Here is a 112590-nt window from a genome sequence, read left to right as displayed (position 1 = left end):
CTGCGCGGACAGCGCGCGCGCCGCCAAGCTGTGGCAGCCTTGCGGCAAGCTGGTCCGCGTCACCGGCATGGTGATGGAGGCGGTGGGTCTGAAATTGCCGGTGGGCAGCGCCTGCCAGGTGGCCTTGGCGGATAAGCGCCTGGTGGAGGCCGAAGTGGTGGGCTTTTCCGGCGACAAAGTGTTTCTGATGCCCTTGAGCAATGTCCACGGCCTGCTGCCCGGCACGCCGGTGATGCCGCTGACGCCGCGGCACCCGCCGCAGTTCGGCAAGACTCAAGCCCAGGCCGCCGCCGACGGCGCGTCCGGCCGCATGGTGCCGGTGGGGCTCAGCTTGCTGGGCCGAGTGCTGGACTCCTTGGGCCGGCCGCTGGACGGCAAGGGCCCGATTCATCCCGACGCCTGGTTTCCGCTGCACAGCCAGCCGATGAACCCGCTGGACCGCTCGCCGGTGCGAGATGTGCTGGATGTCGGCGTGCGCGCTATCAACGGCTTATTGACGGTGGGGCGCGGCCAGCGCCTGGGTCTGTTCGCCGGTTCCGGCGTCGGCAAATCGGTGTTGCTGGGCATGATGGCGCGCTTCACCAAGGCGGACGTAGTGGTGGTGGGCCTGATCGGCGAACGCGGCCGCGAGGTCAAGGACTTCATCGAGAACATTCTCGGCGACGAGGGCATCGCCCGTTCGGTGGTGGTGGCCGCGCCGGCGGACATGCCGCCGCTGATGCGGCTGCACGGGGCCGCCTACGCCACCGCGCTGGCCGAGTATTTCCGCGCCCAGGGCCTGGACGTGCTGTTGCTGATGGACTCGGTGACCCGTTACGCGATGGCGCAGCGCGAGATCGCGCTGGCCATCGGCGAGCCGCCGGTCACCAAGGGCTATCCGCCGTCGGTGTTCGCGCGGCTGCCGCAATTGATCGAGCGCGCCGGCAACGCCGCCGAGGGCGGCGGCTCCATCACCGGCTTCTACACCGTATTGTCGGAGGGCGACGATCAGCAGGATCCGATCGCCGACTCCGCGCGCGCCATTCTGGACGGCCACTTCGTGCTGTCGCGCGAATTGGCCGAATCCGGCCACTATCCGGCCATCGACATCGAGCAATCCATCAGCCGGGTAATGGTGGACGTGGTGCCGCAGTCGCAGATGGCGCTGGCCCGGCAATTCAAGCAGCTGTATTCGCGCTATCAACGCAACCGCGATCTGATCAGCGTCGGCGCCTACGTGCCGGGTTCGGACCCGGTGCTGGACGAGGCGATGCGGCGCCAGCTGCCCATGGTCGGTTTCCTGACCCAGCCTATGCATGAGTCGCAGGATTTTCCTTCCAGCTGCGAGCAATTGCAGGGCGTGCTGTCCTGAGGCTGAGCCGTGGCGGAGAGCAAATACCTGTTGTTGATTCGTTTGGCCGAAGACAAGCAGAAGGCGGCCGCCGAACGCATGCGGCTGGCGCAAGGCCGGCTGGCGGACGCCCGTTCGCGCCAGGAACAGCTGGACGCGTTTCGCGGCGAATACCGGCAACGGCTGACCAGTCGCGGCGCGCAGGGCATCACTGCCTTGCAATACCAGGACTTCCAGCGCTTTCTCGCGCGCTTGGACGAGGCCATGGTGCAGCAGCAGGGCGAGGTGGAGCGCTGCACTCAGCGCTTCTTGCTGGAGCGCCAGGCCTGGCAGCATGAGTACAAGAAGCTCAAGGCCTATGAAAAGCTGCTGCAGCGCGAGCAGGAGCGCGCCGCGGTGCGCGAGGCGCGGCTGCAGCAGAAGGCCAGCGACGAATTCGCCACCCGGCGTTTTTGGGACAGCACCCACGGCGAGGACTGAGGGCCGGCCCACGGGGCGGCGCTTGGCACGCTAGTTGCTTTATCGTCTGCGTCTTACTTGTAGAGAGTCGGCCATGACGACACCTGTGAACGCAGCCGCGGCCAATTCGGTCAGCGGCAAAGCCAATATGCCGGGCGGCAATCTGGCCACTGCCGGCGACACCGGCGCCGGCGATCTGTTCGCCAGCCTGCTGGGTCTGCAGATGAGCGCCCTGGGCAGCTCCTTCTTGCCGGGCGCCAACGCCGATCCGCTGGCGGACGCCGGCCTGGACAAGGACAAGCCGGCCAAGGGCGACGACGGCCAGACGCCGACGGCGCCCTTGCCGGGAATGCCGCTGATGGCCGCCGCGCAGCAGCCTCTCCAGCAGCAGGCGGTGACCGCGCCGCGGGTCAACAACGATTTGCCGGCAGGCGCCAAGCCGGTCGAGCTCAAGCCGGACATCGCCTCGGCGCTGCCCGCCGCGATCAGCAAAGCCCGCAATCCGTCGCTGCCGGCGCAGCAAAATTTGCCGGAAGACGGCAAGGTCTTGCCGCAGTTTTTGCCGCTTCAGGGCCATGAGCAGCTGGCGGCCAAGCCGACGACGCCCACGCCGGTGTTCACCGTGCAGCAGCCGGTGACCGATCCCAACTGGGCCAAGGCCATGAGCGAGCAGGTGATGGGCATGGTCAGCCTCAAGGCCGACAAGGCGCAGATTCAGCTGAACCCGCCGCAACTGGGGCCGATCGAGGTGACGCTGAAGATGAACGGCAACGATCAGGCTCAGGTCTTGTTCGCCGCGGCGGTGCCGGCCACGCGCGAGGCGCTGGAAAACAATATGCACCGTCTGTCTTCGATGCTGGCCGCAGGCGGCATCCAGCTGACCGACGCGCAGGTGTCCAGCGGGCAATCCGGACAGCAACAGCAGGCGTTTCAGCGCGGGCAATCGCAGCGCCAGAACGAGAGCGCCGAACCCGAGCCGATGGATGCATTGAGCAGCATCAAGGCCGCTCGCGGCATTCTCAGCATTTTCGCCTGATCATTTGTGATAATCTCCCCTGTTCAATTTGCATCTAAAATTAGAAAATATAGTGAAGAAATCGTTTAAGATTTCACTATGAACACCCAGTGAACAGGGCAGGTATATGGCAGAAGACAAAAAAGCGGAAAAAGCAGAGAAAAAAGCAGGGGGCGGCGGCGGCAAATTGATGCTGATCGTCATTATTTTGCTGGTGCTGGTGCTGGCCGCGGTGGGGGGCTTGGCCGCCTATATGTTCACCAATATGAATAAACCGGCGGCGGCCGGCGAGCATGCCGAGCAGACCAAGGAAAAACCCAAGAAGAAAAAAGAAGGTCCGCCGATCTTCGAGAAGTTGGACACTTTCGTGGTGAATCTGGCCGGCAACGACGGCTCCTTGCTGCAGGTGGACATGCAGGCGGAACTGGCCGACGAGGAGGCCAAGAAGAAATTCACCGATTACGCGCCCAAGATCCGCAGCGCGCTGATCCTGCTGCTGTCGTCCAAGTCCGCGACGGAGCTGGCCACGCCGGACGGCAAGGTGCGGCTGAAGGCCCAGGTCAAGCAGATCATCAATGAGTCGATGGACGCCGGCGAGGAACAGCCGGTGGAAAGCGTGCTCTTCACTTCCTTCATCATCCAGAAGCAGTAAGCGTCATGGGCGACGATATTCTTTCCCAGGAAGAGGTAGATGCCCTACTCAGGGGCGTCTCCGGGGAGGATGAGGATGACAGCGGCGGCGGGGACGCGCAGGGCGTCCGCGGCTACGATATCGGCCGGCAAGAGCGCATTGTGCGCGGCCGGATGCCGACGCTGGAAATCATCAACGAGCGTTTCGCGCGCAATCTGCGCATCGGCCTGTTCAACTTCATCCGCCGCAACGCGGAAATCTCGGTTGGGCCGGTGCGGGTGCAGAAGTACAGCGAGTTCATCCGCAACCTGGTGGTGCCCACCAACCTGAACCTGGTGCACGTCAAGCCTTTGCGCGGCACCGGCCTGCTGATTTTCGACCCGGATCTGGTGTTCCTGATCGTCGACAATCTGTTCGGCAGCGACGGGCGCTACCATGTGCGGGTGGAAGGCCGCGACTTCACCCCCACCGAGCAGCGCATCATCCGCCGCTTGCTGGACGTGGTGTTCGTCGAATGCCAGAAGGCCTGGGAGCCGGTGCACCCGATCGAGTTCGTCTACCTGCGCTCCGAAATGAACACCCAGTTCGCCAACATCGCCACGCCCACCGAGGTGGTGGTGGCGATGACCTTCCATATCGAACTGGGCGCCGGAGGCGGCGATTTCCATATCTGTCTGCCGTATTCGATGGTGGAGCCCATTCGCGACATGCTGTCCAGCACCATGCAGGCGGACCGCACCGAGGTGGACAATCGCTGGGTCAACCTGATGACGCATCAGGTGCAGGCGGCGGAAGTGGAGTTGGTGGCGACCTTGGGCCAGACCAAGGTGACCTTGGGTCAGATTCTGAATTTGAAGAACGGCGACGTGGTGATGTTGGAGATTCCGGAACGGGTGGAGGCCGATGTGTCGGGCATTCCGGTGTTCGAAGCCAGCTACGGCACCGTGCAGGGGCGCTATGCGCTGAAGGTGGAGCAAGTGTTGGCCGGCGCGAATGATTTTCACGAGCCTCTGGGGGATAAAGAGTAATGAGCGAAGAAGAATTGCAAGCCGCGCAGATGGAGGCCGAAGCGGCCGCCGCCGAGGCAGCCGCTGCCGGCGGGGCCGGCGGCGAGGAAGAGATATCGATGGACGACTGGGCGGCCGCGATGGCCGAGCAGGAAGTGGTGGACGCGGCTCCCGAGGCGGTGCCGGCGCAGAACCTGTTCCAGGAGCTGGGCGCGAGCACGTCCGGCGCCGGCGTGCCGCAGAATCTGGACATGATTCTGGATATCCCGGTGCAATTGACCGTGGAACTGGGCCGCACCAAGATCGCCATCCGCAACCTGCTGCAATTGGCGCAGGGCTCGGTGGTGGAACTGGACGGCATGGCGGGCGAGCCGATGGACGTGCTGGTCAACGGCTGCCTGATCGCCCAGGGCGAGGTGGTGGTGGTCAACGACAAGTTCGGCATTCGGCTGACCGATATCATCACGCCCGCGGAACGTATTCGCCGCCTGCAAAAATGACGAGGTCAGCCATGTTTGCGATGACGCGCCGTGCAGTGCAGGGCGCTTTTTATTTGGCGGCGTCCGGTCTGGCCGCCGCGGCCACCGTCGCGCCGCCGGCGGCCGCGCCGTCGCCGTTCATGAGTTTGCTGCAGGTCTTGTTTGGCCTGGCGGTGGTGCTGGGCGCCATCGTCGGCATGGCCTGGCTGTTCAAACGGCTTTCCGGCGGCATGCTGGGCGCGTCCAACCGCCTGAAGGTGGTGAGCGGCACCATGGTGGGGCCCAAGGAGCGCGTGGTGATCGTGGAGCTGGAGGGCGAGTGGCTGGTGCTGGGCGTGACGCCGCAGCAAGTCAATTTGCTGAGCAAGCTGCCGCGGCCGGAGGGCGCGGAAACCGAGGCCGCGCCGCCGACGGAACCGTTCGCGCGCTGGCTTAAGGCGGCGATGGACAAGAGCCGCAACGGCAAGGCGGGGCCGCGATGAGGGCTTGTTTCCGCTACGGCGCGCTGGTTCTGCTGGCGACGCCCTTGATCGCGGACGCGGCCGGCGGCCTGCCTCTGATGAGCAGCACGCCGGCGGCCGGCGGCGGGCAGAATTACTCGCTCAGCCTGCAGATGTTGCTGTTCATGACCGGGCTGACCTTCATCCCGGCGATGATGCTGATGATGACGGCCTTCACCCGCATCATCATCGTGATGTCGCTGCTGCGACAGGCGATGGGCACCATGCAGTCGCCGCCCAACCAGGTGATCGTCGGCTTGTCGCTGTTCCTGACCCTATTCGTGATGGGCCCGACCTTCGACCAGGTCTACGCCAAGGCCTGGGTGCCGTTCTCCGACGACAAGATCACGCTGCAGCAGGCGGTGGACGAGGCCAGCAAGCCGATGAAGGCTTTCATGCTGCGCCAGACCCGGGAGAAGGACCTGGCCTTCTTCATCGAGATTTCCCAATCGGAAAAGCCGCAGACCAAGGCCGACGTGTCGATGAAGACCCTGGTGCCGGCCTATGTGATCAGCGAGCTGAAAACCGCGTTCCAGATCGGCTTCATGGTGTTCATTCCCTTCCTGATCATCGATCTGGTGGTGGCCAGCATTCTGATGGCGATGGGGATGATGATGGTGTCGCCGGTGACGATATCGTTGCCGTTCAAGCTGATGCTGTTCGTGCTGGTGGACGGCTGGACCTTGCTGATGGGCTCGCTGGTGCAGAGTTTCTATACTGGCTGAGGGCGAGTTTATGTTATTGCAGCCATTATGCGCCGCCGATTTGCCGGCCTGCCACGCGGTGTTTCTCGACAGCGTCTGGGCATTGGCTGGCGCCTTATATAGCGAGCGGCAATGCGAGGCCTGGGCGCCGCGAGGGCCGTGGACTGCAGAGCTGGCGCAAGGCTGGGGGGCGCGTCTGGCGAGATCTTGGGGTTGCGGTTGGCAGGCGGACGACGGTCGATTGGCGGGCTTCGCCTGGTTATGCCATGACGGCGAATTCGACATGCTGTCTGTCGCGCCCTGGGCGCAACGCCGCGGCGGAGGCGGCCGGATGCTGGCGGAGCTGGAGGCTCAGGCGAGCGCCGCCGGAGTGGTTGCGCTGCATGCGTGGGCCAGCGCTGCGTCCCGTCCGGTATTCGAGCGGGCCGGCTATCGGGTGTTGCGGCCCAATCGCGTGTTCCGCCAGGGGGTGGTGCTGGATAATTATTTGTTGAGCAAAGGCGGTTGGCAAGAGCCGGCGCCGGTGGGCGATCGGGAGGGGAAATGAGTCCGGAGCTGATCATCAATATCGTGCAGAACGCGCTGTACATCCTGATCATCGTCGCGGCGCCGGTGTTGCTGGTGTCGCTGCTGGTGGGTCTGCTGGTCAGCGTGCTGCAGGCGGCGACCCAGATCAACGAAATGACGCTGACCTTCATTCCCAAGCTGCTGGCGATGTTCCTGGTGCTGGTGCTGGCCGGGCCGTGGATGCTGAACACGCTGATCGAGTACACCACGCGGTTGTTCCAGAGCATTCCGCACGTGATCGGCTGATGCTGAGCATTTCCGACGCGCAGATCAACGCGCTGGTGGCCATGTTCGTCTGGCCGTTCGCGCGCATCGTCGGCCTGCTGCTGGTGGAGCCGGTGTTCGCCTACCGCGGCGTGCCGCGCCGCTTCAAGGCCGGCTTCGCGCTGATCCTCACCGTGATGCTGGCGCCCTTGCTGCCGCCGCTGCCGGCGGTGCCGCTGGTGTCGGCGGAGGGCATCGCCATCCTGCTGCAACAGTTGCTGATCGGCCTGGCGATGGGCTTTGTCATGCGCATCGTGATTTCCGCGGTGGAAGTGGCGGGCTTCATCATGGGCTCGCAAACCGGCCTGGGTTTCGCCATGTTCTTCGACCCGATGCACTCGGCCCAGGTGCCGGTGGTGTCGCAGCTGCTGACCTTGTTCACCTTCCTGCTGTTCTTGGCCTTCGACGGCCACCAAGTGGTGTTGTCCACCCTGGTGGAAAGCTATCGGGTGCTGCCGATAGGCATGAGCATGCCGGACCAGGGCATCAAGGCGCTGGCCTTGTGGGGCGGCCATCTGATCGAGTGGGGCGTCTGGCTGGCGATGCCGGTGATCGCGGCCCTGCTGATCACCAACCTGGCGATCGGGGTGATGACCCGCGCCGCGCCGCAGTTCAACATCTTCACCTTCGGTTTTCCGCTGACCCTGATGATAGGTTTCATCAGCATCTACCTGACCTTGCCGATGATGGTGCCGGTGCTGGAGCAGATGTACCAGGCCGGTTTCGAGATGATGCTGACCATGCTCAAGGCCAAGTAGGCGGCCGCCATTCCTGTCCAGATTCAAGTTCTGCTAAAATAAGCGCCAATTTTGACTGAAAGGTCCGCCGTGGACCGGACAACAGACAGAGGCAACTATGGCAGGTCACAGTAAATGGGCTAACATCCAGCACCGCAAGGGTCGTCAGGATGCCAAACGTGGCAAGATCTTTACTCGCTTGATCAAGGAAATCACCGTTGCGGCCAAGATGGGCGGCGGGGACACCAATATGAACCCGCGCCTGCGGCTGGCGGTGGACAAGGCCAAGGCCGAGTCCATGCCCAAGGACAATATCGAGAACGCGATCAAGCGCGGCACCGGCCAGCTGGACGGCGTCGATTACGTCGAATGCCGCTACGAGGGCTACGGCATCGGCGGCGCGGCGGTGATGGTGGACTGTCTGACCGACAACAAGACCCGCACCGTGGCCGATGTGCGCCACGCCTTCTCCAAATACGGCGGCAATATGGGCACCGACGGCTGCGTGGCCTTCCAGTTCAGCCATTGCGGCTATCTGGTGTTCGCGCCGGGCGTGGACGAGGACGCCTTGATGGAGGCCGCGCTGGAAAGCGGCGCCGAGGACGTGGTCGCCAACGACGACGGCTCCATCGAAGTGATCACCGGGCCGTATGAATTCTCCGACGTCAAGGACGCGCTGGAAGCCAAGGGCTTCAAGGCGGAGATGGGCGAAGTGACGATGAAGCCGCAGAACGAGACCGAACTATCCGGCGACGACGCCGCGCGCATGCAAAAGCTGCTGGACGCGCTGGAAGACCTGGACGACGTGCAGGACGTCTACACCTCCGCGGTGCTGGACGAGTGAGATCGTAAACGACTTCCATGCGCCGCCGCGGTGGCTGGAAAGCAAAAGCTCCCCCTAGGGGAGCTTTTTTTGCGTTTGGGCGACGCGGCGGGTCGTGTAGTTGCTTCGCTACATCGAAGCGCGTCCGGCGTCAAGCGCCGCCGGCGGGCCGGGCGCGGATTGTTGCATTTGCCGACAGATTGAGTTTATCGCTTCCGGCGCGGGGGCGGCTCTGCTATAAAGCGTCAGCTGATTACGTTTTAGCAATTGACGCCGCCGCGCGGGCCGCGGCGTCGCGTGATAACGATGAGGAAATTATGACCCGGGTCCTGGTAGTGGGCAGTGTCAATATGGATCTGGTGGTGGAGGCGGAACGCTATCCACGGCTGGGTGAAACCTTGTTTGGCAAGCGCTTTGCGTCCTATCCGGGCGGCAAGGGCGCCAACCAGGCGGTGGCCGCCGCGCGGCTGGGCGCGCAAGTGAGCTTGCTGGGCTGCGTGGGCCGCGACATGTTCGGCTCCCAACTCAAGGACACGCTGCGGGCCGAGGGCGTGGACATCGGCCGCCTGCGCGAGGCGGACGTGGCCACCGGCCTGGCGACGATCACCCTGGCCGAGGGCGACAACGCCATCGTGGTGGTGCCAGGCGCCAATGAGGAGCTGTTGCCGCAGCATCTGGACGAGGACGAGCAGGCCTTCCGCGACGCCGACGTGGTGCTGGCGCAGATGGAGGTGCCGCTGGCCACGGTGGAGCGCGCGGCCGAGCTGGCGCAGCGCCACGGCAAGCCTTTCCTGCTGAATCCGGCGCCGGCCCGCCCCTTGCCGTCCAGCCTGCTGCAACGGACCGCCTTGCTGACGCCGAACGAACATGAGCTGGCGCAGGCGCTGGACGAGGGCGGCGGCGACTGGCAGGCGCTGATGCGCAAACTGCCGGGACGAGTGGCGATGACGCGCGGCAAGGACGGCGCTTATTTCTGCCGGCCCGACGGCAGCCTGCATCACCAGGCCGGCTTCGCCGTGTCCGCGGTGGACACCACCGGCGCCGGCGACACCTTCAACGGCGCGCTGGCCGCGTTCTGGCCGCAGGGCGTCGAGGCGGCGATGGCATTGGCCTGCGCCGCGGCCGCGCTGTCGGTGACCCGAGCGGGCGCGCAAAGCGGCATGCCGACGCTGGCGGCCTTGCAAACCATGTTGAAGGAGCGGGCATGAAGCGGCTGGGGCATCTGAACCGCGACATCGCGCGGGTGTTGGCCGGCATGGGCCACACCGACAGCCTGGTGATTGCCGATTGCGGCTTGCCGATCCCGCCCGGGGTCGAGTGCATAGACCTGAGCCTGCGCCTGGGCGTGCCGGAGTTTCCCAGCGTGCTGGATTCCATCCTGGCGGACTTCAAGGCGGAGCGGGCCTTGTTCGCCGCCGAATGCCTGCAGCACAGTCCGGCGGTGGAAGTGCTGGCCAAGGATATGGCCGCGCACGGCGTGGCGGTGGACTATGTGCCGCACGAGGAGTTCAAGCGCCGCTGCCGCGAGGCCAAGGCGGTGATCCGCACCGGCGAATGCACGCCCTACGCCAATGTGATCCTGTATTCCGGCGTGATCTTTTGAAGGAGCGGGCGATGAAGGTAAGCATGCGCGGCATCAGCAAGGCCTTTGGCCCGGTCAAGGTGCTGGAGACGGTGGATTTCACCGCGACGGGCGGCGAAGTGCATGCCTTGATGGGCGAGAACGGCGCCGGCAAATCAACCTTGATGAAGATTCTGTCCGGCGTCCACCAGGCAGACGCCGGGGAAATCCTGCTCGACGACCAGCCGGCGACGATACGCTCCACCCGCGACGCCGAGGCGCACGGCATCGCCATCATTCACCAGGAACTGAACCTGATTCCGCAGCTGTCGGTGATGGAGAACCTGTTTCTGGGGCGCGAGCGCGAGCACAGCCGCTTCGGCGTGATCAAGCGCGCCGGCATGCGGCGCGAAGCGAGCCAGATCTTGCAGCAGCTGGGCGCCGGCCAGATCGACCCCGAGCAGGAGGCAGGCCAGCTGTCCATCGGCCAGCAGCAGATGGTGGAAATCGCCAAGGCGATGTCCTTGAACGCCAAGGTGCTGATCATGGACGAGCCGACCGCGGCCCTGACCGAGCGCGAGATCGAGGCGCTGTTCGTCTTCATGGAGCGGCTCAAGCAGCGCGGCGTGGCGATTGTCTACGTGTCGCACCGGATGGAGGAGATTTTCCGCGTCTGCGACAAGATCAGCGTGCTGCGCGACGGCCGTTTCGTCGGCGAGCGCCAGATCGCCGCCACCGATTTCGACGAGGTGGTGAGGCTGATGGTGGGCCGCGAGATCGGCGACCGTTTTCCCAAGCGCGCGTCCGCGCCCGGCGCGGTGAGATTGGAAGTGGAGCGCTTGGCCGACGACGGCCGCATCCGGGACATCGGCTTCGACGTCCGCGCCGGCGAGGTGCTGGGCGTGGCCGGCTTGATGGGCGCCGGCCGCAGCGAGATTCTCAATGTCTTGTTCGGCGTCCGGCCTCGTCGGCAGGGGCGGGTGCGGCTGGACGGGGCGGAGCTGGACGTCCGCCGGCCCGGCGACGCCATCGCCGCCGGCATCGCCTACGTCACCGAAGACCGCAAGAGCCAGGGCCTGGTGCTGGGCATGTCGGTGCGCGAGAACGCCACCCTGGTGCATCTGCGCCGCCACGCGCGGCTGGGCGTGGTGAACCATCGCTCCGAGAACGAAGAGGCGCTGCGGCTGATCGAGCAATTGCGCATCCGCACCCGCGACGCCGAGCTGGACGTCAAATCCTTGTCCGGCGGCAACCAACAGAAGGTGGTGTTCGCCAAGTGGCTGGCGGAGCCGCCCAAGCTGCTGCTGCTGGACGAGCCGACGCGCGGCGTCGACGTGGGCGGCAAGGCGGAGATTTACCACATCATCAATCAACTGGCCGCCGCCGGCGCGGCCATCGTCATGGTGTCGTCCGAATTGCCGGAAGTGATGGCGATGAGCGACCGCATCCTGGTGATACACGAGGGGCGCCGGGCCGGGCTGTTCGAGGCCGGCGCGGCGACGCAGGAAGACATCATGGCCGCGGCGGCCGGCGCGACGGCGGACTGAGCGTCGCCGCGCATTGAATATTCAGGTCGCGCCCATTGGGCGCAAGCAAGGGAAACGGTAAGCAAGATGACCCCGCAACAAAAAGCAACGCTGCAAAAACTCGGGCCTTTCATCGCCCTGCTGGCGATCTGCGCCGGCTTGTCGGTGATGAGCGCCGACTTCCTGACCATGGGCAATCTGCTCAATGTGATGCGCCAGGTCTCCATCAACGCCTTGATCGCCTTCGGCATGACCCTGGTCATCCTGCTGGGCGGCATCGATCTGTCCGTGGGTTCCATCCTGGCCTTGTCGTCGGTGCTGACCGCGATGCTGCTGCAAGCCGGCGTCGATCCGCTGCTGGCCACGCTGTTGGGCATTCTGTCCGGCGCGCTGATGGGCTGCTGCAACGGTCTGGTGATCAGCAAGGGCAAGGTGGCGCCCTTCATCGCCACGCTGGCGTCGATGACCATTCTGCGCGGCCTGTCGCTGGTGGCGTCCAACGGCAGCCCGATCACCGGCTTCGGCAGCGATATGTTCTCCATGCTGGGCGGCGGCTATGTGGCCGGCGTGGTGCCGGTGCCGGTGGTGTGGATGTTGCTGATGTTCGCCGGCTTCTGGTTCATGCTGAAGAAAACCGTTTTCGGCCGCCATGTCTACGCCACCGGCGGCAACGAGGAATCCGCGCGCCTGTCCGGCGTCCGGGTGGATCAGGTCAAGATCTGGGTCTACACCCTGTCCGGCGCGCTGTCGGCGATGGCCGGCGTGGTGCTGACCTCGCGGCTGAATTCGGCGCAGCCCACCGCCGGCGCCGGCTACGAGCTGGACGCCATTGCCGCGGTGGTGCTGGGCGGCACCAGTTTGACCGGCGGCCGCGGCTGGATCGTCGGCACGCTGATCGGCGCCTTGTTGATCGGGGTGTTGAACAACGGCCTTAATCTGCTGGGCGTATCTTCGTTCTATCAGCAGGTGATCAAGGGCGTGGTGATTCTGCTGGCGGTGCTGTTGGACCGCAGCGGCAAGAAGTAAGCAGGTTTTCACGATCTCGCGAAGCAGATCGTGAGCAGGTTCAGAGCGCGGCCCGCCGACGGCGGGACAACAGCGCGAGCGACCACAACACTAGGGGAGTTTCAATATGCAGCGCTTTCATCACACTAGGGGGAGTTCCGGTATGCAACGCTTAATCAAGCCTTTGGTTTTCAGTGTCATCGCGGCCAGTCTGATCGCCTGCACCAAACAGGGTCCGGCCGACGGCGCGTCGGCCGGCGCCAGCGCGCCGGCAGCGGCAGGCCAGCAGCCGGTGGTGGGCCTGGCGGTGTCCACGCTGAACAATCCGTTCTTCGTGTCGCTGCGCAAGGGCGCCGAGGACGAAGCCGCCAAGGCGGGCGTCCGTCTGATTACCGTGGACGCCCAGGACGATTCCGCCAAGCAGCAGGCCAGCGTGGAGGATCTGATCCAGAAAAAGGTGAACGTGATCCTGATCAACCCCACCGATTCCTCGGCCGTGGCCAATGTGGTGAAAGAGGCGGTGGGCAAGGGCATCAAGGTGGTGTCGCTGGACCGCAGCGTCAACGGCGCCGAGGTCAGCGCCCACATCGCCTCCGACAATGTGGCCGGCGGCAAGATGGCGGCCGAGTTCCTGTTGGCCAAGTTGGGCGGCAAGGGCCGACTGGTGGAGCTGGAGGGCATTCCCGGCTCTTCCGCCGCCCGCGAACGCGGCCAGGGTTTCCACGCGGTGACGGACGGCAAGGCCGAGGTCAAGGTGGTGGCCAAGCAGCCGGCCGATTTCGACCGCGCAAAGGGCCTGTCGGTGATGGAGAACATCCTGCAGGGCAATAAGGATGTGCAGGGCGTGTTCGCCCACAACGACGAGATGGCGCTGGGCGCGCTGAAGGCGATACAGGCCGCCGGCCTGAAGAACGTCGCGGTGGTGGGCTTCGACGCCACCGCCGACGCGGTGGCCTCGGTCAAGGCCGGCGGCCTGGCCGCCACCGTGCAGCAGCAGCCGGAGCTGATCGGCCAGTACGGCGTGCAGACCGCCAAGAAGCTGATCGACGGCCAGCAGGTGGAGAAATTCATCCCGGTGCCCTTGAATCTGGTCAAGCAGTAAGAGTTCTAAGCCTGGGAGGCCGCCGTCGCTCTGGCGACGCCGGCCCGCTTGAGGTAAGGTGGCCAGCAATCGGCGGCCCCGTCCCGCGCTTGCGCAGGCCGGGGCTGTTTTGCAATCGAGTTTCGAGCGGCCGACACGGCGCCGCCGCATGAGGAATAGGCTGTCGATGAGCGGCTACAAGCGTTTGACCATAGACGACATCGCCGAACTGGCCGGCGTGTCGCGCACCACCGCCAGCATGGTGCTCAACGGCCATGCCGAGCGTTACCGCATTTCCCGGGCCACGGTGGAACGCGTGGAGCAGGTGGCGCGAGAACAGCATTTCAACCCGTCGCAGTCGGCGCGCTCCTTGCGCTCGCGGCGCAGCAATTCGGTGGGGCTGGTGATTCCGGACCTGACCAACTCCGCGCACGCGGCGCTGGCCCAGGCGATGGAAGAGCTGTGCCGGCAGCGCGATTACCAGATGCTGCTGGTGACCAGCGACGAGGATCCGCGGCGCGAGGCCGAGGTGATGGCCCATCTGGCGGCGCGGCAGGTGGACGCGATGATCGTGGTGCCGTGCACGCACGAGGCCAAGCCCTATCAGAAATGGGTGCGCAGGCTGCCGCTGGTCTTCGTCGACCGCCGGGTGGACGGCAGCGGCATTCCGTCGGTGGTGACCGACGGCTGCGCCAGCGTGGAGCGCTTGGTGGGCGACGCGCTGGAGCAGGGCGTGTCCGAAGTGGTGTTCTTCGGCGGCCAGGCCGAGCTGTCGCCCAGCCGCGATCGCCTGCAAGGCTATCGCCAGGCGCTGGCGCGTCACGGGGTGGAGGAAAAGCCGGGCTGGGTCTGCCATCGCGATTACCTGCGCCGCTCCGGCTTCGAGCTGATGCAGCAATGGCGGCAACAGCATCAACGCCTGCCGCAGGCGTTGTTCACCGCCTCGGTGTCGCTGCTGGAGGGCGCGCTGGCCTTTCTCAATCAGCACTGCGGCCTGGCCAACGCGCCGTTGCGCCTGCTGACCTTCGACGATCACTCCTTGCTGGACTGTCTGCCGCTGCGCGTCGACGCCATCGTGCAGGACAGCCGCGAAATGGCGGCGCGCAGCCTGGATCTGGCGCTGGCCTTGCTGGAAGGGCAGACCCTGGCCGAGCCGGAGTCGCTGGTGCCGGCCAGCCTGCACCGGCGCTGGCCGGATTAGGGCCTGTCGGCCCAGGCTTCCTCCCGGCTGAAAAACAAAGGCCAACAGACCCTGGGGTTTGCTGCTGCTTCGCCAGCCGGCGTACAATAGCCGTTTTACGTTTTCGAGCCTGAGTCACCATGATCCGTACCCGTTTCGCTCCCAGCCCCACCGGTTATCTGCATATCGGCGGCGTGCGCACCGCGCTGTTTTCCTGGGCTTACGCCCGCAAGAACAAGGGCGTGTTCGTGCTTCGCATCGAAGACACCGATCTGGAGCGTTCGACGCCGGAATCGGTGAAGGCGATTCTGGACGGCATGCACTGGGTGGGCCTGGACTACGACGAAGGTCCGTTCTATCAGACTCATCGCTTCGACCGCTACAAGGACGTGATCCAGCAACTGCTGGCCTCCGGCCACGCCTATCTGTGCTATTGCAGCAAGGACGAGCTGGAAACCATGCGCGCCGAGCAGGAAGCGCGCGGCGAGAAGCCGCGCTACGACCGCCGCTGGCGCCCGGAAGCCGGCAAGACCCTGCCGGCGATCCCGGCGGACGTGACCCCGGTGGTGCGTTTCAAGACGCCGCTGGACGGCGTGGTGGCCTGGGACGACGCGGTCAAGGGCCGCATCGAGATCGCCAACCAGGAGCTGGACGATCTGATCATCGCCCGTCCGGACGGCAGCCCGACCTATAACTTCTGCGTGGTGGTGGACGATTGGGACATGCAGATCACCCACGTGATTCGCGGCGACGACCACGTCAACAACACGCCGCGCCAGATCAATATCCTGAAGGCGCTGAACGCGCCGCTGCCGGTGTACGGCCATCTGCCGATGATCCTCAACGAGGACGGCCAGAAGATGTCCAAGCGCCGCGACGCGGTCAGCGTGGTGGACTACGCCGACAAGGGCATCCTGCCGGAAGCGCTGCTCAACTACCTGGCGCGCCTGGGCTGGGGACACGGCGACGACGAGTTCTTCAGCATGGAGCAGTTCGTCGAGTGGTTCAGCCTGGAGGCGGTGAGCGCGTCCGCCAGCCGCTTCAACCATGAAAAATTCATGTGGCTGAACGCCCAGCACATCAAGACCGCCGACAACGGCCGTCTGGCCGAGCTGATCGCGCCGCGTTTGGCCGCCGCCGGCGTCGAGCTGGCCGGCGGGCCGGCCATCGAAGAGGTGATCGCCCTGGTCAAGGAGCGGGTGCAGGACTTGAACGCGCTGGCGCTGGAAGTGGATTATTTCTACCGCAAGCGCGAAGCCGCCGCGGCCGACGTGGACAAGCATCTGTCCGACGACAGCGTGGCGCGAATGGGCCGTTTCGCCGACAAGCTGGCGGCGCTGGACGTCTGGTCCGCGGAAGCCATCCACGAACTGTTCAAGCCTTTCTGCGCGGAAGAGGGCATCAAGATGGGCCAACTGGGCATGCCGCTGCGCGTGCTGGTGTGCGGCACCACCCAGACTCCGTCGGTGGACGCGGTGCTGGCCCTGATCGGCAAGGATGAAGTGCTGCGCCGCCTGCGCGGCTGAGCGCCGCTTCAAGCGCGCGTCCTCGGCCGCAACGCCTTGCCTCGCTTTTGCTGGCGAGGCTTTGGGCCGGCGCTGAGCCGGCCCGAGGACTTAAGGCAAAGCGCCCCGCAAGTTTTGGCTTGCGGGGCGCTTTGTTTTGCGGCGGGCGGCGAGCCCGTTCATTGCTTGTCGCGCAAGGGCTGGGCGCGGCGGCCAGGCTTGCGGGAGGCTTGCGTGTTGCGCACGCTCCGCTTTTTCCGCCGCAAAGCCCTGTCCCGTCCCGGCTCGTCAGGCCGGGAACCGCCCTCAGGCCAGCGCCGGCTCCGCGCTGACGCGCGCGCAAGTCTCAAGCGTGGGCTGGCTCATATAATGATCCAGCAGCAAGCGCATATAGCGGTGGCTCTGGCAGATCGCGTGACGCAACTCGGCCACTTGCCGCGCGCTTGGGTCTTCGCCCACCAGGGTGACGATGATTTCCAGCGCCTCCCACGGGTGTTCGTCGTCGTAATGCGCGTGCAGAGCCAGCCACTTCATCGCCTTGGCGCGCTTTTCCTTGGGGAATTGCCGGGCGTAGTCCTCCTTGGAGCAGACGGCGGCGCACCATTCTCCGGTGGCGCCTTCGATCGCGTAATTGGTGGCCGCCATCGCCACCTCCAGCGACTCGCGCTCGCAGACCTGATGGCACCAGTGGCTGAGGCTCAGCGTCTCCAGCGCCTGAGGGTTGCGCAGCAGGCTGTCGGCGTCCACGCCGGACGCGGCCGCCCATTGCATCCAGTGGTCGGCGTGGTTCTGCTCCACCCGGATGTTGCGGATCAGGTAGCGGCGCGCCATATCGTGGCCGCGGTGCTGGCCGTAGCGCACTTTCAACAGGTTTTTGGCCATGTATTGCGGAAACTGTTCGATCACCGGCCAGCCGCCGCGCAGAAAAGCCTGATGGATGGCGGCGGGCAGCACGCCGTCGCGCATCTGCCGGAACAACTCGTGCTCCACCACTTGGCGTTTGAAGGCGTCGCAGTGGCGCACCAGTTCCCGTGTCCATTCCGGATAACTGTGGAGGTCCATCAGCGGGCCGCTCCTGACAAAACCGATCTCTTTACTCATCGTGTCCCCTTTCCTTAGAAGCAAAGCCGGGCCAAGCCGGCCAGACGCGGCGGCCTGCCGGCCGCCCTGATCCGGCCTGACGACCAGGCCGGTAGCCTATTGCTGCCGCATTCGGCGGTCGCCGCGCGCATGGCGGAAGCCGAAGGGCTCCGGCCGGCTCAGGTGAAAGCCCTGGGCGTAGTCCACGCCCAGCTTGCGCAGTTCGGCCACGATCTCGGGCGTGTCGACGAATTCGGCGATGGTGCGCTTGCCGGTGACGTGGCCGATGTGGTTGATCATTTCCACCATGGCGTGGTCTATCGGGTCCGTCGCCATCTCGCGGACGAAGCTGCCGTCGATTTTCAGGAAATCCACCGGCAAGTGTTTCAGGTAGGCGAAGGAGGACATGCCGGTGCCGAAGTCGTCCAGCGAGAACAGACAGCCGATCCGGCGCAGTTCGTGGATCAGCCGCTGCGCGGCCTCCAGGTTGGCGATGGCGTTGGTCTCGGTGATTTCGAAGCAGATCAGCTCCGGCGGCACGCCGCTGCGCTGGAACTGCTGCTGCACGAAGGCGAGGAAGCCGTCGTCGCACAAGGTGGAGCCGGACAGATTGATCGCGCAGTGCCGGATGTCCTGATTGCCGGCGCGGCGCAGCAGCGCCAGCTCCTGGAACACCTTCTCCACCACGATGCGGTCGATTTCCGTCATCAGTCCGTAGCGCTCCGCGATCGGCACGAACAAGCCCGGAGGCACCTGGCTGCCGTCGTCGGCGTTGAGGCGCAGCAAGACCTCGACATAGCGGCCGCGTTCAGGGTGGGCGGCCAGCGGGACGATGTCCTGGGCGTACAGGGTGAAGCTGTCGTCGCGCAGCGCCTGGCGCAGCCGCTGCACCCAGTCCATCTCGTGGAAGCGCGCCGACACTTCTGAATTGTGCGGGATGTGCAATTGGATGCGATTGCGGCCTTTTTCCTTGGCCATATAGCAGGCGATGTCGGCGGAGCGCATCACCTCGGCCAGCGAGGTGTCGGCGTCGGACACGCAGACCAGGCCGATGCTGGCGCTGATGGAGAAGTGGTTGCCCTCCCATTGGAAGCTGCATTCCATGATGGCCTGGCGCAGATTGTTGGCCTTGGCGATGGCGGATTCGACCGAGCTGTTGCCGAGCAGCACGCCGAATTCGTCGCCGCCCAGCCGCGCCAGCGTGTCCGAGGCGCGCAGGCGCCGCGCCACCGAGCGGCTGATCTGGCACAGCAGTTCGTCGCCGGCGGCGTGGCCGTAGGTGTCGTTGATCAGCTTGAACTGGTCCAGGTCGATGAACATCAGCGCTAGCGACGTCTCGGCCTGGCCCAGCTGCTTGATCGCCTTGATGGCGCGGGTTTCGAACTCCCGGCGGTTGACCAGGCCGGTCAGCGCGTCGTGGCTGGCCTGCCAGGACAGCTCGTTGATGTATTGCTGTTCCGCGGTGTTGTCGTGCAGCACCAGCACGATGCCGTACTGCTCGCCGTGGCGGTCGCGTATCGGCGCGGCCACCAGGCTGACCTGCAGCGGAATCGCGTTGTGGCGCAGCATGTTCAGCTTGGGATAGGTGCGGCGGCTGTCGTCCTGGCGGCACAGTTCGGCGAAGCTCAGCGCGCAGTCGGTTTCCTGGCCCTGTTTGATCAGGCTGAGCAGTTCGTCGAAGTGCAGGCCCAGGCTTTCCGTTTCCAGATGGCTCAGCAGGTGCTTGGCGCTGTGGTTCAGATAAATCACCGCGCCCTGCATGTTCAGGGTGATCACCGCGTCGCCTATCGATTGCAGCGTGATCTCGGCGCGCTGCTGCTCCGCCTGCAAGGCGGCCTTGTAATTGTCCGAGGCCTGGATCAGCCGGCGGATCTGCAAAATGGTCAGCAGCACCAGCAGCATCCCGGCGATAAGGTTGGCGCTCCACACCGCCTGGCTCACCTCGCGGGAGGCGTTGCCCAGCACGCGGGAAAAGCCCTGGGCCGGCGCCTTCACCGCCTCGTTGATCTCGGCGATCTGCGAGGTGAGGGCGGTCTTCTCGGCCTGGCTCAGCGAGCCGTCGGCGTACCCCTGGCGCAACTGCTCGCCTATGGTCTGAATTTCCTGCAGGTAGTAATCGCCGATTTTCCAGTAGCGAATGGCCTCGGCCAGATAGCTGACGCGGTGGAACCACAGATAGGCGCGGATGATGTTTTCAATGTCGTCGGGGTGGTTGCCGCCGTCCAGAAAGCCTTGGCGCGCGGTGTCCAGGTCCGGCGGCTTGCGGTCCAGCGCCAGCCGGGCCCGGTGGTCACCCAGCTGGATGGAGATCGCCAGCCGGTAGCGTTGGAAATCGTGGTCGGAGCCGGTCTGGGCGTAGCGGGTCAGGTGGTAGATGGAGTCCTTCTGCGCTTTCGACCACAAGCCTTCGCCCGCCACGTAAGCGCGGGCGGTGGACACCACGTAGAGGCTGAACGCGCTTAGCGCCACCTGCATGACGACAATGAGCAGGAAGGGCAGCACGACAAAGAGCAACTGTCGGTTGGCGGTATTCGACCTCATGGCGGTTCCGGCTGATGAATATGGTAACTATGCGGCTAATGGTCCCCATCAAGCGCCGTCGACGACATCGCCGGCCTGTGCGTCGGGCCGGCGTCGCGGTTGATTCCGGAGCCTGCCTGTCGCGGCGCGCCCGCCGACGGGCGGAAGTTCACCGGTCTATGTGCTGGTGTATGGCGTTTTTATCATCCCATTCGAAATTATTCAATGTTTTTGACAACTATATCGAATGTTTATTTTAGATGGGAAGGTTTGATAATAAATGAATAGCCTAATTTCCCTGGACTTGCCGTTGGCGTGACGGCGCCGCGGGGAGGGCTGCGCGCGTTTGCGGGCGGCCGCGTCGCGTCTTGTCGACGCGCAGCGGGCATGGAAGCGCCGCTTTGAACAGGCTCTTACATCGAGGCGGCGTCGCGCGAGGCCTGATCGTAGAGGCCGGCCAGCATGCGCAGTAGTTGGGCGTTGTCGCCGATGTCGGCCTGCTGGCCGCCGTTGTCGATCAGCGCGTTGATCAGGCATTGCTCGCGTACGTCGCGGTAGCGCTGGCACAGTTCGACGCCGGCGGGGGTGGTGGCGAACAAGGCCTCCTTGCCCACCTTTTCGCTGCCGACATAGCCCATCTTCACCAGCTTCTTCAAGGCGTAGGACACCACGTGGGTGTCTTCGATGTTCAGCACGAAACAGATGTCCGCCAGTTTCTTGCTGCGGCCGCGGTGGTTGACGTGATGCAGCAGCGACACCTCCATCGCGGTCATGTCGGTTTCTCCCGCGGCCGCCATGCAGCGGATCATCCAACGGTTGAAAGCGTTGTTGGCCACGATCAGGCCGAATTCGAACTCGGACAATTCGGCGCAACGCTCGGAAACCAGGTGCGAGGAGGAGACGATGTTGCGTTGAGCGCTCATGGGAGGGCCTGGGGACGGGGTGGTTGGCCGGCCAGTATAGCAAAACGTCATTTGCGCTGGACATCGCCAACAAATGCAAATAATTTATAGATGTTTTATCTGCAAAATAATAACCGAGCGCCGCGAGGCGGACGGCTGCAAAGGGAGGATGGCTTGGCATCGAACTCAACGCGCTATTACCTGCTGGGCGAGCGCGCCGCCGTGCTGGAGAGCGTCAGGCCGGCCGATCTGGCGTGCCAGCGCCGCATCTGGTGGCTGGCGCAGACGCTGACGGGCGCGGCCGGGCTGATCGACGTGGTGCCCGGCATGAACAACCTCACCTTGATCTTCGATCCGGACGCCGACGACGGCGAGGCTTGGCTGGAGCGCCTGCGCCGCGGCTGGACGCAGGCGAAGGAGGCCGAGCCGCGTGTGCGGCGGGTGGAGGTGCCGGTGCGCTACGGCGGCCGCCACGGGCCGGACCTGGCCGCGGTGGCGGCGCACGCCGGCCTGAGCGAAGAGGCCGTCGTCGCCGCGCATGCCTCGGTCGACTACGTGGTGTATTTCCTCGGTTTTCAGCCCGGCTTCGCCTATCTGGGCGGCCTGCCGGAGCGTCTGGCCACGCCGCGGCGCGCCGAGCCCAGGCTGGCGGTGCCGGCCGGCTCGGTGGGCATAGGCGGCGCTCAGACCGGCATTTATCCGGCGGTCAGCCCCGGCGGCTGGCAGATCATCGGCCGCACCGAACTGACGTTGTTCGATCCGCGCCGCGAGCAACCGTCCCTGCTGCTGCCGGGCGACAGCGTGCGCTTCGCGCCGCGGGAGAGCGGCGATGATTGAAATCACGCAGCCGGGCATTCAGAGCACGGTGCAGGACCTGGGACGGCATGGCTTGCGCCACCTCGGCGTGGCGCAGTGCGGCGCGCTGGACGCGCCGGCGCTGATCATGGCCAACCGCCTGCTGGGCAATGCCGCGGACGCGGCCGGCATCGAAGTGGCCCTGGGGCCGTTTGGCGTCCGTTTCCTGAGCGCCGGCTGGTTCGCGCTGATGGGCGCGGATTTCGGCGCGGAGCTGGACGGCGAGCCGGTGTGGAGCGGCTGGCGGTATCCGGCGCGCGCGGGCCAGCAATTGCTGCTGCGCGGCTGCCGCCACGGCATGCGCGCCTATCTCGCCCTGGCCGGCGGCATCGACGCGCCCCTGGTGCTGGGCGCGCGCGCCACCGATCTGCAAGCGGGCCTGGGCGGCTGGATGGGGCGGGCGCTGGAGGCCGGCGACCGCCTGCCGCTGGGGCCGGCGGCGCCGCTGTCCGGCCGGCTGGGCCGGCGCAATCTCGGCTGGTCGCCGCTGGTGCGCGCGCTGCCGGGGCCGGAGTGGCCGCAGTTCGCCCGGGCGGCGCGGCAGGCGTTCAGCGAGGGCGAGTGGACGGTGTCCGCGCAGAGCAACCGCATGGGCTACCGCTTGCAGGGCGAGGCGCTGACGCGCGAGGCCGCCGGCGATTTGCCTTCCCACGGGGTCTTGCCCGGCGTGGTGCAGGCGCCGCCGGGCGGCCAGCCCATCGTATTGCTGGCGGACGCGCAGGCGACCGGCGGTTATCCGCGCATCGCCTGCGTGATCGAGGCGGATTTGTGGAAGCTGGCGCAGGCGCGGCCGGGGGCCAAGCTGCGTTTCAAGATGGTGGACGCGCAACAGGCAGCGGCGGCGCGCTTAAGCCTGCGCCGGCACTTGCAGGGACAGGATTGGAGCCAGACATGCAGATCGATTTGAACGCCGACATCGGCGAGGGCTGCGGCGACGACGCCGCGATCATGGATCAGGTCAGCTCGGTCAACATCGCCTGCGGCTGGCACGCGGGCGACGCCGAAACCATGTGGCGGGCGCTGCGGGACGCGATGCGGCGCGGAGTGGCGCCGGGCGCCCACCCCAGCTTTCCCGACCGCGAGCATTTCGGCCGCCGGTCGATGCCGCGCGCGCCGGAGCTGGTGTATCAGGACACTCTGTATCAGGTGGGCGCGCTGGCGGGCATGGCGCGCGCCGCCGGGACGCGGCTGCGCCATGTCAAGCCGCACGGCGCGCTGTACAACCAGGCGGCGCGCGATCCGGCGCTGGCCGACGCCGTTGCCCGCGCGGTGAGGGATCTCGATCCCGAACTGCGGCTGGTCGGCCTGGCCGGCGGCGAATCCGGCCGCGCCGCGCGGCGTCACGGTCTGCAAGCGATAGAAGAAGTGTTCGCCGATCGCGCCTATCTGGCCGACGGCAGCCTGGCGCCGCGCGGAACGCCGGGCGCGGTGATCGAAGACGCGGAGCAGGCTTTGCGCCAGACGCTGGATCTGGTGTTGCGCGGGCGCGTGGCTTGCCTGGACGGCGGCGAGCTGGAGATTCGCGCCGACAGCGTTTGCCTGCACGGAGACGGCGCGCACGCGCTGCAATTCGCGCGGCTGCTGCGCCGGCGCCTGGAACAGGAGGGCGTGAGCATCGTCGCCTTGTGAGTTTTACCCGGAAACGAGAGCCGCCCGCAGGCGGCCATTTCCATCATACAAAGGAGAAACTGCATGGATCTTGCATCCTATCTGCCCCTGGTGGGCATTCCCGTCGTGGTGGCGGGCTTCGCCTTGCGCTTCAATCCGCTGCTGGTGGTCACCGCCGCCGGCCTGGCGACCGGTTTGGCGGTCGGCATGGATGTGGGCGCGCTGCTGGAAACCTTCGGCGAGAAATTCCTCAATAGTCGCCAATTGGCCACCTTCATCCTGATTCTGCCGGTGATAGGCCTGCTGGAGCGCTACGGCCTGAAAGAACGCGCCCAGCAATGGATAGCCGGCATCCGGAGCGCCACCACCGCGCGCATTCTGATGCTGTACTTCGTGGTGCGCGAGCTGACCGCGGCGCTGGGCCTGATCAATCTGGGCGGCCACGCTCAAACCGTGCGCCCTTTGCTGGCGCCGATGGCCGAGGGCGCCGCCGCCAACCAGCTGGGCGAGTTGCCGCCGGTCTTGCGCGACCGCATTCGCGCCCATGCCGCCGCCTGCGACAATATCGCGGTGTTCTTCGGCGAGGACATCTTCATCGCCTTCGGCGCGGTGTTGTTGATGGACGCCTTCCTCAAGGAAAACGGCATCGCCAATATCGAACCGCTGCACATCGGCCTGTGGGCGATTCCCACCGCCGTCTGCGCGCTGATCATCCACATGACGCGGCTGGCGCGGCTTGACGCCCGGCTGCAACGCGATGTCGCCGCCTGGCGCGCGCAACAGGAGGCTGCGGCATGAAGACGTGGTTCAGCATTCATGATGTTTATTATCTGATCGGCATCGTGGTGATGTTGCTGGTGGGCATGACGCTGCGCGACCGCGGCAACCCCAAGCGCTACACCACCGCGCTGTTCTGGTTTCTGTTCGGCGCCACCTTCTTGTTCGGCGACTTGATGACGGCGGCCCTGGGCAAGGCGATGGCTTATCGCCTGGTGGGCCTGATCGTGATCGCGCTCGCCCTGCTGGCCGGCGCCGGCCTGCTGGCTCCGGGCAGCTATGCCCAAAGCGGCGAGCAGCAGCGGCGGGACGCCGCCAGCCGCCTGGGCAATAAGATCTTCCTGCCCGCCTTGCTGATTCCGTTGTTGACCGTGGCCTGCACCTTGTCGCTGAAAGGCGTCGAGATCGGCGGCGGCGCCGTGCTGGATCAGAAGCATCTGACTCTGGCCGCCCTGGCGGTGGCCTGCGTCTGCGCGGTGCTGCTGGGCTGGAAGCTGACCGGCGGCACTCCGCTGCAGGCGGTGCGCGAATCGCGCCGCCTGGTGGACGCCATCGGCTGGGCCGCCATTCTGCCGCAGATGCTGGCGATGCTGGGCGGGGTGTTCGTCGCCGCCAAGACCGGACAGGCGGTGCAGGAAGCGGTCAGCCTGTTCGTCGATCCGGGCAATCGTTTTCTGCTGGTGGCGATCTACTGTATCGGCATGGCCTTGTTCACCATGATCATGGGAAACGCCTTCGCCGCTTTTCCGGTGATGACCGCCGGCATCGCGCTGCCTTTCCTGATCGTCGGACAGCACGCCGACGCGGCGCCGCTGGTGGCGATAGGCATGTATTCCGGTTACTGCGGCACCTTGATGACGCCGATGGCGGCCAATTTCAACATCGTGCCGGCGGCCTTGCTGGAGCTGAAGGACCGATATCTGGTGATCAAGACCCAGATTCCCACCGCGCTGGCCTTGCTGGGCGTGAACATCCTGTTGATGTATTTCATCGTGTTCCGTTGAGGAGACAGCATGAATCCGCAACAAGCCTCCGCGCTGGCGGCGTTGCCGCTGGCCGGCCTGGTTCGGGAATACCCGAACCTGCTGAGCCATCTGTTGAACGGGCCGGACGACGCGCGCGCGCCGCGCGACTTGCATCCGGTGTTTTACGGCTGCTACGACTGGCACTCCGCCGTGCACGGCTTCTGGTTGCTGGCGCGGCTGGCTCGCCGTTTCCCGGCCTTGCCGCAGCAGCGCCAGATCGCCGATTTGTTCGCCAGCCATTTCACGCCGCCGGCCTTCCAGGAAGAGGCGGATTATTTCGCCGCGCCGGGGCGCGCCAGCTTTGAGCGGCCCTATGGCTGGGCCTGGCTGCTGGCTTTGGCGCAAGAGCTGGAGGCCTGGCGCCTGCCGCAAGCCGGGCACTGGCGCGCGGCGATGCGGCCCTTGCTGGACTTGATCCGCCAGCGTTGGCTGTCGTTTCTGCCTGCGCAGGATTATCCGATCCGCAGCGGCGGGCACGCCAATACCTCTTTCGCTCTGCTGTTGAGCCTGGACTACGCCCGCGCCGCCGGCGACGCCGAGCTGGCGCGGGCGCTGGAGACGGCGGCCCGGCGTTATTTCCTGAGCGATGCGGATTATCCGGCGCGGCTGGAGCCGAGCGGCGACGATTTCCTGTCGCCCTGCCTATGCCAGGCCTTGTTGCTAAGCCGGCTGTTGCCGGCGCGGGCGTTCAGGGATTGGCTGCGCGCCTTCTTGCCGGATTTGCCGCGGAGCGGCCTCTTGCTGAGTCCGGCCCGGGTCAGCGACGGCGCGGACCCCAAGATCGGCCACCTGATCGGGTTGAATCTGAGCCGCGCCTGGTGTTTGCGCCAGTTGACGACGGCCTTGCCGCCGGACGACGCTTGGCGGCCTCCGCTGGAGCAGGGCGCGCGGGCGCATCTGGACGCCGGCCTGCCGCATGTGGTCAGCGGTCATTACACCGGCGAGCATTGGCTGGGGACTTTCGCCTTGCTGGCCTTGGACGAGGGAGAGCGTGAATGAGCAAGATCGTGTTGTTGACGGGCTTCGAGCCGTTTGGCGGCGAGAGCGTGAATCCGTCGTGGGAGGCCGCGAGCCGGCTGGACGGCGAGTCTCTGGCGGGCGCGGTGGTGGCCGCGCGGCGGCTGCCCTGCGTGTTCGGCGAGGCCTTGCACGTTTTGCGCGGCGAGATGGCGGCGTTGCGGCCGGCGCTGATCGTGGCGGTGGGGCAGGCGGGAGGACGCCCCGAGCTGTCGCTGGAGCGGGTGGCGATCAATGTCGACGACGCTCGCATCGCGGACAACGCCGGCCGGCGGCCGATAGACCGTCCGGTGGTACAGGGCGGGCCGGCCGCTTATTTCTCCACCTTGCCCATCAAGGCGCAGGCGGCGGCGCTGCGCGAAGCCGGCATTCCGGCGGCGGTGTCGCAAAGCGCCGGCACCTTTGTCTGCAATCATGTGTTCTACGGCCTGATGCACGCCTTGGCCGGCGCGCCGGCGCGCGGCGGCTTCATCCACATTCCCTATTTGCCGGAGCAGGCCGCCGCGCATCCCGGCGCGCCCAGCATGAGCCTGGAGACGATAGTCGCCGGTCTGCGGCTGGCGCTGGAGACGGCCCTGACGGCGACGACGGACATTGTCGAGACCGGCGGGGCCACGCATTAAACAGCGTTCAGCTCTTGAGCCAGCGCAGCCATTGCCAGCTGGCGATGCCGGCCAGCGTGGCCAGCAAAGAGCCGCAGACGTGGACGGCGACGGCGGTCAGCGCCGGCAGCAGCCGTTGCTGCTGCAGCAAGGCGACGACTTCGGCGGAAAAGGTGGAGAAGGTGGTCAGGCCGCCGCAGAAGCCGGTGATCACCAGCAGCCGCCACAGCGGCGACACGCCAGGCGCGCTGGCGAAGAAGGCGACGGCCAGGCCGATGATGTAGCCGCCGATCAGATTGGCGGCCAGCGTGCCCGGCGGCAGGCTGGGCCACAGGCTGTTCAGTTTGACGCCCAGCGCCCAGCGAAGCAGCGCGCCCAGCGCGGCGCCGACGGAGATGGCGAGTAGGGTTTTCCACATGGAGCGGGTCTTGCGCGTAAGCAAAACCGTATTGTGCCGGCCATGCGCCGCCAAGTATAGGCCGGCTTTCTAGAGGATTTCGGCGATGCTGCGCGCCGCGCGCTTGGCGTCCAGGAAAATCAGGCCCAGCTTGGCTTCGCGCCGCGCGATCACGGTCAGCACCGCGTCCGGGCTGGCGTGGCTCATCAGGATGTAGCCGTGCTCGCCCTTGACCATCACTTGTTCCAGGCCGCCGCGCGCCAGCTCGCGGGCGGTGCGTTCGCCCAGCGACAGCATCGCCGCCGCCATCGCACCAACGCGGTCTTCGTCCACTTCCTGCGGCAGCAGGGCCGCCATGGTCAGGCCGTCGGCGGAAATGATGGCGGATGCTTCAATGTCGGCGGACGCGCCGTTGAGGTCGCTCAGAATGGATTTGAGCATCTGTTCACGCATGGGGTTCTCCAGGTTTGTTCAATGCGCCGGCCGCCGCGCGGCCGGGGTTCAGGCGTAGCGGCGCACCAGCAGTTCCACCAGGCCGACGAAGGCTTCGCTTTGCAGCCGCGGCTCGCCGCCTATGATCAGCGCGAAGGCCTGCTGCGCCACGTGCAAGGGGTAAAAAGCCAGTTGGCTGCGGCCGGCCGGGTCCACCGCGGCCCAGGCGGCGCTGCCCAGGTTGAGGTGGTTTTTCAGCAGCAAATGGTGTCGGCGGCTCAAGGACATCAAGTCGCCGGCCAGCGCGGCGATTTCCTCGGCGGTTTCGTGGCGGAAGCCGGCGGTGGCGTAATACAGGCCGTTGTCGTCGGCCAGCAGCGCCTGGCCGCTGCCGGACAGCGCCGCCAGCAGCTCCGGCAACTGGCTTTCCAGGTTGCCGGCGGCGGCCGGCCGCGGCTCGGCGGTGCCGTGGACGAACTCCAGCCGCTGCAAGCGGTAAAGGGTGGCCAGCGCCTGTTCCAGCTCGTCGTCGCACCACTCGCTGAGCAAGGGCTCGCTGAGCGGCACCGCATGGCCCAGCCGCAGGATGTTGAGCAGCAGGCGGCGGGTCAGGTCGGCTTCCGCTCCGGCGACGGCGTAAAAGGCGCCGGCCGGAGTGGCCATCGGATAGAGCGGCCCGCTCAGGCGCAGTTCATCGTTCATTGCGGCTCTCCCAGGCCCGGGTCTATCGAGTACAGCAGCGCCAGCAGCAGCTGCTTGATGTCTTCGCGGCGACGGCAGTCCACTTCGAACACCGGCGCGCTGAGCCCGCGCGCGGCCAGCGCCTCGGCGTAGACGGCGGTGGCGGACAGCGGCGCGAGGTCGGTCTTGCTGACGCCCAGCGCCAGCGGCGCGCGGCGCAGCAGCGGTTCGAAGGCGCGCAGGAAGAAGCCCAGGTCCTGCAGCGGGTTGGCGCGGCTGTGGTCCAGCAGCAGGATCAGGCCGATGCTGCCGCGGCTGACGATGTCCCACATGAAGTCGAAGCGCTCCTGGCCGGGGGTGCCGTAGAGGTGGACCTTGGTGTCGGCGTCCAGGCGCAGCATGCCGTAGTCCAGCGCCACCGTGGTGTGGTCTTTGCGATGCAAGGTCATGTCGCTGGCCTTGGCGTCGGTGCGGATAGGCGCGATGTCGCTGATGGCGGCGATGGCGGTGGTTTTGCCTGCGCCCACCGGGCCGGCGAAGAGGATTTTGTTATCGGGGCTGCGCATGATGGAAGGTGGTGAGGCTCACAAGCGGCTCACTCTTTGCAAGAGTCGGGACAGGAAGCCGGCGCGCTCGGGCGCGACGGTTCCGGGCTGTGTCGGGTCGGGGCGCACCGGCGCGCTGGAGATCACTTTCAGCGCCGGCGCCTCGCTGTTCCAGTCCAGCAGGCCGAGGGCGTGGGCGGCGGCCAGGAAGGTGCAGGCGTGTTCGGGGTCGACGCGCAGCAGCCGGACGATGATGCGCAGCGTGGCCGGCGTCTTGGTCAGTAGCGCGCTCAGGCGCGTGGCGTCCGGCAGCGCCGCCAGCCGGGTCAGGTTGGGCCATTGTCGCAGCCGCAGCGGGGTGTCCGCGCCGATGCCGGCCGGCAGCCGGCCCTGGCTGCTCCAGATCGCCAACTGCCACAGCAGCGCCGGCAACGGCTGGTTGAGGCCGCCGGCGCTGGCGTCGGCGGCTTGCGCTTGCAGCGCGGGCGCGTCTTGCCGGCACAGCTCGCGCAATTGTTCCGCCGGCTGCAGGCATTGCGCCAGCGCGCGGTCCGGCCGCAGCCACAGCAAGGGCCGGCCGTCGGCCAGCAACAGCGCCGGCCGCGCTTGGCGGGCCAGCCGCGTCGTCGCGCCGAGCAGGCCGCGGCGTGGGTCGAAGCGGGCGATGGAGATAGACGGGGCGGCCGGCGGCGGAGCCGGCGCGGCGGCCGGTTCGGGCCGGGGTGCGGGGGCCGTCGCCGGAGTCGGTTCCGCGACGGGAACGGGCCGCAGCGCCGCTTGCAGTTGGGGGAACAAGGATTCCACCCGCAGCGGTTTGGCCAGCGTGACGGCGGGCGGGCGCTCCGGCGGCGTCGCGGCGACGATCAAGGCCGGCAAGGTCGGATGACGGAGGCGGAAATCCTCCCAGGCTTGCCAGCCGACGGGACTGTCCACATCGACGATGGCCAGGTCCGGCGCGTGTTCGCCGGACGGGGACTCCAGCAAGCGGTAGCGCATGCTGTGGTGCAGGCGGAAGGCCATGCGCAGCAGGGCCAGCTTGCGATCGTCCATGCCGACGGCGAGCACGGCGATGTCGGAGGCGGGAGAGACGGGGCGCGGCATGGGCGTGCTCAGGCGGCCAGCATGCGCCGACGGGCGGAGCCCGCGTCGATGTCGAAACCGGCCAGCTGCGCGCTGACCTCCAGCGGCAGCCGCGCGACATGGCCGCGCAGCTGCTGCAATAGCCATTGGAAGCGCGCCCGGTCGTCCTGGCGGCGGTAAAGCTGCAGCAAAGGCGGATAGTTGGCGGCGTCTTCCGGCCGGCTCAACACCGCTTGCTCCAGGGTGTGGATCGCCATGTCGACCTGGCCTTCGTTGAGGTAGGCGTCGGCCTCGCCGCGCGCGTCGACGATTTCGGCCGCCTCCGCCACGGCTTGCCGCGTCACCAGCGGCCGGCGCAGAGGCGCGGCGGCCGGCGGGACGCCGCTGAAACCGAAGCTGCGGCCGATGCGTTCCAGCTCCGGCCGCTCCGGGCGTCGCGCCAGCAGGTCCAGCACCGGGTGGGCGCCGAGCAGCCAGCCGGCGTGGGTCAATTGCTCCTTGAGGCCGGCGCCGTGTTCGCCCAGCGCCAGGTGGAAGCGCCACAGCGTCCGCGCATAGCGCGGCAGTTGTCGTTGCCGGTAATGCACGTGCAGCAGGTCCAGCAGATGCGTCAGCGAGTGGGGCCGCAAAGCCAGCGTCCGCTCCAGCGCCGTCGTCGCCGCCGCGTATTCTTGCCAGCGCAGCCAGACCTTGGCCTGGCGTTCGGCCGGCAGCAGCGCGGCGATGGCGTCCTTCTCCCTTTCATTCAGCGGAAACAGCGGGGCGCAGCCATGCAGCAAGGCTTGCGGCCGCGCGGCGGCGATGGAGGGCGACGATGGGGAGGAGGGGATGGCTTCTGCCGTCTCCGCCGCGTCTTCGCCGGGCGCCGCCACGGCGAGGCCCGGCGCGTCGTCGCCCAGGCGCAGGCCGACCGCCTCCGGGTCCCAGCCCAGTCTTTGCTCGGCCAGCACGCGCAGGGCCAGGTGGTTGCGTTCGGCGCGCAGCCCGGCCTCCACCGCCTGCTCCATGGCCTCCCGCCCGATCAGCGCCAGGTCGTGCTGTCGTTCCAGCATCGCGGCGTAGTCGTCCAGCGCGCCGGTTTGCAGGTAGAGGCCGGCCAGCCTTTGCAACTGCTTGGCGGAGTGCGGCGCCAGCCGGTCCACGTAATGGCGCAGCGCTTGCGCCGCCTGTTCCAGATAGCCGAACTCGATGAAGATGTCGACCTCGGCGAGCGAATCCAGCTCGTCCACCTGATAAGGCTGCTCGGCGTCGCCGGCGTCGCTTGGATCCGGCTCGCTCAAGGAAATGCCCTCGTCCCGCGCTTGCGCGGCGCGGTCGCGGCGCGCTTGCCAGCGCAGCGCGGCCAGCAAGGTCAGCAGGCCCATGGCCAGCGCCAGGCCGACGACCAGATCGACATGGTTCTGCGGCAGCCAGTCAGTCATGGCGCGGCACCTCGCGCGGCGGCGGCGTGAAATCGGCGGGGCCGATCAGGTCGGTGCCGCACTCCAGGGTTTCGAACCAGTCCAGGAAGCGTTTCACCATGGCCTTGCCCTGGAAGGAGCCGCCGTGTTGCGGCACGATCCATTCGATATCCAGCCGGCGAACCATGTCCACCCACAGCCGGCAGGCCTTGTTGTTGGACATATAGCGGCGATGGAAGGCGAGCATGTGGCTGTCGTGCAGGTGGGCGTCGAAATCGCTGACCGGCAGGCCGGCCGCGTGGCCGTCCATCAAGGAGGCGCCGATGTCGCCGGAGAACAGGATTTTGCTGATCGGGTCGTAGATCTGGAAAAAGCCGACGGTGTGCAGGTAATGGGCCGGAACGATTTGCAGGTCCGCGCCGCCCAGCCGCAGCCACATGCCGCGCGGCGGAATCGCCACCAGCCGCCCGGCGGTGGCGCCGCGCATGCAGAAGTGGGGCAGGAAACGAGTCCATTCTTCGGCGATGATCACCTGGGCGTCGGTGATCAGCAGCCAGCCGCCCACCGAGGCGATGATGTCCGGGTCCTGGTGCGAGGCGAAGATGTAGCGGGTGTGCGAGGGCAGGAAATAGTCGGCCAGCTCCGCGATCAAATGCTTGTAGGTCAGATTGCCGCCGGGGTCCAGCAGAATGCCTTCGCCCTGGTCGATGATGGCGAACTGGTTGGATTGTATGCCTTCGCCTTGCACCAGTTCGGTGAAGGCGACGCATTTGTGATTGCCGTCGTCGTAAAGCACCAATGCCATGAGCCGCCCCATCTGGCCGGCGGCGCCATGGGCGCGGCGCGGCCGTCTTATGCCGTAAGAATGTGACGATCTTATGCAATCGGTATTCCGGCGGTGTTGACTTGGGTCAAGCTTGCCAGGCGCGGCTGTTTTTACGCGGCGGTGACAATGCGGCGATAAAGATGTATTATTTTTACATCTTTAAGGCCGCCGGCGATCAACCGGCATTTTTTACCCACAATAAAATGTATAAAACACACATCTTTAGGAGCCCGCCATGTTGAGCCTCGAAGTCCGCGCCCTGGTCAAAGCCACTGTTCCGGTGTTGCAGCAACACGGTCTGGCGTTGACCAGCCATTTCTATCGCCGCATGTTCAGTCACAACCCCGAGTTGAAAAACGTCTTCAACCAGGGGCATCAGCACTCCGGTCAGCAACAGCAGGCGCTGGCGATGGCGGTGCTGGCCTACGCCCAGCACATCGACGATCCGTCGCCGCTGGCGCCGGTGCTGACCCGGGTGGCGCACAAGCACGTCAGCCTGGGCATTCGCGCCGAGCACTATCCCATCGTCGGCAAGCACTTGCTGGCGTCCATCCAGGAGGTGTTGGGCGAGGCGGCGACGCCGGAGCTGATCGATGCCTGGGCCGCCGCCTACGGCCAACTGGCGGACATCTTGATCGCCGAGGAGCGCGAACTGTACCGCGCCGCCGCCAACGCCGACGGCGGTTGGGCCGGTTGGCGGCCGTTCCGCATTGCGCGCAAGGTGGTGGAGAGCGAGGAAATCACCTCCTTCTATCTGGTGCCGGCCGACAGCGGCGCGGTGCCGGGATTCCGGCCAGGCCAGTATGTGTCGGTCAAATGCTTCGTCGCGGAGTGGGGCCTGGCCCAGCCGCGTCAGTACAGCTTGTCGGACGCGCCCAACGGCGAGCATCTGCGGATCTCGGTCAAGCGCGAGGACGGTGGCGACGACAAGCCGGCGGGCCGGGTATCCAATCTGCTGCACGCGGAGAAGCAGGAAGGCGACATCCTGGAGCTGAGCGCGCCGCAGGGCGACTTCTTCTTGCACGAGGAGCGCGATGGCCCGGTGGTGCTGATCAGCGCCGGCGTCGGCCAGACGCCGATGCTGTCGATGTTGCGCCATTTGCTGAAGACCGGCAGCCGCCGCGAAATCCGCTATCTGCATGCGGCGCGCCATGGCGGCGCGCATGCGATGCGCGACGGCTTGCGGCAGATGCAGCAGCGTCACGCGCAGCTGCGCGCCCATGTCTGCTATGAGGCACCGCGCGCGGAGGATGCGCTGGGTCGCGACTATCAGCAGCAGGGCCGTCTGCAGCTGAGCCAGTTGCGGGAGATGATGCTGCTGCCGGACGCCGACTACTATCTGTGCGGCCCGGTGGGCTTCATGTTGGCGCAGCGCGCCAGCCTGCTGGACCTGGGCGTGGCGGCGGAGCGGGTGCATTTCGAAGTGTTCGGCTCCAACGCCGTCGGCGCTTAAGCCGCGTCGCCGCCCGCGTCCCATTGAGTCGGCGGCGCAGGCGGCGTATGCTGCCGCGGTTTCCCTCTAGGTCCCGGACCATGCAACTGACCCGTTTCACCGATCTCGGCCTGCGCGTGCTGATGTATCTGACCTGGCAGGACGAAGGCCAATTGGCCACCATCCCGGAAATCGCCGCCCGTTTCGAGGTGTCGCGCAACCATCTGGTCAAAGTCGTCCATTTCATGGCGCAGCAGGGCTGGCTGCAGACCAGCCGCGGCAAGGGCGGCGGTCTGGCGCTGGCGCGGGCGCCTGAGCAGTATCGCGTCGGCGAAGTGGTGCGCGCGTTGGAAGGTCTGTCGCAGCTGATAGATTGCGCGGACCCGCCGTGCGCGCTGCGGCCGGGCTGCAGGCTCAAGGGCGCGCTGGACGAGGCGCTGGCTGCGTTTTTCAAGACGCTGGATCAATACACGCTGCGCGACATGATGGCCGCGCCCACCGGCGAAGCCATCGTCCGGCTGCATAAGCAGCCTTTGCGCGCCACGTAATGACGTTGTAATTTTTATTAAAATTCACCCGTATTATCATTTGTAATATTTTTTGCATCTTATTGTCGTGAACGCGGCGGGTACTTACACTGCCCGCCATGCGTTATCCCATCTTCCTCCCCGTTATTTTGTTGTTGGCCGGCTGCGACGCGGCCGAATTTTCCAAAATCAGCCAATCCGCGGAAGTCAAAACCCTGGCCAAGGCCGGCGCCGCCGTGGTGCGCCAGCTGGAGCAGGCGACGCGGCCCGCGGCCGACGCCGGCGCGCCGGGCCAGGTTCAGGCGGCGCAGTTGGTCAGCGGCGTCAAGCAAGTGGGACACCGCGACTTTTCCAACGCCAAGAAGGTGCTGCCGCGGGTGTTCGCCGGCATGGAGCAGGACTTCTATTGCGGTTGCGATTACCGCGGCAAGGCGGTGGACTGGGCGTCCTGCGGCTATGTGCCGCGCAAATCGGAAACCCGCGCCAGCCGCATCGAGTGGGAGCACGTGGTGCCGGCCTGGAACCTGGGCCACCAGCGCCAGTGCTGGCAGCAAGGCGGCCGCAAGAACTGCGCGTCCAGCGATCCGGTGTTCCGCATGGCCGAAGGCGATCTGAACAATCTGGTGCCGGTGGTGGGCGAGGTCAACGGCGACCGCGCCAACTTCGCCTACGGCGCGTGGAGCCGCAAGCCGACGACCATGTACGGCCAATGCCAATCGGTGACGGATTTCGGCAATAAGCGCTTCCAGCCGCGCGAGGAAGTGCGCGGCACGGCGGCGCGCATCACCTTGTACATGCACGCGCGCTACCAATTGCGCATGAGCCGGCAGGACCGGCAACTGATGTGCGCCTGGGCGCGCCAGTACCCGGTCAACGCCTGGGAGCGCCGCCGCGACGCGCGCATCGTCCAATTGCAGGGCGAGGGCAATTTCCTGGTGGCGGAGCCGCAGCGGCTGGCCGAGCTGTGCGGCGCTTGAGCGCGCCGGCGGGACGGCCTTATTTGACAGCGCCGTCCATGCCGCGCATGAAATAGCGCTGGCAAAACAGGAAGACCAGCAGCACCGGCGCGATGGTCAGCACCGCGCCGGCGGCCACCATCCGCGTGGAGGTGGCGAAGGCGCCCTTCAGATATTGCACCCCGACGGACAGCGGGTAGAGGTCCGGGTTCTTCAGCACCACGCTGGGCCAGACATAGCCGTTCCACGACCATACCAGGGTGAAAATGGCCAGGGTGGCCAGATAGGGCCGGCTCAGCGGCAGGCAGATGCGCCAGAACAGCTGCCAGTCGTCGGCGCCGTCCATGCGCGCGGCGGCGACGATTTCCTCGGGAATCTCCTCGAAGGCGTGCTTCATCAGGAAGATGCCGAAAGCGCCGGCCAGCGTCGGCAGCGCCACCCCGACGCGGCTGTCGTCCAGACCCAGCCAGGACAGGGTCACGTAGTTGCTGAGCACATTGGTTTCGCTGGGCAGCAGCAGGGTGGCGATGATGGCGTAAAACACCCACTGCCGGCCGCGAAAGCGCAACTGCGCCAGCGCGAAGCCGGCGCAGCTGGAAACCAGCAAGGTGCCGGCGGTGGTCAGGCCGGAAATCAAGACCGAATTCCATAAAAACCGCCCCATCGGGATCTGGTTCCAGACCTCGCGAAAGTGGGCCAGCGACAAGGGGTCCGGCAGGCGGGGCGGGAAGTCGAACACCTGCTCGCCGTCGCCCAGCGCAATCATCAGCGTCCACCAAAACGGATAGCAGGCGGCGCAGGCCAGCGCCAGCAACAGCAGATAGTCCGGCAGGCGCCGCAGCGCGCGCGAACGGGTTCGCCGGGCGGGGCGGGCAAGCAGGCTTGGGGCGGCGGTCATGGCGGGCGTCCTGGAAGCTAGCGGTGGGCGGGGCGCAGCAGGCGGAAGTTGAGGCCGGCCAGCAACAAGCACACAAGGGTCAACAACAGGCCGGCGGCGGCGCCGCGGCCGAAGTCCAGCTGATCGAAGCCCTGATGGAACATGTAATACAACACGGTGTAGGTGGAGTTCAGCGGGCCGCCGCGGGTCATCACCAGCACTTCCTCGAAGGCTTTCAAGGCGTCCAGCGTGGAAATCAGGCTGCAGAACAGGATGGTGGGCTTCAGCATCGGCAGGGTGATGCGCCAGAAGCGCTGCCAGGCGTTGGCGCCGTCCAGCAGCGCCGCCTCCTGCATTTCCGCCGGGATCGCCTGCAGGCCGGCCAGGTAGAGCACCATGTAGTAGCCGACGCCGCGCCAGAAGGTGACGAACATCACCGAAAACAGCGCGATGTCCTCGTCGCTGAGAAAGCCGATCTCCTGATGAGCGGCCAATAGCCGCAGCCAGCGCAGCGCGCTGTTGAACACGCCGTAGTCGGCGTACATCCAGTTCCAGATGATGCCGACCACGGCGACGGTGGTGATCACCGGCAGGTAGAGGGCGGCGCGGAACAGCTTGACGCCGCGCAGCGGCCGGTTGGCGAGCAGGGCCAGCGCGATGGCGACCAGCTGGATCGCCGGCACCACCAGCAGATAGAGCAGGGAATTGCGCAGTGCGCGCCAGAACACCTCGTCCTGCAGCAGATAATCGAAATTCTCCAGGCCCACCCACTGCGGCGGCGACAGCAGGTCGTAGCGGGTGAAGGCCAGATAGGCGCCGAACAACAGCGGCCAGAAGGTGAACGCCGCCATCAGCAGCAGGGCCGGGGCCAGAAACAGCCAGGCGTTGCGGGCGCTGGATTTCATCGCCGCGCGCTTATTTCAGCTGCCGGTTCCAGAACGCGACCGCTTCGTCCAGCGCCAGCTGAGCGTCCTTGCGGCCAGTGACCGCGGCCTCCACGCTGTCCACCAGCTTCTTCTTCAGGTCCGCCAGCCGCGGCACGCCGCCGAGGCTGAAGGTGCGGATGTCCGGCGCCGCCTTGGCTCCCTGGGCGCGGGCGACGTCCACCAGGCTGCCGCCGGCCTGAGTGAAGTAAGGGTCGCGCAGCGCGGCGCGGGTGGACGGGAAGGTGGCGCCGGTCACCTTGGAGAAGGCCAGTTGCTGCGCGTCGCTGGTCAGAAAGCGGGCGAACTTGATCGCTTCGGCTTGAGTGGCCGCGGGCAGGCCCTTGGACACCGCCCAGCCGAACTGATAGCCGCCCTGGACCACGCCGGTGGGCCCCAAGGGCGCCGGCTGCACCCGGCTGACCGCGAACACGGCGCGCGCGTCGGTCTGGGTGCGGCGCACCGCGGTGGGCGCGGTTTCCATCATCGCCAGCCGGCCGCTGTTGTAGAGCTTGACGCTGGCCTGGTAGTTGTCGTCGGCGAACAGGTTTTCCTTGGCCAGCGCGCCGGCCTTGTAGGCGTCGGCGTACTGGCGCAGCAAGGCCACGTGCGCCGGGCCGTTGAAGACCGCCTTGCCGTTTTGCAGCAAGGGCAGGCCGCGCCCCAGCATGATGCCGTCGATTTGTCCCAGCTGCGGCAGCAGGCCGGGCACGCCGGTCTTGGCGCGGATGGCCTTGGCCGCGGCCAGCTGTTGTTCCAGGCTGTCCAGTTTGCGCGCCGGATCCAGTCCGGCCTTGCGGAACAGCTCGCCGTTTAGCACCAGCACATTGACGTTGTTGTACCAGGGGTAGGCGTAGAGCTTGCCGCCCACGCTGAGATCGGCCAGCGCATTGGGCAGATAGCCGGCCTTGTCGGCCGGCAAGGAGGCGTCCAGCGGCAGGAGGGCGCCTTTTTGCGCGTATTTGTACAGCCGCGGCACATCGTGGTTGATCAGCGCAGGCGGCCGGCCGGCGGCGATGGCGGCGTTGAGCTTGGTTTCGAAGCCCTCGTTGAACACATCCACCCAGCGCAGCTCGACATTGGGGTTTTGCGCCTCGTACTGCTTCTTCGCGGCGGCGAAGTAGGCGTCGAACTGCGGCTTGAGCGAATCGGTCCAGTATTCGACCACGATTTTGTCGGCGCGGGCCGGGCCGGCCAGGGCCAGCAAGCCGGCGAGCAGCAGCGGGGAGAGACGCATGGAGAATCCTTTGCGGTGAGGGGGAGAGTCAGGAGGCCAGCAGGAGCAGCGCGCCGGCGCAGGCGTCGCCGCGCGGCGCGCTGAGACGGGCGGCGAATTCCGGCGGCAGCCAATCGCGCAGCGCCTGGCCAAGGCCGCCGCACAGGGCGGTCGGCAAGCCCTCGTCCGGGTCCAGCGCCTTGGCGATGGACCAGGCGTCGCGGCCGGCCTGGCGCAGCAGCTCGGCGGCCAGCGAGTCGCGACGGCCGTTGGCCACCACCAGCGGCGCCAGCTGCGCGAACAGCGTCGGCGTGGCGCGGCCGTTCCAGGCCATCATCGCCTGCCAGTCGCCGCCGACATGCTTCAGCACCGCCCGCGTCAGCGGCGTGGCGGCCAGGCGGCCGTCCAGCGCCATCTGCGCGTATTGGGCGGCGCGCTGGCCCAGCCAGGCGCCGCTGGCTTCGTCGCCGCTGGGATAGCCCCAGCCGCCGGCTTCGCGATGGCTGCCGTCCGGGTACAGCGCTTCGCCTATGCTGCCGGTGCCCAGCGCCACGATCACGCCGGGGAGGCCGCCGTGGGCGCCCAGCAAGGTGGTGTAGCCGTCGGTGGCCAGGCGCAGGCGGGCGTAGCCGGGGTCGGCGGCGCGGAAGGCTTCGGCCCAATCGGCGTTGTGCACGCCGGACAGGCCGAGCCCGATCGCGCACCGCGCCGGCGGGGCCGGCGGCAGGCCGGCTTGGGCGAAGGCGCTGGCGACGACTTGGTTCACGGCGCTCCAGGCCTGCGGCACGCCGCGAGACAAGGCGGAGGGGCCGCCTTCGGCGCGTGCGAGCGGGCGACCGTCGGCGTCGCTCAGGCAGACGCGGGTGCCGCTGCCGCCGCCGTCGACGCCCAGGCGGTATTCAAAAGCTTCAGTCACGATGCTGTCCTGGATCCAGTGCGGGTTTTCACGCAAAGCTCAGCAATATCATCGGCTTGCATGGATATTTCGCGATGCCATTAGAATTTTCAGAAATTCAATCATTACGATGGCATTTCGTCAAGTTGATTTATTTAATTGCGGCGATAATGCCGTCCGCTTGTCGCCGTCGCCGCAACAGGCCCGGCCGGCGCGCTTGTCCGCCCGGGGCCGGCTCGCCATACTGCCGGCATGAAATCCATTCCTGCAGGCCAGGACCCGCGCACGGTGGCGGGGACCAATCTGGAGCACGCCCGCGCGCACAACCGCCGCGCGGTGATCGAGACCATACGCCTGAACGGGCAGCTGACCCGCGCCGAAATCGCCCGCCTGACCGCGCTGACGCCGCAGACGGTGTCCAATATCGCGGCTGAGTTGCTGGACGGCGGCATGCTGTTGGCAGGCGAGCCGATGCGCGAGGGCGCGCGCGGCCAGCCGGCGATACCGCTGAGCATCAATCCCGACGGCGCCTACTCGCTGGGCATCCAGCTGGACACCCAGTCCTTGATCGCGGTGGCGGTGGACCTGGCCGGCCAATGCCGCGCGCGAGTGGAGGCGCCGGTGCGGCGACCGGATCCGCAATTGGCCCTGCCCCTGATCGAAGAGGTGGTGGGCCGGCTGCGCGCCGAATCCGGCATAGACTGGAACCGGGTGCTGGGCCTGGGCCTGGTGATGCCGGGTCCGTTCGGGGTCGAGGGCATGAGCTCGGTGGGGCCCACCACCTTGCCGGGTTGGGAGGAGGTGGACGCTGCGGCCCAGCTGGAGCGCAGGCTGGACCTGCCGGTCCTGCTGGAAAAGGACGCCACCGCGGCCGCCGTCGGCGAGCGGCTGTACGGCCGCGCCGCCGCGCTGCGCAACTTCGTCTATCTATTCATCGGCGCCGGCCTGGGCGCTGGGCTGTTCCTGGACGGGCGGCTGTACGCCGGCGTCCGCCACAACGCGGGCGAAATCGGCCACATGATCGTGATGCCGGACGGACGGCCCTGCGATTGCGGCAACCACGGTTGTCTGGAGCGCTATGTGTCGCTGCGCGCGCTGTACGAAACGCTGGGCCTGGCCGACGACGCCGAGCTGGCGGCCCGCAGCCTGCAGCGGCCGACGCCCGAGATCTGCTACGGCATCGAGCGCTGGCTGGCCACCGCCGCGCCGCCGCTGCGCCAGGCGATCAATATCCTGGAGAGCCTGCTGGACATCGAGGCGGTAGTGATAGGCGGCTTTCTGCCGCCGGCCTTGCTGGAGCAGCTGGAGCAGCGGCTGCATCCGCTGCCGGTGTCTATCCGGCAAAGCTGCGGCCCGCGGGTGCTGCTGGGCGGCGCCGGCCGCGATACGGTGGCGCTGGGCGCGGCGGCGTTGCCCATCTTCGACGAGTTCAATCCGCAGTACGAAGTGCTGCTCAAGGCCTGATGCGGCGACTTTTTATGTCAATGGCTTGACCTGGCCGTCGCGGCGCGTAAATATTGCCCGTCATTAAGGCAAAACGATTTACTTATTAGCGGGAGCCGCGCGATGAAGATTCTGCTGAACCACATCGGTTTTGAACCGCAAGCGCCCAAGCTGGCCTTGCTGCAAGCGCCGGCCGCGGCCGCGCCGGCGGCGCTGGTCTTGCTGGATGGCGGCGGGCGGCTCGCGGCCGAAATTCCTTTGCGGCCGCAGGGCATGGCGGAGGGGTGGCCGGAATGGCATTACTGGCAGGCCGATTTCAGCGACTGGACGCGGCCGGATCGATACCGACTGTGGCTGCGGGACAGCGCGCCGCCGGTGATCAGTCACGAGTTCGAGGTGGGGCCGGATTGCCTGGGCGGCCAGATGTTGTCCGATCTGCTGCATTACTTCAAGTCGCAGCGTTGCACCGGTCTTTACGACCAGGCCGACCGCGCGGCGCCGGAGTGGGGCGAAGAGACGCGGCGGGACGTGCGCGGAGGCTGGTTCGACGCTTCCGGCGACTGCTCGAAATACCTGTCCCATCTGTCTTACGCCAACTTCATGAATCCCCAGCAGACGCCATTGCTGGCCTGGGGCCTGATGGCGGGGCGAGCCGCCTTGCCGCCGCAGCCGCGCTGGTTCGACGAGCGCATGGTGGACGAGGCCTTGCACGGCGCCGATTTTCTATTGCGGATGCAGCACCCGTCCGGCTTCTTCTACATGACGCTGTTCGATGGCTGGAGCAAGGCGCCGGAACAGCGAGAACTGTGCGCCTACTCCACCCAGCGCGGGCTCAAGTCTTCCGGTTTTCAAGCCGGTTTTCGCCAAGGCGGCGGTCTGGCGATCGCCGCGCTGGCGCGCGCGGCGGAGTTGCCGCGCGACGGCGAATTCGGCCGCGGCGAGTATCTGGCCGCCGCGCGGCGCGGCTTCGCCCATCTGCAGCAGTACAACGCGCGTTACCTGGACGACGGTTGCGAAAATTTCATCGACGATTATTGCGCGCTGCTGGCCGCCTGCGAGCTGTACGCCGCCAGCGGCGAGCCGGTGTTCGCCGACGCCGCCGACCGGCGCGCGCGGCGGATGCTGGCGCAGCAGGACGAGGCCGGCCGCTTCTGGATGGACGCGGAGCGCCGGCGCAGCTTCTTTCACGGCGTCGACGCCGGCTTGCCTTATCTGGCCTTGCTGCGTTTCGCCGCGGTATTGCCGGCTTCGCCGCTGGCGGACGCCGCGCGACGGGCGGTCCGGCGCGGGCTGGATGCGGAGATGGCGCTGACGGCGGCGGCGGGCAACCCTTTCGCCTATCCGCGGCAGTGGGTGGCCCGCGACGGCGAGGAGGGCGCGGCGCGCTTTTTCATGCCGCAAGCCAATGAGAGCGCTTATTGGTGGCAGGGGGAGAACGCGCGGCTGGGGGGCTTGGCCGCGGCGGGCTGCGCTTTGGCGGAGCATGAGGAGGGCGCGGCGCGCGAAGCGCTGCTGAAGTACGCGCAGGGCGCGCTGGACTGGATTCTGGGGCGCAACCCCTTCGACGTCTGCATGCTGCAGGGCTGGGGGCGCAACAATCCGCGTTACGAGCCCGGCTATTACAACGCCTGCGGCGGAGTCTGCAACGGGATCACCGCCGCGCCGGGGGCGGACGACGGCGTTGCCTTTCTGAGCCCGGAACAGACCGATATCAGCCAGTCCTGGCGCTGGACCGAGCAGTGGCTGCCGCACGGCGCCTGGCTGTTCCTGGCCTTGGCCTTGCGCGGACGGGCGAGCCGCGCTTGAAATGCGAAACGCCATCGGCGAGCCGATGGCGTTCTGTTTCAGCGGCCCCCGCTGCCGGGGGCGTCTGAGATTTACTGCTGTTGGGTGCTGCGCGGACCGCGGTTGCCCTGATAGCCGCCTTCGCGACGCTGGCCCTGGTAACCGCCTTCGCGACGATTGCCGTAGCCGCCGCGGCCGCCGCTGCCCGGACGACGATCGCCGTAGCCGCCTTTGCCGTTGTTGTTGCGGCGCGGGCCTTTCGGCGGGCGACGGGTCGGTTCCATGCCTTCGATCACGCCTTCGGTGATCTGACGCTTCAGATACTGCTCGATGCGGCGCACTTTGTGGAATTCCTTGGACTCCGCCAGGGTGATGGCGGTGCCGTCGCGACCGGCGCGGCCGGTGCGGCCGATGCGGTGCACGTAGTCTTCAGCCTGCTTCGGCAGGTCGAAGTTCACCACGTGGGTGATGGTCGGCACGTCGATGCCGCGGGCGGCCACGTCGGTGGCCACCAGGATTTTGATGCGGCCGCGACGCAGGTCGTTCAGCGTGCGGTTGCGCCAGCTTTGCGGCATGTCGCCGTGCAGGCAGGCTGCGGAGTAGCCCTGGTCGGACAGCTTGTCGGCCAGTTCTTCGGAGTAGGCCTTGGTGGCGGAGAAAATCACGCACTGGTCAAAGCCGGACTCTTTCAGGATGTGATCCAGCAGACGATGCTTGTGGTTCAGGTCGTCCGCGTACAGCAGGTGCTCTTCGATGGTGCCGCCCGAAGTTTCGGTGCGGGCGATCTCGATGCGCTGCGGATCGCGGGTCATCTTCTCGGCCATGCGGCCCACGGTGCCGTCCAGCGTGGCGGAGAACAGCACGGTCTGACGGGTTTCCGGAGTGGCTTTGACGATGGTTTCGATGTCTTCGATGAAACCCATGTCCAGCATGCGGTCGGCTTCATCCAGCACCAGCATTTCCAGGCGGGAGAAGTCGATGCGGCCGGAGCGCATGTGGTCCATCAGACGGCCCGGGGTGGCCACGATCAGGTCTACCGGACGCGACAGCGCGCGGGTTTGGTAGCCGAAGGAGGAGCCGCCCACCAGACAGACGGTTTTCATCCAGCGCAGATCCTTGCCGTATTCCAGCGCGTTCTTTTCAACTTGCTGAGCCAGTTCGCGGGTCGGGCACAATACCAGTACGCGCGGGCCCTGGCCTTTGCCGGTGGAACGCTCGGACAGCTTGGTCAGCGCCGGCAGCAGGAAGGCGGCGGTCTTGCCGCTACCGGTTTGGGCGGAAACCAGCAGGTCGCGGCCAGCGATGGCGGCGGGCACGGCTTGGGCCTGTACTTCGGTAGGGGAGGAATAGCCGGCGGCTTCCAGAGCGCGCAGGATGGTCGGGGCGATGCCCAGATCGGAAAAATGCATGATGTCCTTTCAAGCCGGATACTGCCGGCGTCACTTGTAGCCAGGTTGGTGGCGGTCGGTTATACGGCGCCTTTAAGCCGTAAATCATCGGCACTAACCTGACAAGCGGCGAACAGCGGTCCAGTCTGATGCGACATTATAAGCGTGGACGAAGCCTGGAAATGGTCAGGGACGATGAAGCAATCTCACTCGGGCTGAGGCGTGGTTTGGAATGCCCGGTGGAAACACAAGAGGCCGGACTATACGGTAAATCAGACGGGTTTACAACTGTTTTTTCAAAACATGCCGGCTAAGTATTTGATTGTTTGCCGCTTGCGGCGGCGATTTTCCAAAACAACTGTCGCGGACCCAGGGCGTAGCCCATGGACTCGGCTTTCGTCGCGCGGCGTCGGCTTGTGGAGATTTGCGCGCTTCTAACTACACTTCAACGATGACGGGCCATGCGTGAAACCTTCGTTGAGGGCAGGCAATGAGTGGAAAAAACAGATTCGCAAGCACGGACCGGGCTCATTCCTGGTTGATGTCCTGCTCCCCTGGCGCGGCCTATGCCGTTTGCGTCGGTTTGGCCCTGGCCTTGGCGCTGGGCCTGGCGCTGGCGCTGACCGCGTGGCGGATGCAGTCGCTGGCCGGGGAAAAGGCCGAGCTGGTCGCCGGACAACTGACCTGGCAATTGTCGCCGGCTTTCGCCGCGCTGACGCGGCTGGACACGCTGCCGCCGCCGGAGCCGGATTGCCGAGCCCAGACCCAGGCTTTGGCGGAATTGGTTCAGCGCACGTCGCTGGTGCGCTTCGCCCAGGCGCGCGGCGCCGGCGGCGCGCTGTGCGCGTCGCGTCGCGGCGTGCCGGCGGAGGCGGGCGGGCTGGAAAGCGGGGCGAGCCTGTTGCCCGCCGGCAACGGCCAGCTGCTGCCGGGCTTGCGGCTGGCGCACTCCGCTGGGGTGCTGGAGTTGGACGCCGGGCCGCTGGTGGCGCAACTGGCCCTGGCCGAGCGCGAAGGCGTGAAAGTGAGCCTGCTGGCGGGCGGGCGGGCGCTGGCCGCCAACGGCGAAGTCAGGGATCAAGGCGCGGACGCGGCCGGCGAGGTGGCCTGGGTGCCGTCCGCGCCGGCGCGCATCGGCGTGCTGGCGGCGCCGCAGTGGGCGGCGGCGCCCTTGCTGGCGCTGAAGACTCAATGGCTGGCCTTGTTGTTGGCGGCGGGCTTGGGCTGCGGCGTCGCCTGGGGCGCGCGTCGCGGTTCCGGCGGGCGCAAGGCGACGGGTTGGGAGATCTCCGAGGGGATTCGGCAAAAAGAGTTTTTCGCTCACTACCAGCCCATCGTCACCGCGGCCAGCGGCGAATGCGTCGGGGTGGAGGTGCTGGCGCGCTGGCGGCACCCGGTGCAAGGCAATGTGCGCTCAGAGCTGTTCATCCAGACTGCGATCGAGGCCGGTTTGATCGTGTCGCTGACGCGCTACATGCTGAGGCGGGTGGCCGAGGAGCTGAAGCAGATCGTGCTGCCTCCCGGCTTCATGGTCGGGGTCAATATCTCCACCGAGCATCTGGCTTTGCCCGAGCTGCTGGAAGATTGCCGTCCGCTGGTCAATCTATTGCGCGAAAAGCAGGCGCAACTGGTGCTGGAGGTGTCGGAGCGAGCGCCGCTGCAGGAGGCGTCCGGCGCGCAGAAAGTGATCAACGGCTTGCGGCAGATGGGGGTGAGGCTGGCGCTGGACGACTTCGGCGCGGGCTATGCCGACAAGACCTATCTGAGCCGCTGGGGCTTCGACTATCTGAAGGTTGAGAAGGGCTATGTGTCGGCCTTGGGTCAGGACAGCCTGAAGGGCAATATTCTGGACGGCCTGCTCTTGTCCTCCAACGAGATGGGGGTGCAGGTGATCGTGAAAGGGGTGGAGACCCAGGGTCAGCAAAGCTATTTGAATGTGAAGGGCTTCGAGTATTTGCAGGGCTTTTATTTCGGCAAGCCGATGACCTTGAATCATTTCCGGCAGTGGCTGTATTCCGGCATCGCCGAAAGCCGGGTCCGCCCCTCCGGCAAGAGGGAGGGCGGCGGCTGAAGCCGGATCGCAGCTTGGGGCCGCGGGGGCGCTTTGTTACAATGCGCCCTTTTTTGTTTCAGGAAAGGGGTAGGGAATGATGTATGCCGTGCAGCGTTATGCGGCCTCCCGTCCTTGGGCCAAGCGCGTCAGCCAGCTGTATGTCCAGGCTTTGCAGCCGTCCGCGGCGCGCAAGGAAATGAAGGAAGTGATCAAGCGCGAACTGGAGCGCGCCGCCCAGGTGTTCGCCGTGGAGCAGCGGACCATAGTCGCCGAATTGGCCTTGGCCGAGTCCTGGGGCTGTTTCGCCCGCCATGGCCGCGTGATTTCCCATCTGGACGACGGTCTGGCGCAGGCTCTGGCCCACACCCGGCTGCCCTCGCAGTTGCCGGACACGCTGAGTTTGCCGGCCGACGCCTTCTTTCTGCACGTGCCGGGCGGCGGCGGGGCCTTCGTCTCGCATCAGCCGGAGCGCAGGGCCTTGCTGCTGACGCTGGTGGAAGAGGGGTTTTCGCGCGACGCCGCGCAATGGCTGCATGAGTCCGACGGGGTGGAGGCCTTGCTGGTCACGTATCCGGGCGAGCTGGCGCCGCAGATCGAGGCGGTGGCGGAGCGTTGGCAGGCCTTGCTGGCCTCGGTGCTCAACGGCCTGGCGATGATGACCCAGCCCAAGCTGGAACGAGAGCTGGCTTGGCAGCAGGGCGCGCCGCAACCTTGGGTGGAACAGGCTTGCGCGCCGACTTGCGCCAAGACCCGTCAGCGCGGCCGCAGCCAATTGCTGAAGGCGGGCTTCAGTGAGGTGAACTTCTGCCGCATCTCCGAACTGGACGCCGCGCGGGCTTACGCGACCCAGGGGTACTGGCGGCGGCAGGCGTTTGGTGAAGCCAAGGCGAATTCGCGCCTGGTGTGGGTGGCGCCCAAATAAGCGGGAAGGGCCGCTCAGCGTCTGTTCAAGGTCTTGCGAGCCAGGGCGAGACAGGGCGAAAACTGCTGAGAAAGCGGAATGCGCGCGTTGCGCCCCGCAAGGCGCAGCGGACTTTGAGCGGATTCTCAGTATTCCTGCAGCAGTTCGCGGATGGTATCTCTGAGCTTGTTGGTGGAGAAGGGCTTGTCGCAGCAGGCCGAGACGCCGGCCGCTTCCACCTCGGCCAGCCGGTCGTGGTCGGTCTCGCTGGTGATCATCAGGATGGGAGTGCGCCCCTGGGCGCTGTTCTGGCGGATGTGGCGCGCCAGTTCGCAGCCGTCCATGCCGGGCATGTGGTAATCGACGATGATCAGTTGAAAGCTTTCGCTCTCCAGCAGCGGCAGCGCGTCGGCGCCGCTGGCGGCCTCGGTGAAGTGTTCGAAGCCCAGGCGTTCCAGCACGGCGCGAACGTGGCGGCGCGAGGTCTGGCTGTCGTCCACGATCAACACCTGGACGTTGGCCAGATCGGTGTCCACCTCCATGGCCAGGCTCTCGGTGTTGATGAAGTCCAGCGCGTTGGCCAGCGCCTCGTCCAGCTGGCCGCTGGTGAAGGGTTTGGGCAGGATGCCCAGGCTGCCGGCCTGGCGAATGGGCTCCAGCCGCTCCGGATTGGTTTCGCTGGAGACCAGAATGAAGGGCATGCCGCTGAGGTCGGCGCTTTCGCGCATCTGCTGCAGCAATTGTTGGCCGGTCATGTCGGGCAGATAGTAAGCGCTGATCACCAGGTCGGGGCGCGACTCGCGCGCGCGGCTGAGCAGCGCTTCGCCATTGGGGTGGGTCTCCACCTTGGAGATGCCCATCTCGCCCAGCGCCTTGCTGATGATCTGCGCCTGAACGTGAGACGGTTCCGCCAGCGAGACGATTAAATGTTGTACTTCCAGCATGCCTCTTCCCCCGCCTGTCTTCTCTATTTTCTCAAAGCCGTCCGCCGCCGTCGGCCCATGCATGAGTGTCGGCGATTCCGGACGCGTCTTCAATGGTTCTTATGTTGGTTTGGCACGAATTGCGCGGTGCGGCAAGCAAAATCTGTCGCTTCGGCCGGAGGCGGCAAATCTTGCCGCTCATTGTTGCCGTTTGGCCATCAGTGGTTGGTGGTTTGGCGGATTGCCTAGAAAAATCAATGCGCTGGCGTGTTTGATCGGCTTGGCACGCTTCCTGCTTTAACGTCGCCTCAAGGAGGCTGACATGCTAGACAAAATCGCCAAACATTTCGACTTTCAGCAGCGAGCGCTGAATTTGCGGGCTTATCGCACCGAGGTGCTGGCCAGCAATATCGCCAATGACGAAACCCCCAATTACAAAGCGGTGGATTTCGACTTCGGCAAGGCCTTGCAGGCGCAAACCGATGCGCAGGGTCGTTTGGCGATGAATCTGACCGATGCCCGCCATCTCGCCGGCGCAGGCGGCGCGGGCAACGGCGCCGCGCTGCAGTACCGCGCGGCGGTGCAGCCCAGCGTGGACGGCAACACCGTGGACATGGACGTGGAGCGCGCGGCTTTCGCCGAGAACGCGGTCCGCTTCCAGTCGACGCTGACTTTTTTGAACAAGCGGATCAGCGGCCTGAGTTCGGCGATCCAGGGCCAGGGAGGCAATAGCTGATGTCTTTGTCCAATGTGTTTTCCATTTCCGGGTCGGCGATGTCGGCGCAGTCGATGCGTCTCAGCCTGGTGGCGAGCAATATCGCCAACGCGGAAAGCTCGACCAGCTCCACCGGCGAGCCCTACAAAGGGCGCCACGCGGTGTTCACCGCGATTCCGGTGACCGCGGCGCAGCCGCAGGTGGCGGGCGTGCGCGTGACCGCGGTGGTGGAGGATCAGACCCCGCCGCGGCTCAAGTACGATCCGGGCAATCCGCTGGCCGACCAGCGCGGCTACGTGACGATGCCGAACGTGAATCCGGTGGAGGAGATGGCCGACATGATCGCCGCCTCCCGCGCCTATCAGAACAATGTCGAAATCATGAATACGGCCAAGACGCTGCAGCAGAAAGTGCTGCAGCTGGGCCAGTGAGGCGAGAGGAGTAACGGCGATGGCTAGCGCAAATCCTTATGACGTACTGAATAGTCAGACTCAGACTAATCCGAACAGCAGCGTCAACGGCAGCAAGAGCAATTCCGGCGTGGTGGGCTCCAGCGCCAGCGACATTCAGAGTACTTTTCTGAAACTGTTCGTGGCTCAGATGCGTTCCCAAGACCCGATGAACCCGATGGACAACAGCCAGATGACGGCCCAGATGGCGCAGATCAGCCAGGTGGGCGGCATTCAGCAGCTGAACCAGTCCATGCAGGCGCTGATCGGCGCGCAGGCGGCCTCCCAGTCGCTGATGGCGTCCAGCATGATAGGCAAGAAGGTGCTGGTGGCCGGCAGCGATCTGCCCAAGCCGCCTGATGGCGGCACCTCCCCGGCCGGCGTGTTGCTGAACGGCCCGGCGCAGACTGTGAAAGTCAGCGTCAAGGACGCCAACGGCAATGTGGTCCGCACCATGACCATCGACAAGCCGGTGGCCGGCGTCAATACCTTCAGCTGGGACGGCAAGAACGACAAGGGTGAAGTGGTGCCGGCCGGCAAATACAGCTTCAGCGCCGACGTGACCCAGGCCAGCGCCAACGGCAGCACCACGGCCGTGGCCTACAACACGCAGACGGTGACCGCGGTGGCCTGGGACCAGGGCGTCCCCGAGCTGGTGCTGCCGGACGGCAGCCGCGCCCAACTGGGCGACGTGGCGCAGATGACCGCCTAATCCCACCGACCTCATTCGACTTCAAGGACTGACATCATGGGCTTTCAACAAGGCTTGAGCGGCTTGAACGCCGCCTCCACCCAGCTGGACACCATCGGCAACAACGTGGCCAACGCCAATACCGTCGGCTTCAAGAGCTCGCGCACCGAGTTCGCCGACATGTACGGCAACACCTTGTACGGCATCGCCACCACCACGCCGGGCATCGGCGTCAAGGTGGCCGCGGTGACGCAGAACATGAGCAACGGCAACGTGACCACCACCGGCCGCAGCCTGGACCTGGCGATCAACAACGGCGGCTTCTTCACCGTGGCCCAGCCGGACGGCACCTTGTCCTATACCCGCAACGGCCAGTTCCAGATTAACAACCAGGGCTACGTGGTCAACAACGGCAACTTCTTGCAGGGCTGGCAGGCCGACGCCGCCGGCAACATCTCCCAGGGGCAGGTCAGCAAAATACAGCTGAACTCCAACCTGGTGTCGCCGCAAGCCACCACCAAGGCCACCCTCGGCGTCAATTTGGACTCGCGCAGCACGGTGCCGACCGTCGCGCCGCTGGATCCGACCAATTCGTCTTCCTACAACTGGTCGAACACCAATACGGTTTACGACTCGCTGGGCAACCCACACCAGGTGACCATGTACTATGTCGCCGGCGCGCCCACCGCCGCCGGCCGGACCTGGACCGCGACCGCCTATGTGGATGGCAATCCGGCCAATAACACGCCGCCCAACAGCAATAATTTTTCGCTGACCTTCAACACCTCCGGCGTGCTGACCACGCCCGGACCGTTCAACATCAACTTCACCCCCAGCCCGCTCAACGGCTCGGCGGTGCCGCAGACCGTGGCTTTCAGCTTCACCGGCTCCACCCAGGTGGGGCAGAACTTTGGCGTGACCACGCCGCCGACCATAGACGGCTCCGCGCCCGGCAACCTGAAGGGCATCAATATTTCGTCCTCCGGCATCATCCAGGCGACGTTCACCAACGGCCAGACCAAGACCATAGGCCAGGTCGCGCTGGCCAACTTCATCAATCCGCAAGGCTTGCAGTCCAAGGGCAATAATCTGTGGGCGCAGACCTACGATTCCGGCATCGCCTCCTACAATGCGCCCGGCGCCGGCAATACCGGCACCATCCAGGCCGGCGCGGTGGAGGACTCCAACGTCGACCTGACCGCGGAGCTGGTCAATATGATTACCGCGCAGCGTTATTACCAGGCCAATGCGCAGACCATCAAGACCCAGGACACCCTGGTGCAGACCCTGCTGAACATCTGATGAGCTGAGCGCGCGCGATGGATAGAATGCTTTACCTGGCGATGAACGGCGCCAAGCACGTGATGTGGCAGCAGGCCACCACCGCCAACAATCTGGCCAATGTGCACACCAACGGCTTCAAGGCCGACGTGGTGGCCTTCCGCGCCTTGCCGGTGGTGGGCGAGGGCGCGCCGACGCGGACCTATGTGGTGGACAACACCGTGGGCCACGATCTGAGCCAGGGCAGCCTGATGCACACCGGCAACATCAGCGACTTCGCCATCGGTTCCAAAGGCTTCTTCGCGGTGCAGGCGCCGGACGGCAACGAGGCCTATACCCGCGACGGCGGCTATGTGCTGGACGCCACCGGCATGATGCGCACCCGCTCCGGCCTGCCCATCATGGGCGACGGCGGTCCCATCGTGGTGCCCACCGGTTCCCGCATTCAATTGGGCGAAGACGGCTCGGTGGTGGCGATTCCGCTGTCCGGCGCGGTGCGCACCCCGCAGCTGGTCGGGCAGATCAAGATGGTCAACCCCGGCCCCAAGGACGTGTACAAGGGCGAGGACGGCCTGTTCCGCGTCAACGGCGGCGGCAACGCGGCCGCCGACGCCAATGTCAAGCTGGTGCCGGAAATGCTGGAGGCCAGCAATGTCAACTCGGTGGAAAGCCTGGTGCAGATGATCTCCCATGCCCGCCAGTACGACCTCAACGTCCGCCTGATGCAGACCGCCCAGCAGGGCGATCAGCAGGCGGCTCAGCTGTTGTCCACCAACGGCTAAACTATAATATAAGATTTCGCCGCGGCGGCTCGACAGAGGCGGCGCGGTTCTGGAGACGAGGTAAACAAGCCATGATGCGCGCACTGTACATCGCCAAGACCGGCATGGATTCCAGCCAGTTTCAACTGGACGTGGTGTCCAACAACCTGGCCAACGTCAACACCGTGGGTTTCAAGCGCAGCCGCGGCATTTTCGAGGACTTGTATTACCAGACCCTGCGCCAGCCCGGCGCGCAGCTGGCCAACGGCAACACCACGCCCACCGGCCTGCAGGTGGGCACCGGTTCGGCGGCGGTGGCCACCGCCCGCATCCACTCCCAGGGCAATATGACCCAGACCGGGCAGCCGCTGGACATGGCGATCGCCGGCGAGGGCTTCTTCCGCATCCAGCTGCCGGACGGCACCACCGCCTATACCCGCAACGGCGAGTTCAAGCGCAACTCCAACGGCGACGTGGTGAATCCGGACGGCTATCCGCTGAACCCCAATATCAATATTCCCAGTACCGCCAACCAGATTACGGTGTCCACCGCCGGCGTGGTGCAGTACTTCTTGCCCAACAACCCGGCGGCGCAAACCGCGGGCACCATCCAGCTGACCACCTTCATCAACCCGCAGGGCCTGGAGAGCGTGGGCAATAATCTGTATTTGCAGTCCGCGTCTTCCGGCGATCCGCAGGACGGCGATCCGCAGACCGATACCCGCGGCGCGGTGCGTTCCGGTTTCGTGGAGGCGTCCAACGTCAACGTCACCGAAGAGCTGGTGAACATGATCACCGCGCAGCGCGCGTTTGAAATGAACTCGCGGGCGATCACCACCGCGGACCAGATGCTGCAGAAGCTGAGCCAATTGTAATAATGTAGCGTGGCGGCCGTCGCCGATGGCCGCCGATTGAAATGAATAAACGAGGTGTTTCATGAAAGCGATGGCGATGGCGGCCTTGCTGGCCGCGTTCTTGAGCGCTTGCGTGACCCAGGAACCGCCGCTGGTGCAGCAGCCCACCAGCGCGCGGCCGCAGCCGCAGCCGGTCAGCATGCCCAGCAACGGCTCGATTTTCCAGACGGCCAGCTACCGGCCCTTGTTCCAGGACCGGATGCCGGGCTATGTCGGCGACACCCTGACGGTGAACATCCAGGAAAACTCGTCGACATCGGCGTCGGAGCAGACCACCAACACCCGCACCTCGGGCCTGAACAGCAGCATCAACGCCGGCATCAAGATTCCCTTCCTGCCCAGCGGCGCCGCCGGCGGTTTGGCCGGCGCCAATTTTGGCGGTACGGGTTCGGCCAACAATACCGGCAAGGGCGACAACAAGGTGGCCACCTCCTTCGTCAGCTCCATCACCGTCACGGTGCTGGAGGTGTTGCCCAACGGCAATCTGTCGATCAGCGGCGAGAAAGTCGTGCGCGTGAACAGCGACACTGAGTCCATCCGCCTGTCCGGCGTGGTCAACCCCCGCGACATCAGCGCGGATCGCAGCGTGTCTTCGCTCAAGGTGGCGGACGCCCGCATCGAGCAGCAGACCAAGGGCACGCACCGGCTGTACAATGAGCCGGGCTGGTTGACCAAGTTTTTCATGAGCATACTGCCGATTTAACGAATTAGCGGCCCGGGCGCGGCCATCTGGCGGGCGCGACGGGCTGAAAGCGGGCGAGAAATGAAGCGATTGATGTTAGCGATGCTGCTGGCGCTGGCCCTGTTCCCGGCCATGGCGGCGCAGCGTTTGAAGGATCTGACCAATGTCGGCGGAGTGCGTCCCAACCAGCTGATAGGCTACGGCCTGGTGGTGGGCCTGGACGGCAGCGGGGACAAAGTCACGTCCTCGCCGTTCACCGGCCAGGCAATGTCCAATATGCTGAACCAGCTGGGCGTGCAAGTGCCGCCCGGCACCAAGCTCGATCCCAAAAACATCGCGGCGGTCACGCTGACCGCGACCTTGCCGCCGTTCGCGCGGCAGGGGCAGACCATAGACGTGACGGCTTCGTCGATCGGCGACGCCAAGAGCCTGCGCGGCGGCACTTTGCTGCTGTCGCCGCTGAAGGGCGCGGACGGACAGATCTACGCGATGGCGCAGGGCAATGTGGTCGTCGGCGGCGCCGGCGCCTCGGCGGGCGGCAGCTCCGCCCAGATCAATCAGCTCAGTGTGGGCCGCATTCCGGCCGGCGCCACGGTGGAGCGCGAAGTGCCCACCGCGCTGGGCTCCGGCGAATTCATCAATCTGGAGCTGCGCGAGTCCGATTTCACCACCGCCAACCGCGTGGTGCAGGCGATCAACAAATCGTTCGGCCAGGGCACCGCGCGCGCGGTGGACGGTCGGCTGATCGAAGTGCGCGCGCCGTTCGACCCGGACCAGCGCGTGCAGTTTCTGGCCAAGATGGAAAATATTGCCGTCGACCCGGCAGATGTTTCCCCCACCGTCATCATCAACGCCCGCACCGGCTCCATCGTGATGAATCAGGCGGTGACCCTGGCGCCGTGCGCGGTGTCGCACGGCAATCTGACGGTGACGGTCAGCAACACGCCGCAAGTGAGCCAGCCCAACCCGCTGTCCGGCGGCAAGACCACGGTGACCAATCAGGCCGACATCAGCATCAACACCCCAGGCAGCAAGCTGATCAGCGTGCCCAACGGCGCCAATCTGTCGCGAGTGGTGGCGGCGCTGAACGCGCTGGGCGCGAACGCACAGGACCTGATTTCCATTCTGCAGGCGATGAAGTCCGCCGGCGCGCTGAAAGCGGATCTTCAGATCATCTGACGCGCCGCGAGAACGGCAAGGAAAAAGACGGCCGGGCGGCCGTCTTTTTTTTCTGGCCCGAATCTTGCTTTTGGCTGGATTCCAGGAGCGAGAAATGACGATTCAGTCCATCAGTGCCGGCGCCGTGAGCGCCAACGATTTGCTAAACCGGCAGCTGGCCGTGGATCCGAACCAGCTGAACGAGTTGCGAGCGCAGGCGATCAAGGATCCCAAGGGCGCGGCGCGGCAGGCGGCGTCGCAGTTCGAGGCCTTGTTGATGAGCACCTTGCTCAAGAGCATGCGCGAGACCAAGTTCGACCCGGAAGGCGAGTCCAACGATTTGAGCACCTACCAGGGCCTGTACGATCAGCAGCTGACTCAGGCCTTGAGCTCCAACGGCGGCCTGGGCCTGGGCGACATGCTGTATCGCCAGATCGCCAAGCAATCGAATTTCGATCCGGACGATAAGAGCGCGCGCACGATTTACGCCGCTCCGGGGCCGCAACTGGCCGCGCGGCCGGCCGGCGGCGCCAAGGCTCTGCAGGCCTACCAGGAAGCGCAGCAAACCGCCGGCGCGGCGCTGACCTTGGCGGCTCCGGCCGGTCAGGCCAAGGCCGAGGCGGCCGGCAAGGGCGGCAGCCGCGACTTCGCCGCCGAAATGTTGCCGCACGCCCGCACGGCCGCGGCTCAGTTGGGCGTGGCGCCGGAAGCCGTGGTTGCGCACGCGGCGCTGGAAAGCGGCTGGGGCAAGCGGGCGATCCGCCACCCGGACGGCAGCAACAGCCATAATCTGTTCGGCATCAAGGCCAGCGGGGATTGGCAGGGGCGCACGGTCAGCGTGATGACCACTGAATACGAGGGCGGAGTCGCGCAGAAGCGGGTGGAAAAATTCCGCGCCTACGGCTCTTACGCCGAGGCCTTCGGCGACTACGCCCGGCTGTTGAAGGATTCGCCGCGCTACAAGAGCGCGCTGAACCAGGGGCAGAACATGTACGGCTTCGCGCATGCGCTGCAATCCGGCGGCTACGCCACCGATCCGCGCTACGCGCGCAAGCTGGTGGACGTGGCGGCGACGTTGGCGCAGCAAACCACGCGCAGTTAAGAACAAGGCTGCGGCGGCCGAGCTTGCGCTTCAGGGTCAAGTTTCGGCGCGCCGGGCCGATAAAGCAAACAGAGGTAAATCATGAGCTCCAATATTTTCTCGATCGGCGTGAGCGGACTGAATGCGGCTCAAACGGCTTTGTCGGTAACCGGCAACAACATCGCCAACGTCTCCACGCCGGGATACAACGTTCAATACATCACCCAGGCCGGCCGCACGCCGCAATACCAGGGCTTCGGTTTCCTGGGGCAGGGCGTGGACGTCACCAATGTGCTGCGCACCTATGACAAATTCTTGTCCGGCCAGGTGCAAACCGCGCAGACCAACAGCAGCTATTACAGCACCCAGGTCAAGCAGCTGAATCAGATCAACAATCTGATGGCGTCGACCGACGTTTCCATCCTTCCCGCCTTGCAGGATTTCTTCGGCGCGATGCAGACGCTGTCGCAGCAGCCGGACGCCATTCCCAGCCGGCAGACCGTGCTGAACATGGCCCAGGCGCTGAGCACCAAGTTCGCCACCATCGACGGACAGCTGCAACAGCTGCAGTCCGGCGCCAACGGCCAGATCAAGACCACGGTGGATAGTATCAACGCGCTGGCTTCGCAGATCGCCAGTCTCAACACCGAAATCGCCGCATTGACCGGCGGCAATCAGTTGAGCGCGCAGCCCAACACGCTGATGGACCAGCGCGATCAGGCGATGCTGGAGTTGAACAAGCTGGTCAGCGCCAAGGCGGTGCCGCAGGCGGACGGCACTTACTCCGTCTATATCGGCAACGGTCAGACCCTGGTGACCGGCGGTCAGACCAACACCCTGGCCACGCAGCCCTTGGCCAGCGATCCCACCACCTTGCAGCTGGTGTTCAACAATCCCAACGGCACGGTGACGGCGATTCCGAACAATCTGGTTTCCGGCGGCCAGCTGGGCGGTTTGCTGAACTTCCGCGACGGTCCCTTGCTGCAGGCGCGGCAGCAGCTGGGCACGATGGCGATCAACTTTTCCGCTTCGATCAATTATCAGAACCAGCTGGGCGTCGACAACACCGGCGCCGCCGGTCAGCCCATTTTCAACGATCTGAGCAGCTACGCCTCCAATCCGCAGAACGCGGCCGGCAATCTGCAAGTGCTGATGGGCGACCCCAATAAACTGGCCACCGCGTCCAATATGGTGTCCACCGGCGGAGCAGGCGGCAACGGCGTCACCATGAGCGGTGTGTGGGCCACGCTGCCGGGCGGGTACGCGGGCAGCATCAACAGCGTGCCGCCGGTCTTTCCCAGCACCACGACGCACCCGTCCATCGGCATGACCGGGATGACCATTACCGCCACCGGCAGTCCGGCGACGATGACCGCCACCATCGCCGGCCCCAACGGCGGCGGCCCTTACAATGTGGTGCCGGCGGGCGGCGGCGCCAGCAACAGCTTCAAGCTGCAGACCACGGCGGTGCCGCCGGTGGACGTAGGCGTCAGCTTTCAGCTGTCCGGCGCGCCGGTCAACGGCCAGACCTTCACCGTGGGCCCAGCCCCGGCCGGCACCAAGCCGCCGCCGGGCGACAACACCAATTTGCGCGAGCTGCTGGCGCAGCAGAACCTCAAGCTGGTGGGCAATCAGTCCTACGGCTCTTATTATTCGACGCTGGTGGCCTCGGTGGGCAATCAGACCAATACCGCGCAGCTACAGTCCGCGGCGATGTTGAATACTTTGAAGCAAACCACGGAAAGCCTGTCCAACGTCACCGGGGTGAGCCTGGATCAGGAGGCGGCCAATCTGATCAAGTATCAACAGTCCTATCAGGCATGCAGCAAGGTGATACAGGTGGCGCAAACCACCTTCTCCAGCATTCTGAACCTGATGGGCTAAGGAGAGACCGATGCGTATCAGCTCCAACAACATTTATCAGTCCGGCCTGAACAATATGCAGAGCTTGCAGGCCAGCATCTACAAGCTCACCATGCAGATCGACAATCAGCAGCGGGTAGTGACGCCGGCCGACGATCCGGTCGCCGCGGCGCGCATTCTGCTGATCAGCCAGTCGCAGGGCCAGAACAGCCAGTACATCAGCAATACCCAGGCGGTCAGTTCCTGGCTGTCGCTGTCCGAAACCGCGATCAAGAGTTCGTCGGATTTGATGGCCAGCATGAAGAGTTTGGCGATTTCCGCCGGCAGCGGCGCCTTGAGCCCAACCGAGCTGCAGGCGATCCAGAAGCAGCTGCAGGAGGGCATCACCGAGCTGACGACTTACGCCAACTCCACTGACGGCCGCGGCAACTATCTGTTCAGCGGCAACAAGACCGATACGCTGCCCTTCACCGTCAGCCTGTCGGCGGTGCCGCCGGCGACATATCAAGGCGATACCGGCCAGCGCAGCGTGCAGATCAGCGCCTCGCAGCAGATGACGATTTCCGATCCGGGCAGCACGGTGTTCGGCACGCCGGGCGGCAGCGCCACCGCGGCCTTCGACGGCCTGATCCAGTTGAACACCCTGCTGGGCCAGAATCCCAAACCCGCCAACTTCGGCACCCAGCTGAACAGCGCGATCAACGCCATCGACTCGGCTCAGCAGCAGATGTCGCTGTCTTTGGCGTCCATCGGCGCCCGCGGCCAGCAGAACGACAATATGCAGAATGTCGGTGGTAGCCTGAAACTGCAGTACGCCAGCAGCATCGGCGATTTGCAGGATCTGGACATGCCGCAGGCGATCTCTGATTTCACCCTGGCGCAGACTTCCTTGAAGTACAGCCAGCTGACCTACAACAAGGTGACCCAGCTCTCGCTGTTCAACTATATTTCCTGACCGGCGTTAGCCGGACACGACAAAGGCCGCGCAAGCGGCCTTTGTCGTTGGCGCGGGGCCGATTCAGCCGTAGATGTCCACCTGGCTGATGCGGCCGGCGCGACCGTCTTCGGTCAGATAGACGCCGGAACGGCGGATGTCGGCCTGGGACTGGTTGTCGGCGTTCTTGATGCTGAACGGGCTGTCCACGCTGGGCAGCAGGATGGCGCCGATGCCCAACTCCTTCAGACCCATCAGCTGGTCCTTGTCGCCGTCGCGGCCGGACCAGAGTTTCAGCTGCGCGAACGCGGCGTCGCCGTCATCCAGCACGCCGTCGCCATTGCCGTCCAGCTTGGCCAGATCGGCGAAGCCGTTGCCCGACTGGGTGCCGAACAGTTCATTGCCGTCGTTGACCTTGCCGTCGCCGTTGCGATCCAGAGCCAGCCAGCCGCCATTGTTGACGAAGGGCAACTGGGTCTGTTTGCCCGCGCCTTGCAGGTCGAAACTGACGCTGGCGCCGCTGAAGCTGCCGGCGTCGTTGCCCAGGGTCAGCATCAGGGGGTCGGTGGCGTTGCCGTTGCCGAACTGGATGGTGTTGCTGCTGTGGTATTCGAAGCTGCGGCTCATTTGCACGTCCAGCGCGAAGTTGAATTCGCGGCCGTCCTGGGTCTTGATCGAGCCCTTGGCTGAAAACGCCAGGCTTTCGCTTTCCTGATAGTCGACGGTCTGTTTGAGTTCGCCGCCGACGAGCAGTTGCTGCGGCGCCGAAGACTGACCGGAGCGCGCGGGGCGCGAGTCGGCGGATGGCTGCTCCTTGCCGTCGTCTCTTTGCAAAGTGCCGTCAACCACTTTGAATTTGACGCCCAGCACTTTTTCCAGAATGTCCTTGATCAGCCCCAGCATCGGCGTCATGCCATCGGAGAACTCCTTGTCCTTGGCGCTGGCGTTGACGCCGTCGGGACTCAGGCTGACGTCGGAGGAGGATTTCGCAGGGGCGGAGGCGGGAGGGAGTTGTACCCAGGCGCGGCTTTGTTGTTGAACGGTGAGGCTTTGACTGAAACTGTATTGGCTGCTCATCGACAGCGCCATGGACGCGACTCGCATTGCAGGCTCCGGAACAGGAAGTGTAGGTGAACAGATATCGTCAATCCGGAGGGAAACTTGATGGCGTGGAAACACCTAGCCGGCGGCGGCCGGCCAGGCCGGAGCTTCAGTTGCGCGCAGGCTGGATGCTGAGGGTTTCGATATGGTCGATCTGCATGATCTCGCGCGACAGGTCGACGACATTGATCAGGTCGCGCCGGTTTTGCGCGGAGACCAGAAAGCTCCATTCGGTGGCGTCCGGACCGGCGTTCAGCGCGATGCTGTCCTCGTGCAGACGCACGCCGAAGCGAAGCAGGCCTGCGCTCAGCGTTTGCACCGTCCACTGGTATTCCGGCTTGAAGCGGATGACGATGAACAGGCTGAAGCGGCGCGGCAGCCGGTTCTCCATTTGATTGATGGAGAGCATGCACAGCACGCACAGCAGGGTGATGGCGATGGCGGCGGCGTAGAAGCCGACGCCGACCAGAATGCCTATCACCGAGGACATCCAGATCGAGGCGGCCGAGGTCAGGCCGCTGATGGTCAGGCCCTCCTTCATGATCATGCCGGCGCCAAGGAAACCGACGCCGGTCAAGACGCCCTGGGCCACCCGCGTCATGTCGCCGTGGGTCATGTCGGGATAAAGGCCGCCGTACCAGTAGCCGGAATAACCGACGATGCTGATGGCCGCGGCCGAGGCCATCGACACCAGGCCGTAAGTGCGCATGCCGGCGGCGCGGCCATTGAACCAGCGCTCGTAGCCCACCAGACAGCCCAGCAGCAGGCCGCCCAACAGGTTCAGCGTGATCAGCAAATTGATTTCCCACTTGGGGGTGGACCAGTACTGACTGATCAGTTCGGCGAAGGAGATATCCATGCATGCTCCGTTGGCGCTTGGGCCGGAGCGCCGACGATAGCAAGTTGCGCCGGCGCGCGCCACTGTCGGTTCAGCGCGGCAGCCATTCGGCGGCGTGGCCGCCCAGCGGCATCGAGGGCAGCGCCCAGTGCGCCGGCGTCAGGGAAAGCCGGGCCGCGTGGCGGACGGCGCGCAAGCTTCCAAAGCCCGACGCATAGTCGTCCAGCCAGGGCGCGACTTGCTCCAGGCCGGGGTCCGCCGCCGCGCAAGCGGCTTGGTCGGCGCCGAGCTGGCGCAAGCAGAGCCCGGTTCGCGCCAGCGAAACCTGCACCTGCCAGCTGCCGCCTTCCCGCATCTGACGGGCGAGCGCGGCGACGACGCCGAAGGCGAGCAGGTAGCCGGCGGCGTGGTCCAGCGCCTGGGCCGGCAAGGTGCGCGGCTGCTCGCCGCTGAATGCCGCGGCTTCCGCATGATTGAAGCCGCTGGCGGTCTGCACCAGCGAGTCGAAGCCGCGTCGTGCGGCCCAGGGACCGGCATGGCCGTAGGCGGACAGCGAGGCGTAGACGATGCCGGGCCGCAGGCGCGCGGCTTGTTCCGGGCCGAAGCCGAGCGCGTCGAGAGCGCCGGGCCGGTAGCCCTGAACGAAGACGTCGGCCTCGGCCAGCAGGCGCCGCAGTCGCTCGCCGTCGGCGGTCTGGCGCAAATCAAGCTCGGCGTTGCGCTTGCCGCGGCCGGTATCGATGTCCAGCGGCAGGATGGACGGCAGCCGCGGCGAAGTGATGCGCAACACGTCGGCGCCGTGCGCGGCCAGGGTGCGGCCGCCCACCGGGCCGGCGATGATGCGGGTCAGATCCAGAACGCGTATGCCTTGCAAGGGGCGGGGCGCAAAGGGGCGGGCCAGCGGCGGCGCATCGCCTATCCGCCTTATGTCGAGCAAGGGCAGGGCGGCGACGGCCTGGCCCTGCGGATGCCGGTCCCATTCGTCGAAGCTGCGCAGCGCCGTCGCCACCAGGCCGCGGTCGGCGGCGGCCTGCTCGAAATCGAAAGCTTGCCAGTCTTGCAAGGCGGCGGCCACGCTGTCCTTGTCGTGGCGACAGTTCAGCAGCCGCAGGATGCCGTCGCGATGGTGGGGAAAGTTGGTGTGGATGCGCAGCCAGCGGCCGTCGCCGCAGCGATAAGGGCCGGCGATGGCGTCCCATAATTCGGGGGCCGGCGCGCCGTCCACGCGCAAATAGCGCTCGCTGCGGAACTCGGTGGCGGCGTGGGCCAGATCGACGGCGACGCTCTGCGCCTCGCCGCCGCGCAGGCGCCAGAGTTCGGCCGCCATCAGCGCGCTGGCGGCGATGCTGGCCTGGGCCAGAGAGCCGACGGCAAAGGACGAAGGCAGCGGCGCGGCGCCTGCCGGCAGCTGCGCGCGCTCCAGCGCGGAGGGATCGAGGGCTGCGGCGGCCCAGAGCTGGGCCAGGGCCTGTTGGCCGTTCAGTGCGGGCATGGGGACAGGGCGGCGGTGGCTATGAGCTTGATCTTTCAACAGTCGGCGGGGCGCGTCAAGCAATGTGATTTTTCACATCGACCGCGATTTAAGTTTGTCGCGCGGCGGCCGCCTTGTGAGGGTAACGGCAGCGATGCCGGACCAACCAACCTGACTTCTGGAGCACATAGACATGCTGAGCCTGCACACCAATATCGCCGCACTGAACACCAAGTCCAACCTGACCGGCACCCAAACCGCGCTGTCCACCTCGATGACCCGTCTGGGCACCGGCCTGCGCATCAACTCCGCGATGGACGACGCCGCCGGCCTGCAGATCGCCACCCGTCTGGACGCGCAAAGCCGCGGCATGCAAGTGGCGATGAAGAACGCGCAGAACGGCATCTCCATGCTGCAAACCGCCGAAGGCGCGCTGAACGAAGTGACCAACATCCTGCAGCGCATGAAGGACCTGTCCACCGAAGGCGCCAACGCCACCTCCACCAAGGCCGACAAGAGCGCGATGCAGTCCGAATTCGCCGAACTGGGCAAGGAACTGACCAACATCATGAAGAACACCTCCTTCGGCGGCGAGAAACTGCTGCAAGGCGGCAAGCTGACCGAAGACATGAACTTCCAGATCGGCGCATCGGCCGACGAGTCCATGGCGGTGAACATGAAGGATGGCATGACCGCGCTGAACAATGCGCTGGGCAGCGTTTCCAAGACCTACTTCAAGAATGACACTGCCAGCACTGACTACGCTACCGCCGTCAAGACCGCTACCGATGCGATGCCGGCTCTGGTGGCCGCGACCAATAGCGCTAAAACTGATTACGATGCAGCCCCGGCCGACCCGGCGAAGAAAACCGCTTACGAAACCGCGCTGAAGGCTCAGCAAGACGGCCAAGCCGCACTGGACAAAGCCACCAAGGGCGACGAAATCGGCAAAACCGACACCATCAACACCATCCAGGCCGCTCTGGATTCGGTCGGTTCGGTTCGCTCTTCCCTGGGCGCCAACGCCAACCGTCTGGACCACGTGAACAACAACCTGGCCAACGTCAACAACAACACCCTGGCCGCCAAAGGCCGCATCATGGACACCGACTACGCCAACGAAAGCGCCAGCATGACTTCCAAGCAAATGCTGATGCAAGCCGGCACTTCCATGCTGAAGCAAAGCGGCAGCATGAGCAGCCTGGCCATGTCCCTGCTGCAGTAATCAAGACTCCGCGCCGATGCGGCGCGAGTTCGAAGCCAGCTGCGCACGCGGCTGGCTTTTTTGCGTCATGCGCGCGGACCTTGCTGAAGGAGCAAACCCATTTCAATCCGAGCGATCACGGCGGCGACTCCGGTCACGCCGAGCGCGCCGATCTCGAACGGCGCGCAGCCGGGCGCGGAGCTGACGCCGGGCCTGCAGTGGCGGGCGGTGTTGAGCCGAGGCGCGGACGGCCGGCCGCTATTGAGCGGCGACGGCATCCAGCTGGCCTTGCCGTCCTGGCCGCAAGGCGCGGCGGAGTTGACGCCCGGGACAGTGTTGAAAGTGCTGGTGCTGGCGACCCAACCGCGGCTGGAGCTGTCGCTGTTGGCGGAGAGACCGGACAGAGACGGCGACGGCGAAGCGCCGGCGCGGGCTTGGCAATTGGAGCAGGCGGCGATGCCGAAGCTGGCGAAGCCTTTGCCGACGGCGGCCGAGCTGGCGCAATCCTGGCGGCAGGCTTTGCTGGGGCGCTTGACTCAGGCCGCGACGCAGTTTCAGCAAGCGGGCGGCAGCCATCTGCCCGGCGCCTTGTTGCAGCAGTTGCCCGAGCTGGCCTTGGCCGGCGTTCGGCAGACCGCCGGCGAGCCGCCCTTGCCGCTGACTCTGCCGTTCTGGCTATGGGGCGGTCCGGCGCTGGCGCTGAGCGTAGAGGACGCGCTGGAGCGCGAGTCCGAGCCGGAACTGGACGAACTGGACTTGCTGCTGTGGCTGACGGCGCCGGGAATCGGCGCGTTCTGCCTGCGCATCCGCCGCGTGGCGGACGGGGTGGCCTTGGCCTTTGTCGCGGAAGCCGAGGCGTGCCGCGCCTTGCGGCGGCGTCTGCCGGAGATTGAAGCCGCGGCGGAACGAGGCGGCGGCAAGCTCGCCGTCTGCCTGATCGGCGAGCGCATGCCGTGGCTCGGACTGGCGATCAGTCGGCATGGCGCCACCGGCTTGCAGGCGCAGCGTCTGTCGCCGCTGTTGTTCGCCGTGGCGGCGGAAGTGGCCGGCCAATTGTTGGCGGGGGACGGCGCGTCGCTTTGAGTCGGCGGTGGTCTATAGTGGGTCCATGTTGCGCCTTCTCGTACTGCTGCTGTGTCTGCTGAGCGTGGAGCCTGTCGCCGCCGGCTCCGCGGCCGCGGGCGTTGACGCGCCGCAAGCCCGGGACAACAACCCGGCGCGGGAGTGGACCGAGTGGGACGGCCCCGTCAGCGGTCCCGCGGCGCAGCCTGGCCGCAGCGTCTGGTTTTTGGCGTCGGACCTGCGCAACGGCGGCGTGGTCGGGGTCTATCGGGGCCTGGCCGAGGCGGGGCGTTTGCTGGGCTGGCGCTTGACGCTGTTGGACGGCCAGGGGCAAGGGAGCTCCTTGCTCCGGTTTCTGGAGAGCGCGCAGCGGGAACGGCCGGCCGCGGTGGCCTTGGGGGGCTTCGACGCTCAGGAATTCCGGCCGCAGATTGAACGCTTGCGCGCGCTCGGCGTGACCGTGCTCGGCTGGCACGCCGGCGACAAGCCCGGCCCCTTGCCCGGCCTGCTGTTCACCAATATCTCCACCAGCCCTTTGGCCGCGGCGCAAGCGGCCGCCGATTACATCGTGGCCAGCAGCCACGGTCCGGTGGGCGTGGTGCTGTTCACCGACAGCCGCTTCGCCATCGCCACCGCCAAAACCCGGCAGGCGGTGCGGCAGCTGCAGGCCTGTCGGCGCTGCAAGGTGCTGGCGGTGGAAGACCTGTCGCTGGCCCAGGTCCAGCAGCAGCTGCCGGACAAGGTGACGGAGCTGTATCGGCGACACGGCAGGGCCTGGACCCACAGCATAGGCATCAACGACCTGTATTACGATTCCATCGGCCATCCGCTGGGGAAATTGAACGCCTTCGTGGCCAATATTTCGCTGGGCGACGGCTCGCTCAGCGCGATGAGGCGGATTCGGGCGGGCCTGATGCAGGAAGCGACCATAGCCGAACCCTTGCACCTGCACGGCTGGCAGATGGCGGACGAACTGAACCGCGCCTTTGCCGGCCAGCCGCCCAGCCTGTACGTGACCCAGCCGCATTTGCTGGTCAGGCAGACGATACGCGACAGTTATCTGAGCATAGGCTACGACCCGGACAACGGTTACCGTCGCGCCTACGCCGCCATCTGGTTCCCGCGGCATTGATTTGACGGCTGCCGCGTGCTTAACTGGCGCCACGTCAACGCATCGTCATTTTCCATGGTTTCCACAATTTCCACGCAAGTGTTGGTCCACTTGGTACTGGGCGCCTTGTTGCTACCGCCGCTGAACATGTTGTTGCTGATGTCGCTGGGCTTGGGGTTGCGTCGTCGTTGGCGGCGCTTGGGCGCCGGCCTCTTGGTGCTGGGCATGGCGGGTCTGTACGCCTTGAGCACGCCGCTGACGGCGATGTGGCTGAACCGGGGTCTGGAGCGCTACCCGGTGATAGACGCCGAGCAACTGGGCCGGGTGGAAGCCATCGTGGTCTTGTCCGGCGGCAAGAAGCCGGCGCCCGAGTACGGCCGCATGGAGCCGGCGGCGGATTCACTGGCGCGGCTGCGCTACGCCGCGCGGCTGGCGCGTCAAAGCGGCAAGCCCATGTTGTTGACCGGCGGCGCGCCGATGGGAGGGGAAGCGGAGGCCGCGTTGATGGCGCGGGTTCTGAGCGAGGACTACGGCATTGTTCCGCGTTGGGTGGAGACGCGTTCCAACACCACGCTGGAAAACGCGCGCTATTCCGCCGAGCTGCTGCGCTCGGCCGGGATCAAGCGGATTGCGCTGGTCAGCCAGGGCTGGCATCTGCGCCGGGCCTTGCCGTTTTTCGAGCGCCAGGGCCTGGAGGTGACGGCCGCACCAACCGCCTTTATCCGTTACGATGGCGGCGGCGTGGCCTGGTGGTTGCCCAGCGGACGGGCGATGCAGGAGTGCCACGCCGCTTTGCGGGAATGGCTGGGCATGCTGTTTTACCGGGTGAAAGGAGAATAAGCGATGTCGGAGCAAGCCGCCGAGTCCTCGTTTCCGGCCGCGAGGCCAAAGGTCGATCACCGTTTCTGGCGAGACGCGGCCTTGCCGCAGTTCGAGGCCCGCTCGGTGGCCGACGGACGCCGCGTCTGTTACGCCAAGCACGCTCACGAGACCTTCTCCCTCGGCGTCATCACCGCCGGCGCTTGCGACTACTTCAACGGCAAGGTGCGCCGCAGCGAGCAGGGTTCCCTGGTGTTGATGAACCCGGGCGACACGCATGCCTGCAATCCCGTGGCGGGGCAGGCCTGGTCCTATCGCATGCTGTATGTGGACGTCGCCTGGCTCGGCGGTTTGCAGCAGACGCTGGGCCTGGGCCAGGCCGGCGGCTTTCGTCCCTTTGGCGACGCGGCGAGCCGGGACCCGCGTTTGTTCGCCGGCTTCAACGCCCTGTTCAAGGTGCTGTGCGCGGAGGGGCGGGAGCTCTTGGAGAAAGACGAGGCCGCTACGGCCTTTTTCGGCGACGCTCACCGTATCTTGGGCTTGGGCGTCGAGCCGGCGGCGGAGTCGAACCAGCGTTTGGCGCGCGCGGCGGAGTACATCGCCGCGCATTGCGACCAGGCCTTGCGCCTGGAGGACATCTGCGCGGCGGCGGACTTGTCGGCTTCCTATCTGATTCGCGCGTTCAAACGGCGTTACGGGGTCACGCCGCATGATTTTCTGCTGAATCAGCGGGTGCAACTGGCGCGGCGCCTGGTGCGCGGCGGGCTGCCCTTGGCGCAAGTGGCGCAGGACGCCGGTTTTTCCGACCAGGCCCATCTGCAGAGAATCTTCAAACAGTACGTCGCCGCGACGCCGGGCCAGTACCGCGCCGGCTCAGCTCAGCAAGCCCAGCGCGCTTAGTCCCAGCAACAAGGCCATGGCCTGGTTGAAGCGGCGCAGCCGCCTGGGCGAGCCCAGCTTTTGTCCAAGCCAGGCGCCGGCCAGCACCCAGCAGGCGATCGAGGCGTAGCAGATCAGAAAGTAAAGCGCGGCGAAACGCCATAGCGCCGTCGCGTCTTGGCCGGAGGTGAACGCCGCGCAGCCCGCCAGCGCCGCGATCCAGGCCTTGGGATTCAGCCATTGAATCGCCGCGCCGCGCCACCAGCTTGGCCGGGCGCCGTTCTTGTCCAAATCCAGCGAACCGTCGCTGCGAGCCGATTGATACGCCATATAGAGCAAGAACGCCACGCCGCCCCATTGCAAGCCCTGGGTCAAGGCCGGCCACTGCCGCAAGGTCTGCTCCAGGCCCAGGCCGGTCAGCAGCAGCAGCAAGGTGAAGCCGGCGGTGGCGCCGCCGACATGGCGCATGCCGGCGCGCGCGCCGTAACGAGCGCCGCAGCTGAGCGCGACGATGTTGACCGGGCCCGGCGTGATGGAGGCGGCCAACGCAAAGCCGGCCATGGCGAGGGTCTGATTCATGAGGTCTCCTGTCGGTGGGCAGCGTGGCGGTCCGATGTCCGCCCTTGGCTGATGCGGACAAAGTAGCCGGACCGGGAGGGGGCGTATTGTAGAAAAATGACCAGGTTGTCGGTGCGGCATTCAAAAATGCCTTTGACATTACGTGTTTGGTGTAATACCAATTAAATACCAGATGGCGTTCGATCCGGCACTCCGCCGGCCGCGCGCGCTGTCGTACCGCAAAGGAGGGTGCCGCATGTACTTGAAGGGGAAAGCCAAGTTGTGGGCGTCGGTATGCGTCATGGCCTTGGGCGCCGGCCCGGTTTTGGCCGCCGCGTGTCCGGATTGGCGAGAGGGGGCGACTTATCAGGCGGGCGATGTGGTGGCCTATTCCGCGGCCAATTACACTGCGCGTGCGGCGCATACCGCCTATGCGGGCGCCAATTGGAACCCGCCTGCCACGCCCACGCTGTGGCAGGCCGGAGGAAGCTGCGGCGCGGCGCCGGAGCCGACGCCGACCCCGGGACCATCGCCGACTCCGGGGCCGTCCGCGCCGTTCGCCAAGCATGCGCTGATCGGATATTGGCATAATTTCGCCAATCCCAGCGGAGACGCCTACCCGTTAAGCCAAGTCAGCGACGATTGGGATGTGATCGTCGTCGCCTTCGCCGACGATGCCGGCAACGGCAATCTCAGCTTCTCGCTGGATCCCAAGGCCGGCTCCGAGGCGCAGTTCATTCAGGATGTCCGGGCCAAGCAGGCCAAGGGCAAGAAGGTGGTGTTGTCGCTGGGCGGGCAGAACGGCTCGGTCACGTTGAATACTCCGGCGCAGACCCAGAATTTCGTCAACAGCCTCCACGCCATCATCGTCAAATACGGTTTCGACGGCATCGATCTGGACCTGGAAAGCGGGGTGTCGCAGGGCGCGCCCACCATCGGCAACCTGATCAGCGCGGTGAAGCAGTTGAAAACCAAGGTTGGCGCGGGTTTCTACCTGTCGATGGCGCCGGAGCATCCCTATGTTCAGGGCGGCTATGTCGCCTACGGCAGCATCTGGGGCGCTTATCTGCCCATCATCGACGCCTTGCGCGACGATTTGAGCGTCATCCATGTCCAGTACTACAACAATGGCGGGCTGAACACGCCGTATTCCAGCGCGGCCTTGGCGGAGGGCAGCGTGGACATGCTGGTGGGCGGCAGCAAGATGCTGATCGAAGGCTTTCCGCTGGCTTACGGCGCCTCGGGCAGCTTCAAGGGTTTGCGGCCGGAGCAGGTGGCCTTCGGCGTGCCTTCCGGACGCAGCTCCGCCAATTCCGGCTTCGTCAGCGCGGACACGGTGATCAAGTCGCTGGATTGTCTGATGGCCTTGAGGAACTGCGGCGCCGTCAAGCCGGCTCAGGCCTATCCGACGTTCCGCGGCGTGATGAGCTGGTCCATCAATTGGGATAGGAAGGATGGTTTCCCGTTCTCGCGGCCGGTGGGAGCGTCGCTGCGCGCCCGCAACTGAGGCGCGCAAAAAAACCGAGGCGCGGATGCGCCTCGGTTTTCAACGCCGCGCCGCCTAAGCGCGGCGGACGGTGAGCGGGCGCTTACAGCGCCGGCATCGCGTAGCCTTCGATCTGGGCGGCGGCGACCAGTTGGCCCAGGTAAGCCTGCATCGCCTTGTTGCCGGCCATATCGTTCAGGTATTGCTGCAGGCGGTCCTTGATCTCCTCAAAGCTCACTTTGCCGCCTTCGTGGCGTTCCTGCACCTGGATGATGTGGTAGCCGAACTGGGTCTGGACCAGTTCCGGCGCGATCTGGCCGGCGTCGGTGCTGAATACCGCCTGTTCGAATTCCGGCACCATTTGGCCGCGGCCGAACTGGCCCAGGCTGCCGCCTTGCTGGCCGGACGGGCAGGTGGAGTGTTCGCGGGCCAGATCGGCGAAGCGGGCCGGGTTGGCCTTGATGTCTTCCAGCACGCCTTCCGCCTTGGCTTTGGCCAGGCTGCCGGCCAGGCCTTCGCCCAGCGGGAACAGGATGTGGCTGGCCACGGCGGATTCGCCGCTGCTGAAACGCTCGGGGTATTGATTGTAGAACGCGAGGCAGGCGGCTTCGTCCACGGCGTCGACCTGCAGTTCCTGTTCCAGCAAGGCGCCGATGGCGGCGCCTTGGTCGGCGGTGTCGATGCCGATGGATTTGGCTTTCTGCAGCAGCAGCTCGCGCAGGACCAGCTCCTGAACGGCGGCATCGCGCGGGTTCGGCGCGTCAGCGTAGTGGGCTTGTTCCGCTTGCACCATGTCTTCGGTGATTTCGATGCCGTTGACTCGAATGGTCATGGAGATTTCCTGTGATGGTAAATGAGGGATGCGCCAAAGGGCGGAAACTGGCGATTAGAAAAGCGATCGCCGCGCTTGTCAAGAAAGGCGACGGGCGGTCCGCGGCGCTTTGGAGTAAACCACGAAAATTTTAAGAATAATCTTATATTTGTCCGGCTGCTTCGTCGCTAGTATACGAGTCATGCAGCTTCAGGGCTTGCAAGAAAACCCGGCCGGCCCTGCTCATTGTTTTACGCCGGTTGCCGCGTTTTCTGTGTTCATGCGTTATGTAGACGTCGTTCGTCTGTACTTTGTTTTGACGTGCCAAGCCTGCATTTGGACACTTGGTGAATTGAGATCCCCGTTTGGGCCGCGTTCGCGCGGCCTCTTTTTTTGCCCAGTCTGCCGAGTGTAACACGAAAGCAAGAGGGCTTGGCCCGCGTCCCCGCCGGCCGGCGCATAAAAAAAGAGCCCCGATCAGGGGGCTCTGAATTGCACCTTCGCTCAGGTGATCGACGCAACCGCCGGAGGGCGTGTATCCACAGCCGGCAGCGCTTCGATCGCATCGAATCCGCTCTCGGGGGAGGGCTGATTCGATGGACGCAGTATGCGCCTGCCGGCGCGGGCCAAATAGAGTGATTATTGGGGGCTTGTGTGACGGGCTGTGATGAAATCGGGGTGGGCTTAACATTTGCGCAATGAATTCGCGTTTTGGTCCTGAGCCTGGGCGGCGAGCATAAAAAAAGAGCCCCAGATGGGGCCCCCAATTTGCACCTTCGCTCAGGAGACCAACGCGCAGGCCAGAAGGGGTAGGTAATTTCCAACAGAACCCGCGCGCTGATCATGCCAGATCAGGACTCTTGCGAGCCCTGGCTGCTGACGGAAACCAGTATGCCGTTTTGTTTCGGGGCCGGATATTTGGATTTGTTGTGTTTTATGTGACGCTATGTGACCCGGACGGGATTGGCCGTTATCATGACGCAGTGCAAACAATCATGGCGCGCCGGCCGTGAACGGCGATCGATGGACGCCGCGCCGGCCCGTCTTTCAAGGGGAACAGCGTGGACAAGCATTACCCGGTGATCGATACCCGCAGCATTGTGATGCGTTGGGGCGATATGGATGCCGTCGGGCATTTGAACAATACCTATTATTTCCGCTATTTGGAGCAGATCCGCCTGGATTGGTTGGAAAGCCTGGGTCACGGCATCGACCCTAACGGTTGCGGCCCGGTGCTGGCGGGCACCGCCTGCGTGTTTCGCAAGGAGATCACCTATCCCGCCACGCTGGACATTACCATCGAACTGGAAAAACTGGGACGCAGCAGCTTGAAGCTGCGGCATCATTTTTATCGGCGCGACGATCCCGGCGTGGTCTACGCCAGCGGCGAGGTGACGCTGGTGTGGGTGGACTACCAGGCGGGCAAGTCGGTATCCATTCCCGAGGACATCCGCGAGGCGGTGGAGACGGCGGCACAGTCCGCCGCCTGAGGCGACCGCCTCTGTTTTCGCCCCCGTCGCCTTGGCGCGACGGGGGGGGGTTCGCGGCCGGCGCAAGCCGGGCCGTCTGCTCGCCTCAGTTTCGCTGCGGCAGTTTGTTGCGCATCAGATCGCGCATCAGAAAGCGGCTGGGGTGGGTGGCTTGCATCAGGCTGCGGGCCACAGGGGCCGGCTCGTCCTCCAGCAGGGCCGCGAGGATTTCGCCCGACAGCGGCGCGGTGATCATGCCGCGCGAGCCATGGGCGGTGTTGACGTAGAGGCCGTCTATCCAGGGCGAGGCGGCGCTCAGCTTCAGCGAGGCGTCCTTGCTCAGCGGCAAATAGGCGTCGATCAGGCTTTGCGCGTGGGCGACCGGCCCGACGATGGGCAGGTAGTCCGGGCTGGTGCAGCGCAGCGCGGCGCGCCCGGCCAGGGCTTTGTCCAGCAGGCCTTCGCCGCCCAAGGCCTGGTACAAGCTGGGCGCGAGTCCCGCCAGCATCTGCAGGTTTTCCTGATGCTCGAACAGGTTGACGCCGAGGTCTTCGGTGTTGAATTTGAAGGTGGCGCCCAGACAGTGTTCGCCGAAGCGGGCCGGGGAGATGTAGCCCTCGCCGCACAGCACGGTGCGCAGCGCTTCGCTGCTCGCGGTGGCGCGCGCCACGGTGACCTGGCCGCGAATCTTTTTCAAGGGCAGGTGCTGGGTGGCGTCGAACGCGCCGGTTTCCGCCGCTCCGGCCAGAATGACCACGGAACCGATGGCCACCGATCCTTCATCGCCGATGGCGACCCAGCTTTTGTCCAGCGGGTTGTAGTCCAGCTCCACGATGGTGCGGCTGGTGCGGACTTGGATATTGGGATGCTCCACCAGTTTGCGCACCAGCGCGGGCGGGTTGACCCAGCCGCCCTGAGGGAAGAACAGCCCGCCGTGTTGCAGTTCCATGCCGGCCAGCTCGCTGGCTTCCCGAGCGTCGACCGGACGCAGGAAGTCGGCGCCGAAACCGGCCGCGGCCAGCCCTTGCTGGCGTTCCGCCTCGGCCGCGTCGTAGGCCAGTTGCAGTACGCCGCAGCCGCGCCAGTGCGCGTCGTCTTCCGGCAATTGGGTTTTCAAGGTGCGCAGGCTGTAGCCGTAACCGGACAGGATCAAACGGGTCAGCGGGGTGAAGTGCGGCGACAGCTTGGTGTACAACACGCCCTGCGGGTTGCCGGAGGCGCCGCGGGCCAGCTCGGGCAGGCGCTCCACCACGGTTACCTGCCAGCCGCGGCAGGCCAGGCTGTAGGCGCTGGCGGCGCCGGCGATGCCGCCGCCGATGACGATGGCGCTGCGTTCCCCGTGCCGCCGCGCCGGACGGGCAAACCAAGGCGGCGACCACTCGCCGGCGGGCGGAGTTTGCAAATGGCCGTGGCTCATTTCCCGCTTATGGCCGAAGCCGGCGGTCTTGCCGACGGCGAAGCCGGCCTCGCTCAAGCCGCGGCGCACGAAGCCGGCGCTGGTGAAGGTGGCGAAGGTGGCGCCGGGCGCGGAAAGCCGCGCCATGGTCTGGAACAGTTCCGGCCGCCACATGTCCGGGTTCTTGGACGGGGCGAAGCCGTCGAGAAACCAGGCGTCGACGCGCGCGTCCACTTCCGGCAGCACCTCCAGCACGTCGCCGATCAACAAGGTCAGCGTGACGCGGCCCTGGCTCAGCAGCAGCCGGTGCCAGCCCGGGGGCAGGGCCTGGTATTGGGCCAGCAGTTGCCGAGCCAGTCCGGCGAGCTGGGGCCAGAGCGCCAGCGCCTGGGTCAGATCGCGCGGGGTCAGCGGAAATTTCTCCGCGCTGATGAAGTGCAGCCGCGTATCGGCCGGCGCGTATTGCAGGAAGCACTCCCACGCGCACAGGAAGTTCAGGCCGGTGCCGAAGCCGGTTTCGGCGATGGTGAAGTGGCCGCCGGCGGACAGCTCGGCGAAGCGTTCGGCCAAGCGGTTGTGCCGCAGGAAGACATGGCGGGTTTCGTCCAGGCCGGAAGCGCGGGAAAAGTAGACGTCGCCGAATGCGAGGGAAACCGGTTGACCGTCTTGCCAGTCAAGTTGAGCGTGTGGGGTCATGCGCGCGGAGTCGGGGCGCGGCGCGGCGCCGCGGATGAATTAGGATGTTCTGATGATACCGCAGTTTTGCGCCGCGATCAGCGCCGCTCCGCGCGGCGGGCTTCGAATCGGTTCTCAGGCGATCTGCGCGGCGGCAAGGTCCAGTCGTTCCGGAGCCAGGCTGTCCAGCCGCAGGGGCATGGCCTCGGCCAGTTGCGGATAGTGTTTGCCCAGCGAGCGGTAATAGAGCGGATCGTAGTGCTTGGCCAGCAACTCCGCCACCAGGGCGTCGAAGCGCCCGGCCCGGATCATCTGGTTCCAGGCGTCCAGCTGTTCGCCGGAGTGCAGCCCTTTCAGGAAGCCCAGCTGGCGGATCAAGGCCTCCGGGTCTTGCAGGTAGAAGGCGTAATCTTCCAGCAGGAAGCGCACGCGCTCCGCCAAGGGCACGTCGATCAGCAGGCAGTCTCCTTGGTGCATCTGGCGGTAGAGCGCGTCGGGCAGGCTGACGAAGCCCACTTTCTTGCTTTCCGCCTCGATGAATACCGGGCGGTTGGGGTCCAGGCCGCGAATCTGTTGCAGCAGCAAGGTGTCGAACCATTTTTGCGGCGGCTGGGGCTGGTCCGGCAGCCGGCCCAATACCGAGCCGCGGTGATTGGCCAGTTGCTCCAGATCCAGCACCTGGTGGCCGGCGCGCGCCAGCGCCTGCAGCAAGCGGCTCTTGCCGGAGCCGGTGGGGCCGCAGATCACGCGCAGCCTGAGCTGGCCGGGCAGCTCTTCCAGCCATTGCAGCGCCTGGCGGCGGTAAGCTTTGTAGCCGCCCTCCAGCTGATGCGCGGGCCAGCCTATCTGGGCGAAGATCAGCGCCATGGAGCCGGAGCGCTGGCCGCCGCGCCAGCAGCAGATCAACGGACGCCAGGACTTGGGCCGGTCGGAGAAACTTTCTTCGATATGGCGGGCGATGTTCTTGGCGGCCAGCGCGGCGCCGACCTTGCGAGCTTCGAACGGAGACACCTGTTTGTACAGGGTGCCGACGCGAATTCGCTCATCGTTGTCCAGAACCGGGCAATTAATGGCGCCGGGAATATGATCCTCGGCAAATTCTGCCGGGGAGCGGACGTCGATGATCTCGTCAAACTGCCCAAGCTGTGATACGTTCGCGACCTTGAAAAGCATAAATATGGCGGAGTCCGCAAATGGCTGAAATCAAATTGACGCAATTGTCTCACGGCGGTGGCTGCGGCTGCAAAATTGCCCCGGCGGTGCTGGAGTCCATTTTGTCGACGGCCAAGGAAAAGATGGCCTTTCCCAATCTGTTGGTGGGAGCGGAAACCAGCGACGACGCCGCGGTGTATCAGCTGAACGCCTCGCAGGCGATTGTGGCGACCACCGACTTCTTCATGCCCATCGTCGACGACGCCTATGATTTCGGCCGCATCGCCGCCACCAACGCGCTGTCGGACATTTACGCGATGGGCGCGACGCCCATCATGGCGCTGGCCATCGTCGGCATGCCGGTGAAGGTGCTGCCGGTGGAAACCATCCGCGACATTCTTTCCGGCGGCGAATCGGTATGCCACGCGGCCGGCATCCCGCTCGCCGGCGGCCATTCCATTGATTCCCCGGAGCCGATCTACGGCCTGGTGGCCTTGGGCGTGGTGCATCCGGACCAGCTCAAGCGCAACAGCGAGGCGCGCGACGGCGACGTGCTGATCCTGGGCAAGGGCCTGGGCGTCGGCGTGCTGGCGCAGGCGATGAAAAAAGGGGAGCTGGACGACAAGGGCTACCAGGCCTTGATCGCCTCCACCACCAAATTGAACACCGTGGGCGCGGAACTGGCGGCCATGGACGGCGTGCACGCGCTGACCGACGTCACCGGCTTCGGCCTGCTCGGCCATGCCCTGGAGGTGTGCAAGGGCGCGAAGCTGGCGGCGCACATCGATATGGCCGAGGTGCCTGTGATCGAGGAGGCGCGCGCTTTCGCGGAGCAAGGCTGCGGCCCGGGCGCGATCGAGCGCAATCTGGCCAGCTTCGGCGAGCATGTCGATTTCGGCGCGGAACTGCCGGAGTGGCAGCTGCGCTTGCTGGCCGATCCGCAGACCAGCGGCGGCTTGCTGGCGGCGGTGGCGCCGGAGCAGGCGGACGAAGTCCTGGCGCGTTTCCAGCGCGCCGGCTTCGGCTATGCCGCCAAGATCGGCCGTCTGGCCGCGGGCGAGGCCCGCGTCATCGTTCGCTGAGCGGCGCGACGTGGACGACGCCCATCCGCAGAGCCCGCCGCTGGTCGCCCGCGACCGGCCTTTGGCGGAACTGGCGCGGCTGGCGCCGGGGAGAGTGGGCGGCGCGCGCCGCTCCTGCGCCGGCGACGTTTCTATCCCGTGGTTCGACGGCAGCGTGGCGGCGGGCTTCCCGTCGCCGGCCGACGACTATCTCGAGCGTTCGCTCAATCTCAACGACTTCCTGATCCAGCACCCGGACACCAGTTTCTTCGTGCGCGTCGCCGGCGACGCCATGGCCGGGGCCGGCATTTTCGACGGCGACCTGCTGATCGTCGATCGCCTGCTGCCGCCGCGCCACAACGATGTGGTGGTGGCGGTGGCGGGCGACGAATTCCTGGTGCGCCGCTTGCACCTGAGCCCCGGTCAAGTCTGCTTGCGCGCCGCGCAGCCGGGCTACGCCGATTTGCAGGCGGAGGCCGGCGTCGAGATCTGGGGCGTGGTCAGCTCAGTGGTGCGCTCGCTGCGCTGACCTTGCCGGCGCGGCTTAGAACCTATTTAAAGTCTTGCGAGCCAGGGCGAGACAAGGCGAAAACCGCCGAGAAAGCCGAATGCGCATAGGGGATGGGGCCTTGGCGGTTTTCAGCGCCGTATCGCCGAAGCGAGGCAGGCTTTGAACCGTTTCTTAAAAGGTCCAGCGCAGGCTGAACGTGGTGACGGCGACCCGCGTCTTGTGCGGGGTGTAATCCATCTTGGGCACATAGCCCACTTCCAGCGCCAGCTTGCGGGTGCCGATGCTGAGCATGGGGAAAACGACCATCTGCTTGACGCCGGAGCCGTCCAGATAGCCGGCCAATAGCGTGGTGCCGGCGTAGAGCGGGCTGGACCCCAGCTGCCATTCCTTGCGCCAGCCGCCGGCGACGAACCAGGCCGTTTCGCGGAAGGAGTCGCGATAAGAGCCGACGCGTCCTATCCAGCGACCGTCCGCGTCGTTGCCCAGCGGCGCCCATTCCAGTCCCAGGCCGGGGTTTTCCCCGTTGAAATCGCAACGTTTGCCGCTGCATTGGCTGTGTATCGACGCGCCGTAGGCCAGCAAGGAAAGGTCGTTGTCGGCGTGGGCCAGGGCACAGGCGGTGAATATAAGGCTGGCGGCCAGTAATGGCTTCATGGAGATACCCCTTTGAGATTGGATAAGCGATTTCGCTAGTCAGGCGGCTCGGGACTTGGGTGGGCGGCTCTTGTTTGGGCCGGTCCGGTTCCGCTCTTGATTTAATGCATAGATTAAATTTTTTGCCGACGCCATAAATAAAATGCGCCTGAGGCAAAATCGGGATCAAGATCGACGGCGAGGAGGCTTGAAAAGCAACTGGCCATGCCCAGATAGTGTTTATCAATGTTCCGAAGGAGCCACTCCATGCGATTCGACAAGCTGACGACCAAGTTCCAGCAGGCGCTGGGGGATGCCCAGAGCCTGGCCCTGTCTCAAGACCATGCCTATATCGAGCCGCAGCATCTGCTGCTGGCCATGCTGGACGACGCCGACGGCGGCATCGCCGGCCTGCTGGCGCGCGCCGGCGTCAACGTGCCCGGTTTGAAGGGCGCGCTGAACCAGTCTTTGCAGCGGCTGCCGCGGGTACAGGGCAACGGCGGCGAGATCACCGTGTCGCGCGATCTGGCCAATCTGCTGAACCTGAGCGACAAGGCGGCGATGAAGCTGGGCGACGAGTTCATCGCCAGCGAGCTGTTCCTGTCGGCGCTGAGCCAGGACAAGGGCGAAGCCTCGCGGCTGTTGAAAGAGCACGGCGGCCAGCCGGCGGCGATCCAGGCCGCGATTGACGCGGTGCGCGGCGGCGAAAGCGTGTCCAGCCAAGACGCGGAGAGCCAGCGCGAAGCCTTGAAGAAGTACACCCAGGACCTGACCGAACGCGCGCGTCAGGGCAAGCTGGACCCGGTGATAGGCCGCGACGACGAGATCCGCCGCGCCATCCAGGTGTTGCAGCGCCGCACCAAGAACAATCCGGTGCTGATAGGCGAGCCGGGCGTCGGCAAGACCGCCATCGTCGAAGGCCTGGCCCAACGCATCGTCAACGGCGAAGTGCCGGAAAGCCTGAAAAACAAGCGGCTGCTGGTGTTGGACCTGGCCGCGCTGATCGCCGGCGCCAAATTCCGCGGCGAGTTCGAGGAGCGGCTGAAGGCGGTGCTCAGCGACCTGGCCAAGGACGACGGCCAGACCTTGATCTTCATCGACGAAATCCACACCCTGGTGGGCGCGGGCAAGGCCGACGGCGCGATGGACGCCGGCAATATGTTGAAGCCGGCGCTGGCGCGCGGCGAACTGCACTGCATCGGCGCCACCACGCTGGACGAATACCGCCGCTACATCGAGAAGGACGCGGCGCTGGAGCGTCGTTTCCAGAAAGTGCTGGTCGGCGAGCCGTCGGTGGAGGACACCATCGCCATTCTGCGCGGCTTGCAGGAAAAGTACGAGATTCACCATGGCGTGGACATCACCGACCCGGCCATCGTCGCCGCCGCCGAGCTGTCGCAGCGCTACATCACCGACCGCTTCCTGCCGGACAAGGCCATCGACCTGATTGACGAGGCCGCCAGCCGCATCAAGATGGAGCTGGACTCCAAGCCGGAAGAAATGGACAGATTGGACCGCAGGCTGATCCAGCTGAAGATCGAGCGCGAGGCGGTGAAGAAGGAAAGCGACGAGGCTTCGCAGAAACGGCTCAAGCTGATCGAGGACGAGATCGCCGAATTGTCGCGCGCCTATGCCGACCTGGACGAGATCTGGAAGGCGGAAAAGGCCGCGCAGCAGGGTTCGCAGAGCATCAAGGAGGAAATCGAGCGTCTGAAGGTGGAGATGGAGGACCTGAAGCGCAAGGGCGACTGGCAGAAACTGGCGGAGCTGCAGTACGGCAAGCTGCCGCAGCTGGAGGCGCGGCTGCAGGACGCGGAAGTGGCCGGCGCCGGCGAGCAGGCCAAGCCCAATCGCTTGCTGCGCACCCAGGTGGGCGCGGAGGAGATCGCGGAAGTGGTCAGCCGCGCCACCGGCATCCCGGTGTCCAAGATGCTGGAGGGCGAGCGCGACAAGCTGTTGCGCATGGAGGAGGTGCTGCACCGGCGCGTGGTGGGGCAGGACGAGGCGGTCAGCGCGGTGGCCGACGCCATCCGTCGCTCCCGTTCCGGCCTGGCCGATCCCAACAAGCCTTACGGCTCCTTCCTGTTCCTGGGGCCGACCGGCGTGGGCAAGACCGAGCTGTGCAAAACCTTGGCCGGCTTTATGTTCGACAGCGAGGATCACCTGATCCGCATCGACATGTCTGAGTATATGGAGAAGCATTCGGTGTCCCGCTTGATCGGCGCGCCGCCGGGCTACGTCGGCTACGAGGAGGGCGGGTATCTGACCGAGCAGGTGCGCCGCAAGCCGTATAGCGTGATCCTGCTGGACGAGGTGGAGAAAGCGCATCCGGACGTGTTCAACATCCTGCTGCAAGTGCTGGACGACGGCCGCCTGACCGACGGCCAGGGCCGCACCGTGGACTTCAAGAACACCGTGGTGGTGATGACGTCCAATATCGGCAGCCAGCAGATCCAGGCGATGGACACCGACGACTATCAGGTGATCAAGCTGGCGGTGATGGCGGAGGTGAAAACCCAGTTCCGGCCCGAGTTCATCAACCGCATCGACGAGGTGGTGGTGTTCCACGGCCTGGGCGAGCAGCACATCAAGTCCATCGCCCGCATCCAGCTCAAGAGCCTGGAAGGCCGGCTGGCCAAGCTGGACCTGGATTTGCAGGTCAGCGAGGAGGCGTTGGCCTTGTTGTCCGAGGCGGGCTTCGATCCGGTCTACGGCGCGCGCCCCTTGAAGCGGGCGATCCAGTCCGAACTGGAAAATCCGCTGGCCAAGGCGATTCTGGCCGGCAAGTACCCGCCCAAGTCCACCATTCTGGTGGAGGCGCGGGACGGCCATCTGAGTTTCGCCTGAACTTGGGTCCGCTCGTAAAAAAAGCCCGGGAATCCGGGCTTTTTCTTTGCGCGGCGGGCTCAGCCTCGGTCGGGGCGGAGAAAGCAGGCGGACATGTGGTCGTTGACCACGCCGCAGGCTTGCAGATAGGCGTAGATCACCGTGCTGCCGACGAAATTCATGCCGGCCTTCTTCAAGGCCTTGCTGACTCGGTCGGACAGCTCGGTGCTGGCGGGCACCCGCTCGTCGTCGCGGCGGCGCAAGATCGGCCGGCCGTCCACATGCGCCCACAGCCAGTCGGCGAAGCTGCCGTGTTGTTGCTGCATCTGCAGAAACACCTTGGCGTTGCGGATGGCGCTCCGGATCTTCAGCCGGTTGCGCACGATGCCGGCGTCCTGCATCAGCCGCTCGACGTCGCCGTCGTCCATCGCCGCCACCTTGACCGGGTCGAAGCCGTGGAAGGCGCGGCGGTAGCCGTCGCGCTTGCGCAGGATGGTGATCCAGGACAGGCCGGCCTGCGCGCCTTCCAGGATCAGCATCTCGAACAGCTTGCGGTCGTCGCGTTCCGGCCGTCCCCATTCCTCGTCGTGGTAGGCGACGTAGAGCGGGTCGTCGCCGCACCAGGCGCAGCGGGTCTGAGCCGGCATCAGCGGTTATGCAGCAGGATGTCGCACTGCAGCCCCACTTTTTGCAGGCCGGTGCGGCTTTGCAGATTGATCACCAGCGGATTGCGGATGTTCGCCTTCATCGTGGACAGCGCCGGGTGCTGCTCATCGGCCTGATTGCTCAGCATCAGCAGGATGGCCACGTCCTGCGGCTGCTGCAATTGCAGCTCGCCGACTTCGGCGTCGTCCAGTTCGATCTCGTAGCGGATGTCCAGCGCTTCCGGCGTGGTGATGCTGAAGATGACGCCGGGGTCGTCCAGCGATTGCATCCAGAACACCTGGGGCTGAGCCTGGGTGGCGTTGTGAAACAGCTTGAAGCGGGTGCAGTTCTCCAGCGCGGGAATGCCGCGCGGGAAGGTGATGACGGTGCTCTCGTCGATATCGACTTGGCCGAGCTGGCTGGACTGGAACCGCATGGCGTGCCTCCTGGCGTGACAATGCTCTCATTATGCATGGCGGCGACGGCAATTGCACAAGCGTAAAGCCGCCGCGCGGGAAGTTTGCAAGCCGTGGTTGTGGGCGCGGGCTTATCGGCCTATATCAATATTACTCGAATGTCGTATTTAAATTGGGTTGCGGCCGGCCGGCAGGGCGCCCGCGCGCGACGCTAAGGGGGAGATCCCATGGGCTTGCCAGCAAAGCGGTTTCTGATTCTGGAAGACCAACTGGTGCTGCGGAAACTGATTTCCCGCCAGGCCAGCTTCTTTAGCCGTTACGAAGTGGCCATCGACGAGTTCAGCGACCCGGCCGAGGCGCTGCGCAGCATAGGCGAGAACCACTACGATCTGATCGTCACCGACATCGGCATGCCGGGCATGAACGGCATCGACTTCATCAAACACGTGGCCTTGCTTGGCTACCGGGCGGCCTTGCTGATCATTTCCGGCTACGACGGCAAAACCCTGAACACCATCAGCGAGATGGCTTGCAGCCTGGGCATAGGCAGCACCCGTTTCCTGTCCAAGCCGTATTCGGCGGAATCCTTCCTCACCGCGCTCAACAGCGTGTTCAACGATCTGGAGCGCGCCTATCAGGTGCAGCAACTGGATGTGGAGGGCTTTTTCGCCGACGTCTGTTCCGGCGAGTTCAAATTGGAGGTGGAGCCCATTCTGGGGCTGCCCGGTCACCGGCTCGCCGGCTTCGACGTGACGGCGCTGATCCGGCCGCAAGGGCGGGTGGAGTGGAGCGCCGGCCTGTTCAGCGTGCTGGCGCGCCGCAAGGGGATTTCCGCGCTGGTGCTGGAAGAGCTGGTGGCGCGCATCGCCGGCCTGCTGGCCGGGCTGCGTCAGCAAGGACTGGGCGAGGAGTGCGGTTTCAACGTGCGCATAGACAAGGCCTGTCTGGAGAGCGAAAACCTGTTCGATCACTGCCACGCGCTGTTGCAGCAGCGCGGGGTGTCGCCGCGCTTGCTGGGTTTTGAGCTGGCCGAAGGCCTGGGCCAGCAGTCGCCGGCCCAGGCCTTCGAGAACGTCGCCAAGATCAAGTACCTGGGTTTCCGGCTGATCGCCGATCATTTCGGCGCCGGATCGCTGACCCAGAGCAATATGCTCAAGCTGCCGTTCGATCACGTGAACATCCCCGTCGAATCCCTGCAATGGATACGCGCGATGCTGGGCGCTGACCCGCAGGCGCTGCGCTTCTTGCGCATCTACGGCCTGCCGCCCGGGGCGATCACCGCCAGCGGCGCGGATGAGGAAGAGGACGTGAGCCTGGCGCAGGAAATGGGCTGCCCCTGCGTGCAGGGCGCTTATATGGCCTTGCCGGTGCGCGAGAACGAATTGAGCGATTATTTGCGGCGGAGCCAGGAAACCGCGGCGGCGGAAGGAGGCGCGGGATGAGCGTTGCGGCGGTGGACTTTTCGCGGATGCGGATACTGGTCGTGGACGACCAGACTCTGGTGCGTTCATTGATCAGCCAGGCTTTGCAGACCATGGGCGTGCGTTCCGACGCCATCTTTCAAACCGCGGACGGCACCGCGTCGATGCGTTTGCTGGACATCCGCATGGTGGACCTGGTGCTGTGCGACGTGCAGATGGCGCCGATGAACGGCATGGACCTGCTCAAGGAATTGCGCTGCGGCCACACCATGAATCCTTCCAACCTGCCGTTCGTGTTTTTGTCCGGGCACGCGGACCGCAGCAATGTGGTGCTGGCCAGCCAGCTGCACGCCGACGGCTTCGTGGTCAAGCCGCCGAAGCCGGCCGACGTCGAAAAGGCGATCGTGGCGGCGATGCAGCGCAAACGGCCGGAAATCGATCCCTTCAGCTATTACGGCGTCGCCACCGGCACCGAATACGACCGCAAGGTTTTTGGCCGGCTGTTCGACGCCCCGGCGCTGCCCGAGGCGCCGCCGGGCACCTCGGTCAGCTTGCTGACGGTCAAGGCGGGGGCGGTGCTGGCCCAGGACCTGCACAGCAAGCAGGGCCATTTGCTGCTGCCGCGCGGCGCGGCCATTTCCGCCAACCAGATCGCGGTGCTGCGCGATTTCAGCGATCGCTACGGCGTGTTGCGCTTGTTCGTCGAGGAAGTGTCCGAGACCGAAGCCGAGTCTTCCCGTGAACATTGAGTGGTCGTCGATGAAGTTTTCCAGGCCGCGTCAGGAGCACATCAAATCCATTCGCCGCGCGGTGATCCTGATCGTCCTATTGTTGGGCGTGTTGCAGACCGGCGCCATTCTGCGCCTGCTGAACGAGTCCTGGGAATCCTACCGCACGGCCCGGCACGTGGCCGAGCTCAATCGAGACATTTCCGGCTTGTATCAGGCGGTCAGCGCGGAGAACCTGGAAAGCGGCAAGCTGCGCCTGCTGCTGACGGCCAAATCGCCGCCCACGCCGCAGCAATGGGACGAGCTGAAGCGGCTGGCCCGCGACACCGACGCCAAATTCGTGCTGGCCTTGGCCGCCATTCCCGTCATGTCCGGGGCGGACGCCGCCAGCCAGACCCGCTTGCGCAATCTGGCCCACGATTTCAAAGTGCTGCGCGATGAGGCGACGGTCCTGCTGCGCCAGCCGGACTTCCAGAACGAGTCGTTGAGCAATCTGCTGTACCTGGCCACCGCGCGGATGCGCAACGAGGCCGGCGGCATCCTGGCCGCGGACATGGCGCAACTGGCCAGCCAGGGCGATCCCACCCTCAACAGCCTGATGATGATCAAGCAGAGCCTGTGGCAGCTGGGCGGCCAATTGCGCGGCAACGCGGTGGCCTTGATCATGCGCGAGCAGCTGGGGCACCGGATGAACCGCGACATTGAGGACGATCTGGCCTTCCGCCTCAGTTCCGCCATGGTCATGGTGGAGCAGCTGCGGCCGGTGATCCTGGGGGTGCACGACGATGCGCTGAAGGCCGCGTTCACCAATCTGACCACCTTGACGCTGAAGCTGCAGCTGGTGGTCAAGCTGCAGTACGAACAGATAGACGGCGTCCAGTCCTTCCGCCAGGCCACGGATTTTCGGGCCAGCCTGATGGAGCTGGACGAGGAGTTGCGGCGCACCTTCGGCATGGTGGAGAAGATGACGGCCGAGCGCATAGACGACAGCCGGCGCACCTATCTGTTCCGCATGGTGCGCGACGGCCTGTTCGGCGTGTTGGCGCTGGGCCTGGTGCTGGTCTTGCTGTACTACATGGTGCGCCGTGTGCTGCGGCCGCTGTCCGCCTTGAAGCATATGCTGGACGCCTCCGGCGACGCGGTGTTGATCGTCAGCCGCAACGGGCGGATCGAAATCGCCAACGCCGGCGCCGGCAAGATGTTCGGCTATCCGCAGGCGGCGCTGCACGGCATGTCGGCATACAGCCTGCTGGAGATGCCGGGCGGCGCCGCGCATCTGACCCAGGCGCTGAACGATCAGGAAACGGTGGCCTTGGCCGGGGAGGGCTTGGCCGCCAGCGGCGAGCGCTTCTATGTGGCGATCTCGCTCAGTCAGTTCAGAGACAGCCGCGACCAGGGCTGGCGCATGCTGACGGTGCGCAACGAGCAGCAAAGGCGGCAGGCCGAAACCTCGCTGGAGCGCAGCGTCGAGCTGTTGTCGGCGATTTCGGTGGTGGAGGGCATGCTGTTGGCGCGGGAGCCGCGCGACAAGGTGTTCGAGGAACTGCATCGCGTGTTCTGCCACCATACCGGCGCCCGCGAGTGCCTGTTGGTGGCCTGGTCGCCCTTGGACGAGGCCGGGCAGTCGCTGCGTTTGCAGGCCGGCCGCTGGCCGCCGGAATTGCCGTCGCTGCAGGAGGTGACGCACGCGGCCGCGCCGCTCAGCCAGCTGTTCCAGTTGCTCAGCGAACGCTCCACCTGGATCTCCCTGCCGGTGATGTTGGGCGGCGATGTCGCCGCCGCGGTGTGCATGCAGCAGCCGGACGTGTTCCGGCTGGGAGTGGGCATGCAGCCCTTGATCGGCGCTTACGCCAACATCCTTGGCTTTTACGACGAGGAGGCGCGACGCAAGGTGTCGGAAGCGCAATTGCGCACCGTGCTGCAGGAGGAGGAGGCGGTGTTCGCCTCGTCCCCGGTGGGTTTGCTGCGCCTGAACGAGCAATTGCAGATCTCCCGCTCCAACCAGACGGCGGAAATGATCTTCGACGTCGGCGACTACGGCCTGGTCGGCATGCACTTGATGGAGCTGATGGCGTCGGATCAAGGCTGGATCGAATTGACCGAACATTTGCAGCAAATGCGGCAGGGCACCCGCATTCACTGCGAACTGGAGTGCCTGACCGGCGCCGGCCTCCCGATCTGGGTGTTGTTCGAAGGCCAGATGGTGGCGACGGAAACGGTGGAGGGCGTGATGATCCTGGCCTGCCTGGACATCACCGAGCGCAAGATGGCCGAATTCGAGCTGCGCATGGCGCGGGACCAGGCCAATGCCGCCAACCGCGCCAAGAGCGCCTTCCTCGCCACCATGAGCCACGAAATCCGCACGCCGATGAACGGGGTGCTGGGCATGCTGGAACTGCTGAACATGACCCGGCTGGACGGCGAGCAGCGGGACGCGGTGGCGACGATACACGATTCCGCGCACACGCTGCTGCGGCTGATCGACGACATCCTGGATTTCTCCAAGATCGAGGCCGACAAACTGGAAATCGTCACCGCGCCCACGGCGACGCGGCCGTTTCTGGAGAGCATCCGCAGCCTGTACCAGGAAAACGCCTACAAGAAGGGGCTGGATTTCCAGCTGGAAGTGGATGAACAGTTGGCGCCGACGCTGGTGCTGGACCCGCTGCGCGTCCGGCAGATTTTGCAGAACTTCATCAGCAACGCGATCAAGTTCACCGCTCAGGGCGGCGTGACGATACGCGTCAAGGTGCTCAGCACCATGGCCAATTACCAGTCGCTCAGCTTCGAAGTGGAGGACAGCGGCATCGGCATGTCCGAGGACAGCCTGTCCAGGCTGTTCCAGCCTTTCACCCAGGCGGACTCGGACACCACCCGGCGCTTCGGCGGCACCGGCCTGGGCCTGGCCATCTGCCGGCGGCTGGCCGGGCTGATGGGCGGCCACGTGGAGCTGGAGAGCGAGCTGGGCAAGGGCAGTTGCGCGCGCCTATTGCTGGAGGCGGAGTGGTCGGAGCAGGTGGTGGCTCCGGTCAGCCTGCCCCAGGTCCACGTGCCGGCGGAGACGCCGCGCGAGGAGGAGGTCGAGACGGCGGCGCCGTCGCCGGAGCAGCGGCTGCTGCCCATTCTGTTCGCCGAGGACAATCCGACCAACCGCAAGCTCACGCTCAAGCAGCTGGACAAGCTGGGCTATTCGGCGGAATGGGCCGAAGACGGCGAACAGGCCTTCGCCAAATGGCAGTCCGGCCGCTACTCGATGATTCTGACCGATTGCCATATGCCGGGCATAGACGGCTATCAACTGGCCCGGCTGGTGCGCGCGCGAGAGCAGGAGGAGCCGGAACGCGGCCATATTCCCATCGTCGCCTGCACCGCCAACGCCGCCAAGGAAGAGCTGGACAAGACCCGGGACGCCGGCATGGACGATTTTCTGACCAAGCCGCTGTCGATCGCGGAGCTGTCCGCCGCCCTGCAACGCTGGACGGCGGCGGAGGGCGCGCGCGAGGCGGCGTCTCCGCCGGCCGCCGCCGTCGAGTCCGAGGGCGGGCCGGTGGACCGTTCCGTGTTGCAGGTGTACAGCAACGGCGATCTGCAGGTGGAGCTGGAAATCCTGCGCGACTTCCAGCAGGGCAACGCCGAGGACGTGGGCGAGCTGCGCAGCGCCATCGCCGACGGCTCCAGCGACCGCGTCAGCTTCGCCGCCCACCGGGTCAAGGGCGCCAGCCGCATGGTGGGCGCCAACGCGCTGGGCGCGGCCGCCGAAGCGGTGGAAAAAGCCGGCAAGGCGCAGTCGCTGGAACAGGTGGCGGCCTTGATGCCGGCCTTCGACGCCGCGTTGGCCGAGTTTGAGGCCTGGTTGGCCAGGCAGAATGAAACCAACCCGGCCTAAGAACCTGTTTACGATCTGCTGCGCGTCGGCGATACGGCGTTAAAAACCAGCTCAAAATGCTCATGTACCGCTCGTACATTCCGCTTTTTCGCTCGTTTTCGCCTTGTCTCGCCTTAGCTCGCGAGATCGTAAACACGCTCTAAGAACCTGTTCCAGGTCTGCTGCGCTTCGGCGATACGACGTTGAAAATTAGCTCAAAATGCTCATGTACCCCTTGTGCATTCGTCTGGCCCGCTGGACTTCGAACAGGTGCTGGGGCGCGTCGATATCGGCTAGAATGCCCGGCCATGAGCGAGCCGACATCTCTTTACCCGCAACTGGAAGCGGCGCTGCTGTGCCGCGACGTCGAGCGCAAGATGGCGCTGGCGGTCGAGGTCTTGCACGGCTGGCGCGTCGACGCCTTGCCGCGCGCGGAGGCGCCGCCGCCGTACCCACTGCCCGAGGCCGGACGTCCTCCGCTGCCGGAACTGGTGCATCCGTCCAAGGTGCCCAAGCGCAGCCTGTCCAACCGGCAAGGGCACGCCGCGCTGCTCCACGCCATCGCCCACATCGAATTCAACGCGGTCAATCTGGCGCTGGACGCCGCCTGGCGCTTCCGCGAGATGCCGGACGCCTTCGTCAGCGATTGGCTGCAGGTCGCCGCGGAAGAGGCGCGTCATTTCTCGTTGCTGCTGCGGCGTTTGCGGGAGCTGGGGCACGACTATGGCGATTTCCCGGCTCACAACGGCTTGTGGGCGATGAGTTGCAAGACCGATTACGACCCGCTGGCGCGCATGGCCCTGGTGCCCAGGGTGCTGGAGGCGCGCGGTCTGGACGCGACGCCGGGCATCCAGCGGCGGTTGGCCGGCATCGGCGATCACGCGAGCGTGGCGGTGCTGGACGTCATCCTGCGCGAGGAAGTGGGGCATGTGCGCATCGGCAACGCCTGGTTCGGCCGGCTGTGCCGGCAGCGGGGGCTGGAGCCGGAAGCGTGCTTTCAGGAACTGCTGCGGCGCCACGATGTCCAGCTTTACCGCGGGGCCTATAATCTGGCCGCCCGCGAGCGGGCGGGGTTTTCAGCCAAGGAGCTGGACGCGCTGCGCGCGCTGTGCGAAGACGATACCGCTTCAGCCGGCTAGAATGCCGGCGGCCTTACCTGGAACTACGAAACATGCTATTGAATTTGTTCAAGAAGATGCAGCAGCAGCGGCGCTTCGCCATGAAGGTGCTGCTGCTCAGCACCTTGGTCTTTGCGCTCAGTTCGGCGCTGTGGCGCGGCCTGGACGGCGGTCCCGGCCCCTTGCTGGCCATCCTGTGCCCGCTGGCCATGCTGCTGGCCCTGATCTGCCAGTTCAGCGCTTTGCTGGCATTGGCGAAAAGACCTTAAACCGGAAAAGGATTTTTAAAACAGCGGCTTAAAGTGTTGCTTGCGGACGGCGGGCGGACTTGACTGGCTACGGCAGGCCGCGCATAATCGCCCCCGTATCGATAAGGGTCAGGGCTCCACATTGGGTGGAGCCTTTGCTTTTTGGAATTTTCGGAGAAACCGAGTCATGGACCATCAGGCATTCCTGCGCCAATTGGAAACCAACGCGCTGCCTGCATCCGACTTCAACCATCGCGCGCATCTGTACGCCGCCTGGGCCTATCGTCGCCAATACCCGGCGCCGGAGGCTGCCGCCCGCTGCGCGCGCGCGCTGTCCCGTTTCGCCATGGTGAACGGCGCGGCGATGAAGTACCACCATACCCTGACCATGGCCATCCTGGTGATTCTGTACAGCCGGATGGCCAGCCAGCCGCAGTTGCTGGACGATTGGGAGGCGTTCGCCAGCCACTGCCCGGACATGCTGGCCGATCCCCGCGCAGTGATTCTGCAACATTATTCTTCAGAGCGCCTGGACGACGAGTCGGCGCGCAAAGGCTTTGTCGAGCCGGACCGCGAGCCGTTGCCGATGTCCTGTCTGCTGCACTGAGCCCACCGCTCAACGAACCCACCAGAATAAACAATGAAAGCACCAGAACTTCTGCTGCCGGCCGGCACGCTGGACAAGATGCGCGCCGCCTACGACTTCGGCGCCGACGCGGTCTACGCCGGCCAGCCGCGCTACAGCCTGCGCGCCCGCAACAACGACTTCAAGCTGGAAGAGCTGAAGCAGGGGATAGACGAAGCCCACGCACGCGGCAAACTGTTCTTCGTCGCCAGCAACATCCTGCCGCACAACAGCAAGATCAAGACCTATATGGCCGATATGGAGCCGGTGGTCGCGATGAAGCCGGACGCGCTGATCATGGCCGATCCGGGCCTTATCATGATGGTGCGCGAAAAGTGGCCGGAAGTGCCCATCCATCTGTCGGTGCAGGCCAATACCGTCAACTACATGGGCGTCAAATTCTGGCAGAAGCTGGGCGTGTCGCGCATCATTCTGTCGCGCGAGCTGAGCCTGGACGAAATCGCCGAGATCCGTCAGCAATGCCCGGACATCGAACTGGAAGTCTTCGTCCACGGCGCGCTGTGCATCGCCTATTCCGGCCGCTGCCTGCTGTCCGGCTATTTCAACCATCGCGACCCGAATCAGGGCACCTGTACCAACGCCTGCCGCTGGGACTACAAGGTGCACGACACCCAGGGCGACGACGCCGGCGACGTGCAGACCATCAAGTTCGACTTCAACAAGGCGCTGGAAGAGGCCAACCAGAGCTTCGCTTCCTGCGGCGGCGCAGAGCGCCATCCGCTGGCGGACAAGACCTATCTGATCGAAGAAGGCAGCCGCCCGGGCGAGCTGATGCCCATCATCGAAGACGAGCACGGCACCTACATCATGAACTCCAAGGACCTGCGCGCGGTGGAGCAGGTGGAGAAGCTGGCCAAGATAGGCGTGGATTCGCTGAAGATCGAAGGCCGCACCAAGAGCCTGTACTACGTGGCGCGCGCCGCCCAGGTCTACCGCAAGGCCATCGATGACGCCGTGGCCGGCCGCCCGTTCGATCTTGGCTTGCTGGCCGAGCTGGACGGCCTCGCCAATCGCGGCTACACCCCGGGCTTCCTGGAGCGTCACCAGACTCAGGAATACCAGAACTACCTCACTGGCCACTCCAAGGCCAAGCAGAGCCAGTACGTCGGCGACGTGCTGTCGGTGGACGCCGACGGCTGGGCGCTGATCGAGGTGAAAAACCGCTTCGGGGTGGGCGACCGCATCGAGGTGATTCATCCCAGCGGCAACCAGATCATCGAGCTGGCGCAGATGACGCGCAACGATCAGCCGGTGGACGTGGCGGCCGGCAACGGCATGCAGGTCAAGATTCCGGGCATGCAGGGCAAGGAAAAGGCTTTGCTGGCGCGTTTGTTCTGAACCGCGCCGACGCGGAGTTGCGCCTGACGGGCGGCCATTGCGGCCGCCCGTTTTTTATGGCGGAGCGCCGGCCTCGTCAGGCTCTTATGTTGAACATAGTTAACGATGTGAGCACAGCCTGTGGCGGGCGTGTTTATTTTTTTGCGCGGCAGCATCGATAAAAGTTGCACGGTTCTAAAAACATGGTTAAAAAGGTAGGGCGTTACAGATAGATGTGTGAATTTTATTAAACACACGCTGGGCGCGGAGAAATGAGAGACAAAGAGGAGACGATGGATGCCGGCCACCGCCTGTCCAGGGCGAGCCAGCCGGCTTTCCGCACAGGTTTCCCCGGCTCGCGCGTCGTCGTTCCGGCGGCGCGCAGGCCATAAATGACCCTTGGCACCTTGACGCTTTGCAAGCTGTCCACGATTTCGCGGACCGGTTCTTACAAATCGTAGCGAACGGACAGCTGGAATCGCGCGCGATGCGGTGTAAGTTGGCAAAGCGGCGCTCGTCGTCCGCAGCCGTCGGCAGCGGCGTTTCGGCGCGCCGGCATCGCGTTTGGCCTTGAGCGGCTTTCGCCGCCAGGGGAGAGGGAGCGGCGTCATGGCCCGGCAACGGGCGCAGAGGGCGGCGCTGAACTTGTCGTCGGTCAGGCCGGGCCTACGCCGGTCGCGGCCTTCCATTAAGGAAACCTGTCATGAAGAAGCTGGTTCGCAATCTGTTTTGTTCGCTGCTGCTGCTCCCCGCGATGGGCGCGCAGGCGGAGGACAAGGCGCTGAATGTGTACAACTGGTCGGACTACATCGCCAAGTCCACCATTCCCGGGTTTGAAAAACAGAGCGGCATCAAGGTCAAGTACGACGTTTACGACAGCGACGACACCTTGCAGGCCAAGATGCTGACCGGCCGCGCCGGCTACGACGTCGTGGCGCCCACTTCCAACTTCATGGCCAAGCAGATCGAGGCCGGCATCTATATGAAGCTGGACAAGTCCAAGCTGCCCAATCTCGCCAATCTGGACAAGGCGCTGATGGCCAAGATCGTCGACGCGGACCCCGGCAACGCGCACGGCGTGCCCTGGGCCTACGGCACCGACGGCCTGGGCTACAACCTGAACAAGGTCAAGGCGGCGCTGGGCAAGGACGCGCCGCTGGACAGCTGGGACATCCTGTTCGATCCCAAATACGTGTCCAAGCTGAAAGGCTGCGGCGTGTCGGTGCTGGATCAGGCCAACGACGTGTTCGCCGTCGCCTTGCACCACCTGGGCAAGGACCCGAACAGCAAGAATCCCGCCGACTACCAGGCCGCTTTCGCCGCGCTGAAGAAAATCCGCCCCTACATCACCCAGTTCAACTCCTCGGGCTACATCAACGACCTGGCCAACGGCGACATCTGCCTGGCGCTGGGCTTCTCCGGCGACATCAACATCGCCAAGCACCGCGCCCGCGAGGCCAAGCGGCCCTACCAGCTGGCCTATGTGATACCCAAGACCGGCGCGCCGCTGTGGTTCGACGTGATGGTGGTGCCCAAGGACGCGCCGCATCCCGAGGCCGCGCACAAATGGATCAATTACATCCAGTCGCCGGAAGTCAACGCCGCGATCACCAATGAAGTGTTCTATCCCACCGCCAACGCCGCCGCGCGCAAATTCGTGAAGCCGGAAATCGCCAATGACCCGGCGGTGTACCCGCCGGACGCGGTGGTGAAGACGCTGTTCCTGCTCAAGCCCTTGCCGGCCGACATCATGCGCCTGCAAAACCGTTTGTGGACGCAGTTGAAGACCGGTCATTGACCGCCGGGCCCGGACGGCGACAGCCGCGTCGGGCCTGACCCCAACCCATGCCGATTCGTCCTCCCGGGCCCGCGCCGCGCGACGCCCGCGGACGGACGCGTCCGGCGCAGAGTGGAGAGCATGTCCCGGGTCATCCAGCCTCCGGCTGTGGGTGGCCTGGAGCCGGTGTCCCGGCCCCGCGCGCAGCGGGCCGGGCCGGACTCCGAGGAGAGATCAAGAGGAAGCCGCCGCGCCACCGCCCGCATCAGACGGGCCGGGCCGTCGGCAAAACAAGCAATGCAAGCCAAGCCGGAACGCGCCGGCCACGTGGTGCTGACATGAAAAGTCTCAAATTAAAACAATGGTTGCCCAGCGGACGGACCACCGTCATCGGCATCCCGTTTCTATTCCTGTTCGTATTCTTTCTATTGCCCTTCCTGCTGGTGGTGGGCATCAGCTTCTCGCAGCAGCAACTGGGAATCCCGCCTTACACCCCGCTCACCAAGCTGGAAGACGATGTCTTCTCCATCGCGCTGAACATCAGCCACTACAAGTTCATGCTCAGCGATGACTTGTACTTCGCCACCTACATCAGCTCGGTGAAGATGGCCTTCGTCTCCACGGTGCTGTGTCTGCTGATCGGCTATCCGATGGCCTACTACATCGCCCGCGCCTCCGATCGCGCGCGCGACACCCTGATGATGCTGGTGATCCTGCCGTTCTGGACCTCCTACCTGATCCGGGTCTACGCCTGGATAGGCATTCTGAAGAACGACGGCTTCCTCAATCAGTTCCTGCTGTGGCTGGGCGTCGTCGACACCCCGCTGCGGCTGTACCACACCAATTGGGCGGTGTATATCGGCATGGTGTTCTCCTATCTGCCGTTCATGATCATGCCCTTGTACGCGCATCTGGTGAAAATGGATCTGCGGCTGCTGGAGGCGGCCTACGACTTGGGCGCCAAGCCATGGAAGGCCTTCGTCCAGGTCACCTTGCCGTTGTCCAAGAACGGCATCATCGCCGGCAGCCTGCTGGTGTTCATCCCGGCGGTGGGCGAGTACGTGATTCCGGAGCTGCTGGGCGGTTCCGACACGCTGATGATAGGCCGCGTGATGTGGGACGAGTTCTTCAACAATATGGATTGGCCGATGGCGGCGACAGTGACCTGCGTGATGGTGCTGCTGTTGCTGGTGCCGATGGCGCTGTTCCAGCATTACCAAGTCAAGAGTATGGAGGCCGCCAAATGATCAAGCCGAACAAGCCGCTGTCTTTCCTGGTGCTGGGCCTGGGCTACGCCTTTCTCTATCTGCCCATCGCGCTGCTGATCCTGTTTTCCTTCAACGAGTCCAAGCTGGTGACGGTGTGGTCCGGTTTCTCCACCAAGTGGTACGCCGCCTTGCTGGAAGACGAGGAGCTGATCAACGCGGCCTGGCTCAGCGTCAAGATCGCCTTGATGACGGCCACCGCCTCGGTGGTGATCGGCACCTGGGCCGGCTTCGTGCTGGCTCGCTTTGGCCGTTTCCGCCTGTTTCCCTTGTTCGCCGGCATGGTCAACGCGCCGCTGGTGATCCCGGAAGTGATCCAGGGCATTTCGCTGCTGCTGCTCTTCGTCGCCATGGAGCAGGCCTTCGGCTGGCCGGAGGGCAGGGGGGTGTTCACCATCTGGATCGGCCATGTGATGCTGTGCGTGTCCTATGTCGCCATCGTGGTGCAGTCGCGGGTGCGGGAGCTCAATCTGTCGCTGGAAGAGGCGGCGATGGATCTGGGGGCGCGGCCGCTGAAGGTGTTCTTCGTGATCACGCTGCCGCTGATCTCGCAGGCGCTGATTTCCGGCTGGCTGCTGTCGTTCACGCTGTCGCTGGACGATCTGGTGCTGACCGCCTTCCTGTCCGGCCCCGGCTCCACCACCTTGCCCATGGTGATCTTCTCGCGGGTGAGACTGGGCTTGAACCCGGAAATGAACGCGCTGGCCACCTTGTTCATCCTCTTCGTCTCCGTCGGCGTCATCGCCGCCAACTTCTACATGCGCGCGGCGGAGCGCAAGCGCGAGCGTGAAATGAAGCTGGCCTTCGCCCAAGGCTGAGCGCGGCGGGCCGGCGCCGTCGGGCGACAAGACGACGGCGCCGGCCGTCTTTCGTTTTCCTCCGCCATCGGCGACAATGCCGGAATCTTTTTCTTATGGTTTCGTCATGTCGCGATTGAAGTCCTGGCTGCAAGACCGCTGGTCGCTGCCCGTCTACCGGCCGGACCCGCGGCAGCCGCATCATCAGGCGGACGGCTACCGCAATCTGTTCCCGTTCCAGCAACCGAGACTGGCCGACGTGCTGCGCTGGGAGTGGCAGCGCGGCCGCATGCCGGCGGTGACGCACAGGCTGGAGCGCATCCCGCGCCGGACGCCGGAGCTGGCCGCGCTGCAGGCCAACCGGGGGCGGCCGTCGCTGACCTGGGTCGCCCACGCCACCAGCTTCATTCAGTTGTGCGGCAAGAACATTCTGATCGACCCGATCTGGTCGCGCCGCGCCTCGCCGTTCCAGTGGGTCGGGCCGGAGCGGCGGCTGCCGCCGCCGATGGCGCTGCAAGAGCTGCCCGCCATCGATCTGGTGCTGATCACTCACAATCATTACGATCATCTGGATTTCAACACCGTGCGCCGGCTGGCGCGCCAGCCGGCCGGCTGCCCGCGCTTCGCCGCGCCGCTGGGCGTGGGCGTGACCTTGCGGCGCGCCGGCGTGCCGGCGTCGCGCATTCAGGAGCTGGACTGGTGGCAGCGCTGCCGGCTGGACGGCGTGGAGGCGGAACTGACGCCGGCCCACCACTGGAGCAAGCGCTGGATGGCCGGCGATGAAAACCGCGCGCTGTGGGGCGGCTTCGCCGTGCGCGGCGACGGGCTGCAATTCTGGTATCCCGGCGACACCGGCTATCAGGACCAGCTGTTCCGGCTGATAGGCGAGCGCCTGGGCGCGGTGGATCTCGCCCTGCTGCCGATAGGCGCTTACGAGCCGCGCTGGTTTCTCAGCCCCCAGCACGTGAACCCGGAGGAGGCGGTGCGCATTCTGCTGGACACCGGCGCGCGCGCCGCCTGGGCGGTGCATTGGGGCAGCTTCATCCTCACCGACGAGCCGCTGGATCGGCCGCAGGACGATCTTGCCGCCGCCTTAGCGCAATGGAATATCCCCGCCGACGTGTTTCAACTGCCGGCCATGGGCGAAACCCGCTGGTTTTGAGCCGATTGCCGGCAGAAAATCCCAAGCGCGGCGGCTCGGCAAGCACTTTGCCTATATGGCTTGGCCGCAAGCATTGCCCCTGATGGCAAGCGGGAATACAATCAAGCAGTAGTTTTTTTCAGAAGCGAAGACTAATTTTCGTTTTCGCGGCAATTCTTGGGGCTCTAATGACTATTCTTCAACTGATCAATCAACGGGTGCAGGCAGCCCTGGCGGCAGCCGGCGCGCCGGACGCGCCCGCCGTGGTGCAGCCGGCGTCCAAGCCGGAATTCGGCGACTATCAAGCCAACGGCGTGATGGGCGCTGCCAAGCAGCTTAAGACCAACCCGCGCGAACTGGCCCAGAAAGTGGTCGCCGCGCTGGATCTTGCCGGCATCGCCGACAAGGTGGAAATCGCCGGTCCGGGTTTCATCAATATTCATTTAGCCCCTGAATATCTTGCCCGACGAAGCGAAGCCGCCCTGAAAGACGACAAGCTCGGCATCCGTCGCGTTGCGCCGCAACGCGTGATGGTGGAGTACTCCTCGCCCAACCTGGCCAAGGAAATGCACGTCGGCCACCTGCGCTCCAGCATCATCGGCGACTCGCTGGCCCGAGTGATGGAATTCGTCGGCCACGACGTGGTGCGCGCCAACCACGTGGGCGACTGGGGCACCCAGTTCGGCATGCTGACCGCCTACCTGGTGGAAACCAGCCACGCCGGCGACGCCGAACTGCAGCTGTCCGACCTGGAAACCTTCTACCGCAACGCCAAGGTGCGTTTCGACGAAAGCGAAGACTTCGCCAACCGCGCCCGCGACTACGTGGTCAAGCTGCAAGGCGGCGACCAGGAAGTGCTGAAGCTGTGGGAGCAGTTCGTCGACGTGTCGCTGAAGCATTGCGAAGCGGTGTACCAGAAGCTCAACGTCGGCCTCAAGCGCGAGCATGTGCGCGGAGAATCCTCGTACAACGACGACCTGCCGGTCATCGTCGACGAGTTGCGCGCGGCCAGCCTGCTGACCGAGGACGACGGCGCCCAAGTGGTGTTCCTGGACGAGTTCCGCACCCAGGAAGACAAGCCTATGGGCGTGATCATCCAGAAAAAGGACGGCGGCTATCTGTACACCACCACCGACCTTGGCGCGGTGCGCTACCGTCACAAAACCCTGAACCTGGACCGCGTGATCTACGTGGTGGACGCGCGTCAGAGCCAGCACTTCGCCCAGATGTTCTCCATCTGTCGCAAGGCCGGCTTCGCGCCTGAGAGCATGAAGCTGGAGCACGTTGGTTTCGGCGTGATGATGGGCGACGACGGCAAGCCGTTCAAGACCCGCTCCGGCGGCACCGTCAAGCTGATCGAACTGCTGCAGGAAGCGGAAGAGCGCGCCTTCGCGCTGGTGTCGGAGAAGAACCCGGACCTGCCGGAAGCCGAGCGCCGCGAGATCGCCGCCGCAGTCGGCATCGGCGCGGTCAAGTACGCCGACCTGTCCAAGAACCGGATGAGCGATTACATCTTCAACTGGGACACCATGCTGGCCTTCGAGGGCAATACCGCGCCCTATCTGCAATACGCCTACACCCGCGTGCAGAGCGTGTTCCGCAAGGCGGACGGCTACGACGCCAACGCCGCCATCGTCATCACCGAGCCGGCGGAGAAGCACCTGGCCGCAGCCTTGTCCCAGTTCGAGGACACCTTGCAGGCGGTGGTGGACGGCTGCTATCCGCACTATCTGTCCCAGTACCTGTACAATATCGCCACGCTGTTCTCGCGCTTCTACGAGGCCTGCCCCATCCTGAAGAGCGAGGGCGAGGTCCGCGCCAGCCGTCTGCAACTGTCGGCGCTGACCGCCAAGACGCTGAAAACCGGTCTGGATCTGTTGGGCATCAAGGTGCTTGATTCGATGTAAGCCGGCCTGATCGGCTTAAGCATGCCGCCCGCGCTTTGCGCCGGCGGCATTTTTCATGCTGTGCGGAAATCGGCGGCGTTCAGCGCGCCGACGACGGCTTGCCTGCGTCGGCATCCGCGTCGGCGTCCGCCGCCGGCTTGTCCGTGTTGGCGCGCGTCGGGTCGCTCGCCGCGGCGTGGAGCATGTCCAGCGCCTTGGACAGGCCCGCTGGCAGGGCGGAGGCCGGGCGTCCCGTGTCGATGTGGTATTTGGCCGATGGCGCTTGCTTTTTCATATTCGCTTCCTTGGCGTTGGGGCGGCGGATCGCTGTCGATGTCCACGTCATTGGACGGCCGCCGATAAAGCACTTTTAATGCGATCCGTCCGCCTTGTCCAGCGCCACTTGGTTTCGGCCGTTGGCCTTGGCGCGGTACAGGGCCTGGTCGGCGCGCTTCACCACCGCTTCCGCTTGCGCGTCGGCGGGACGGGCCATGGCCAGGCCGATGCTGATCGTGACCGTGCCGACATCCGGCGCTTGCGCGTGCTCGACGGCGGCGCGGATTTTTTCGGCCAGCACCGCGGCGCCGCTGTCGTCGGTGTCGGGCAGCAGCAGCAGGAATTCTTCGCCGCCGTAGCGGGCGGTGAAATCCGTGAGGCGGGCGGTGGCCTGCAAAAGCTGGGCGATGTGGCGCAGCACGCGGTCGCCGGCGTCGTGGCCAAAGCTGTCGTTGACGCGCTTGAAGTGGTCAACGTCCAGCAACAACACCGAGTACGGCGCGCCGCTGCGTCCGTAGCGCAGATGTTCGTCGCGCAGCTGTTCGTTGCAGGCCATGCGATTGTTCAGCCCGGTAAGCGCGTCGCTGCGCGCCTGCTGCGCCAGCCGCGTGGCGGTGCGCACCAGTTCGTGGTTGACCTCGCGCAGGGAGTCGGTGCGCTCCTCCACGAGTTGTTCCAGCTTGGCGTTGATGTCGGTCAGTTCCTGCTTGCGGGCCAGCAGGGCGGTGGCCATGTTCCGCATCGCCCGCGACAGCTGCCGCAACTCCTGGGCGCCGCTGGCCAGCGTCCAGTCGGCGTGCTCGTCTCCCTGGCCGATGCGTTGGGCAATGCCGGCCAATTGCTCCAGGGGCTGGCTGAACAGCGCGGCCAGCCGGTAAACGGCGACCATCAGCAGCAAGGTGGCGGCCAGGCCCAGCAGGATCAGGCTGGCCCGCAACTGGCTCAGGGCCGCCAGCGCCTGTTGCCGCGGCTGGCGGACGACCACGCGCCAGTCCAATCCGGCCTCGCGGACCCGGGCCTCGCTATACAGATAGTCCTTGCCGTCGGGCCAGGCCCCCAGGTGGAAGTCCCGCCCGGAAGGCAGCGGCGCGGGCGCGCCTTCCTTGCCTATCGCCTCGAAGGGCGACAGCATATTGTTGCGCTTGTCGATGATGAAGACCTGCTGCGAAGTCTTGGCCGGCAGACGCTCCCGTATCGTTTCCTCCACCCAGGCCCAGAGCGCGTGCGTGGCCAGCACCCCGCGCAGCTTGCCGGCGGGATCGTAAATCGGGGAGGCGAAGTCGACGAAGCGCAGCGGCTCTCCGTTGCGGGCGGTGGAGGGGATGAGCTTTGCCAGCAGCACAGCCTGGTGGACGTCGCCGACAAAGGGGGCGCTGCGGCCGTGAATGAACCAGGGCCGCTTGGCCGCGCTCTGGCCTTGCAGCATGCCGCTGGTGGCGGAGACGATGTTGCCGTCCGGATCGGCGATGCCTATCCAGGCGTAGTAGCGGTAGGCTCGCTTGGTGCGCTCCAGGCTGTTGCGCAGATCGTCGCCGTCCAGCGGCGCGCGGACGTAGGCGGGGGTCTGCGCCAGCAGCACGACTTCGCGATGGCGTTCCTGCAGATTGGTGGCGATGGCTTTGGCGATGTTGTCCGCCAGCGCGTGCATGGTTTCGCCCTGGTTCTGCACGATGCGGCTGCTCAGCACTTGGTCCAGGAAGAGCGCGGCCAGCAGCGCCGAGGCGAGAAACAGTCCGCCGAACAGCGCGGTCAGCCGTAGCCGGAAGCTGTCCGGCAAGCTTGGGAACACGCGGGGCATGGTCGCTTTGCGGGGGTGGCGATGACTGGATTATAGATGCGGCGCGAGTCGGGACGCACGCCGAAGAGAGCGGGGCGCGTTGGGCGCGAGGCGACAAAAAACCCCGAAAGCCTTGAGCCATCGGGGTTTTGTAGTCTTCATGACGCGTCATGAAACAGTGTTGTGGTGGAGGCGGCGGGAATCGAACCCGCGTCCGAAAGTCCTCTACAGTGAGTTCTACATACTTAGTCGTGTCATTTGGATTTAACCGCTGCCACGCCGACGGACAGGCTGGACTTTGGCGAGTTACCTATTGTTTCGCACTATGCCAAGTAACCCGACATAGCACTAGCAGATGTAAAGTGACACTACAGGGTTTTGACGCCCCCGGCCCATCTGCGAACCGTTGTAGTGTCTAGCTAGCCCTTAGGCTGCCAGAGCGTAAGTTTCGTCGTTTGCGACTAAATAAACTCAGTGTTTTACGGGGTGACTGAAATCCCGGTATGCCCTCATCTGCTTCGCAACCCTCGTCGAAACCAGGTCGCCCCCAGATAAGAATCCAGATTATATAGACAATGCGCGCCCAAGGCTAGTTCCGCGGCCGTTTTTGTACGAATTCAACCGCAGCGGGGCGGGGCCGGGCGGCGAGGCCGGCAAGAGATGACAGTTGTCATAGGGTTGCGCTTGAAACGGATTCAGTGTTTTCGCCGCGCAAGCCGGCGTCCGGCGAGTGTGGGAAATCAGGCTGTCGGAAATCAGGACCGTGGTCTAGATTGATAGTTTTATCAATGCGCAATTGAGCGGAACGCTCCGGGTTTCGATTATCCGATTTTCATGGATGCGGGAAGTCGTTCGGAAAATTTCAGTTTTTAAGCTTTTCTCCTTCAGGCGCTGAATGCGGCCGGGCCAATTTCAAATTAATGGGCTTTTTACGCGTCAACATTTGCAACTTCAGTTGGATTGACTATGTTGACTTCATGACTGGCCGCAAATGCGTACTTCTCAGCGAGGAGGAAATATGATGGATAAAGAGGCGCTCAGGCAGGAAGCCATGAGGTGGCGAAACTGGTTTAGCAAAGGTCAGCGGCTTTGGAGCTTCGCCCATCATACGGCCATTTTCGGATCTATCCTCTGCAGCGTGGTGGTGGGCGGCCTGCTGCAGGTGCAAGGACATGACCTGAAGGGTTATTCCACGGTGCTGACTTCAATCGCCGCGGCCTTGTCCAGCTTGGCCGCCGCCGGAGGCTTCGAGCGCAAGTGGAAAAGCAACCGCTTGAGCCGCAGCCGGGTGGACGGCTTGCTGATCGATATTGAAGCGGGTTCGTACAGCATGTCGGAATTGGCTTGTCAATTGAAGGAAATCATTTCCAAGCATGATCTGGACGTGACAAAAAGAGACAGTATGGAGCCCTTGCTGGTGGAGCATAAAACCAGCAGCACCGTTAAATCTCTGCTTTCCTAAGCGACGTTCCCGTAAATGAAAAAGCGCTGATGGCGGCCATGGCGCTTTGATTCGCAATGTAAAAACAGCCCCGTCGTTTATCCGGCGCGGGCTGTTTTTTTATCGCTTGGCGAATGGCGGCGCATTTTGTTTGAGCGGCGCTTGTCGTCGACGAGGCCGGCGCGCCGCTTTGCCGTCGGAGGCCTAGTCGGTATAGCGCGCGGCAATGGCGCGGAAGGTCTCCGTGATGGTCAGGAAGGCGGCGACGATGTCCGGATCGAAATGGTTGCCGCAGCCTTCGCGAATGATGGCGACCGCCTGTTCATGGGGGAAGGGCGGTTTGTAGACGCGGCGGGAGATCAGGGCGTCGTAAACGTCCGCCACCGCCATCAGCCGGGCGGACACCGGGATTGCGTCGCCGGCCAGGCCCTGGGGGTAGCCGCTGCCGTCCCATTTTTCCTGATGGCCGTAGGCGATTTCCTTGGCGTGACGCAGAAAGCTGCTGGGGGAGTCCAGCAACCTCTCCGCCGCGGCGATGGTGTCGCGTCCCAGCGTGGTGTGGGTTTTCATCACTTCGAACTCTTCCGGCGTCAGCTTGTCCGGCTTCAGCAGGATGTGGTCCGGAATGCCCACCTTGCCGATGTCGTGCAAGGGCGCGGACTTGAACAGCTCTTGAATGGTTTCCTCGTCCAGCGCGGCCTTGAAGCGCGGGTGCTGGCGCAATTGCGTGCACAGGGCGAGCACGTAGTTCTGCGTCCGGCGCAGATGGTTGCCGGTTTCGTGGTCGCGGGTCTCCGCCAGCGAGGCCAGCGCCAGGATGGTGACGTCCTGCACCACTTGCACCTCGTGGATGCGGCGCTCCACCTCGCTTTGCAGGAAGGCGGCCTTGTCTTCCAGGAAGTCGGAGGCGGCCTTGAGCCGCAGATGGGTTTTGACCCGGGCCAGCACGATGGGCGGCGAGATCGGCTTGATGATGTAATCCACCGCGCCGGCGTCGAAGCCGGCCTGTTCGTTTTCGTTCTCGCCCATCGCGGTCAGAAAGATCACCGGAATCCTCGCGGTGCGCGGGTTGGCCTTGACCTGGCGGCAGGTTTCAAAGCCGCCGATGCCGGGCATCATCACGTCCAGCAGCAGCAGGTCGGGCAGCGCTTCCCCTTCCAGCAGCTCCAGCGCGCGCTCGCCGCTGTTGGCGATCTGAGTCCGGTAGTGATCCTTCAGCAAGCCATAAAGCAAGGTGAGGTTTTCCGGGGTGTCGTCCACGATCAGAACGGTCTGGCGCGGCGCGGCAGAGGCGGAGTCCGTCATCTTATGTCCTCCGACAAGGGAATGCGTTGGGCGGCTGCGGCGTGGCGCAGCAGCGTCAGCGCGTTGACGAAGTCGAACTGGTTCAGCGCTTTTTCAAAGTCGGCGAATTCGCCGGGGCCGAACAGGGCGCGCAGGGCCGAGGTCTGTTGCAGGAAAAGTTCCAGGGCGTCGCCGTCGCTGGCGGCCAGCAGGGCGGCCAGCCGCTGCAGCAGCGCCGGGCCGGCCGGCGCGTCGGCGTTCGGCGCGCCTACGCCGGATAAGCGGTCTTCCGCTTCCAGGCCGGCGCGCAGCGCCGTCATCACCTGTTCCAGCGCCTGTTCCAGCGGCGCCAGACGGACGTCGCCGCGCGCGCGCAAATCCCGCTCCAGCGCGGCGGCGGCCTCGTGCAGCTGCACGCAGCCCACATTGCCGCTGACGCCCTTGAGCGTGTGCACGGTGCGCTCGGCCTGGACGTAGTCGCCGATTTCCAGCGCCGCGGACAGCCGCGCGGCGGCGTCCGCCTCTTCGGCGACGAATTGGCGCAGCAGGTGCAGATACAGTTCGCGCTTGCCGGCCACGCGTTTCAAGCCGGCTTGTTGATCCAGGCCGGGGATGTCCGGCAGCGCCAGCGCGGACGAGGCGGCGTGGCGGATTTCCGCGCCCGGCGGTATCGGTTTGACCCAGCGCAGCAGGGTCAGGAACATCGCGTGCGGGTCAATCGGCTTGGCGATGTAATCGTCCATGCCGGCGTTCATGCAGTCTTCCCGCTCTTCAGACAGCGCGTCCGCCGTCATCGCCAACACCGGCAAGGAGGCGAACTGGGGGTCCGCCTTGATTTGCCGGGTGGCCGAGATGCCGTCCAGCACCGGCATCTGCACGTCCATCAGCACCGCGTCGAAGCCCTGCGGTCCCATCGCGGCCAGGCGCGCCAGCGCCTCGCCGCCGTGATTGGCCAGGGTCACCAGCGCGCCCGCGTCGCCCAGCAGTTCCACGGCGATCTGCTGATTCACCAGATTGTCCTCCACCAGCAGCAGGCGCACGCCGTCCAGCCGCGGCAGCTCTTCCGTCAGCGCCACCATGCCGTGATCCCGCTGCGGTCCGAACATCGCCAGCACCACATCGTACAGCGAGGACAGGCTGACGGGCTTGATCAAGACCGCGTCGCAGCCGCTGAGCTCGCCCTGGGCGCGCACGTCGTCGCGGCCAAAGGCGGTGGCCAGCACGACCTTGACGCTGCGGCTGATGCTGCGGATCTGGGAGATGGTTTCCACTCCGTTCATGCCCGGCATCATCCAGTCCACGAACACCGCGTCGAACGGTCGGTCCAGATTGGCCTGGGCGATCGCCGCCACCGCCTCCGGTCCGGAGGCGCAGGCGTGGGCGAAAAAGCCCAGCGAGCGCAGCTGGTCGGACAGGATGTCCCTGGCCGACGCGTTGTCGTCCACTACCAGTACGCGCAGGCCCTTGATTTCGCCGGGCAGGCCCTGGCGGCGGGTGTCCACCGCGGAGGACACGCCCAGCCAGGCGTTGAACATGAATAGGCTGCCCCAGCCCGGGGCGGACTCCACCCGGATGGAGCCGCCCATCAGCTCCACCAGCCGCTTGGCGATGGTCAGGCCCAGGCCGGTGCCGCCAAAGCGGCGCGTGGTGGAGCCGTCCGCCTGGCTGAACGGCTGGAACAGCCGCGCCGCCTGTTCCTCGCTCATGCCGATGCCGGTGTCGTGCACGCAAAAGCGCAGCTGGACCTTGTCGCCCACTTGCTCCAGCCGGCTGATGATGATGGCCACCTGGCCCTTTTCCGTGAACTTGATCGCGTTGTTGCTCAAATTGATCAGCACCTGGCTGAGCCGCAGGGCGTCGCCCACCAGGCCCTTGGGCACGTCCGAGCCCACTTCGAACAGCAGCTCCAGCGATTTGTCGGTCGCCTTTTGCGCCACCAGCGAGGACACCGCCTCCAGCACATCGTCCAGCCAGAACGGTTCGGCCTCCATTTCCAGCTTGCCGGCCTCCACTTTGGAAAAGTCCAGGATGTCGTTGATGATGCCCAGCAGGGAGGTGCCGGCGTTGTGGATTTTGCTGACGTAGTCGCGCTGCTGCCCGGACAGCTTGGTTTTCAGCGCCAGATAGGACATGCCGATGATGGCGTTCATCGGCGTGCGGATTTCATGGCTCATATTGGCCAGGAACATCGACTTAGCCTGGGTGGCGTCCTCCGCCTGCAGCTTGGCCACGCGCAGTTGCCCGGCGGTGTCCGCCAGGCGCGCGTAGAGCAGGCCGTTTTCCAGCAGCAGGATGATGAGCACGAAGCTGGCGGACAGCAGGCCGTAGCCGCGTCCGGCGTAAAAGCCCAGGTCGAAGCGGCTGGCGTTGAGCATGGCGGACAAGGCGATGTCGCACAACCAGGCCGTCATCACCACCGCCAGCCACACGTCCAGCAAGGTGCGCGTCCAGCGCCGCAGCAAGAGCAGCAGCGCCAGCGCGCTGAAGCTCCAGACCGCGGACACCACGCCGAACATGATGGGGGTGTAGCGGCTGCCTTGCATGATGGGGGGGAACCAGGGGTGGCCGAGCGTGGCCAGCGCCGTCAGCGCCGCCATCAGCGCCAGCGAGCCGAAAACGCAGCCCAGCACCGCCGGCAGCGGGCTGGCAAAGCGCTTCGGGCCGTCGTCGCGTTGAGCGAGCAGCACGTAGGCCAGCACCATCAGCGGAAAGCCGCCGTGCCAGAACATATACATCCAGGCCGTGGTCTGGGGTCCTGCTCCCAGCAGGCCGCCGGGCGCGAACACGCCTGGAAAGGTCAGCGCGTGCGCCATCGCCATCAGCGCGGTGAACAGATAGGCGGTCGCCAGGGCCAGCAGGGCGCGGGCGCGCAAGATCGCGTATTGGCCGAACAGCAGCGCCGCGGTGACCAGGTCGCACACCGCCATCGCCGCCTGATACGCGGGGATGAAGGCGGGAATCTTGGGCAGGGGCTGTTTGGCGAAGGGCAGCGCGCAGACGAACACCAGCACGGACGCCACGATGGCGGCCAGCGCCATCCGGCGCTGCGCGCGGCTGGGCGGCAAGGTGGACAGAAACTCGAAGGCGTCGTTGCCGGAGGCGGGCGTCTGCTGCATGCGTCGAAGCTCCATCGATCAACGGATTTCGTGTTTATGAAGGAATCATATTTTGCTGTTTTATAGCATATGAGTCCGCAAGCAGGGATGGAATGTCCACGGTTTATCCGCATGTTTCCGGGCGCCGGACGCGCCGAAGGGCGCGGCGGAGCCTGGCTTGACGGGACCGACGCGCGTCGTCGGATCGGCGCCGCCGCGCGAGGGAGGGCGCGGCGGGGCTCACGGCGCCAGCGGCGCCACGCCGGCGTACACCTTGCGCAGCGCGGCGCGAATGTCGTCCAGCCGCTGTTCGCCCTTGGGCGTATTGGGGGTTTGCGCGCAGAGCCGCTTGGGCGCGCCGTCCACGGTCAGCGCGTCGCAGTCGGCGCGGCCGGCCGCCGTCATCGTCTCGTTGTCGCCGTAAAGCAGCCGACCGTCCACCAGCACCGCGGCCACGTCGCGCAGCCGGGCGTCCAGCAGCGATTGGCCGGGGGTGGCGGCGCGGCTGGACAGGATGACGACGTCGGCCTTCAAGCCGGCGCGCAGTTCGCCGATGTAGTCGTCCAGGGCCAGCGCCTGCGCCGGGTGGCTGGTGATCATGGCCACCCAGTCCCGCTCCCGGATCGCGCCCTGGAATTGTTGCTGGTTGACGCGTTCCGCCACGCGCAGCTCGTCGAACAGATTGTCGCTGCCGGTGGGGTTCCAATCCACGCCCAGCGACACCGGCACGCCGTGGCGCAGGGCGAGGTCGACGCGGGTGGTGCGGCCGTACAAGGCCAGATTGCTTTGCGGGGACCAGATCAGCTTGCTGCCCGTCGCGCCCATCAGGCGGAATTCCTCGTCGCCGAAGGCGGTGCCGTGGATGACGGCGGTGCCGGGGGCGAGCAGGCCCTTGGCCTTGAGCGTGGCGAATTCCGCCAGCGCGTCTGCGTCCACGCCTTCGGCGACGTGGATCAGGAAGGCGTCGGTCGCGTTCCAGTCGATCTTGGGCGCGCCGCCGACGTCAAGGATGAAGGTGCGGACGTGGGCGGAGGAGACCGGCAGACCGGATTGAGGGTTTTCCGCATTGCGGATCAGCCCTTGCAGGCAGCGGCCGGCGGGCGAGCCCTGGATGGTGGTGACGCCGCTGATCAGGGCCTTGGCCTCGCCGTATTTCACCATTTCGCAGCTCAGGCCGCTTTTCTTCAATTGATCGTAGGGCCGCTTGAACGCCTTGTAGGCGGCGGCGCGCTGCCATTGGCCGCGGTTCTGGTAAAGCTTGGGCGGCGCCCATTTGGGCAGGGCGTTGTAGGCCACGTGATTGTGGGCGTCGATGAAGCCGGGAAAGACGTAGCCCTCGCTCACCGTCAGCACCGTGGCGCCGGCGGGTTCGACGCAGTCCGCGCCGGCGCAGACGATGCGGTCGCCGGCCAACACCAGCCGGCCGTCGCTCTCTTGTTCCGCCAGCACCAGGCGGCCGCGGATCACCAGGTTCTCGCCGTCGCCCGGCGTCACCGTCACCCCGGCGTAGGCCGGCAGCAGCGCGGCGCACAGCAGCCATCCCAAGCGTTTCATCTCGCGTTCTCCCGCCGGTTTCAACCCTGGTCCGCTTGCGCCGTCCACAGGATGGAGGCGTTGGCGGTCGGGGTTTTCAGTTTGGCCTGACCCTTGATCACCCGCGTGGCCATATCGCCCTGGCCCAGCCAGGCCGGCATGCCGAAGGGCAGGTCCGCGGCGGGAATCCGCGCCAGGTCCTGATCGCGGAAACCGGTAAGCGCGTAAGGCGAGGGGTCCGGCGCGGCGCCGGGGTCCGGGCTCAGCAGCGGCGCCAGCGCGGCCAGCGTCTGGTTCCAGGACTTGAGCAGCGCGCCCGGAGAGCGCGCGGTGGGGTGCTGCGGCTGAAACAGCCGCTGCGCGGCCTTGAAGGAGGCCGCGCCGGGCCAGTCGTCCAACACCTTGGCCGCCGCCTTGCCAAAGCCGATCACCGCTTGCAGGTCGGGCTGCTTGAGCTGGTCCAGAAACTGATTGCGCCAGGCGCGCACCGCGGCCTGGTCCATGAAGCCGGCCATCTCGCCGTCGAACTGGCCGTAGATGCTGTACAGGCTGGCGTTGACGATGACGTAGGAGCGATCCAGGCCGAGCTTGCGCAGAAAGCCTTGCACCCGTTGGCCGGCGGTGCCGACCATGGCGCGGCGCACCAGGTTTTCGTCGGCGGACGGGTCTTGTCCCACGATCAGCACTTTGGCGCTGCCGTCCAGGCGGCCGCGGTAATAGATGGGCCCCCATTCCAGGCGGAATTTGGCCGGGAGGGCCTGATAGCTGGCCAGCGGAGCGTGCTCGAACAGCGAGGAGAAAGGCGGGGGCGGCCCGGGGTCCCAGAGCATGTGCTTTCCTTTGAACCAGTTGGCGGCGCCCGTTGACGGCAGGCCGGCTGGGAAGGCCGCGGGGCGGGGTGTTTGAGGTATATGCGATCAGGCGCGCGAATGAAATACGTAAAACCCGCTAGCGGGACATCCTGGCGTCATCTTGCCGCGGCAAGATCGGCGTTTTGACCGTCTTGATCGAAACTGGAGAACGCCATGGATCGCCGCCGTTTTTTGAAAACCTCGCTTGCCGGCGGAGGACTGCTGCTGGCCGGGCCGGCGCTGGCCGCGCCGGCCATCGTCACCTCGGACCGGCTACGCCCGGTTCTGGGCTCCGGCATCCAGATCGGCGATGTGGGCGCGGACCGAGCCATCGTCTGGGCGCGTTCGGACCGGACCGCGCGGCTGGTGGTGGAGTGGGACCGCAGCGAACGCTTCGCCAGCCCGCGCCAGGTGCGCGGGCCTTGGGCGACCGAGGCCGGCGACTTCACCGCGCGCGTGGATCTGAGCGGCTTGCCGGCCGGCGAGCAGCTGTATGTGAGAGCGCGTTTTGAAGACGCCGTCCATCCGCGGGCCTGGTCCGAGCCGGTGGCGGGCCGCTTCCGCACCGTGGCGGAAACGGCGCGCGATCTGTGCTTCGTCTGGTCCGGCGACACCGCCGGCCAGGGCTACGGCATCAACCCGGATTGGGGCGGCATGCGCATTTACGAAACCATGCGCCGGCAGCGTCCGGACTTCTTCGTGCATTGCGGCGACACCATCTACGCCGACGGCCCGATGGCGGCGGAAACCGCGGTGGAGGGCGGCAAGATCTGGCGCAATCTGCTGACGCCGGAAGTGAGCAAGGTGGCGGAGACGCTGGACGAATACCGCGGACGCTATCGCTACAACCTGATGGACGCCAATGTGCGGCGCTTCGCCGCCGAAGTGCCGCAGATCTGGCAGTGGGACGATCACGAGGTGGTCAACAACTGGTCGGACGGCAAGGACTTGTCCGCCGATCCGCGCTACCGCGAGAAGAACATCGGCGTGCTGCAGGCGCGCGCCACCCGCGCTTTTCTGGAATACGCGCCGATGCGGCTGCACGGCAGTCGCGAGGAGGAGCGGGTGTATCGCCACTTGCCGCAGGGGCCGCTGTTGGACGTGTTTGTGGTGGACATGCGCAGCTATCGCGGCGCCAACGGCGCCAATCTGCAGAAGGACGGCGAGCCGGGCGCGGATTTCATGGGCCGGGAGCAATTGCGTTGGCTGCTGGACGGCCTGCAGGCGGCCAAGGGCGTCTGGAAGGCGATCATGGCGGACATGCCGCTGGGCCTGCAGGTGGCCGACGGCAAGAACGCGGACGGCAGCGCGCGCTGGGAGGCGATGGCCAACGGCGATCACGGCCGGCCGCTGGGGCGCGAACTGGAGCTGGCCTGGCTGCTGCGCGAGATCAAGCGCCGCGATATCCGCAATGTGGTGTGGTTCACCGCCGACGTGCATTACACCGCCGCCCATCACTACCATCCGGAGCGCGCCGCCTTCGCGGACTTCGATCCGTTCTGGGAGTTCGTGTCCGGCCCGCTGAACGCCGGCACCTTCGGTCCCAATGCGCTGGACATGACTTTCGGCCCCAAGGTGGTGTACCAGAAAGCGCCGGAGACGCAGAACCTGTCGCCCCTGGCGGGCATGCAGTTCTTCGGCCAGGTGGACATAGACGCCCGCAGCCGCGCGATGACGGTGCGGCTGAAGGACGCGGCCGGCCATACCCTGTTCACCCAGGAGTTGACGCCGGCGTGAATGGGCCGCGAGGGCGGGCCGCCCGCCGCGCAATTGACGACGTTTGTTTCGTTTATTAGAATGCGTACGTATGTATTCAATAGCGGGAGGGCGCAGTGGGCAAACCCAGATCCATCGATCGCAATCAGGTGTTGGACGCCGCGGAAGAGATCATTGAACGCAACGGGGCGGCCGCCCTCACCATAGACGCCGTGGCCAAGGCCGTGGGCATCAGCAAGGGCGGGGTCCAATCCTGTTTCGGCGCCAAGCACAATCTGGTCAACGCCATGCTGGAGCGTTGGGGCAAGCACTACGACGCGTGTTTCGAGAAAACCGCGGGCGCCGCCGCCGAGCAGCTGTCCAGCGTCGAGCAAGTCAAAACCCATGTCCGCATCACCGCGACGGAAGAGGCGTTGATCGCCCGCGCCGCCTGCCATTTGAGCGCGATGCTGGAGTCCAAGGATCAGAAAGACTGGGTGCGGGCCTGGCATGCCGAGCGCCTGGGCAAGCTGGACGTGGCCACCGAGGAGGGCCGCCGCGCGCGCGTGGCCTATCTGGCGGTGGAAGGGGCTTTCATGCTGCGCTACTTCGGCCTGGCGGAGATGAGCGAGCGGGAGTGGCGGGACGCGTTTCATGACATCGAGCAATTGGCGGGGGGCTGACAAGCGTTTCGCTCCCGCCGGAGAGGCGGTGAACGGGTTTCAAGAGCGGCCGGCGAAAACCTGCGTCGCGGCCGAGGCAAGGCGCGACGCCGGGCGGGATTTCATTATGCTTACGGGGAAGGGCGGTTAAAGATGTTTAGTTGGATGTTGTTGTTGCTCGCCAGCGGGCTGGAAGTGCTGTGGGCGGCGGGTTTGAAGCGTTCGGACAGCGTGTTGGAGTGGTTGGCGACCATCGCCTGCATCATCGGCAGCTTCTCCCTCCTGGTGCTGGTCACCAAAAGAATGGGGGCGTCGACCGCCTATGTGTTTTTCGTGATCTTCGGCACCGTGGGCACTTATCTGCTGGACGTCGCGCTGTTCGGCAAGCCGGTCAGCCCGCTTGCGGTGCTGGCGATCGCGGTGATCCTGTTTTCGGTGGTGCAACTCAAGCAAGTGAAAGACTGAAATGGACTGGCTTTATCTATTGACGGCGGGGGTTCTGGAAATCCTGGTGGTGGTGGGCATCCGGGACATCGCGCTGAAACGCTACGCCAGGGGCTGCGCGATGTACGGGCTGGGCCTGGGCAGTTCCTTGTTTCTGCTCTACCTGGCGATGAAAACCATAGACATGTCGATCGCCTACGCTGCCTACACCGGAATCGGCGTGGTGGGCACGGTGGTGACCGGCATCCTGTTCTGGGGCGACAAGAAGAGCGGCAAGAAGCTTGTCTACCTGTCGCTGCTGGTCGCGTCCATCGTCGCGCTCAAGACCGCCGGATAGCGCCGCCGGCCGCGCGCTCATGGCCGGGCGGCCGGCGCCAGTCCGTCGTCCAGCCGCTCCAGGATGCGGTAGGCGGCGCTGACCCGCTCGGCCAGCGGATAGGACTTGTTGGCCAGCAGCACGATGCCCAGCCGTTTTTCCGGGATGTAGGCGGCGTAAGCCGAAAAACCGTTGGTGGAGCCGGTCTTGTTGATGAAGGCCCGCGTTTGCGGCGGCAGCGGCGGATCCAGGCGCTGCGCCGGCATGCCCTGGTAGATGTAGGCGGCGGAATTGCCGCTCAGCAGCTGCGGCAGGGCCACCGGATACGGGTATTGCTCCCAGATCAGGCTCTGAGTCAATTCGCCGGCGCGGTAGTAGCCGATGTGGGCGTCCTTGAGCGCGCCCTGAAGCTTGGGCGCCATCGGCAGCAGGCCCATATTGGCGTTCAGAAAGCGCGCCAGGTCGGCGGCGTTGGATTTGACGCCGTAGGCCTCGTCCGCCAGCGGCGCCGGCGTCAGCCGCGCGGGCCGGTCGTTCTTGTCGTAGCCCTGGGCGTAGTCGCTCATTCTCTGGGCGGGGATGTTGACGAAGCTGCTGTCCATGCCCAGTTTGGCGAAGATCCTGCCTTCCACCGCCGCCGCGTAAGGCATGCGCATGCTGGCGGCGGCGATCTGACCCAGGATGCCGATGCCGATATTGGAATAGACCCGCTGGCTGCCCGCCGGCTGCTTGGGGCGCCAGCTCCGGATGAATCGCCGCAGCTGGCCGGCGTTGACGACGTTGTCCGGCACGAACAGGGGCAGGCCGGAGGTCTGAGTGCCCAGGTTCAGCAGCGTGCCCCGCTCCAGGCCGCCGCCGGCCAGCGCCGGCAGGTGCTGGCTTAGGGGATCGGCCAGCGAGAGTCGGCCTTCGGCCTGGGCGTAGCTGGCCAGCGCGGCGGTGAAGGTTTTGCTGAGCGAGCCGATTTCGAACAGCGTGGCGCGCGTCACCGGCCTATGGTCGGCCTTGGAGGCGACGCCGTAGTTGTAAACCTGAACGTCGCCGCCGACGGCGAGGCCCACCGCCATGCCGGGGATGCCGTTCTTGCGCATCAGCGTGGGAATCTCGGCGTCGACGGCGGCCTGTGGCGTGGGCGCGGCGACTGCGACGGCGCTGACGGAGAGCGCGGCGCAGGCCAGCAGCAGGGTATGGCGGTTCATTTCGGGCATGGCGATGCCTCCTTGACGATGAGTATGTGGAAAGGGGAAGGGCGGAGCGCCGGGCGCGGTCGACGCGCCTGGCTTGAAGAATGGCTCGCGTCCGTTCAAAGCCTCGCGAGCCAGGGCGAGGCCGGGCGTTGCGGCGGAAGGGTCAAGCGGCGCGCGAGCGTCCGCCGTGTCAGTCCCCGCGACGCGCCGCGAATCGCAAGCCGGTTCCTAGGCGCGGTTCAGCGCCAGCAGCAACTGGTTGACGCCGTCGCTCATGGCCTGGTAGCGCGTTTGCTTGCCGCGGGTCAGCGCCACCCATACCGCCGTCTGCTGCTGGGGATCGATGGCGACATAGCTGAAGAAGCCGCCGCCGCCGGCGGTTTTTTGCAGGAAGGGCCTGGCGTTAGGCTGATCGCGCAAGGCCACCCAGCCCAGGCCCAGCGCGTCGGCCTTGCCGGGCACGTCCATGCCGGCGAGGCTGCGCAGCTCGGCGCGCTGATAGCGCATCTGGAAAGTTTGCTGGTACAGGCGCTTGCGCTGCTCGTTCTGCGGCCGCACCAGGTCTTGCAGCCAGCGCTGCATGTCGGCGGCGGTGGAATAGACGCCGCCGCTGCCTATGGCCGCGCTGGTGTTGACGCAGGGACTGGTTTCCACGCCGCGCAGCAGGCGCGCGCACTGGGCGGGGCTGGGGCTGAAGGTCGTGTCGCGCATGGCCAGCGGTCCGGTGACGGTGTCGCGCAGCAAGGCCGGGTAGGGCTTGCCGGCGGCGACGGCCAGCGCGTCGGCCAGGTAGTCGTAAGCCAGGTTGGAGTATTGCGCGCTCTGTCCCGGAGCGAAGCGGGCCTTGGTCTTGGACAGCCAGCGCCAGCGCTGTTGCCGGTCGGGCCAGACGAAAACCGGCGTGTCGCGCGGCTTGACGCCCGGCAGCTCGCGCGGGAAACCACTGGTGTGAGTGGCCAGGTGCAGCAGGGTGATGGGCTGGCCGCCCAAGGCCTTGGCCGGCCGGGCGCCGGCCGGCGCGAATTTTTGCAGCGGGTCGTCCAGCTTGAGCCGCTGATCCAGCGCCATGGACGCCAGCACTTCGCTGGTCATCAGTTTGCTGAGGCTGGCGATGCGCAGCAGCGAGTTGGCGTCCGGCGTCTGGCGGCTGCCGGGGCGGGTTTCGCCGTAAAAGCGCTGCAGGCTGCCTTGCTTGTCTATCACCACCATCACCATGCCCACCGCCTGGCTGTCCTTGAAGATTTTTTCGGCTTGCTGGTTCAGTTGGGCAATGGGCATGGCGGCCTGGCTCAAGGCCGGCAGGGCGGCCAGGGCCAGGCTGATGAATCCCTTTGTTCTCATGGAGCGTGCTTTCTCTTGGGTGAGGCGGCGCGTCGATCGGCGCTGTCGATGGCGTGCATTCTATGGGGGCTGCGGCGGGCGGCATAGCGCACAATCTGTAACGGCTGTAACCGATATATTCTACCCAGTCCCAAAGGACAGGCATGCCCGGCTTTCGAGGTGCTATTACTGGCTAGTTGAAGTCCCTATCGCCGCCATTATCGGCCCCGCCTCGACCGCGCCAAGGCGCCCGCCCCTGATTGACGACTTAGTGGCTGTTTGTTCGTCCGCTTCGCCCGCGCGCCGCGCGGGGGAGGAGAAATCCATGCGCCATCGCGAGACCATCACGCCGAGCAAGGGGTAGAACCGCTGGCAAAACCCGCTTGAACGAGCAAGCCCGCGCGCCG

General features: G+C 65.5%; 105 protein-coding genes and 1 other RNA gene (1 of these 106 running past the window's edge). 71 read left to right on the top strand and 35 right to left on the bottom strand.

What is annotated here, in order from left to right:
• The 19 genes from fliI to gltX all read left to right on the top strand — a co-directional run.
• Positions 1-1351, top strand: partial view of a flagellar protein export ATPase FliI gene (fliI, locus tag JW897_RS05685; RefSeq protein ID WP_205465432.1) — the 3' portion only. Its footprint begins 44 nt before the window's first position; only the last 1351 of its 1395 coding nucleotides appear in the window; the start codon falls outside the window, past its left edge; its stop codon occupies positions 1349-1351.
• A 9-nt stretch (positions 1352-1360) separates the two neighbouring features.
• Entirely contained in the window at positions 1361-1810 is a 450-nt protein-coding gene (fliJ, locus tag JW897_RS05680; protein ID WP_048413987.1) for a flagellar export protein FliJ, read from the top strand.
• 73 nt (positions 1811-1883) lie between these two features.
• Complete coding sequence (locus JW897_RS05675) at positions 1884-2825, top strand: flagellar hook-length control protein FliK (protein ID WP_205465431.1); 942 nt, start codon at positions 1884-1886, stop codon at positions 2823-2825.
• A gap of 106 nt (positions 2826-2931) precedes the next feature.
• Positions 2932-3456 (top strand): flagellar basal body-associated protein FliL, encoded by a 525-nt coding sequence (gene fliL, locus JW897_RS05670; protein WP_205465430.1) that lies wholly within the window; start codon positions 2932-2934, stop codon positions 3454-3456.
• A gap of 5 nt (positions 3457-3461) precedes the next feature.
• Positions 3462-4463 (top strand): flagellar motor switch protein FliM, encoded by a 1002-nt coding sequence (gene fliM / locus JW897_RS05665; RefSeq protein ID WP_048413985.1) that lies wholly within the window; start codon positions 3462-3464, stop codon positions 4461-4463.
• A 29-nt stretch (positions 4464-4492) separates the two neighbouring features.
• The gene (fliN, locus tag JW897_RS05660) at positions 4493-4942 is read left to right on the top strand and encodes a flagellar motor switch protein FliN (protein WP_205465459.1); all 450 of its coding nucleotides are present in this window, start codon (positions 4493-4495) and stop codon (positions 4940-4942) included.
• An 11-nt stretch (positions 4943-4953) separates the two neighbouring features.
• The gene (gene fliO / locus JW897_RS05655) at positions 4954-5403 is read left to right on the top strand and encodes a flagellar biosynthetic protein FliO (protein ID WP_231589248.1); all 450 of its coding nucleotides are present in this window, start codon (positions 4954-4956) and stop codon (positions 5401-5403) included.
• Positions 5400-6146, top strand: a complete 747-nt coding sequence (gene fliP / locus JW897_RS05650; RefSeq protein ID WP_048413983.1) for a flagellar type III secretion system pore protein FliP — start codon at positions 5400-5402, stop codon at positions 6144-6146. Before fliO ends, fliP begins: the two co-directional genes overlap by 4 nt.
• 10 nt (positions 6147-6156) lie before the next feature.
• Entirely contained in the window at positions 6157-6672 is a 516-nt protein-coding gene (locus JW897_RS05645) for a GNAT family N-acetyltransferase (protein ID WP_205465429.1), read from the top strand.
• Positions 6669-6938: a flagellar biosynthesis protein FliQ gene (gene fliQ, locus JW897_RS05640; RefSeq protein WP_019099986.1), complete on the top strand. Its 270-nt coding sequence runs from the start codon at positions 6669-6671 to the stop codon at positions 6936-6938. The genes JW897_RS05645 and fliQ overlap by 4 nt, the downstream gene beginning before the upstream one ends.
• Positions 6938-7714, top strand: coding sequence for a flagellar biosynthetic protein FliR (gene fliR / locus JW897_RS05635; protein ID WP_205465428.1), 777 nt, complete (start codon positions 6938-6940; stop codon positions 7712-7714). Before fliQ ends, fliR begins: the two co-directional genes overlap by 1 nt.
• Before the next feature lie 97 nt (positions 7715-7811).
• On the top strand, positions 7812-8537 hold the full coding sequence (locus JW897_RS05630) for a YebC/PmpR family DNA-binding transcriptional regulator (RefSeq protein ID WP_048413980.1): 726 nt from the start codon (positions 7812-7814) through the stop codon (positions 8535-8537).
• A 296-nt stretch (positions 8538-8833) separates the two neighbouring features.
• Positions 8834-9724: a ribokinase gene (locus JW897_RS05625; protein ID WP_048413979.1), complete on the top strand. Its 891-nt coding sequence runs from the start codon at positions 8834-8836 to the stop codon at positions 9722-9724.
• A complete protein-coding gene (gene rbsD, locus JW897_RS05620; RefSeq protein WP_048413978.1) occupies positions 9721-10119 on the top strand; it encodes a D-ribose pyranase in 399 nt (132 codons plus the stop codon). The genes JW897_RS05625 and rbsD overlap by 4 nt, the downstream gene beginning before the upstream one ends.
• 11 nt (positions 10120-10130) lie before the next feature.
• Positions 10131-11624, top strand: coding sequence for a sugar ABC transporter ATP-binding protein (locus JW897_RS05615; RefSeq protein ID WP_205465427.1), 1494 nt, complete (start codon positions 10131-10133; stop codon positions 11622-11624).
• Between the two features lie 66 nt (positions 11625-11690).
• Positions 11691-12629 carry an ABC transporter permease gene (locus tag JW897_RS05610; RefSeq protein ID WP_205465426.1) on the top strand — a complete coding sequence of 313 codons (939 nt, stop codon included), beginning with the start codon at positions 11691-11693 and terminating at the stop codon, positions 12627-12629.
• 142 nt (positions 12630-12771) lie between these two features.
• Positions 12772-13710 (top strand): ribose ABC transporter substrate-binding protein RbsB, encoded by a 939-nt coding sequence (gene rbsB, locus JW897_RS05605; RefSeq protein ID WP_048413975.1) that lies wholly within the window; start codon positions 12772-12774, stop codon positions 13708-13710.
• A 148-nt stretch (positions 13711-13858) separates the two neighbouring features.
• Complete coding sequence (locus tag JW897_RS05600; protein ID WP_240352089.1) at positions 13859-14890, top strand: substrate-binding domain-containing protein; 1032 nt, start codon at positions 13859-13861, stop codon at positions 14888-14890.
• A gap of 119 nt (positions 14891-15009) precedes the next feature.
• Positions 15010-16395 (top strand): glutamate--tRNA ligase, encoded by a 1386-nt coding sequence (gene gltX, locus JW897_RS05595; RefSeq protein WP_205465425.1) that lies wholly within the window; start codon positions 15010-15012, stop codon positions 16393-16395.
• Between the two features lie 285 nt (positions 16396-16680).
• Here gltX and JW897_RS05590 read toward each other — a convergent pair whose 3' ends face one another.
• The 3 genes from JW897_RS05590 to JW897_RS05580 form a co-directional block, all read right to left on the bottom strand.
• On the bottom strand, positions 16681-17475 hold the full coding sequence (locus tag JW897_RS05590; protein ID WP_205465424.1) for an iron-containing redox enzyme family protein: 795 nt from the start codon (positions 17473-17475) through the stop codon (positions 16681-16683).
• A 96-nt stretch (positions 17476-17571) separates the two neighbouring features.
• Positions 17572-19995, bottom strand: coding sequence for a putative bifunctional diguanylate cyclase/phosphodiesterase (locus tag JW897_RS05585; protein ID WP_048413971.1), 2424 nt, complete (start codon positions 19993-19995; stop codon positions 17572-17574).
• Positions 19996-20387: 392 nt separating this feature from the next.
• The gene (locus JW897_RS05580) at positions 20388-20897 is read right to left on the bottom strand and encodes a winged helix DNA-binding protein (RefSeq protein ID WP_205465423.1); all 510 of its coding nucleotides are present in this window, start codon (positions 20895-20897) and stop codon (positions 20388-20390) included.
• A gap of 153 nt (positions 20898-21050) precedes the next feature.
• Between JW897_RS05580 and pxpB the strand changes: the two genes are divergently transcribed.
• The 7 genes from pxpB to pcp all read left to right on the top strand — a co-directional run bounded on the left by pxpB (position 21051) and on the right by pcp (position 26781).
• The gene (pxpB, locus tag JW897_RS05575; protein ID WP_420837263.1) at positions 21051-21713 is read left to right on the top strand and encodes a 5-oxoprolinase subunit PxpB; all 663 of its coding nucleotides are present in this window, start codon (positions 21051-21053) and stop codon (positions 21711-21713) included.
• A complete protein-coding gene (locus JW897_RS05570) occupies positions 21706-22638 on the top strand; it encodes a 5-oxoprolinase subunit C family protein (protein WP_205465421.1) in 933 nt (310 codons plus the stop codon). The genes pxpB and JW897_RS05570 overlap by 8 nt, the downstream gene beginning before the upstream one ends.
• On the top strand, positions 22623-23360 hold the full coding sequence (gene pxpA / locus JW897_RS05565; protein ID WP_205465420.1) for a 5-oxoprolinase subunit PxpA: 738 nt from the start codon (positions 22623-22625) through the stop codon (positions 23358-23360). The genes JW897_RS05570 and pxpA overlap by 16 nt, the downstream gene beginning before the upstream one ends.
• A 63-nt stretch (positions 23361-23423) precedes the next feature.
• Positions 23424-24137 carry a DUF969 domain-containing protein gene (locus JW897_RS05560; RefSeq protein WP_205465419.1) on the top strand — a complete coding sequence of 238 codons (714 nt, stop codon included), beginning with the start codon at positions 23424-23426 and terminating at the stop codon, positions 24135-24137.
• Positions 24134-25120 carry a DUF979 domain-containing protein gene (locus JW897_RS05555; RefSeq protein ID WP_048413966.1) on the top strand — a complete coding sequence of 329 codons (987 nt, stop codon included), beginning with the start codon at positions 24134-24136 and terminating at the stop codon, positions 25118-25120. The genes JW897_RS05560 and JW897_RS05555 overlap by 4 nt, the downstream gene beginning before the upstream one ends.
• Before the next feature lie 9 nt (positions 25121-25129).
• Positions 25130-26140, top strand: a complete 1011-nt coding sequence (locus tag JW897_RS05550; protein ID WP_205465418.1) for a DUF2891 domain-containing protein — start codon at positions 25130-25132, stop codon at positions 26138-26140.
• A complete protein-coding gene (pcp, locus tag JW897_RS05545; protein ID WP_205465417.1) occupies positions 26137-26781 on the top strand; it encodes a pyroglutamyl-peptidase I in 645 nt (214 codons plus the stop codon). Before JW897_RS05550 ends, pcp begins: the two co-directional genes overlap by 4 nt.
• Positions 26782-26788: 7 nt before the next feature.
• On the opposite strand, the gene crcB is transcribed toward pcp, so the two are convergent.
• The 7 genes from crcB to JW897_RS05510 all read right to left on the bottom strand — a co-directional run bounded on the left by crcB (position 26789) and on the right by JW897_RS05510 (position 32100).
• Positions 26789-27178: a fluoride efflux transporter CrcB gene (gene crcB / locus JW897_RS05540; protein ID WP_048413963.1), complete on the bottom strand. Its 390-nt coding sequence runs from the start codon at positions 27176-27178 to the stop codon at positions 26789-26791.
• A 69-nt stretch (positions 27179-27247) separates the two neighbouring features.
• Positions 27248-27610 (bottom strand): roadblock/LC7 domain-containing protein, encoded by a 363-nt coding sequence (locus JW897_RS05535; protein ID WP_048410238.1) that lies wholly within the window; start codon positions 27608-27610, stop codon positions 27248-27250.
• Between the two features lie 48 nt (positions 27611-27658).
• Complete coding sequence (locus tag JW897_RS05530; protein WP_048413962.1) at positions 27659-28291, bottom strand: hypothetical protein; 633 nt, start codon at positions 28289-28291, stop codon at positions 27659-27661.
• Positions 28288-28836: a GTP-binding protein gene (locus JW897_RS05525; protein ID WP_048413961.1), complete on the bottom strand. Its 549-nt coding sequence runs from the start codon at positions 28834-28836 to the stop codon at positions 28288-28290. The genes JW897_RS05530 and JW897_RS05525 overlap by 4 nt, the downstream gene beginning before the upstream one ends.
• An 18-nt stretch (positions 28837-28854) precedes the next feature.
• Positions 28855-29916, bottom strand: coding sequence for a hypothetical protein (locus JW897_RS05520; protein ID WP_205465416.1), 1062 nt, complete (start codon positions 29914-29916; stop codon positions 28855-28857).
• Between the two features lie 8 nt (positions 29917-29924).
• Positions 29925-31316 (bottom strand): type IV pilus assembly protein FimV, encoded by a 1392-nt coding sequence (locus JW897_RS05515; RefSeq protein WP_205465415.1) that lies wholly within the window; start codon positions 31314-31316, stop codon positions 29925-29927.
• A complete protein-coding gene (locus JW897_RS05510; protein WP_048413958.1) occupies positions 31309-32100 on the bottom strand; it encodes an oxygen-binding di-iron domain-containing protein in 792 nt (263 codons plus the stop codon). The genes JW897_RS05515 and JW897_RS05510 overlap by 8 nt, the downstream gene beginning before the upstream one ends.
• Before the next feature lie 256 nt (positions 32101-32356).
• Between JW897_RS05510 and hmpA the strand changes: the two genes are divergently transcribed.
• The 3 genes from hmpA to JW897_RS05495 all read left to right on the top strand — a co-directional run bounded on the left by hmpA (position 32357) and on the right by JW897_RS05495 (position 35057).
• The gene (gene hmpA, locus JW897_RS05505) at positions 32357-33574 is read left to right on the top strand and encodes an NO-inducible flavohemoprotein (RefSeq protein ID WP_205465414.1); all 1218 of its coding nucleotides are present in this window, start codon (positions 32357-32359) and stop codon (positions 33572-33574) included.
• A gap of 80 nt (positions 33575-33654) precedes the next feature.
• Positions 33655-34101 carry an Rrf2 family transcriptional regulator gene (locus JW897_RS05500; protein ID WP_205465413.1) on the top strand — a complete coding sequence of 149 codons (447 nt, stop codon included), beginning with the start codon at positions 33655-33657 and terminating at the stop codon, positions 34099-34101.
• Between the two features lie 98 nt (positions 34102-34199).
• The gene (locus JW897_RS05495; RefSeq protein ID WP_205465412.1) at positions 34200-35057 is read left to right on the top strand and encodes an endonuclease; all 858 of its coding nucleotides are present in this window, start codon (positions 34200-34202) and stop codon (positions 35055-35057) included.
• A gap of 19 nt (positions 35058-35076) precedes the next feature.
• Here JW897_RS05495 and JW897_RS05490 read toward each other — a convergent pair whose 3' ends face one another.
• Genes JW897_RS05490 through JW897_RS05475 form a run of 4 tightly spaced genes read right to left on the bottom strand, consistent with a single transcriptional unit; the run spans position 35077 to position 38968 of the window.
• Entirely contained in the window at positions 35077-35934 is an 858-nt protein-coding gene (locus tag JW897_RS05490; protein WP_048413955.1) for a carbohydrate ABC transporter permease, read from the bottom strand.
• 17 nt (positions 35935-35951) lie between these two features.
• Complete coding sequence (locus tag JW897_RS05485; RefSeq protein ID WP_048413954.1) at positions 35952-36818, bottom strand: carbohydrate ABC transporter permease; 867 nt, start codon at positions 36816-36818, stop codon at positions 35952-35954.
• Positions 36819-36828: 10 nt separating this feature from the next.
• On the bottom strand, positions 36829-38073 hold the full coding sequence (locus tag JW897_RS05480) for an ABC transporter substrate-binding protein (protein WP_048413953.1): 1245 nt from the start codon (positions 38071-38073) through the stop codon (positions 36829-36831).
• A gap of 28 nt (positions 38074-38101) precedes the next feature.
• Positions 38102-38968, bottom strand: coding sequence for a glucosamine kinase nucleotide-binding domain-containing protein (locus JW897_RS05475; protein WP_338030553.1), 867 nt, complete (start codon positions 38966-38968; stop codon positions 38102-38104).
• A gap of 231 nt (positions 38969-39199) precedes the next feature.
• On the opposite strand from JW897_RS05475, the gene JW897_RS05470 reads away from it, so the two are divergent.
• Together JW897_RS05470 and JW897_RS05465 are read left to right on the top strand one after the other, a co-directional pair.
• A complete protein-coding gene (locus JW897_RS05470) occupies positions 39200-40411 on the top strand; it encodes an ROK family transcriptional regulator (RefSeq protein WP_048413952.1) in 1212 nt (403 codons plus the stop codon).
• Between the two features lie 102 nt (positions 40412-40513).
• Positions 40514-42196, top strand: coding sequence for a glycoside hydrolase family 9 protein (locus JW897_RS05465; protein ID WP_205465411.1), 1683 nt, complete (start codon positions 40514-40516; stop codon positions 42194-42196).
• A gap of 71 nt (positions 42197-42267) precedes the next feature.
• Here JW897_RS05465 and JW897_RS05460 read toward each other — a convergent pair whose 3' ends face one another.
• On the bottom strand, positions 42268-43584 hold the full coding sequence (locus tag JW897_RS05460) for a DEAD/DEAH box helicase (RefSeq protein WP_205465410.1): 1317 nt from the start codon (positions 43582-43584) through the stop codon (positions 42268-42270).
• A 520-nt stretch (positions 43585-44104) separates the two neighbouring features.
• On the opposite strand from JW897_RS05460, the gene JW897_RS05455 reads away from it, so the two are divergent.
• Both JW897_RS05455 and JW897_RS05450 read left to right on the top strand, forming a co-directional pair.
• A complete protein-coding gene (locus JW897_RS05455) occupies positions 44105-45634 on the top strand; it encodes an EAL domain-containing protein (protein WP_240352088.1) in 1530 nt (509 codons plus the stop codon).
• A gap of 76 nt (positions 45635-45710) precedes the next feature.
• Positions 45711-46538, top strand: a complete 828-nt coding sequence (locus tag JW897_RS05450) for an AcrVA2 family anti-CRISPR protein (protein WP_205465409.1) — start codon at positions 45711-45713, stop codon at positions 46536-46538.
• Positions 46539-46663: 125 nt separating this feature from the next.
• Here the strand turns inward: JW897_RS05450 and JW897_RS05445 are convergent, their stop codons facing one another.
• Positions 46664-47461 (bottom strand): response regulator, encoded by a 798-nt coding sequence (locus JW897_RS05445; RefSeq protein WP_048413948.1) that lies wholly within the window; start codon positions 47459-47461, stop codon positions 46664-46666.
• 301 nt (positions 47462-47762) lie between these two features.
• On the opposite strand from JW897_RS05445, the gene flgB reads away from it, so the two are divergent.
• The 11 genes from flgB (at position 47763) to flgL (ending at position 57990) form a co-directional block, all read left to right on the top strand.
• On the top strand, positions 47763-48176 hold the full coding sequence (gene flgB / locus JW897_RS05440; protein ID WP_048413947.1) for a flagellar basal body rod protein FlgB: 414 nt from the start codon (positions 47763-47765) through the stop codon (positions 48174-48176).
• Entirely contained in the window at positions 48176-48586 is a 411-nt protein-coding gene (flgC, locus tag JW897_RS05435; protein ID WP_019102824.1) for a flagellar basal body rod protein FlgC, read from the top strand. The genes flgB and flgC overlap by 1 nt, the downstream gene beginning before the upstream one ends.
• A 19-nt stretch (positions 48587-48605) precedes the next feature.
• Positions 48606-49316 (top strand): flagellar hook assembly protein FlgD, encoded by a 711-nt coding sequence (locus tag JW897_RS05430; protein WP_053077327.1) that lies wholly within the window; start codon positions 48606-48608, stop codon positions 49314-49316.
• 36 nt (positions 49317-49352) lie between these two features.
• Entirely contained in the window at positions 49353-50597 is a 1245-nt protein-coding gene (flgE, locus tag JW897_RS05425) for a flagellar hook protein FlgE (RefSeq protein ID WP_048413945.1), read from the top strand.
• 17 nt (positions 50598-50614) lie between these two features.
• Positions 50615-51358, top strand: a complete 744-nt coding sequence (locus JW897_RS05420; RefSeq protein WP_205465408.1) for a flagellar basal body rod protein FlgF — start codon at positions 50615-50617, stop codon at positions 51356-51358.
• 71 nt (positions 51359-51429) lie between these two features.
• Positions 51430-52212 (top strand): flagellar basal-body rod protein FlgG, encoded by a 783-nt coding sequence (gene flgG, locus JW897_RS05415; protein WP_205465407.1) that lies wholly within the window; start codon positions 51430-51432, stop codon positions 52210-52212.
• Positions 52213-52273: 61 nt separating this feature from the next.
• Complete coding sequence (locus JW897_RS05410) at positions 52274-52954, top strand: flagellar basal body L-ring protein FlgH (RefSeq protein ID WP_205465406.1); 681 nt, start codon at positions 52274-52276, stop codon at positions 52952-52954.
• A gap of 72 nt (positions 52955-53026) precedes the next feature.
• On the top strand, positions 53027-54112 hold the full coding sequence (locus tag JW897_RS05405; RefSeq protein WP_275899837.1) for a flagellar basal body P-ring protein FlgI: 1086 nt from the start codon (positions 53027-53029) through the stop codon (positions 54110-54112).
• A gap of 94 nt (positions 54113-54206) precedes the next feature.
• Entirely contained in the window at positions 54207-55193 is a 987-nt protein-coding gene (gene flgJ, locus JW897_RS05400; protein WP_205465405.1) for a flagellar assembly peptidoglycan hydrolase FlgJ, read from the top strand.
• An 81-nt stretch (positions 55194-55274) separates the two neighbouring features.
• A complete protein-coding gene (gene flgK / locus JW897_RS05395) occupies positions 55275-57056 on the top strand; it encodes a flagellar hook-associated protein FlgK (protein ID WP_048413939.1) in 1782 nt (593 codons plus the stop codon).
• Positions 57057-57066: 10 nt separating this feature from the next.
• On the top strand, positions 57067-57990 hold the full coding sequence (gene flgL, locus JW897_RS05390) for a flagellar hook-associated protein FlgL (RefSeq protein ID WP_048413938.1): 924 nt from the start codon (positions 57067-57069) through the stop codon (positions 57988-57990).
• Positions 57991-58053: 63 nt separating this feature from the next.
• Here flgL and JW897_RS05385 read toward each other — a convergent pair whose 3' ends face one another.
• From JW897_RS05385 to JW897_RS05375, 3 genes are all read right to left on the bottom strand, one after another.
• Positions 58054-59073 (bottom strand): hypothetical protein, encoded by a 1020-nt coding sequence (locus JW897_RS05385; RefSeq protein WP_205465404.1) that lies wholly within the window; start codon positions 59071-59073, stop codon positions 58054-58056.
• 106 nt (positions 59074-59179) lie between these two features.
• Positions 59180-59929 carry an MgtC/SapB family protein gene (locus JW897_RS05380; RefSeq protein WP_043593006.1) on the bottom strand — a complete coding sequence of 250 codons (750 nt, stop codon included), beginning with the start codon at positions 59927-59929 and terminating at the stop codon, positions 59180-59182.
• 70 nt (positions 59930-59999) lie between these two features.
• Positions 60000-61400 (bottom strand): CoA transferase, encoded by a 1401-nt coding sequence (locus tag JW897_RS05375; RefSeq protein WP_205465403.1) that lies wholly within the window; start codon positions 61398-61400, stop codon positions 60000-60002.
• A gap of 172 nt (positions 61401-61572) precedes the next feature.
• On the opposite strand from JW897_RS05375, the gene JW897_RS05370 reads away from it, so the two are divergent.
• From JW897_RS05370 to JW897_RS05350, 5 genes are all read left to right on the top strand, one after another.
• On the top strand, positions 61573-62604 hold the full coding sequence (locus tag JW897_RS05370; RefSeq protein WP_205465402.1) for a flagellin N-terminal helical domain-containing protein: 1032 nt from the start codon (positions 61573-61575) through the stop codon (positions 62602-62604).
• Between the two features lie 207 nt (positions 62605-62811).
• A complete protein-coding gene (locus JW897_RS05365; RefSeq protein WP_205465401.1) occupies positions 62812-63666 on the top strand; it encodes a hypothetical protein in 855 nt (284 codons plus the stop codon).
• Positions 63667-63691: 25 nt separating this feature from the next.
• On the top strand, positions 63692-64777 hold the full coding sequence (locus JW897_RS05360) for a type 1 periplasmic-binding domain-containing protein (RefSeq protein WP_205465400.1): 1086 nt from the start codon (positions 63692-63694) through the stop codon (positions 64775-64777).
• A gap of 54 nt (positions 64778-64831) precedes the next feature.
• Positions 64832-65596, top strand: a complete 765-nt coding sequence (locus JW897_RS05355) for a YdcF family protein (protein WP_205465399.1) — start codon at positions 64832-64834, stop codon at positions 65594-65596.
• Between the two features lie 3 nt (positions 65597-65599).
• Positions 65600-66475 (top strand): AraC family transcriptional regulator, encoded by an 876-nt coding sequence (locus JW897_RS05350; RefSeq protein WP_205465398.1) that lies wholly within the window; start codon positions 65600-65602, stop codon positions 66473-66475.
• Here the strand turns inward: JW897_RS05350 and JW897_RS05345 are convergent.
• Positions 66449-67033 (bottom strand): LysE family translocator, encoded by a 585-nt coding sequence (locus tag JW897_RS05345; RefSeq protein ID WP_205465397.1) that lies wholly within the window; start codon positions 67031-67033, stop codon positions 66449-66451. The genes JW897_RS05350 and JW897_RS05345 overlap by 27 nt on opposite strands.
• Before the next feature lie 235 nt (positions 67034-67268).
• Between JW897_RS05345 and JW897_RS05340 the strand changes: the two genes are divergently transcribed.
• Complete coding sequence (locus JW897_RS05340) at positions 67269-68519, top strand: chitinase (protein WP_205465396.1); 1251 nt, start codon at positions 67269-67271, stop codon at positions 68517-68519.
• Between the two features lie 82 nt (positions 68520-68601).
• Here the strand turns inward: JW897_RS05340 and JW897_RS05335 are convergent, their stop codons facing one another.
• The gene (locus JW897_RS05335; RefSeq protein ID WP_048413930.1) at positions 68602-69330 is read right to left on the bottom strand and encodes a peptidylprolyl isomerase; all 729 of its coding nucleotides are present in this window, start codon (positions 69328-69330) and stop codon (positions 68602-68604) included.
• 1040 nt (positions 69331-70370) lie between these two features.
• Between JW897_RS05335 and JW897_RS05330 the strand changes: the two genes are divergently transcribed.
• Positions 70371-70799 carry an acyl-CoA thioesterase gene (locus tag JW897_RS05330; protein ID WP_048413929.1) on the top strand — a complete coding sequence of 143 codons (429 nt, stop codon included), beginning with the start codon at positions 70371-70373 and terminating at the stop codon, positions 70797-70799.
• 85 nt (positions 70800-70884) lie between these two features.
• On the opposite strand, the gene mnmC is transcribed toward JW897_RS05330, so the two are convergent.
• Both mnmC and mnmH read right to left on the bottom strand, forming a co-directional pair.
• Positions 70885-72870, bottom strand: coding sequence for a bifunctional tRNA (5-methylaminomethyl-2-thiouridine)(34)-methyltransferase MnmC2/FAD-dependent 5-carboxymethylaminomethyl-2-thiouridine(34) oxidoreductase MnmC1 (gene mnmC, locus JW897_RS05325; protein ID WP_205465395.1), 1986 nt, complete (start codon positions 72868-72870; stop codon positions 70885-70887).
• 114 nt (positions 72871-72984) lie between these two features.
• A complete protein-coding gene (gene mnmH, locus JW897_RS05320) occupies positions 72985-74022 on the bottom strand; it encodes a tRNA 2-selenouridine(34) synthase MnmH (protein WP_205465394.1) in 1038 nt (345 codons plus the stop codon).
• 20 nt (positions 74023-74042) lie between these two features.
• Between mnmH and selD the strand changes: the two genes are divergently transcribed.
• Positions 74043-75083: a selenide, water dikinase SelD gene (selD, locus tag JW897_RS05315; RefSeq protein ID WP_048413926.1), complete on the top strand. Its 1041-nt coding sequence runs from the start codon at positions 74043-74045 to the stop codon at positions 75081-75083.
• A gap of 10 nt (positions 75084-75093) precedes the next feature.
• Positions 75094-75591, top strand: a complete 498-nt coding sequence (locus tag JW897_RS05310) for a LexA family protein (protein WP_259044028.1) — start codon at positions 75094-75096, stop codon at positions 75589-75591.
• Between the two features lie 153 nt (positions 75592-75744).
• Here the strand turns inward: JW897_RS05310 and JW897_RS05305 are convergent, their stop codons facing one another.
• Positions 75745-76227 carry a hypothetical protein gene (locus JW897_RS05305; RefSeq protein ID WP_205465392.1) on the bottom strand — a complete coding sequence of 161 codons (483 nt, stop codon included), beginning with the start codon at positions 76225-76227 and terminating at the stop codon, positions 75745-75747.
• 246 nt (positions 76228-76473) lie between these two features.
• On the opposite strand from JW897_RS05305, the gene clpB reads away from it, so the two are divergent.
• Positions 76474-79053 (top strand): ATP-dependent chaperone ClpB, encoded by a 2580-nt coding sequence (clpB, locus tag JW897_RS05300; protein ID WP_205465391.1) that lies wholly within the window; start codon positions 76474-76476, stop codon positions 79051-79053.
• Positions 79054-79112: 59 nt separating this feature from the next.
• On the opposite strand, the gene JW897_RS05295 is transcribed toward clpB, so the two are convergent.
• Positions 79113-79679 (bottom strand): DNA-3-methyladenine glycosylase I, encoded by a 567-nt coding sequence (locus JW897_RS05295; protein WP_048413924.1) that lies wholly within the window; start codon positions 79677-79679, stop codon positions 79113-79115.
• On the bottom strand, positions 79679-80113 hold the full coding sequence (fliW, locus tag JW897_RS05290) for a flagellar assembly protein FliW (protein ID WP_048413923.1): 435 nt from the start codon (positions 80111-80113) through the stop codon (positions 79679-79681). The genes JW897_RS05295 and fliW overlap by 1 nt, the downstream gene beginning before the upstream one ends.
• A 207-nt stretch (positions 80114-80320) precedes the next feature.
• On the opposite strand from fliW, the gene JW897_RS05285 reads away from it, so the two are divergent.
• The 12 genes from JW897_RS05285 to argS all read left to right on the top strand — a co-directional run bounded on the left by JW897_RS05285 (position 80321) and on the right by argS (position 96323).
• A complete protein-coding gene (locus JW897_RS05285; protein WP_205465390.1) occupies positions 80321-81535 on the top strand; it encodes an EAL domain-containing response regulator in 1215 nt (404 codons plus the stop codon).
• On the top strand, positions 81532-82263 hold the full coding sequence (locus JW897_RS05280) for a response regulator (RefSeq protein WP_048413921.1): 732 nt from the start codon (positions 81532-81534) through the stop codon (positions 82261-82263). Before JW897_RS05285 ends, JW897_RS05280 begins: the two co-directional genes overlap by 4 nt.
• Positions 82264-82273: 10 nt before the next feature.
• Positions 82274-86128 (top strand): PAS domain-containing hybrid sensor histidine kinase/response regulator, encoded by a 3855-nt coding sequence (locus tag JW897_RS05275; protein ID WP_205465389.1) that lies wholly within the window; start codon positions 82274-82276, stop codon positions 86126-86128.
• A gap of 287 nt (positions 86129-86415) precedes the next feature.
• Positions 86416-87246: a ferritin-like domain-containing protein gene (locus JW897_RS05270; protein ID WP_048413920.1), complete on the top strand. Its 831-nt coding sequence runs from the start codon at positions 86416-86418 to the stop codon at positions 87244-87246.
• 32 nt (positions 87247-87278) lie between these two features.
• Positions 87279-87494: a hypothetical protein gene (locus tag JW897_RS05265; protein WP_048413919.1), complete on the top strand. Its 216-nt coding sequence runs from the start codon at positions 87279-87281 to the stop codon at positions 87492-87494.
• Positions 87495-87660: 166 nt separating this feature from the next.
• A complete protein-coding gene (locus tag JW897_RS05260; protein WP_048413918.1) occupies positions 87661-88080 on the top strand; it encodes a hypothetical protein in 420 nt (139 codons plus the stop codon).
• Positions 88081-88113: 33 nt separating this feature from the next.
• Positions 88114-89457, top strand: a complete 1344-nt coding sequence (gene trhP, locus JW897_RS05255) for a prephenate-dependent tRNA uridine(34) hydroxylase TrhP (RefSeq protein WP_205465388.1) — start codon at positions 88114-88116, stop codon at positions 89455-89457.
• 682 nt (positions 89458-90139) lie between these two features.
• A complete protein-coding gene (locus tag JW897_RS05250) occupies positions 90140-91234 on the top strand; it encodes a polyamine ABC transporter substrate-binding protein (RefSeq protein ID WP_205465387.1) in 1095 nt (364 codons plus the stop codon).
• 317 nt (positions 91235-91551) lie between these two features.
• Positions 91552-92460 carry an ABC transporter permease subunit gene (locus JW897_RS05245; protein ID WP_048413915.1) on the top strand — a complete coding sequence of 303 codons (909 nt, stop codon included), beginning with the start codon at positions 91552-91554 and terminating at the stop codon, positions 92458-92460.
• Positions 92457-93296, top strand: coding sequence for an ABC transporter permease subunit (locus JW897_RS05240; RefSeq protein ID WP_048413914.1), 840 nt, complete (start codon positions 92457-92459; stop codon positions 93294-93296). Before JW897_RS05245 ends, JW897_RS05240 begins: the two co-directional genes overlap by 4 nt.
• Positions 93297-93402: 106 nt before the next feature.
• Positions 93403-94437 (top strand): MBL fold metallo-hydrolase, encoded by a 1035-nt coding sequence (locus JW897_RS05235; protein WP_205465386.1) that lies wholly within the window; start codon positions 93403-93405, stop codon positions 94435-94437.
• 167 nt (positions 94438-94604) lie between these two features.
• Positions 94605-96323 (top strand): arginine--tRNA ligase, encoded by a 1719-nt coding sequence (gene argS / locus JW897_RS05230; RefSeq protein ID WP_205465385.1) that lies wholly within the window; start codon positions 94605-94607, stop codon positions 96321-96323.
• A 79-nt stretch (positions 96324-96402) separates the two neighbouring features.
• Here the strand turns inward: argS and JW897_RS05225 are convergent, their stop codons facing one another.
• The 3 genes from JW897_RS05225 to ssrA all read right to left on the bottom strand — a co-directional run bounded on the left by JW897_RS05225 (position 96403) and on the right by ssrA (position 98904).
• The gene (locus JW897_RS05225; RefSeq protein WP_205465384.1) at positions 96403-96597 is read right to left on the bottom strand and encodes a hypothetical protein; all 195 of its coding nucleotides are present in this window, start codon (positions 96595-96597) and stop codon (positions 96403-96405) included.
• A 75-nt stretch (positions 96598-96672) separates the two neighbouring features.
• Positions 96673-98376, bottom strand: a complete 1704-nt coding sequence (locus JW897_RS05220) for a sensor domain-containing diguanylate cyclase (RefSeq protein WP_205465383.1) — start codon at positions 98374-98376, stop codon at positions 96673-96675.
• Between the two features lie 163 nt (positions 98377-98539).
• Positions 98540-98904: a transfer-messenger RNA gene (gene ssrA / locus JW897_RS05215) on the bottom strand.
• Positions 98905-99373: 469 nt separating this feature from the next.
• On the opposite strand from ssrA, the gene JW897_RS05210 reads away from it, so the two are divergent.
• Positions 99374-99817 carry a hypothetical protein gene (locus tag JW897_RS05210; protein ID WP_146176120.1) on the top strand — a complete coding sequence of 148 codons (444 nt, stop codon included), beginning with the start codon at positions 99374-99376 and terminating at the stop codon, positions 99815-99817.
• Between the two features lie 183 nt (positions 99818-100000).
• On the opposite strand, the gene JW897_RS05205 is transcribed toward JW897_RS05210, so the two are convergent.
• The 4 genes from JW897_RS05205 to JW897_RS05190 all read right to left on the bottom strand — a co-directional run bounded on the left by JW897_RS05205 (position 100001) and on the right by JW897_RS05190 (position 106538).
• Positions 100001-101101: a response regulator gene (locus tag JW897_RS05205; protein ID WP_048413910.1), complete on the bottom strand. Its 1101-nt coding sequence runs from the start codon at positions 101099-101101 to the stop codon at positions 100001-100003.
• Positions 101098-104196, bottom strand: a complete 3099-nt coding sequence (locus JW897_RS05200) for a response regulator (protein ID WP_205465382.1) — start codon at positions 104194-104196, stop codon at positions 101098-101100. The genes JW897_RS05205 and JW897_RS05200 overlap by 4 nt, the downstream gene beginning before the upstream one ends.
• 219 nt (positions 104197-104415) lie before the next feature.
• Positions 104416-105729: an amidohydrolase family protein gene (locus tag JW897_RS05195; protein ID WP_205465381.1), complete on the bottom strand. Its 1314-nt coding sequence runs from the start codon at positions 105727-105729 to the stop codon at positions 104416-104418.
• 20 nt (positions 105730-105749) lie between these two features.
• Positions 105750-106538, bottom strand: coding sequence for a uracil-DNA glycosylase family protein (locus JW897_RS05190; RefSeq protein WP_205465380.1), 789 nt, complete (start codon positions 106536-106538; stop codon positions 105750-105752).
• Positions 106539-106733: 195 nt separating this feature from the next.
• Between JW897_RS05190 and JW897_RS05185 the strand changes: the two genes are divergently transcribed.
• The 4 genes from JW897_RS05185 to JW897_RS05170 all read left to right on the top strand — a co-directional run bounded on the left by JW897_RS05185 (position 106734) and on the right by JW897_RS05170 (position 109697).
• On the top strand, positions 106734-108296 hold the full coding sequence (locus JW897_RS05185) for an alkaline phosphatase D family protein (protein WP_205465379.1): 1563 nt from the start codon (positions 106734-106736) through the stop codon (positions 108294-108296).
• Between the two features lie 95 nt (positions 108297-108391).
• Positions 108392-108937 carry a TetR family transcriptional regulator gene (locus JW897_RS05180; protein WP_205465378.1) on the top strand — a complete coding sequence of 182 codons (546 nt, stop codon included), beginning with the start codon at positions 108392-108394 and terminating at the stop codon, positions 108935-108937.
• A 144-nt stretch (positions 108938-109081) separates the two neighbouring features.
• On the top strand, positions 109082-109381 hold the full coding sequence (locus JW897_RS05175; protein WP_197083022.1) for a DMT family transporter: 300 nt from the start codon (positions 109082-109084) through the stop codon (positions 109379-109381).
• A 1-nt stretch (position 109382) separates the two neighbouring features.
• The gene (locus tag JW897_RS05170; RefSeq protein ID WP_205465377.1) at positions 109383-109697 is read left to right on the top strand and encodes a DMT family transporter; all 315 of its coding nucleotides are present in this window, start codon (positions 109383-109385) and stop codon (positions 109695-109697) included.
• A gap of 17 nt (positions 109698-109714) precedes the next feature.
• Here JW897_RS05170 and blaCHC read toward each other — a convergent pair whose 3' ends face one another.
• Entirely contained in the window at positions 109715-110884 is a 1170-nt protein-coding gene (gene blaCHC / locus JW897_RS05165) for a CHC family extended-spectrum class C beta-lactamase (protein ID WP_205465376.1), read from the bottom strand.
• A 207-nt stretch (positions 110885-111091) separates the two neighbouring features.
• On the bottom strand, positions 111092-112204 hold the full coding sequence (ampH, locus tag JW897_RS05160) for a D-alanyl-D-alanine-carboxypeptidase/endopeptidase AmpH (protein WP_205465375.1): 1113 nt from the start codon (positions 112202-112204) through the stop codon (positions 111092-111094).
• Positions 112205-112590: the final 386 nt, after the last annotated feature.

It is taken from the genome of Chromobacterium alkanivorans (assembly GCF_016937655.1).
GTDB classification, from domain to species: Bacteria; Pseudomonadota; Gammaproteobacteria; order Burkholderiales; family Chromobacteriaceae; genus Chromobacterium; species Chromobacterium alkanivorans.
Note: the sequence above shows the minus strand (reverse complement) of the source record. Positions and strands in the feature narration are given on the sequence as shown.

Coding starts and splice junctions, on each gene's coding strand:
- gltX (WP_205465425.1), top strand. CDS start 15,010: ATGATCCGTACCCGTTTCGCTCCCAGCCCCACCGGTTATCTGCATATC.
- hmpA (WP_205465414.1), top strand. CDS start 32,357: ATGTTGAGCCTCGAAGTCCGCGCCCTGGTCAAAGCCACTGTTCCGGTG.
- JW897_RS05240 (WP_048413914.1), top strand. CDS start 92,457: ATGATCAAGCCGAACAAGCCGCTGTCTTTCCTGGTGCTGGGCCTGGGC.
- JW897_RS05420 (WP_205465408.1), top strand. CDS start 50,615: ATGGATAGAATGCTTTACCTGGCGATGAACGGCGCCAAGCACGTGATG.
- fliW (WP_048413923.1), bottom strand. CDS start 80,113: ATGCGGTTCCAGTCCAGCCAGCTCGGCCAAGTCGATATCGACGAGAGC.
- JW897_RS05550 (WP_205465418.1), top strand. CDS start 25,130: ATGAATCCGCAACAAGCCTCCGCGCTGGCGGCGTTGCCGCTGGCCGGC.
- JW897_RS05335 (WP_048413930.1), bottom strand. CDS start 69,330: ATGACCATTCGAGTCAACGGCATCGAAATCACCGAAGACATGGTGCAA.
- JW897_RS05225 (WP_205465384.1), bottom strand. CDS start 96,597: ATGAAAAAGCAAGCGCCATCGGCCAAATACCACATCGACACGGGACGC.
- JW897_RS05295 (WP_048413924.1), bottom strand. CDS start 79,679: ATGCCGGCTCAGACCCGCTGCGCCTGGTGCGGCGACGACCCGCTCTAC.
- selD (WP_048413926.1), top strand. CDS start 74,043: ATGGCTGAAATCAAATTGACGCAATTGTCTCACGGCGGTGGCTGCGGC.
- JW897_RS05170 (WP_205465377.1), top strand. CDS start 109,383: ATGGACTGGCTTTATCTATTGACGGCGGGGGTTCTGGAAATCCTGGTG.
- fliO (WP_231589248.1), top strand. CDS start 4,954: ATGTTTGCGATGACGCGCCGTGCAGTGCAGGGCGCTTTTTATTTGGCG.
- crcB (WP_048413963.1), bottom strand. CDS start 27,178: ATGTGGAAAACCCTACTCGCCATCTCCGTCGGCGCCGCGCTGGGCGCG.
- JW897_RS05600 (WP_240352089.1), top strand. CDS start 13,859: ATGAGGAATAGGCTGTCGATGAGCGGCTACAAGCGTTTGACCATAGAC.
- flgC (WP_019102824.1), top strand. CDS start 48,176: ATGTCTTTGTCCAATGTGTTTTCCATTTCCGGGTCGGCGATGTCGGCG.
- JW897_RS05355 (WP_205465399.1), top strand. CDS start 64,832: ATGGTTTCCACAATTTCCACGCAAGTGTTGGTCCACTTGGTACTGGGC.
- flgK (WP_048413939.1), top strand. CDS start 55,275: ATGAGCTCCAATATTTTCTCGATCGGCGTGAGCGGACTGAATGCGGCT.
- JW897_RS05480 (WP_048413953.1), bottom strand. CDS start 38,073: ATGCGTCTCTCCCCGCTGCTGCTCGCCGGCTTGCTGGCCCTGGCCGGC.
- JW897_RS05350 (WP_205465398.1), top strand. CDS start 65,600: ATGTCGGAGCAAGCCGCCGAGTCCTCGTTTCCGGCCGCGAGGCCAAAG.
- flgJ (WP_205465405.1), top strand. CDS start 54,207: ATGACGATTCAGTCCATCAGTGCCGGCGCCGTGAGCGCCAACGATTTG.
- flgB (WP_048413947.1), top strand. CDS start 47,763: ATGCTAGACAAAATCGCCAAACATTTCGACTTTCAGCAGCGAGCGCTG.
- JW897_RS05570 (WP_205465421.1), top strand. CDS start 21,706: ATGATTGAAATCACGCAGCCGGGCATTCAGAGCACGGTGCAGGACCTG.
- JW897_RS05460 (WP_205465410.1), bottom strand. CDS start 43,584: ATGCATTTTTCCGATCTGGGCATCGCCCCGACCATCCTGCGCGCTCTG.
- pcp (WP_205465417.1), top strand. CDS start 26,137: ATGAGCAAGATCGTGTTGTTGACGGGCTTCGAGCCGTTTGGCGGCGAG.
- fliR (WP_205465428.1), top strand. CDS start 6,938: ATGCTGAGCATTTCCGACGCGCAGATCAACGCGCTGGTGGCCATGTTC.
- JW897_RS05535 (WP_048410238.1), bottom strand. CDS start 27,610: ATGCGTGAACAGATGCTCAAATCCATTCTGAGCGACCTCAACGGCGCG.
- fliM (WP_048413985.1), top strand. CDS start 3,462: ATGGGCGACGATATTCTTTCCCAGGAAGAGGTAGATGCCCTACTCAGG.
- JW897_RS05585 (WP_048413971.1), bottom strand. CDS start 19,995: ATGAGGTCGAATACCGCCAACCGACAGTTGCTCTTTGTCGTGCTGCCC.
- JW897_RS05250 (WP_205465387.1), top strand. CDS start 90,140: ATGAAGAAGCTGGTTCGCAATCTGTTTTGTTCGCTGCTGCTGCTCCCC.
- JW897_RS05500 (WP_205465413.1), top strand. CDS start 33,655: ATGCAACTGACCCGTTTCACCGATCTCGGCCTGCGCGTGCTGATGTAT.
- JW897_RS05410 (WP_205465406.1), top strand. CDS start 52,274: ATGAAAGCGATGGCGATGGCGGCCTTGCTGGCCGCGTTCTTGAGCGCT.
- JW897_RS05495 (WP_205465412.1), top strand. CDS start 34,200: ATGCGTTATCCCATCTTCCTCCCCGTTATTTTGTTGTTGGCCGGCTGC.
- JW897_RS05615 (WP_205465427.1), top strand. CDS start 10,131: ATGAAGGTAAGCATGCGCGGCATCAGCAAGGCCTTTGGCCCGGTCAAG.
- fliP (WP_048413983.1), top strand. CDS start 5,400: ATGAGGGCTTGTTTCCGCTACGGCGCGCTGGTTCTGCTGGCGACGCCC.
- JW897_RS05270 (WP_048413920.1), top strand. CDS start 86,416: ATGAGCGAGCCGACATCTCTTTACCCGCAACTGGAAGCGGCGCTGCTG.
- JW897_RS05385 (WP_205465404.1), bottom strand. CDS start 59,073: ATGCGAGTCGCGTCCATGGCGCTGTCGATGAGCAGCCAATACAGTTTC.
- JW897_RS05510 (WP_048413958.1), bottom strand. CDS start 32,100: ATGGCATTGGTGCTTTACGACGACGGCAATCACAAATGCGTCGCCTTC.
- JW897_RS05485 (WP_048413954.1), bottom strand. CDS start 36,818: ATGAAATCCAGCGCCCGCAACGCCTGGCTGTTTCTGGCCCCGGCCCTG.
- JW897_RS05260 (WP_048413918.1), top strand. CDS start 87,661: ATGGACCATCAGGCATTCCTGCGCCAATTGGAAACCAACGCGCTGCCT.
- argS (WP_205465385.1), top strand. CDS start 94,605: ATGACTATTCTTCAACTGATCAATCAACGGGTGCAGGCAGCCCTGGCG.
- flgL (WP_048413938.1), top strand. CDS start 57,067: ATGCGTATCAGCTCCAACAACATTTATCAGTCCGGCCTGAACAATATG.
- JW897_RS05380 (WP_043593006.1), bottom strand. CDS start 59,929: ATGGATATCTCCTTCGCCGAACTGATCAGTCAGTACTGGTCCACCCCC.
- JW897_RS05490 (WP_048413955.1), bottom strand. CDS start 35,934: ATGACCGCCGCCCCAAGCCTGCTTGCCCGCCCCGCCCGGCGAACCCGT.
- JW897_RS05590 (WP_205465424.1), bottom strand. CDS start 17,475: ATGAGTAAAGAGATCGGTTTTGTCAGGAGCGGCCCGCTGATGGACCTC.
- flgG (WP_205465407.1), top strand. CDS start 51,430: ATGATGCGCGCACTGTACATCGCCAAGACCGGCATGGATTCCAGCCAG.
- JW897_RS05285 (WP_205465390.1), top strand. CDS start 80,321: ATGGGCTTGCCAGCAAAGCGGTTTCTGATTCTGGAAGACCAACTGGTG.
- JW897_RS05280 (WP_048413921.1), top strand. CDS start 81,532: ATGAGCGTTGCGGCGGTGGACTTTTCGCGGATGCGGATACTGGTCGTG.
- JW897_RS05190 (WP_205465380.1), bottom strand. CDS start 106,538: ATGCTCTGGGACCCCGGGCCGCCCCCGCCTTTCTCCTCGCTGTTCGAG.
- JW897_RS05555 (WP_048413966.1), top strand. CDS start 24,134: ATGAAGACGTGGTTCAGCATTCATGATGTTTATTATCTGATCGGCATC.
- JW897_RS05340 (WP_205465396.1), top strand. CDS start 67,269: ATGTACTTGAAGGGGAAAGCCAAGTTGTGGGCGTCGGTATGCGTCATG.
- mnmC (WP_205465395.1), bottom strand. CDS start 72,870: ATGACCCCACACGCTCAACTTGACTGGCAAGACGGTCAACCGGTTTCC.
- JW897_RS05345 (WP_205465397.1), bottom strand. CDS start 67,033: ATGAATCAGACCCTCGCCATGGCCGGCTTTGCGTTGGCCGCCTCCATC.
- fliQ (WP_019099986.1), top strand. CDS start 6,669: ATGAGTCCGGAGCTGATCATCAATATCGTGCAGAACGCGCTGTACATC.
- JW897_RS05375 (WP_205465403.1), bottom strand. CDS start 61,400: ATGCCCGCACTGAACGGCCAACAGGCCCTGGCCCAGCTCTGGGCCGCC.
- pxpA (WP_205465420.1), top strand. CDS start 22,623: ATGCAGATCGATTTGAACGCCGACATCGGCGAGGGCTGCGGCGACGAC.
- JW897_RS05610 (WP_205465426.1), top strand. CDS start 11,691: ATGACCCCGCAACAAAAAGCAACGCTGCAAAAACTCGGGCCTTTCATC.
- JW897_RS05430 (WP_053077327.1), top strand. CDS start 48,606: ATGGCTAGCGCAAATCCTTATGACGTACTGAATAGTCAGACTCAGACT.
- JW897_RS05530 (WP_048413962.1), bottom strand. CDS start 28,291: ATGAACGATGAACTGCGCCTGAGCGGGCCGCTCTATCCGATGGCCACT.
- JW897_RS05455 (WP_240352088.1), top strand. CDS start 44,105: ATGTCCTGCTCCCCTGGCGCGGCCTATGCCGTTTGCGTCGGTTTGGCC.
- JW897_RS05265 (WP_048413919.1), top strand. CDS start 87,279: ATGCTATTGAATTTGTTCAAGAAGATGCAGCAGCAGCGGCGCTTCGCC.
- mnmH (WP_205465394.1), bottom strand. CDS start 74,022: ATGCTTTTCAAGGTCGCGAACGTATCACAGCTTGGGCAGTTTGACGAG.
- JW897_RS05275 (WP_205465389.1), top strand. CDS start 82,274: ATGAAGTTTTCCAGGCCGCGTCAGGAGCACATCAAATCCATTCGCCGC.
- JW897_RS05195 (WP_205465381.1), bottom strand. CDS start 105,729: ATGAAACGCTTGGGATGGCTGCTGTGCGCCGCGCTGCTGCCGGCCTAC.
- JW897_RS05220 (WP_205465383.1), bottom strand. CDS start 98,376: ATGCCCCGCGTGTTCCCAAGCTTGCCGGACAGCTTCCGGCTACGGCTG.
- JW897_RS05200 (WP_205465382.1), bottom strand. CDS start 104,196: ATGCAGCAGACGCCCGCCTCCGGCAACGACGCCTTCGAGTTTCTGTCC.
- JW897_RS05245 (WP_048413915.1), top strand. CDS start 91,552: ATGAAAAGTCTCAAATTAAAACAATGGTTGCCCAGCGGACGGACCACC.
- JW897_RS05450 (WP_205465409.1), top strand. CDS start 45,711: ATGATGTATGCCGTGCAGCGTTATGCGGCCTCCCGTCCTTGGGCCAAG.
- JW897_RS05305 (WP_205465392.1), bottom strand. CDS start 76,227: ATGAAGCCATTACTGGCCGCCAGCCTTATATTCACCGCCTGTGCCCTG.
- blaCHC (WP_205465376.1), bottom strand. CDS start 110,884: ATGCCCGAAATGAACCGCCATACCCTGCTGCTGGCCTGCGCCGCGCTC.
- fliN (WP_205465459.1), top strand. CDS start 4,493: ATGGAGGCCGAAGCGGCCGCCGCCGAGGCAGCCGCTGCCGGCGGGGCC.
- JW897_RS05520 (WP_205465416.1), bottom strand. CDS start 29,916: ATGCCGCGCCCCGTCTCTCCCGCCTCCGACATCGCCGTGCTCGCCGTC.
- JW897_RS05470 (WP_048413952.1), top strand. CDS start 39,200: ATGAAATCCATTCCTGCAGGCCAGGACCCGCGCACGGTGGCGGGGACC.
- rbsB (WP_048413975.1), top strand. CDS start 12,772: ATGCAACGCTTAATCAAGCCTTTGGTTTTCAGTGTCATCGCGGCCAGT.
- JW897_RS05675 (WP_205465431.1), top strand. CDS start 1,884: ATGACGACACCTGTGAACGCAGCCGCGGCCAATTCGGTCAGCGGCAAA.
- JW897_RS05370 (WP_205465402.1), top strand. CDS start 61,573: ATGCTGAGCCTGCACACCAATATCGCCGCACTGAACACCAAGTCCAAC.
- ampH (WP_205465375.1), bottom strand. CDS start 112,204: ATGAGAACAAAGGGATTCATCAGCCTGGCCCTGGCCGCCCTGCCGGCC.
- JW897_RS05630 (WP_048413980.1), top strand. CDS start 7,812: ATGGCAGGTCACAGTAAATGGGCTAACATCCAGCACCGCAAGGGTCGT.
- trhP (WP_205465388.1), top strand. CDS start 88,114: ATGAAAGCACCAGAACTTCTGCTGCCGGCCGGCACGCTGGACAAGATG.
- JW897_RS05205 (WP_048413910.1), bottom strand. CDS start 101,101: ATGACGGACTCCGCCTCTGCCGCGCCGCGCCAGACCGTTCTGATCGTG.
- JW897_RS05445 (WP_048413948.1), bottom strand. CDS start 47,461: ATGCTGGAAGTACAACATTTAATCGTCTCGCTGGCGGAACCGTCTCAC.
- clpB (WP_205465391.1), top strand. CDS start 76,474: ATGCGATTCGACAAGCTGACGACCAAGTTCCAGCAGGCGCTGGGGGAT.
- JW897_RS05645 (WP_205465429.1), top strand. CDS start 6,157: ATGTTATTGCAGCCATTATGCGCCGCCGATTTGCCGGCCTGCCACGCG.
- JW897_RS05465 (WP_205465411.1), top strand. CDS start 40,514: ATGAAGATTCTGCTGAACCACATCGGTTTTGAACCGCAAGCGCCCAAG.
- JW897_RS05580 (WP_205465423.1), bottom strand. CDS start 20,897: ATGAGCGCTCAACGCAACATCGTCTCCTCCTCGCACCTGGTTTCCGAG.
- JW897_RS05560 (WP_205465419.1), top strand. CDS start 23,424: ATGGATCTTGCATCCTATCTGCCCCTGGTGGGCATTCCCGTCGTGGTG.
- JW897_RS05185 (WP_205465379.1), top strand. CDS start 106,734: ATGGATCGCCGCCGTTTTTTGAAAACCTCGCTTGCCGGCGGAGGACTG.
- JW897_RS05175 (WP_197083022.1), top strand. CDS start 109,082: ATGTTGTTGTTGCTCGCCAGCGGGCTGGAAGTGCTGTGGGCGGCGGGT.
- fliL (WP_205465430.1), top strand. CDS start 2,932: ATGGCAGAAGACAAAAAAGCGGAAAAAGCAGAGAAAAAAGCAGGGGGC.
- rbsD (WP_048413978.1), top strand. CDS start 9,721: ATGAAGCGGCTGGGGCATCTGAACCGCGACATCGCGCGGGTGTTGGCC.
- JW897_RS05405 (WP_275899837.1), top strand. CDS start 53,027: ATGTTAGCGATGCTGCTGGCGCTGGCCCTGTTCCCGGCCATGGCGGCG.
- JW897_RS05235 (WP_205465386.1), top strand. CDS start 93,403: ATGTCGCGATTGAAGTCCTGGCTGCAAGACCGCTGGTCGCTGCCCGTC.
- JW897_RS05360 (WP_205465400.1), top strand. CDS start 63,692: ATGTTGCGCCTTCTCGTACTGCTGCTGTGTCTGCTGAGCGTGGAGCCT.
- JW897_RS05525 (WP_048413961.1), bottom strand. CDS start 28,836: ATGCGCAGCCCCGATAACAAAATCCTCTTCGCCGGCCCGGTGGGCGCA.
- JW897_RS05210 (WP_146176120.1), top strand. CDS start 99,374: ATGATGGATAAAGAGGCGCTCAGGCAGGAAGCCATGAGGTGGCGAAAC.
- flgE (WP_048413945.1), top strand. CDS start 49,353: ATGGGCTTTCAACAAGGCTTGAGCGGCTTGAACGCCGCCTCCACCCAG.
- JW897_RS05515 (WP_205465415.1), bottom strand. CDS start 31,316: ATGACTGACTGGCTGCCGCAGAACCATGTCGATCTGGTCGTCGGCCTG.
- JW897_RS05625 (WP_048413979.1), top strand. CDS start 8,834: ATGACCCGGGTCCTGGTAGTGGGCAGTGTCAATATGGATCTGGTGGTG.